The organism is Streptomyces sp. NPDC090025, from assembly GCF_044748125.1.
In the GTDB taxonomy this organism is placed as follows: domain Bacteria; phylum Actinomycetota; class Actinomycetes; order Streptomycetales; family Streptomycetaceae; genus Streptomyces.
This window is the reverse complement of sequence record NZ_JBIVFL010000002.1, coordinates 216,252-331,594: the sequence shown is the minus strand read 5'-3', so window position 1 is coordinate 331,594 and position 115,343 is coordinate 216,252. Positions and strand designations below refer to the sequence as shown.

89 protein-coding genes, 2 pseudogenes and 1 CRISPR repeat array (1 of these 92 only partly in view) are annotated in these 115,343 nt (G+C 72.8%); of the genes and pseudogenes, 30 read left to right on the top strand and 61 right to left on the bottom strand.

Translation table 11 applies throughout. The features are described from left to right. Positions 1–541: the 3' portion of a DUF4349 domain-containing protein gene (locus ACIPXM_RS07405; protein ID WP_401652960.1), read on the top strand. The gene continues 533 nt to the left of window position 1, outside the view; only the last 541 of its 1,074 coding nucleotides appear in the window; its start codon lies beyond the left edge, outside the window; the stop codon is at positions 539–541. A 9-nt stretch (positions 542–550) separates the two neighbouring features. Continuing rightward, entirely contained in the window at positions 551–1,924 is a 1,374-nt protein-coding gene (locus ACIPXM_RS07400; RefSeq protein ID WP_401652958.1) for an FAD-dependent oxidoreductase, read from the top strand. 61 nt (positions 1,925–1,985) lie between these two features. Here ACIPXM_RS07400 and hemE read toward each other — a convergent pair whose 3' ends face one another. After that, positions 1,986–3,062, bottom strand: a complete 1,077-nt coding sequence (gene hemE / locus ACIPXM_RS07395) for a uroporphyrinogen decarboxylase (protein WP_401652956.1) — start codon at positions 3,060–3,062, stop codon at positions 1,986–1,988. 91 nt (positions 3,063–3,153) lie between these two features. Between hemE and ACIPXM_RS07390 the strand changes: the two genes are divergently transcribed. From ACIPXM_RS07390 to ACIPXM_RS07355, 8 genes are all read left to right on the top strand, one after another. Next, entirely contained in the window at positions 3,154–3,936 is a 783-nt protein-coding gene (locus ACIPXM_RS07390; RefSeq protein WP_401652954.1) for a DUF3000 domain-containing protein, read from the top strand. 293 nt (positions 3,937–4,229) lie between these two features. Beyond that, entirely contained in the window at positions 4,230–4,895 is a 666-nt protein-coding gene (locus ACIPXM_RS07385) for a response regulator transcription factor (RefSeq protein WP_017242457.1), read from the top strand. Positions 4,896–5,064: 169 nt separating this feature from the next. Further along, positions 5,065–6,348 carry an HRDC domain-containing protein gene (locus ACIPXM_RS07380; protein ID WP_401652952.1) on the top strand — a complete coding sequence of 428 codons (1,284 nt, stop codon included), beginning with the start codon at positions 5,065–5,067 and terminating at the stop codon, positions 6,346–6,348. Between the two features lie 147 nt (positions 6,349–6,495). Beyond that, positions 6,496–7,914, top strand: a complete 1,419-nt coding sequence (locus ACIPXM_RS07375) for a signaling protein (RefSeq protein ID WP_401652950.1) — start codon at positions 6,496–6,498, stop codon at positions 7,912–7,914. 136 nt (positions 7,915–8,050) lie between these two features. Beyond that, the gene (locus ACIPXM_RS07370) at positions 8,051–8,863 is read left to right on the top strand and encodes a ferritin-like domain-containing protein (protein WP_401652948.1); all 813 of its coding nucleotides are present in this window, start codon (positions 8,051–8,053) and stop codon (positions 8,861–8,863) included. Positions 8,864–9,047: 184 nt separating this feature from the next. After that, the gene (locus ACIPXM_RS07365) at positions 9,048–10,274 is read left to right on the top strand and encodes a thiolase family protein (protein ID WP_401652947.1); all 1,227 of its coding nucleotides are present in this window, start codon (positions 9,048–9,050) and stop codon (positions 10,272–10,274) included. Next, entirely contained in the window at positions 10,271–12,409 is a 2,139-nt protein-coding gene (locus ACIPXM_RS07360) for a 3-hydroxyacyl-CoA dehydrogenase NAD-binding domain-containing protein (RefSeq protein WP_401652945.1), read from the top strand. Before ACIPXM_RS07365 ends, ACIPXM_RS07360 begins: the two co-directional genes overlap by 4 nt. A gap of 125 nt (positions 12,410–12,534) precedes the next feature. Continuing rightward, positions 12,535–12,906, top strand: coding sequence for an NTP pyrophosphohydrolase (locus ACIPXM_RS07355; RefSeq protein ID WP_401652943.1), 372 nt, complete (start codon positions 12,535–12,537; stop codon positions 12,904–12,906). A gap of 37 nt (positions 12,907–12,943) precedes the next feature. On the opposite strand, the gene ACIPXM_RS07350 is transcribed toward ACIPXM_RS07355, so the two are convergent. The 9 genes from ACIPXM_RS07350 to ngcE all read right to left on the bottom strand — a co-directional run bounded on the left by ACIPXM_RS07350 (position 12,944) and on the right by ngcE (position 25,101). Beyond that, on the bottom strand, positions 12,944–14,413 hold the full coding sequence (locus ACIPXM_RS07350; RefSeq protein WP_401652942.1) for an amino acid permease: 1,470 nt from the start codon (positions 14,411–14,413) through the stop codon (positions 12,944–12,946). 201 nt (positions 14,414–14,614) lie between these two features. Beyond that, positions 14,615–16,537 (bottom strand): 1-deoxy-D-xylulose-5-phosphate synthase, encoded by a 1,923-nt coding sequence (dxs, locus tag ACIPXM_RS07345; protein ID WP_401652940.1) that lies wholly within the window; start codon positions 16,535–16,537, stop codon positions 14,615–14,617. Positions 16,538–16,773: 236 nt separating this feature from the next. Then, entirely contained in the window at positions 16,774–18,084 is a 1,311-nt protein-coding gene (locus ACIPXM_RS07340; RefSeq protein ID WP_401652938.1) for a sugar ABC transporter permease, read from the bottom strand. After that, positions 18,081–18,923 (bottom strand): ATP-binding cassette domain-containing protein, encoded by an 843-nt coding sequence (locus ACIPXM_RS07335; RefSeq protein ID WP_401652936.1) that lies wholly within the window; start codon positions 18,921–18,923, stop codon positions 18,081–18,083. The genes ACIPXM_RS07340 and ACIPXM_RS07335 overlap by 4 nt, the downstream gene beginning before the upstream one ends. 154 nt (positions 18,924–19,077) lie before the next feature. Continuing rightward, complete coding sequence (locus tag ACIPXM_RS07330) at positions 19,078–20,178, bottom strand: sugar ABC transporter substrate-binding protein (protein WP_401652934.1); 1,101 nt, start codon at positions 20,176–20,178, stop codon at positions 19,078–19,080. A 122-nt stretch (positions 20,179–20,300) separates the two neighbouring features. Further along, the gene (locus ACIPXM_RS07325; RefSeq protein ID WP_401652932.1) at positions 20,301–21,521 is read right to left on the bottom strand and encodes an ROK family protein; all 1,221 of its coding nucleotides are present in this window, start codon (positions 21,519–21,521) and stop codon (positions 20,301–20,303) included. Positions 21,522–21,677: 156 nt separating this feature from the next. Continuing rightward, a complete protein-coding gene (locus tag ACIPXM_RS07320) occupies positions 21,678–22,640 on the bottom strand; it encodes a carbohydrate ABC transporter permease (RefSeq protein ID WP_401652930.1) in 963 nt (320 codons plus the stop codon). 15 nt (positions 22,641–22,655) lie between these two features. Further along, entirely contained in the window at positions 22,656–23,585 is a 930-nt protein-coding gene (locus tag ACIPXM_RS07315) for a carbohydrate ABC transporter permease (RefSeq protein WP_401652928.1), read from the bottom strand. Positions 23,586–23,658: 73 nt separating this feature from the next. Next, positions 23,659–25,101, bottom strand: a complete 1,443-nt coding sequence (gene ngcE, locus ACIPXM_RS07310) for an N-acetylglucosamine/diacetylchitobiose ABC transporter substrate-binding protein (protein ID WP_401652926.1) — start codon at positions 25,099–25,101, stop codon at positions 23,659–23,661. 390 nt (positions 25,102–25,491) lie between these two features. Here ngcE and ACIPXM_RS07305 point away from each other — a divergent pair, with 390 nt between their 5' ends. Beyond that, on the top strand, positions 25,492–29,487 hold the full coding sequence (locus tag ACIPXM_RS07305) for a GH92 family glycosyl hydrolase (protein WP_401652924.1): 3,996 nt from the start codon (positions 25,492–25,494) through the stop codon (positions 29,485–29,487). A 167-nt stretch (positions 29,488–29,654) separates the two neighbouring features. Further along, a CRISPR array of direct repeats spans positions 29,655–30,111; the repeat unit is 29 nt; unit sequence GGGACCAACCCCGCGTGCGCGGGGATCAC. A gap of 156 nt (positions 30,112–30,267) precedes the next feature. On the opposite strand, the gene cas2e is transcribed toward ACIPXM_RS07305, so the two are convergent. The 5 genes from cas2e to cas7e are packed head-to-tail and all read right to left on the bottom strand — an operon-like array spanning position 30,268 to position 34,254. Then, positions 30,268–30,630 (bottom strand): type I-E CRISPR-associated endoribonuclease Cas2e, encoded by a 363-nt coding sequence (gene cas2e / locus ACIPXM_RS07300; protein ID WP_401652922.1) that lies wholly within the window; start codon positions 30,628–30,630, stop codon positions 30,268–30,270. Continuing rightward, complete coding sequence (cas1e, locus tag ACIPXM_RS07295; protein WP_401652920.1) at positions 30,627–31,577, bottom strand: type I-E CRISPR-associated endonuclease Cas1e; 951 nt, start codon at positions 31,575–31,577, stop codon at positions 30,627–30,629. Before cas1e ends, cas2e begins: the two co-directional genes overlap by 4 nt. A 3-nt stretch (positions 31,578–31,580) precedes the next feature. Next, positions 31,581–32,297 carry a type I-E CRISPR-associated protein Cas6/Cse3/CasE gene (cas6e, locus tag ACIPXM_RS07290; RefSeq protein ID WP_401652918.1) on the bottom strand — a complete coding sequence of 239 codons (717 nt, stop codon included), beginning with the start codon at positions 32,295–32,297 and terminating at the stop codon, positions 31,581–31,583. After that, positions 32,288–33,031, bottom strand: a complete 744-nt coding sequence (gene cas5e / locus ACIPXM_RS07285) for a type I-E CRISPR-associated protein Cas5/CasD (protein ID WP_401652917.1) — start codon at positions 33,029–33,031, stop codon at positions 32,288–32,290. Before cas5e ends, cas6e begins: the two co-directional genes overlap by 10 nt. Continuing rightward, entirely contained in the window at positions 33,028–34,254 is a 1,227-nt protein-coding gene (gene cas7e / locus ACIPXM_RS07280) for a type I-E CRISPR-associated protein Cas7/Cse4/CasC (protein ID WP_401652915.1), read from the bottom strand. The genes cas5e and cas7e overlap by 4 nt, the downstream gene beginning before the upstream one ends. On the opposite strand from cas7e, the gene ACIPXM_RS07275 reads away from it, so the two are divergent. Continuing rightward, the gene (locus ACIPXM_RS07275) at positions 34,253–34,420 is read left to right on the top strand and encodes a hypothetical protein (protein WP_401652913.1); all 168 of its coding nucleotides are present in this window, start codon (positions 34,253–34,255) and stop codon (positions 34,418–34,420) included. The two genes, cas7e and ACIPXM_RS07275, sit on opposite strands and share 2 nt — an antisense overlap. Here ACIPXM_RS07275 and casB read toward each other — a convergent pair. The 3 genes and pseudogenes from casB to ACIPXM_RS07260 form a co-directional block, all read right to left on the bottom strand. Continuing rightward, positions 34,402–35,163 carry a type I-E CRISPR-associated protein Cse2/CasB gene (casB, locus tag ACIPXM_RS07270; protein ID WP_401652911.1) on the bottom strand — a complete coding sequence of 254 codons (762 nt, stop codon included), beginning with the start codon at positions 35,161–35,163 and terminating at the stop codon, positions 34,402–34,404. The two genes, ACIPXM_RS07275 and casB, sit on opposite strands and share 19 nt — an antisense overlap. A 58-nt stretch (positions 35,164–35,221) precedes the next feature. Then, a complete protein-coding gene (gene casA / locus ACIPXM_RS07265; protein WP_401652909.1) occupies positions 35,222–39,844 on the bottom strand; it encodes a type I-E CRISPR-associated protein Cse1/CasA in 4,623 nt (1,540 codons plus the stop codon). 759 nt (positions 39,845–40,603) lie between these two features. Further along, positions 40,604–40,839: pseudogene (locus ACIPXM_RS07260) on the bottom strand (IS5/IS1182 family transposase); the annotation flags it as partial. Between ACIPXM_RS07260 and ACIPXM_RS07255 the strand changes: the two are divergent. Further along, positions 40,762–40,926, top strand: coding sequence for a hypothetical protein (locus ACIPXM_RS07255; protein WP_401653714.1), 165 nt, complete (start codon positions 40,762–40,764; stop codon positions 40,924–40,926). The pseudogene ACIPXM_RS07260 and the gene ACIPXM_RS07255 sit on opposite strands and share 78 nt — an antisense overlap. Positions 40,927–40,987: 61 nt before the next feature. Here the strand turns inward: ACIPXM_RS07255 and acnA are convergent, their stop codons facing one another. The 7 genes from acnA to ACIPXM_RS07220 all read right to left on the bottom strand — a co-directional run bounded on the left by acnA (position 40,988) and on the right by ACIPXM_RS07220 (position 48,882). Continuing rightward, positions 40,988–43,702, bottom strand: a complete 2,715-nt coding sequence (gene acnA, locus ACIPXM_RS07250) for an aconitate hydratase AcnA (protein ID WP_401652907.1) — start codon at positions 43,700–43,702, stop codon at positions 40,988–40,990. A 1,192-nt stretch (positions 43,703–44,894) separates the two neighbouring features. After that, positions 44,895–45,440 (bottom strand): NUDIX hydrolase, encoded by a 546-nt coding sequence (locus tag ACIPXM_RS07245; protein ID WP_401653661.1) that lies wholly within the window; start codon positions 45,438–45,440, stop codon positions 44,895–44,897. Positions 45,441–45,444: 4 nt separating this feature from the next. Beyond that, on the bottom strand, positions 45,445–45,846 hold the full coding sequence (locus tag ACIPXM_RS07240; protein ID WP_401652905.1) for a hypothetical protein: 402 nt from the start codon (positions 45,844–45,846) through the stop codon (positions 45,445–45,447). 36 nt (positions 45,847–45,882) lie between these two features. Next, positions 45,883–46,983, bottom strand: a complete 1,101-nt coding sequence (locus ACIPXM_RS07235) for a hypothetical protein (RefSeq protein WP_401652904.1) — start codon at positions 46,981–46,983, stop codon at positions 45,883–45,885. Then, positions 46,980–47,621: an RNA polymerase sigma factor gene (locus ACIPXM_RS07230; RefSeq protein WP_401652902.1), complete on the bottom strand. Its 642-nt coding sequence runs from the start codon at positions 47,619–47,621 to the stop codon at positions 46,980–46,982. The genes ACIPXM_RS07235 and ACIPXM_RS07230 overlap by 4 nt, the downstream gene beginning before the upstream one ends. Further along, positions 47,618–47,881 carry a hypothetical protein gene (locus ACIPXM_RS07225; protein WP_401652900.1) on the bottom strand — a complete coding sequence of 88 codons (264 nt, stop codon included), beginning with the start codon at positions 47,879–47,881 and terminating at the stop codon, positions 47,618–47,620. Before ACIPXM_RS07225 ends, ACIPXM_RS07230 begins: the two co-directional genes overlap by 4 nt. 149 nt (positions 47,882–48,030) lie before the next feature. Then, positions 48,031–48,882 (bottom strand): alpha/beta fold hydrolase, encoded by an 852-nt coding sequence (locus tag ACIPXM_RS07220; RefSeq protein ID WP_401652898.1) that lies wholly within the window; start codon positions 48,880–48,882, stop codon positions 48,031–48,033. Between the two features lie 78 nt (positions 48,883–48,960). Between ACIPXM_RS07220 and ACIPXM_RS07215 the strand changes: the two genes are divergently transcribed. From ACIPXM_RS07215 to ACIPXM_RS07205, 3 genes are all read left to right on the top strand, one after another. Continuing rightward, positions 48,961–49,590, top strand: coding sequence for a sigma-70 family RNA polymerase sigma factor (locus tag ACIPXM_RS07215; protein ID WP_401652897.1), 630 nt, complete (start codon positions 48,961–48,963; stop codon positions 49,588–49,590). Positions 49,591–49,741: 151 nt separating this feature from the next. Then, positions 49,742–50,098, top strand: coding sequence for a VOC family protein (locus ACIPXM_RS07210; protein ID WP_401652895.1), 357 nt, complete (start codon positions 49,742–49,744; stop codon positions 50,096–50,098). A gap of 50 nt (positions 50,099–50,148) precedes the next feature. Further along, the gene (locus ACIPXM_RS07205) at positions 50,149–51,678 is read left to right on the top strand and encodes a helix-turn-helix domain-containing protein (RefSeq protein WP_401652894.1); all 1,530 of its coding nucleotides are present in this window, start codon (positions 50,149–50,151) and stop codon (positions 51,676–51,678) included. A 134-nt stretch (positions 51,679–51,812) separates the two neighbouring features. On the opposite strand, the gene ACIPXM_RS07200 is transcribed toward ACIPXM_RS07205, so the two are convergent. From ACIPXM_RS07200 to ACIPXM_RS07180, 5 genes are all read right to left on the bottom strand, one after another. Further along, on the bottom strand, positions 51,813–52,589 hold the full coding sequence (locus ACIPXM_RS07200) for a hypothetical protein (protein ID WP_401652893.1): 777 nt from the start codon (positions 52,587–52,589) through the stop codon (positions 51,813–51,815). Between the two features lie 240 nt (positions 52,590–52,829). Next, entirely contained in the window at positions 52,830–53,129 is a 300-nt protein-coding gene (locus ACIPXM_RS07195; protein ID WP_401652891.1) for a hypothetical protein, read from the bottom strand. Positions 53,130–53,266: 137 nt separating this feature from the next. After that, on the bottom strand, positions 53,267–54,829 hold the full coding sequence (locus tag ACIPXM_RS07190; RefSeq protein WP_401652889.1) for an MFS transporter: 1,563 nt from the start codon (positions 54,827–54,829) through the stop codon (positions 53,267–53,269). Between the two features lie 137 nt (positions 54,830–54,966). After that, positions 54,967–55,365: a RidA family protein gene (locus ACIPXM_RS07185; protein WP_401652887.1), complete on the bottom strand. Its 399-nt coding sequence runs from the start codon at positions 55,363–55,365 to the stop codon at positions 54,967–54,969. Next, positions 55,362–56,678 (bottom strand): acyl-CoA dehydrogenase family protein, encoded by a 1,317-nt coding sequence (locus tag ACIPXM_RS07180; protein WP_401652886.1) that lies wholly within the window; start codon positions 56,676–56,678, stop codon positions 55,362–55,364. Before ACIPXM_RS07180 ends, ACIPXM_RS07185 begins: the two co-directional genes overlap by 4 nt. A gap of 278 nt (positions 56,679–56,956) precedes the next feature. On the opposite strand from ACIPXM_RS07180, the gene ACIPXM_RS07175 reads away from it, so the two are divergent. Next, positions 56,957–58,666: an AMP-binding protein gene (locus ACIPXM_RS07175; RefSeq protein WP_401652884.1), complete on the top strand. Its 1,710-nt coding sequence runs from the start codon at positions 56,957–56,959 to the stop codon at positions 58,664–58,666. Positions 58,667–58,676: 10 nt separating this feature from the next. Then, on the top strand, positions 58,677–59,489 hold the full coding sequence (locus tag ACIPXM_RS07170; RefSeq protein ID WP_401652882.1) for a PaaX family transcriptional regulator C-terminal domain-containing protein: 813 nt from the start codon (positions 58,677–58,679) through the stop codon (positions 59,487–59,489). Between the two features lie 42 nt (positions 59,490–59,531). On the opposite strand, the gene ACIPXM_RS07165 is transcribed toward ACIPXM_RS07170, so the two are convergent. Next, the gene (locus ACIPXM_RS07165; RefSeq protein WP_401652880.1) at positions 59,532–60,545 is read right to left on the bottom strand and encodes a hypothetical protein; all 1,014 of its coding nucleotides are present in this window, start codon (positions 60,543–60,545) and stop codon (positions 59,532–59,534) included. Between the two features lie 226 nt (positions 60,546–60,771). Here ACIPXM_RS07165 and ACIPXM_RS07160 point away from each other — a divergent pair, with 226 nt between their 5' ends. The 3 genes from ACIPXM_RS07160 (at position 60,772) to ACIPXM_RS07150 (ending at position 64,275) form a co-directional block, all read left to right on the top strand. Further along, a complete protein-coding gene (locus ACIPXM_RS07160) occupies positions 60,772–60,936 on the top strand; it encodes a hypothetical protein (protein ID WP_401652878.1) in 165 nt (54 codons plus the stop codon). 65 nt (positions 60,937–61,001) lie between these two features. Further along, a complete protein-coding gene (lanL, locus tag ACIPXM_RS07155) occupies positions 61,002–63,857 on the top strand; it encodes a class IV lanthionine synthetase LanL (RefSeq protein ID WP_401652876.1) in 2,856 nt (951 codons plus the stop codon). Positions 63,858–64,149: 292 nt separating this feature from the next. After that, the gene (locus ACIPXM_RS07150; RefSeq protein WP_401652874.1) at positions 64,150–64,275 is read left to right on the top strand and encodes an ALQxL family class IV lanthipeptide; all 126 of its coding nucleotides are present in this window, start codon (positions 64,150–64,152) and stop codon (positions 64,273–64,275) included. 87 nt (positions 64,276–64,362) lie between these two features. On the opposite strand, the gene ACIPXM_RS07145 is transcribed toward ACIPXM_RS07150, so the two are convergent. From ACIPXM_RS07145 to ACIPXM_RS07130, 4 genes are read right to left on the bottom strand one after another with little or no spacing between them, the layout of a single operon-like run. Further along, positions 64,363–64,752 (bottom strand): VOC family protein, encoded by a 390-nt coding sequence (locus tag ACIPXM_RS07145; RefSeq protein WP_401652872.1) that lies wholly within the window; start codon positions 64,750–64,752, stop codon positions 64,363–64,365. Then, positions 64,749–65,063, bottom strand: a complete 315-nt coding sequence (locus ACIPXM_RS07140; protein ID WP_401652871.1) for an ArsR/SmtB family transcription factor — start codon at positions 65,061–65,063, stop codon at positions 64,749–64,751. The genes ACIPXM_RS07145 and ACIPXM_RS07140 overlap by 4 nt, the downstream gene beginning before the upstream one ends. A gap of 59 nt (positions 65,064–65,122) precedes the next feature. Continuing rightward, positions 65,123–67,504 carry a bifunctional salicylyl-CoA 5-hydroxylase/oxidoreductase gene (locus ACIPXM_RS07135; protein ID WP_401652869.1) on the bottom strand — a complete coding sequence of 794 codons (2,382 nt, stop codon included), beginning with the start codon at positions 67,502–67,504 and terminating at the stop codon, positions 65,123–65,125. Next, positions 67,501–68,328, bottom strand: a complete 828-nt coding sequence (locus ACIPXM_RS07130) for an enoyl-CoA hydratase family protein (protein WP_401652867.1) — start codon at positions 68,326–68,328, stop codon at positions 67,501–67,503. Before ACIPXM_RS07130 ends, ACIPXM_RS07135 begins: the two co-directional genes overlap by 4 nt. 319 nt (positions 68,329–68,647) lie before the next feature. Here ACIPXM_RS07130 and ACIPXM_RS07125 point away from each other — a divergent pair, with 319 nt between their 5' ends. Beyond that, a complete protein-coding gene (locus ACIPXM_RS07125) occupies positions 68,648–69,163 on the top strand; it encodes an ATP-binding protein (protein WP_401653659.1) in 516 nt (171 codons plus the stop codon). On the opposite strand, the gene ACIPXM_RS07120 is transcribed toward ACIPXM_RS07125, so the two are convergent. From ACIPXM_RS07120 to mmuM, 16 genes and pseudogenes are all read right to left on the bottom strand, one after another. After that, the gene (locus ACIPXM_RS07120) at positions 69,114–70,598 is read right to left on the bottom strand and encodes an amino acid permease (RefSeq protein WP_401652865.1); all 1,485 of its coding nucleotides are present in this window, start codon (positions 70,596–70,598) and stop codon (positions 69,114–69,116) included. The genes ACIPXM_RS07125 and ACIPXM_RS07120 overlap by 50 nt on opposite strands. 209 nt (positions 70,599–70,807) lie before the next feature. After that, complete coding sequence (gene argF / locus ACIPXM_RS07115) at positions 70,808–71,815, bottom strand: ornithine carbamoyltransferase (RefSeq protein WP_401652863.1); 1,008 nt, start codon at positions 71,813–71,815, stop codon at positions 70,808–70,810. A 151-nt stretch (positions 71,816–71,966) separates the two neighbouring features. Further along, positions 71,967–73,199 (bottom strand): arginine deiminase, encoded by a 1,233-nt coding sequence (locus tag ACIPXM_RS07110; protein WP_401652861.1) that lies wholly within the window; start codon positions 73,197–73,199, stop codon positions 71,967–71,969. Between the two features lie 77 nt (positions 73,200–73,276). Then, positions 73,277–75,607, bottom strand: a complete 2,331-nt coding sequence (locus ACIPXM_RS07105; protein ID WP_401652860.1) for a hypothetical protein — start codon at positions 75,605–75,607, stop codon at positions 73,277–73,279. Between the two features lie 3 nt (positions 75,608–75,610). After that, entirely contained in the window at positions 75,611–77,746 is a 2,136-nt protein-coding gene (locus ACIPXM_RS07100) for a hypothetical protein (RefSeq protein WP_401652859.1), read from the bottom strand. Beyond that, the gene (locus ACIPXM_RS07095; protein WP_401652857.1) at positions 77,743–80,343 is read right to left on the bottom strand and encodes a hypothetical protein; all 2,601 of its coding nucleotides are present in this window, start codon (positions 80,341–80,343) and stop codon (positions 77,743–77,745) included. Before ACIPXM_RS07095 ends, ACIPXM_RS07100 begins: the two co-directional genes overlap by 4 nt. Positions 80,344–82,505: 2,162 nt before the next feature. Next, positions 82,506–83,627: pseudogene (locus tag ACIPXM_RS07090) on the bottom strand (tubulin-like doman-containing protein); the annotation flags it as partial. 145 nt (positions 83,628–83,772) lie between these two features. Beyond that, a complete protein-coding gene (locus ACIPXM_RS07085; RefSeq protein ID WP_401652855.1) occupies positions 83,773–86,292 on the bottom strand; it encodes a VWA domain-containing protein in 2,520 nt (839 codons plus the stop codon). Between the two features lie 7 nt (positions 86,293–86,299). After that, positions 86,300–86,851, bottom strand: a complete 552-nt coding sequence (locus ACIPXM_RS07080) for a Pycsar system effector family protein (RefSeq protein ID WP_401652853.1) — start codon at positions 86,849–86,851, stop codon at positions 86,300–86,302. Continuing rightward, positions 86,848–88,179 carry a hypothetical protein gene (locus ACIPXM_RS07075; RefSeq protein WP_401652851.1) on the bottom strand — a complete coding sequence of 444 codons (1,332 nt, stop codon included), beginning with the start codon at positions 88,177–88,179 and terminating at the stop codon, positions 86,848–86,850. Before ACIPXM_RS07075 ends, ACIPXM_RS07080 begins: the two co-directional genes overlap by 4 nt. Next, the gene (locus ACIPXM_RS07070; protein WP_401652849.1) at positions 88,176–90,542 is read right to left on the bottom strand and encodes a hypothetical protein; all 2,367 of its coding nucleotides are present in this window, start codon (positions 90,540–90,542) and stop codon (positions 88,176–88,178) included. The genes ACIPXM_RS07075 and ACIPXM_RS07070 overlap by 4 nt, the downstream gene beginning before the upstream one ends. Beyond that, positions 90,539–91,738, bottom strand: coding sequence for a hypothetical protein (locus tag ACIPXM_RS07065; protein ID WP_401652847.1), 1,200 nt, complete (start codon positions 91,736–91,738; stop codon positions 90,539–90,541). The genes ACIPXM_RS07070 and ACIPXM_RS07065 overlap by 4 nt, the downstream gene beginning before the upstream one ends. Positions 91,739–91,823: 85 nt before the next feature. Then, positions 91,824–92,549: a Crp/Fnr family transcriptional regulator gene (locus ACIPXM_RS07060; RefSeq protein ID WP_401652845.1), complete on the bottom strand. Its 726-nt coding sequence runs from the start codon at positions 92,547–92,549 to the stop codon at positions 91,824–91,826. 334 nt (positions 92,550–92,883) lie between these two features. After that, positions 92,884–95,469, bottom strand: a complete 2,586-nt coding sequence (locus ACIPXM_RS07055; RefSeq protein ID WP_401652843.1) for a polynucleotide kinase-phosphatase — start codon at positions 95,467–95,469, stop codon at positions 92,884–92,886. Then, positions 95,466–97,001 carry a 3' terminal RNA ribose 2'-O-methyltransferase Hen1 gene (locus ACIPXM_RS07050; RefSeq protein ID WP_401652842.1) on the bottom strand — a complete coding sequence of 512 codons (1,536 nt, stop codon included), beginning with the start codon at positions 96,999–97,001 and terminating at the stop codon, positions 95,466–95,468. The genes ACIPXM_RS07055 and ACIPXM_RS07050 overlap by 4 nt, the downstream gene beginning before the upstream one ends. Before the next feature lie 43 nt (positions 97,002–97,044). Next, entirely contained in the window at positions 97,045–97,962 is a 918-nt protein-coding gene (gene mmuM / locus ACIPXM_RS07045; RefSeq protein WP_401652840.1) for a homocysteine S-methyltransferase, read from the bottom strand. Between the two features lie 300 nt (positions 97,963–98,262). On the opposite strand from mmuM, the gene ACIPXM_RS07040 reads away from it, so the two are divergent. Further along, on the top strand, positions 98,263–98,457 hold the full coding sequence (locus ACIPXM_RS07040; protein WP_401652838.1) for a hypothetical protein: 195 nt from the start codon (positions 98,263–98,265) through the stop codon (positions 98,455–98,457). Between the two features lie 12 nt (positions 98,458–98,469). Here the strand turns inward: ACIPXM_RS07040 and ACIPXM_RS07035 are convergent, their stop codons facing one another. The 4 genes from ACIPXM_RS07035 to ACIPXM_RS07020 all read right to left on the bottom strand — a co-directional run bounded on the left by ACIPXM_RS07035 (position 98,470) and on the right by ACIPXM_RS07020 (position 101,576). Continuing rightward, positions 98,470–98,979 carry a DUF6099 family protein gene (locus ACIPXM_RS07035; RefSeq protein WP_401652836.1) on the bottom strand — a complete coding sequence of 170 codons (510 nt, stop codon included), beginning with the start codon at positions 98,977–98,979 and terminating at the stop codon, positions 98,470–98,472. Positions 98,980–99,105: 126 nt separating this feature from the next. Further along, positions 99,106–99,501, bottom strand: a complete 396-nt coding sequence (locus ACIPXM_RS07030; protein ID WP_401653657.1) for a nucleotide pyrophosphohydrolase — start codon at positions 99,499–99,501, stop codon at positions 99,106–99,108. An 82-nt stretch (positions 99,502–99,583) separates the two neighbouring features. Continuing rightward, complete coding sequence (locus tag ACIPXM_RS07025; protein WP_401653655.1) at positions 99,584–100,807, bottom strand: ATP-binding protein; 1,224 nt, start codon at positions 100,805–100,807, stop codon at positions 99,584–99,586. A 316-nt stretch (positions 100,808–101,123) separates the two neighbouring features. Then, entirely contained in the window at positions 101,124–101,576 is a 453-nt protein-coding gene (locus ACIPXM_RS07020) for a cell division protein SepF (RefSeq protein ID WP_401652834.1), read from the bottom strand. 133 nt (positions 101,577–101,709) lie between these two features. Here ACIPXM_RS07020 and ACIPXM_RS07015 point away from each other — a divergent pair, with 133 nt between their 5' ends. The 5 genes from ACIPXM_RS07015 to ACIPXM_RS06995 all read left to right on the top strand — a co-directional run bounded on the left by ACIPXM_RS07015 (position 101,710) and on the right by ACIPXM_RS06995 (position 105,417). After that, complete coding sequence (locus ACIPXM_RS07015; protein ID WP_401652832.1) at positions 101,710–102,102, top strand: hypothetical protein; 393 nt, start codon at positions 101,710–101,712, stop codon at positions 102,100–102,102. Positions 102,103–102,212: 110 nt separating this feature from the next. Then, positions 102,213–102,509: a hypothetical protein gene (locus ACIPXM_RS07010; protein ID WP_401652830.1), complete on the top strand. Its 297-nt coding sequence runs from the start codon at positions 102,213–102,215 to the stop codon at positions 102,507–102,509. Between the two features lie 195 nt (positions 102,510–102,704). After that, positions 102,705–104,552 carry a cation acetate symporter gene (locus ACIPXM_RS07005; protein ID WP_401652828.1) on the top strand — a complete coding sequence of 616 codons (1,848 nt, stop codon included), beginning with the start codon at positions 102,705–102,707 and terminating at the stop codon, positions 104,550–104,552. Positions 104,553–104,655: 103 nt separating this feature from the next. Beyond that, positions 104,656–104,781 carry a hypothetical protein gene (locus ACIPXM_RS07000; protein WP_401652826.1) on the top strand — a complete coding sequence of 42 codons (126 nt, stop codon included), beginning with the start codon at positions 104,656–104,658 and terminating at the stop codon, positions 104,779–104,781. A 135-nt stretch (positions 104,782–104,916) separates the two neighbouring features. Further along, on the top strand, positions 104,917–105,417 hold the full coding sequence (locus ACIPXM_RS06995; protein WP_401652824.1) for a DUF6328 family protein: 501 nt from the start codon (positions 104,917–104,919) through the stop codon (positions 105,415–105,417). 146 nt (positions 105,418–105,563) lie between these two features. Here ACIPXM_RS06995 and ACIPXM_RS06990 read toward each other — a convergent pair whose 3' ends face one another. The 6 genes from ACIPXM_RS06990 to ACIPXM_RS06965 all read right to left on the bottom strand — a co-directional run bounded on the left by ACIPXM_RS06990 (position 105,564) and on the right by ACIPXM_RS06965 (position 113,173). Beyond that, on the bottom strand, positions 105,564–106,694 hold the full coding sequence (locus ACIPXM_RS06990; protein WP_401653654.1) for a prephenate dehydrogenase: 1,131 nt from the start codon (positions 106,692–106,694) through the stop codon (positions 105,564–105,566). A 192-nt stretch (positions 106,695–106,886) separates the two neighbouring features. After that, a complete protein-coding gene (locus ACIPXM_RS06985) occupies positions 106,887–107,711 on the bottom strand; it encodes a class II aldolase/adducin family protein (RefSeq protein WP_401652823.1) in 825 nt (274 codons plus the stop codon). Positions 107,712–107,824: 113 nt separating this feature from the next. Further along, complete coding sequence (locus tag ACIPXM_RS06980; protein WP_401652821.1) at positions 107,825–109,360, bottom strand: FAD/NAD(P)-binding protein; 1,536 nt, start codon at positions 109,358–109,360, stop codon at positions 107,825–107,827. A 140-nt stretch (positions 109,361–109,500) separates the two neighbouring features. Further along, positions 109,501–110,037 (bottom strand): flavin reductase family protein, encoded by a 537-nt coding sequence (locus ACIPXM_RS06975; RefSeq protein ID WP_401652819.1) that lies wholly within the window; start codon positions 110,035–110,037, stop codon positions 109,501–109,503. 259 nt (positions 110,038–110,296) lie between these two features. Further along, entirely contained in the window at positions 110,297–111,838 is a 1,542-nt protein-coding gene (locus ACIPXM_RS06970) for an MFS transporter (RefSeq protein ID WP_401652818.1), read from the bottom strand. Between the two features lie 123 nt (positions 111,839–111,961). Then, the gene (locus tag ACIPXM_RS06965; protein WP_401652816.1) at positions 111,962–113,173 is read right to left on the bottom strand and encodes an acyl-CoA dehydrogenase family protein; all 1,212 of its coding nucleotides are present in this window, start codon (positions 113,171–113,173) and stop codon (positions 111,962–111,964) included. A gap of 389 nt (positions 113,174–113,562) precedes the next feature. Between ACIPXM_RS06965 and ACIPXM_RS06960 the strand changes: the two genes are divergently transcribed. Both ACIPXM_RS06960 and ACIPXM_RS06955 read left to right on the top strand, forming a co-directional pair. Then, a complete protein-coding gene (locus ACIPXM_RS06960; RefSeq protein ID WP_401652814.1) occupies positions 113,563–114,171 on the top strand; it encodes a CGNR zinc finger domain-containing protein in 609 nt (202 codons plus the stop codon). Positions 114,172–114,321: 150 nt separating this feature from the next. After that, a complete protein-coding gene (locus ACIPXM_RS06955; protein ID WP_401652812.1) occupies positions 114,322–115,194 on the top strand; it encodes an alpha/beta fold hydrolase in 873 nt (290 codons plus the stop codon). Positions 115,195–115,343: the final 149 nt, after the last annotated feature.

The window sequence follows — 115,343 nt, the reverse complement described above, 5'->3', positions numbered from 1 at the left end:
GGGCGCGGGCAGGCTGCTGTCGCGCACGGCGGACGCGAAGGACGTCACCGGGCAGGTGGTGGACGTCGACAGCCGGATCGCCACCCAGCGGGCGAGCGTGGCGCGGGTGCGGGCGCTGATGGACCGGGCGACCCGGCTGAGCGATGTGGTGACCCTGGAGGGCGAGCTGAGCCGCCGTCAGGCGGACCTGGAGTCGCTGCTCGCGCAGCAGGCGGCGCTGAAGGACCGGACGACGCTGGCCACGATCACCCTCCAACTGTCCGAGCCGGAGCCCGCGGCCGTCGCCGGGGGCACGGACCGGCCGGGCTTCCTGGACGCGCTGCGGGGCGGCTGGGAGGCCCTGCTCGCGGCGGGTGCGTGGGTGCTCGTGGTGCTGGCGGCGCTGTTCCCGTGGCTGGTGGCGGCGGCGGCCGGGTTCGCGCTGTGGCGGTTCGTGGTCCGGCCCCGGCTGCCCCGGCGGTCGCGGGCGAAGGCGCGGGCGGGGGCCGGGACCGGCCCGGTGGACGGCGCGGAGCCGGGCCGAACGGAGCTGCCGTCGTAGCGTGTTCGTATGAGCGAACGACTGGTGGTCATCGGTGGCGACGCGGCGGGGATGTCCGCCGCGTCGCAGGCGCGCAGGCTCAGGGGTCCGGACGAGCTGGAGATCGTGGCGTTCGAGCGCGGGCACTTCAGCTCGTACTCGGCGTGCGGCATCCCGTACTGGGTCGGCGGCGACGTCCCGGCCCGTGACCGGCTGATCGCCCGCTCCCCCGAGGAGCACCGGGCCCGCGCCATCGATCTGCGGATGCGCACCGAGGTGACCGAGCTGGACCTGGCCGGGCAGCGGGTGCGCGGCCGCGATCTGGAGTCGGGCGCCGAGGAGTGGACCGGCTTCGACAAGCTGGTGATCGCGACCGGCGCGCGTCCGCTGCGGCCGCCGCTGCCGGGCATCGACGCGCCGGGGGTGCACGGGGTGCAGACCCTGGACGACGGGCAGGCGCTCCTGGAGTCCCTGGACCGGGCGCGGGGCCGCCGGGCGGTGGTGGTGGGCGCCGGGTACATCGGGGTGGAGATGGCGGAGGCGCTGCTCGGCCGTGGTTTCGAGGTGACGGTGGTGAACCGGGGCGAGCAGCCGATGGCGACGCTCGACCCGGACATGGGCCGTCTGGTGCACGCGGCGATGGACGGGCTCGGCATCACCACGGTGGGGTCGGCGGCGGTGACGAAGGTGCTCACCGGGGACGACGGCCGGGTCCGGGCGGTGGCGACCGAGCGCGGCGAGCATCCGGCGGACGTGGTGGTGCTCGGCATGGGGGTGGTGCCGGAGACCTCGCTGGCGCGGGCGGCGGGGCTGCCGCTCGGCGCGCACGGCGGGCTGCTCACCGATCTGTCGATGCGGGTGCGCGGGCAGGAGAACGTCTGGGCGGGCGGTGACTGCGTGGAGGTCCTCGACCTGGTGTCCGGGCGGGAGCGGTACGTGCCGCTGGGCACCCACGCGAACAAGCACGGGCAGGTGATCGGTTCGAACGTGGGCGGCGGTTACGCGACCTTCCCCGGCGTGGTGGGCACGGCGGTGTCGAAGGTGTGCGACCTGGAGATCGCCCGTACCGGGCTGCGGGAGAAGGACGCCCGGGCGGTGGGGCTGCGGTACGTGACCGTGACGGTGGAGTCGACGAGCCGGGCGGGCTACTACCCGGGGGCGGCCCCGATGACGGTGAAGATGCTGGCCGAGCGGCGCACCGGGCGGCTGCTCGGGGTGCAGATCGTGGGCCGTGAGGGCGCCGCGAAGCGGGTGGACATCGCGGCGGTGGCGCTGACCGCCGGGATGACGGTGGAGGCGATGACGGCGCTCGACCTGGGGTACGCGCCGCCGTTCTCGCCGGTGTGGGACCCGGTCCTGGTGGCGGCGCGGAAGGCGGTCCTCGCCGTCCGGGCGGCGGGGTAGCGAAACCCCGGCCCGCCCGGGCGGCCGTGCCGCCAGGTCCGGCGGCGGGTCGGACGGTGGGTCAGACGGCGGTGCGGGTGTGGACGTGCTCGACCAGGCGGGTCAGCGCGTCCGGGTCCATGGCGGGCATGACGCCGTGGCCGAGGTTGAAGACGTGGCCCTCCAGGCCCTTCGCGGCGGCGAGCACCTCGTCGGCCTTGGCCTCGACGACCTCGCGGGAGGCGAAGAGCACGGCCGGGTCCAGGTTGCCCTGGAGCGCCTTGCCGGGGCCGACGCGGCGGGCGGCCTCGTCGAGCGGGACCCGCCAGTCGACGCCGACGACGTCCGCGCCCGCCTCGCCCATGAGGCCGAGCAGCTCGCCCGTACCGACACCGAAGTGGATGCGCGGGACGCCGTACGAGGCGACCGCGTCGAAGACCTTGGCGGAGGCGGGCATCACCGAGCGGCGGTAGTCGGCCGGGGCGAGCGCGCCGACCCAGGAGTCGAACAGCTGGACGGCGGAGGCGCCGGCCTCGATCTGCACCTTGAGGAAGGCGGAGGTGATCTCGGCGAGGCGGTCGAGCAGGTCGGCCCAGAGCTGCGGGTCGCCGTACATGAGCGCCTTGGTGTGCTCGTGGCTGCGGGACGGGCCGCCCTCGACGAGGTAGCTCGCGAGGGTGAACGGGGCGCCCGCGAAGCCGATCAGCGGGGTGCCGCCGAGCTCGCCGGTGAGCATGCCGATGGCCTCGGTGACGTAGTGCACGTCCTCCGGGGTCAGGTCGCGCAGCCGGGCCAGGTCGGCGCGGGTGCGGATGGGGTCGGCGACGACCGGGCCGACGCCGGGCTTGATGTCGAGGTCGATGCCGATGGCCTTGAGCGGGACGACGATGTCGCTGAAGTAGATGGCCGCGTCGACCTTGTGGCGGCGCACCGGCTGCAGGGTGATCTCGGTGACCAGCTCGGGCCGCATGCACGAGTCGAGCATCGGGATGCCCTCGCGGACCTTCAGGTACTCGGGCAGCGACCGCCCGGCCTGCCGCATGAACCAGACCGGCGTGTGCGGCACGGGCTCGCGGCGGCACGCCTTGAGGAACGCGGAGTCGTACGTCTGCGGCTGGTGCTTCGTCGGGTTGCCCTCGGGGCGGTCGTTGGCGCTCACGACCAGAATCTTCGCATGTGGCGAGAAGCCGCTCGCCCGGCCCGGGTGTCCCTCCCTGCGCGCGGGCCCCGTTCCGCCTACTCTTCCCCGCATGGCTGCGGCTCAGGGACATTTTTCCGATCATTCCGACGGCATTCGAGGGACGAGGAAGACGGCGGGCGACAGGGTGGACCCCACGGAGCAGAACCCGGTGCCGGTGGCCTTCCGGCGGGCGGTCGAGGGGCTGCACGCGGTGCGGCTGCGGCCGGAGATCGAGATCGATCCGACGCGGCCGCCGCAGCGGCTCGCCCCGTACGCGTACGCCCTGGAGGCGGCGGTCGTGGAGGGCGAGCAGGATCTGGCGGACGGGCGGCTGGTGCTGCTGCACGACCCGGCCGGGCACGACGCCTGGCAGGGCGGGTTCCGGCTCGTGACGCTGGTACGGGCGGAGCTGGAGCCGGAGATGGCGGCGGACCCGCTGCTGCCGGAGGTGTGCTGGTCCTGGCTGACCGGGGCCCTGGAGGCGCGCGGGCTTTCGTACGGGGAGGCGAGCGGGACCGTCACGATGGCGGGCTCGCACTACTTCGGCGGGCTCGCGGAGCGGCGTCCGGCGACCCAGATCGAGATCCGGGCGTCGTGGACGCCCCGGGAGGGCGCGGCGGGGGTGCCGGACACCGGGGCGCACCTCGCGGCCTGGTGCGATCTGCTGTGCCAGGTGGCGGGGCTGCCCCCGGCGCCGGTGGAGCCGGGCGGCGGCGCGGGCGAGGGTCCGGGCGGGGCCGGTGGGCCCGGTGGCGGCGCGGGTGGTGCCGGGTCGGGCGGTCCCGGGTCGGGGACGACGACGGGCGCCGGGGTGGTCTCGCTGCCGCAGCGCCGGGGGCCGCAGCAGACCTGAGCGGACCCGGGCGGACCTGAGCGTCCGTCGTTTTTCGGACAGATTCGGGCGCCTCGTTCCTGGGTGACGAGGCGCCCCGATGTGTCCCTCGAAAGGTTTCCGGGCGCGTGAGGCTCGTACGATGATCGATCACGCGTCCGAATTGCCCCAATTGTTACTCACCAAATCGTGATCTTTCTCTAAAGGCGGACCGCACTGCTGCCGAAGGAGTCAATGACCCCTTCACACCACGGGTTCACCCCCCGGCTTCTTCCCCGAGCCGGCTCCGTCCCGCACCTTCCCCAGGAGGCCTGGTGTCCGTTCTCCTCGAGCAGCCCGCAAGCCTGGTCGCCTACCGCCCGAACAAGCCGACGGCCATGGTCGTCGTGGCCGACCCACGCGTCCGCTCCACCGTCACCCGCCACCTGTGGGCGCTCGGCGTGCGTGACGTCATCGAGGCGTCGTCCATCGCGGAGGCCCGTCCCCGCGTCGGCAACCCGCGCGACATCTGCGTTGCCGACGTCCACCTCCCCGACGGCAGTGGTCTGACCCTGCTGTCCGAGACCCGTGCGGCGGGCTGGCCCAACGGCCTCGCCCTGTCCGCCGCCGACGACATCGGCGCCGTGCGCAACGCCCTCGCGGGCGGCGTCAAGGGCTATGTCGTCACCGGGACCCGTACCAACATCGGGCACCCGACCCGCCCCGGCGCGGCCCCCATCGGCTCCGCCGCCGCCCGCCTCGGCCACCGCCGCCCCCCGGGTGCCCCGAGCCACCCGGGCGGCTACCGCGAGCTCTCCGGCCGTGAGGTCGAGGTGCTGCGGCTGGTGGCCGAGGGCCAGTCGAACAAGGCGATCGGCGTGTCCATGGGCCTGTCGGCGCTGACCGTGAAGAGCCACCTGGCCCGGATCGCCCGCAAGCTGGGCACCGGCGACCGGGCCGGCATGGTCGCGGTGGCCCTGCGGACCGGGATCATCCACTGATCCCGGTGCGTGTCTGAGGGCCGTGGAGAACGGTGGGCGCCCACCGACGGAACGTTCCGTCTGATCGCGGACGGAACACCGGCCGGGACCCGACGGAGTGCGTGTCCGATCGGGACGATCCAGTCGGTTCCGTCGCTGGGCGCTTGCCATTCACAGATACCCTTGACAGGTGACCGACGCCCAAGACACCGCGAGCGACACCGCACTGCGAACCACCGGGGGCGCCCCCTCGGACGACGACGTCCCTGCGGATGGGCTGCCGATCCCGCTGCTCGAACCCCGCGAGGGCATTCCGCCCGTCGTGGAGACCGCCGACGCGCTCGCCGAAGTGATCGCCGCCTTCGCGGCCGGCCGCGGCCCCGTCGCCGTCGACGCCGAGCGCGCCTCCGGCTACCGCTACGGACAGCGCGCCTATCTCGTCCAGCTCCGCCGCGAGGGCGCGGGCACCGCGCTGATCGACCCGGTGGGCTGCCCCGATCTGTCCGGCCTCGGCGCGGTGCTCGCCGACACCGAATGGATCCTGCACGCCGCCACCCAGGACCTGCCGTGCCTGCGCGACATAGGCATGGCGCCGTCCCGGCTGTTCGACACCGAGCTGGCCGGGCGGCTCGCCGGCTTCCCGCGGGTCGGCCTCGGCGCGATGGTCGAGTCCGTCCTCGGCTACGCCCTGGAGAAGGGCCACTCCGCCGTCGACTGGTCCACCCGCCCGCTGCCCGAGCCCTGGCTGCGCTACGCCGCCCTCGACGTGGAGCTCCTGGTCGACCTGCGCGACGCGCTGGAGAAGGAGCTGGACCGGCAGGGCAAGCTGGAGTGGGCGCTCCAGGAGTTCGACGCGATCGCCTCGGCCCCGCCCGCCCCGCCGCGCAAGGACCCGTGGCGCCGCACGTCCGGGATGCACAAGGTGCGCCGCCGCCGTCAGATGGCGGTGGTACGGGAGCTGTGGGAGGCCCGCGACCGGATCGCCCAGCGGCGTGACGTCTCCCCCGGCAAGGTGCTGAGCGACTCCGCGATCGTCGAGGCGGCCCTGGCGCTGCCGCCGAACGCGGGCGCGCTCTCGGCGCTGCCCGGCTTCGGCCAGCGGATCGGGCGGCGCCAGCTGGAGCAGTGGCAGGCGGCCGTGGACCGGGCGAAGGCCCTCCCGGACGCCGAGCTGCCGCAGCCGGGCCAGCCGATGGCGGGCCCGCCGCCGCCGCGTGCCTGGGCCGACAAGGACCCGGCGGCCGCGGCGCGCCTGGCGGCTGCCCGTACGGCGGTCTCCGCCCTGGCGGAGCGGCTGAACCTGCCGCAGGAGAACCTGATCACCCCGGACACGGTCCGCCGGGTCTGCTGGGAGCCGCCGTCCCCGGCCACCCCGGACACGGTCGCCGACACCCTCACCGCCCACGGCGCCCGCCCGTGGCAGGTGGAGCTGGTGACCCCGCTGCTCGTGGCGGCCCTGGCGGCGACCGCCTGAGCCCGGTTCTCCCGCCCCCTCCCCCTGGATCCCACCGGCGGTCCGCGGCCGACGGGGTGCCCCCCTCCCTGGAGCGGGCGCACCCCGTCCGACGTGCGAGGATGACCGCTTCATCAAGGTGATGATCAGTGAAGAGGGGGGATGTCCATGCCGCTGACTCGCCGCACCGTACTGGCCGCCATGACCGCGGTTCCGGTGGCCGGGATACCGGTGCTCGCCGCCGGTGGGACCGCGCGGGCGGCCGGTGGACCCGCGCCGCTCGCCGCGCCGGCCGTCGCCGCCGGTGCTCGTGGCGCCGCCACCGGCAGCGTTCTGCACGCGGGGAACCGGTTCGATCTGCGGGCCGTGCCCGCCCGGCTGTTCGGCGGGGAGGTCCGGCTCAAGCAGGGCCGGGTGCACCAGCAGCTCGCCTTCGACCCGGTGACCGGCCTGGGCTATGCGACCCAGCTCATCAGCGACGGCCGCCGGCTCACCGGCGAGGCCGCCGCCGTGCCCGGCGCGGACCGCGACCGCCGGGGCGATCTCTGCGTCAACGAGATCACCGCCGACGGCGCCGTCCGCGCCGTCATGTACCTGCGGGGCTTCGGACACGGCGGCGGGCTCGGCGTCGAGCACGTCGACGGCCGCGCCTGGCTCTGGCTGGAGACCGACGCGGATCCGGTGCCGAGCGGCTTCGCGTACGGCAAGCGCGTCGCCCGGATCGCGTTCACGCCCGACGCCGTCGTCGACGCGGGCAGCCCGCTGATCGAGGTGTTCGACCCCGTCCCCGGGTCCTCCCTCGTCACGCCCTCCCTCGACGTCACGCACGGCCGGATCGGGGTGCGCCACGAGGCCGCCGGTGTCGCCGAGTACCGCGTGTACCCGCTGGACGCCTTCAAGCGCCGTGACTTCACCCCGCTGTACCGCTTCCCGGCCCGCTACCGCACCCAGTCCTGGTGCCTGTACGGGGACCTCGTCGTACAGAACGAGGGCAGCGCCTACGGCGCCACGAACCCGCGCCCGGGCAACTCCTGGTGGAACGTCTACGACATCACCACCGGCCTGATGATCGAGCGGACGTTCAACGCCACCGCGCTCGACCTCTCCCACCGTGAGACCGAAGGCATCACGGTGCGCACCACGCCCGACGGGCCGCAGCTCGTCTTCGGCTTCGCCACTCAAGAACCAGGACCCCGGCAGATGGCCCTCTTCAGCATCAGCGGCACCACCGACGGCACCGGCGACCACGTGCCGTGGACGGTCATCGACTACGACACCGCCGTCTACACCCCCAACTCGGACAACTACGTCCCGCAGTACCGCCAGCTCGGCAACCGGATCGACCTCCACTTCCGGCTGTCCCGCGTCGACGACGCCCCGTGGACCAACGGCGAGACGGTTTTCGTGCTGCCGCCGCACATCCGGCCGAACCGGACCCAGGGCCTGGTCGGCCAGACCACCGGCTCCGGCGTCACCGGTTCCCTGACGGTCCGCTGGGAGGTCCAGACCGACGGCGCGGTGCGGGTCTACGACCAGCGCGCCTTCAAGGGCTGGATCGGGGTCGACGGCGGGTACTTCACCAGCTGAGCACCGTCGGCGAGACCTGTACGACGAAGCCCCCGGCGCGCGGAGCACCGGGGGCTTCGTCGTGTCCATGTCCCGGTTCTGTCACCGCTGCGCCGAAAGCATTTTGAACGCGCTCAAACAGCGCTACTTTCTGAACATGATCAAAAATCTCTGGGCCGAGCGAACCGACCGGGCCGACCGGGCCGACCACACCGACCACGCCGATGACCCCGACTACACCGACTGGCACGAGGACTTCACCGCCGAGCGGGCCCGCCGGGCCGCGCTCGGCGACCCCGACTGGGCGCGCGGCGCCCGCCTGCCCAAGGCGCTGGTGCGCAGCATCCAGCGGTTCCAGGTGGGCGAGGACGGGGACGGCGCCCAGCTGCGGGCGAAGGCGGACGGCGCCGGGGACCCGGTCTACGCGGCGGCCGTCGCGCTCTTCGTGGCCGAGGAGCAGAACCACGCCCGGCTGCTCGCCCGGCTGCTCACGGCGGCCGGGGCGCCGACCCTCTCCGGCCACTGGAGCGACGCCGCCTTCGTCCGGCTGCGGCGGCTGCTCGGGCTGCGCCTCGAACTGCTCGTCCTGATGGTGGCCGAGGCGGTGGCGCTGCAGTACTACCGGGCGCTGCGCGACGGCTGCCCCGACCCGATGGCGGCGGAGGTGGCCGGGCGGATCCTGGCGGACGAGGAGCGGCACGTACCGTTCCACTGCCGTCGGCTGCGCGAGGGCTTCGCGCCGCTGCCGTACCCGGCACGGCGGGCGGCGACGCTGGGCTGGCAGGGGCTGCTCGGTGCGGCGGCCCTGGTGGTGGCGTACGACCACGGTCCCGCGCTCCGTGCGCTCGGGGTGCCCGGGGGCGCCTTCGTACGGGCGGTGCTCGGCGGTTCGGGGGCGATGGCGGCGGCCATGGACGGCCGGGGACCGCTGCCCGGAGCGGCGGTCCGGCGCCCGGGGCGGGCCGCCTGAGCGCGCCTTCGGGACGGCGGCGGGACGGGCCTCGGGAGTGTGACCTTCGCCGCTTGGCACGGGGGGACTGGGCAGCCTGGTTACCCACAAGTAGCATGGGGGGAGCAAGCGCGCGCTTAGGTGCGTGCCGGGCCGTGTGCCCGCGCAGCAGCAGTGCCATCCCGCACCCTGGAGGAGAGCCATCGTGCCTCGTACCGTCAGGGATGTCGTCTTCGTCGACGGCGTCCGTACCCCGTTCGGCAAGGCGGGCCCGAAGGGCATCTACCACGAGACCCGCGCCGACGACCTCGTCGTCAAGGCCATCCGGGAGCTGCTGCGCCGCAACCCCGGCCTCGACCCCGCCGCGATCGACGAGGTCGCCATCGCCGCGACCACCCAGATCGGCGACCAGGGCCTGACCCTCGGCCGCACCGCCGGGATCCTCGCCGGGCTGCCGCAGTCCGTGCCGGGCTACTCCATCGACCGGATGTGCGCGGGCGCCATGACCGCCGTCACCTCGGTGGCCGGTTCGATCGCCTTCGGCGCGTACGACGCCGTCATCGCCGGTGGCGTCGAGCACATGGGCCGTCACCCCATGGGCGAGGGCGTCGACCCGAACCCGCGCTTCGTGTCGGAGAAGCTCGTCGACGAGTCCGCCCTGTTCATGGGCATGACCGCCGAGAACCTGCACGACCGCTACCCGAGCATCACCAAGCAGCGCGTCGACGCGTACGCCGTGCGCTCGCAGGAGAAGGCCGCCAAGGCGTACGCCGACGGCAAGATCCAGCAGGACCTGGTGCCGATCTCGGTGCGCCGCACCTCCCCCGAGGCCGGCGAGACCGGCTTCGGTCTGGTCACCGCCGACGAGCCGATGCGCCCGGGCACCACCCTGGAGAACCTGGCCGGCCTGAAGACCCCGTTCCGGGTGCACGGCAAGGTCACCGCGGGCAACGCGGCCGGTCTCAACGACGGCGCCACCGCCTCGGTCATCGCCTCCGAGGAGTTCGCCCGCGAGAACGGCCTCCCGGTCAAGATGCGCCTGGTCTCGTACGCCTACGTCGGCGTCGAGCCCGAGGTGATGGGCTACGGCCCGATCCCGGCGACCGAGAAGGCGCTGGCCAAGGCCGGTCTCTCGATCTCCGACATCGGTCTCTTCGAGATCAACGAGGCGTTCGCCGTCCAGGTGCTCGCCTTCCTGGAGCACTACGGCATCGCCGACGACGACGCCCGCGTGAACCAGTACGGCGGCGCCATCGCGTTCGGCCACCCGCTCGCCTCCTCCGGCGTCCGTCTGATGACGCAGCTGGCCCGCCAGTTCGAGGAGCAGCCCGAGGTCCGCTACGGCCTCACCACCATGTGCGTCGGCTTCGGCATGGGCGCCACGGTCATCTGGGAGAACCCGCACCACAAGGACGCCGGAGGCAGCAAGTGAGCACCACCACCGAGCTTCTCAAGGGCGCGGCCGAGCTGTTCCCCGACGAGGTCGTCACCGCCGCCCACGTGCGGCACTTCGAACTCCCCGCGGGTGCCGGCCGGTTCGCGCTGATCACGCTGGACAACGGCTTCGACCACACCAAGCCGACCACGTTCGGCCCGCAGTCCCTGGCGAACCTGGACGCCGCGATCGACCAGGTCGAGGCCGAGGCCGCGAACGGTGAGATCGTCGGCGTCGGCATCACCGGCAAGCCGTTCATCTTCGCGGTCGGCGCCGACCTCAAGGGCGTCGAGCTGCTCAAGCGGCACGAGGACGCGCTCGCCATCGGCAAGGGCGGCCACGACGTCTTCAAGCGCCTGTCCGCGCTCGCCGTGCCCACCTTCGCCTACTACAACGGCGCGGCGATGGGCGGCGGTGTCGAGGTCGGTCTGCACTGCACCTACCGCACCGTCTCCAAGGCGCTGCCCGCGTTCTCGCTGCCCGAGGTCTTCCTCGGTCTGGTGCCCGGCTGGGGCGGCTGCACGATCCTGCCGAACCTGATCGGCGCGGAGAAGGCCGTCTCGGTCGTCATCGAGAACTCGCTCAACCAGAACCGGCAGCTCAAGGGCAAGCAGGTCTTCGAGCTCGGCATCGCCGACGCGATCTTCGAGGGCGCCGACTTCCTGGAGCGCTCGCTGGTGTGGACCGCCGAGGTCCTGGGCGGCTCGGTCACGGTGGAGCGTCCGGAGATCGACCGCGGCGAGGGCTGGGACCAGGCCGTCGCCAAGGGCCGCGCCATCGCCGACTCCAAGGTGCACGGCGCCGCCCCGGCCGCCTACCGCGCCCTCGACATCATCGAGGCCGCCAAGGACGGCGACCTGCAGAAGGGCTTCGACGCCGAGGACCAGGCCCTCGCGGACCTGATCATGGGCGGCGAGCTGCGCTCCGGCATCTACGCCTTCAACCTGGTGCAGAAGCGCGCCAAGCGCCCGGCCGGCGCGCCGGACAAGAACCTGGCCCGCCCGGTCACCAAGGTCGGCGTCGTCGGCGCCGGTCTGATGGCCTCCCAGCTGGCCCTGCTCTTCCTGCGCCGCCTCGAGGTGCCGGTCGTCCTGACCGACATCGACCAGGAGCGCGTCGACAAGGGCGTGGGCTACGTCCACGGCGAGATCGACAAGCTGCTCGGCAAGGGCCGCATCAACCAGGACAAGGCCAACCGCCTCAAGGGCCTGGTCTCCGGTGTCCTGGACAAGGCCGAGGGCTTCGCGGACGCGGACTTCATCATCGAGGCCGTGTTCGAGGAGATGTCGGTCAAGCAGCAGGTGTTCGCGGAGGTCGAGGCGGTCGCCCCGGCGCACGCGATCCTCGCCACCAACACCTCCTCGCTGTCGGTCAGCGAGATGGCGTCCAAGCTCCAGCACCCGGAGCGCGTGGTCGGCTTCCACTTCTTCAACCCGGTCGCGATCCTCCCGCTCCTGGAGATCGTGCGCGGCGAGCAGACCGACGACGCCTCGCTCGCCACCGCCTTCGGTGTCGCGAAGAAGCTGAAGAAGACCGCGGTCCTGACGAAGGACGCCCCGGCGTTCGTCGTGAACCGCATCCTCACCCGCTTCATGGGCGAGATCCAGAACGTCATCGACGAGGGCACCTCGGTGGCCACGGCGGAGAAGGCGGTCGAGCCGCTCGGCCTGCCGATGTCCCCGCTGGTCCTCCTGGAGCTGGTCGGCCCGGCGATCGGTCTGCACGTCTCCGAGACCCTGAACCGCGCCTTCCCGGACCGTTTCACGGTCTCCCCGAACCTGAAGGCGGTCGTCGAGGCCGGCAAGCGCGGCTTCTACGTCTACAAGCCGGAGAACGGCTTCAAGCCGGAGCTCGACCCCGAGGTCGCCGCGCTCCTGAAGCAGGGCGACACCGTCCTGACCGAGGAGCAGGTCCGGGACCGGGTCCTGGACGCGGTGGCCCAGGAGATCGGTCTGATGCTGGCGGAGGGTGTCGTCGCCGAGGCGCAGGACATCGACCTCTGCCTGATCACCGGTGCGGGCTGGCCCTTCCACCTGGGCGGCATCACGCCGTACCTGGACCGTGAGGGCGTCTCCGAGCGCGTCAACGGGAAGCGTTTCCTGGCGCAGGGCGTGGCGAGCGTCCCGGCGTAACCCCGCGCGTGTGCCACGGCCGGTGGCCCGTACCCCGAGGGGGTGCGGGCCACCGGCCGTTCGCGGTTCCGCGGGCCGCGCCGGACCGGCGCCCGCGGCGGCCAGGCGGCTGTCATCCTGGGGGGATGACGCTCCCCCTGCTCGTCGTCGACGGCGCCAATGTGGTCGGTTCCACCCCGGACGGCTGGTGGAAGGACCGGCGCGCCGCCGCCGAGCGGCTGCGGGACCGGCTCGCCGAGCACGGCGGCCCGGCCGAGGGGCCGGTGCCCGGCCCGTACGAGATCGTGCTCGTGATGGAGGGGCAGGCCCGTGGGGTGGCCTCGGTGCCGGGGGTACGGGTCGAGGAGGCGCCCGGCAGCGGTGACGACCTGATCGTGGAGCTGGCCCGGGGCGCCGTGGGCCGGCCGTGTCTGGTGGTCACGGCCGACCGGGAACTGCGCCGCCGGGTGGCGGAGTCGGGGGCACTGAGCACCGGGCCGCGGTCGCTGCCGTCGTGACGGCGGGACGGGCGGCCCCGGGGCGGGCGGTGCTGGGCTACCCCTGGCCCTCCCGGGCCAGGCGGCTGTGGCTCCGCCCGTACAGGAAGTAGACGACGAAGCCGAGGACCATCCACACCGCGAAGCGGAACCAGGTCTCGCCCGGCAGATTGAGCATCAGCCAGAGCGAGGCCGCGATGGAGATCACCGGCAGGTAGGGCACCCAGGGGGTGCGGAAGGCGCGGGGCAGGTCGGGGCGGCTGCGGCGCAGGACGATGACACCGGCCGCCACCACCACGAAGGCGAACAGGGTGCCGATGTTCACCAGCGTCGCGAGCTCGTTGATGCTGGTGAATCCGGCGACGATCGCGATGATCACGCCCAGCAGGATGGTCGGCCGGTACGGCGTCCGGAAGCGCGGGTGGGTGATCGAGAAGAAGCGCGGCAGCAGCCCGTCGCGGCTCATCGCGAAGAACACCCGGGTCTGGCCGAGCATCAGGATCAGACAGACCGTGGTGAGGCCGATCGCGGCGCCGAAACTGATCACGCCCGCGTAGAACGGGTGGCCCACCGATTTGAAGGCGTCGGCGAGCGGGGCGCTGACCGACAGCTCGGTGTACTTCTGCATGCCGGTGACCACCAGGGCGACCGCCACGTACAGCACCGTGCAGATCAGCAGCGAGCCGAGGATGCCCCGGGGCATGTCGCGCTGCGGCAGCTTCGTCTCCTCGGCCGCGGTGGCGACCACGTCGAAGCCGATGAAGGCGAAGAAGACCACGGAGGCGGCGGTGAAGATGCCCATCACGCCGAAGTTCGTCGGCTCGTAGCCGAACATCAGCTGGACCAGTGGCTCGGTCCAGTCGGAGCCGCCGCCCGGCGGGGTGACGGCGGGCGGGATGAAGGGCTTGTAGTTGTCGCCGACGATGAAGAACAGACCGGCGACGATCACGATCATCACCACGGTCACCTTGATCGCGACGACCGCCGCCGTGATCCGCGCGGACAGCTTCATGCCCAGCACCAGGACCACCGTGATCACCAGGACCAGGATGAACGCCAGGATGTCGAAGGTGCCGCCCGCGACGTCGGGTCCTTCCAGGGCGGCGGGCAGATGCCAGCCGATGTTGTCCATCAGCGAGCGCACATAGCCGGACCAGCCGACCGCCACCACCGCCGTGCCCAGCGCGAACTCCAGGACGAGGTCCCAGCCGATGATCCAGGCGGGCAGCTCGCCGATGGAGGCGTACGCGAAGGTGTACGCCGAGCCCGCGACCGGCACGGTGGACGCGAACTCCGCGTAGCACAGGGCGGCGAGGGCGCAGACGATGCCGGCGGCGACGAAGGCGAGGGCGGTCGCCGGGCCCGCGTTCTCCTTGGCGACCTTGCCGGTCAGGACGAAGATGCCGGTGCCGATGATGACGCCGACGCCGAAGACGGTCAGATCCCACGCCGAGAGCGACTTCCTGAGCGCGTGCTCGGGCTCCTCGGTGTCGCGGATCGACTGCTCGACCGACTTGGTCCGGAACATTCCGGAATTCGCTCTGGGTTGCTGGTCCGTGCTCACGGTCGTACCTCCCTGCCTGGGGGCTGCCCGCTGGGAGGCCAGGATGCACGCGAAAGGGCCGGTCGGCACCCGAAGGGGTGAGCCGACCGGCCCAAAGGTGACGCATGGTGACCGCCGCGGCGAGCCGGGCGGCCTCCCGAGGTCCCGGGGCCCCGGGACCCGGGATCAGTCGCGCGCGGGCTCCACGGCCGGTGCCGCGGTGCTCTCGAAGCGTCCGTCGAGCCGCGAGACCAGGCCGGTGACCTGGCGCGCGATGTCCGGCGCGGTGAGCCCGATCTCCGCCATCACCTCGGCACGCGTGGCGTGGTCGAGGAACTTCGGCGGGATGCCGAAGTCGCGCAGCGGCACGTCCACGCCCGCGTCGCGCAGCGCCTGCGCGACCGCGGAGCCGACGCCGCCGACCCGGCTGTTGTCCTCGACCGTGACGACCACCCGGTGCCGCTCGGCGAGCGGCGCCATCGCCTCGTCCACCGGCTTGACCCAGCGCGGGTCGATCACCGTGGTCGAGATGCCCTGCTGGTCGAGCAGACCGGCGATCTCCAGGCACATCGGGGCCAGCGCGCCGACCGAGACGAGCAGCACGTCCGGCGTGTCGGTGCCCGGCTCGCGGAGCACGTCCATGCCGCCGATCCGGCGCAGCGCCGGGACCGCCGGGCCGACCGCGCCCTTGGAGAAGCGCACCACGGTCGGCGCGTCGGTGACGTCGACGGCCTCGCGCAGCTGGGCGCGGACCTGGTCGGCGTCGCGCGGCGCGGCGAGCCGCAGCCCGGGCACCACCTGGAGGATCGACATGTCCCACATGCCGTTGTGGGAGGCGCCGTCGGTGCCGGTGACCCCGGCCCGGTCGAGCACGAAGGTGACGCCGCACTTGTGCAGCGCCACGTCCATCAGGACCTGGTCGAAGGCGCGGTTGAGGAAGGTGGCGTACACCGCGAACACCGGGTGCAGTCCGCCGGTGGCGAGCCCGGCCGCGGAGACCGCGCCGTGCTGCTCGGCGATGCCGACGTCGAAGACCCGCTCGGGGAACGCCTTGGCGAACCGGTCGAGGCCGACCGGCTGCAGCATGGCGGCCGTGATCGCGACGACGTCCTCGCGCTCCTTGCCGAGCGCGACCATCTCCTCGCCGAAGACGCTGGTCCAGTCGGCGCCCGAGGAGGCGATCGGCAGACCGGTGTCCGGGTGGATCTTGCCGACCGCGTGGAAGCGGTCGGCCTCGTCCTGGAGGGCCGGCTGGTAGCCGCGGCCCTTCTCGGTGAGGCAGTGCACGATGACCGGGCCGCCGAAGCGCTTGGCGCGGGTGAGCGCCGACTCCAGGGCCTCGATGTCGTGCCCGTCGATGGGGCCGACGTACTTCAGGCCGAGGTCCTCGAACATGCCCTGCGGGGCGATGAAGTCCTTGAGGCCCTTCTTGGCGCCGTGCAGGGTCTCGTACAGCGGCTTCCCGACGACCGGGGTGCGCTCCAGGATGTCCTTGCCGCGGGCGAGGAAGCGCTCGTAGCCGTCGGTGGTGCGCAGGGTCGCCAGGTGGTTGGCGAGGCCGCCGATGGTGGGTGCGTAGGAGCGCTCGTTGTCGTTGACGACGATGACGACCTGGCGGTCCTTCGCGTCGGCGATGTTGTTGAGCGCCTCCCAGGCCATGCCGCCGGTGAGGGCGCCGTCGCCGATGACGGCGACGACGTGGTCGTCCTTCTTGAGGATCTTGTTGGCCTTGGCGAGGCCGTCGGCCCAGCCGAGGACCGTCGAGGCGTGCGAGTTCTCGATCACGTCGTGCTCGGACTCGGCCTGTGCGGGGTAGCCGGAGAGGCCGCCCTTCATCTTGAGCCGGGAGAAGTCCTGGCGGCCGGTGAGCAGCTTGTGCACATAGCTCTGGTGGCCGGTGTCCCACAGGACCCGGTCCTTGGGAGAGTCGAAGACGCGGTGCAGGGCGATGGTCAGCTCGACCACGCCGAGATTGGGGCCGAGGTGCCCGCCGGTCTTGGAGACGGCGTCCACGAGGAAGTTCCTGATCTCTTCGGCCAGCTGGTCCAGCTGTTCCGAGGAGAGCCGGTCCAGATCTCGCGGTCCCCTGATACGGGTCAGCAGAGCCACCCGTGCCTCCTTGCGTTTGAACTGGTCGAGCTTGCCGATTTGTCGAGTCTAATGTTCCGTCTTGGATCGTGGGCAGCGGGCCGGGGGGTGGTGCGCCACTCGAATGGCCGACACACCACTGGTCCGGCCGGCCGGTCCCACTGGTCCGTACGCGTGGCTACGCGTCCGTACCCTTCCGGACGCGACAGGGCCCGGCGCCGGTTTCCCGGTGCCGGGCGGACTGTACGTGACGTTGGTTACGCGCGACCGGCGGTCTTCTGCGTGCGGCGCGACACCGAGTCGATCACGACGGCGGCGAGCAGCACCGCGCCGGTGATCATGTTCTGGATGGCGTTGGACATGCCGATCATGTTCAGGCCCTGCTGGATCGACTGGATCACGATCATCCCCAGGAGTGCCGACCACACCTTGCCGCGGCCGCCGAAGAGGCTCGTGCCGCCGATCACGGCCGCCGCGATGACCAGCATCAGGGTGTTGCCGCCGCCGAGGCTCTTGGTGGCGCCGCCGGAGAGGCTCGCGATGAACAGGCCGCCGAAGGCGGCGAGGGTGCCGGAGATCGCGAAGACGGCGATCCGGACCCGGTCCACGTTGATGCCGGCCCGGCGGGCCGCCTCGGCGTTGCCGCCGACCGCGAAGACCTTGCGGCCGAAGACGGTGCGGCGGGCGACGAAGTCGGCGAGCACCAGGACGGCCAGGAAGAGCACCAGGGCGAGCGGCAGGCCGCGGGCGCCCTCGGGCTCGTTCATGACGTAGGCGACGACCAGGCAGAGCACGGCGACGACGCCGGTGCGCAGCGCGATCTCGGCGATCGGGCGGGCCGGGAGCTGGGCGGCCTTGCGGCGGCCGCTGTCGCGCAGCAGCGAGAGCAGGTACGCGGCGATGGCGACGACCGCGAGGCCGTAGGCGGCGATCTTGTCGGCGAAGAAGTAGTTGGTGAGGTTCTCCACGACGCTGCCGGACGGCGTGTTGATGGAGCCCTCGCCGCCCATCAGCCACTCCTGGAGGCCCATCCAGCCGAGGAAGCCGGCCAGGGTCACCACGAAGGCGGGGACGCCGATCTTGGCGAAGAAGAAGCCGTGCAGCGCGCCGATGGCGGTGCCCGCGAGCACCGCGAGCACGATGGACAGCCATTCGTTCATGCCGTTGCTGACCTGGAGGCCGGCCCAGACGGCGGCGCCGACTCCGGCGACGGAGCCCATCGAGAGGTCGATCTCGCCGAGGACGAGCACGAAGACGATGCCGACGGCCATGATGCCGAGGCCCGAGGCGTACACGGCGACGTTGGCGACCGAGCTCGCGGACAGGAAGTTGCTGTTCTGGAGCTGGAAGACGATCGCGATGACGATCAGGCCGAGGATCACCGGCAGCGAGCCGAGCTCGCCGCCGCGGATCTTGCGGGTGAACTCGGTCCAGTAGCCCTTGAAGCCCTCCTCGCGGACGAGCAGGCGGGGGTCGACGGCCGGGACGGGCGCCGCGGAGGTCCCGGTGGCCTCGGGGGCTCCGGCGGTCTCGGCGGCGGTCGCGGGGGTCTTGGCGAGGTCGCTCACTTCGCGTCCCCCTTCTCGGGCGTCTCGGGCTGTGCGGCGGCGGGGTCGGCGGCCGCGGCGGGGTCGGCCTTGCGGGCCTGGCGGCGGGTCACGGCGTTGTCCGTGGCGCCGGTGATGGCGGCGATGATCGTCTCGTGGCTGGTGCCGGCGACGTCGAAGACACCGTTGTTGCGGCCGAGCCGGAGCACCGCGACCTTGTCGGCGACCGCGCGCACGTCGGCCATGTTGTGGCTGATGAGGATGACGCCGTGGCCGCGCTCGCGCAGCCGCTCGACGAGGTCGAGCACCTGGGCGGTCTGCTCGACGCCGAGGGCGGCGGTGGGCTCGTCCAGGATGACGACCTTGGGGTCGCCGATCAGGGCGCGGGCGATGGCCACGACCTGGCGCTGGCCGCCGGAGAGGGCGGCGACGGGTATGCGGACCGACGGGATGCGGATGGACAGGGTGTCCAGGAGCTCCCGGGCGCGCTTCTCCATGGCGATCTCGTCGAGGACGGAGCCGGAGCTGACCTCGCTGCCGAGGAAGAGGTTGGCGACCACGTCGAGGTTGTCGCAGAGCGCGAGGTCCTGGTAGACGGTCGCGACCCCGAGGTTCTGGGAGTCGTGGGGCTTGGTGATCTGGACCGGGCGGCCGTCCCACTCGATGGTGCCCTCGTCGATCGGGTGAACGCCCGAGATCGTCTTGACGAGGGTGGACTTGCCGGCGCCGTTGTCGCCCACCAGGGCGACGACCTCTCCGGCGTGGATCTCCAGATCGACATCGGTGAGCACCTGGACGGCGCCGAACCGCTTGGAGACCCCGCGCAACGCCAGCACGGGCGTAGCGGACACGTGAATCATCTCCTTCGCCGCCTGACCGGCGGGGATGTGGTGCGAGGCGTACCCCCTGAGGGGGAGGAGCAGGGGGTACGTGGGGAGTCCGGCGCCCCGCCCCCGCTTGCGGGGCGATGGATGGGGCTGGGGCGCCGGACCGGTTCCGGTGGGGCGGGTGGGGTTACTTGATGCCCGCCGCGTCGCAGGCCGCCTTGTACTCGGCGGTGCAGATGTCGGCCGCCTTGTAGACGTTGTCCGCGATGATCGTGGAGGCGATGTTCTCCTTGGTCACGACCTGCGCGTCGTACAGCTTCGCCGGGATGTCCTTGAACTCGCCGGTGAGGCTGGTGACCTTGATCGGGACCAGGTCGTCGATCTTCTCGCCCTTGAGGAGCTTGACCGCGATCTCGGCGGTGGTCTCGGCCTCCGGCTTGATCTGCTTGTAGATCGTGAACGCCTGATCGCCCTTCAGGATCCGCTGCAGGCCCGCGAGTTCGGCGTCCTGGCCGCCGACCGGGATCTTCAGACCCTGCTTGTTGAGGGCGGTGATGATGCCGCCGGCCATGCCGTCGTTGGCGGAGTAGACGCCCTGGAAGCCGGTCTTGCCGAGGGAGTCGATGGCGGCACCCATCTTCTTGTTCGCCTCGTCCGGGGACCAGTCCGGGATGTCCTGCTCGTAGACGACCTTCTTCACGGCGCTGTCGATGACGCTGTGGGCGCCCTTCTTGAACAGCGGGGCGTTCGGGTCGGTCGGCGAGCCGTTGATCATGACGACATTGGACTCCTTGGCCTTGGCGCCGAGCGCCTTGACCAGGGCCTCGCCCTGCAGGCGGCCGATCTTCTCGTTGTCGTACGAGACGTAGGCGGAGATCGGGCCCTCGGCCAGGCGGTCGTACGCGACCACCTTGACGCCCTTCTTCTCGGCCTGCTGCACCCAGGACTTGGTGGCCTTGTAGTCGACCGAGTCCAGGATGATCACCTTGACGCCCTGGGTGACGAGGGCGTCGAACTGCTTCTTCTGGGTCTCGGTGTCCTGCGCGGCGTTGTTGTACTTGACCTCGCAGTCGGAGCAGAGCGCCTTGATCTTCGCCTCCATGATGGGGCGGTCGAAGGTCTCGTAGCGCGTGGTCTTGTTCTCCGGCAGGAGCAGGCCGATGGTCTTGCTGTCGCCGCCGCCCGAGTCGCCCGAGCCGCTGTCGCCGGCCTTGCCGCAGGCGGCGAGGGAGAGGGCCATGGAAACCGCGGCCGTGCCTATGACGACGCGACGCGTCACTGCGTTCATGTGGGGTTGCCTCCCTGACGAGGCCGCGACGTTGCGGCCGAGGTGGCTGGAAGTCAACTCGGCCGCAACCTCAACGTCAAGGAGTAAATCCTTAACGAGATGACAACGGTGCCATCCGTTATCTAAGTGAAGGCAGGCGTGGGGGTGGTGGCGGCCAGCGGCAGCCCACTGTCAGACCCCTGCAAAAGCGTCGAATCCCCCATCTCGCTGAGCACCAGGGCGAGTGCGCCCAGGACCTCGGCCCGGCCGCCGAGGGCGCCGGGGGCCAGCGAGAGCTGTCGGGCGGCGCTGGGGATCGCGTACCGCGAGACGGAGTCCCTGATGGGCGCGAGGACGAGCTCCCCGGCCTCCGCGAGGTCGCCGCCGAGCACCACCCGGCTCGGGTTCAAGAGGTTGCAGAGGTTGGCCACCCCGCTGCCGATGTGCCGCCCCACGTCGGCGATCACCCGGCGGCAGCCCGGATCGCCCTCACGGGCCAGCTGGACCACCCGCTCCATGGTCAGATCGGGCCCGTGGCTGGACTGCAGCAGCGGCAGCACGTACCGGGCGGCGGCGAAGGTCTCCAGGCAGCCCCGGTTGCCGCAGCGGCACACCGGGCCCGACTCGTCGAGGGTGATGTGGCCGATCTCCCCGGCCGTGCCGCCCGGGCCCCGGTAGACCCGGCCGTCGATCACCAGACCGGCGCCCACGCCGCTCGCCACCTTGATGTAGGCGAGGTCCTTCACCCCCCGGCCGCTCCCCCACACCAGCTCGCCGAGCGCGCCCAGATTGGCGTCGTTGTCGACGTGCACGGGCACGCCGAGCCGCGCCGACAGCTGGTCGGCCGGGTTGATCCCGCTCCAGCCCGGCAGGATCGACGTGGAGCCGATCGTGCCCGAGGAGACGTCGATCGGGCCCGGGACGCCGAGGCCCACCCCGATCACCTTGTCGCGGCCGATGCCGGTGGCCGCGATCAGCCGGCTGACCAGCTGTTCCGCCCGGTCGAAGCCCTCCGCGGCGGAGGCGTCCACGTCCAGCGGCTCGGCCTCCTCGGCCAGCACCTGGTGGGCCAGGTTGCCGACCGCGACCCGCAGATGGGTGTGGCCGAAGTCGACGCCGATGACGATGCCCGCGTCCCCGCTGAGCGAGACACTGCGGGCCCGGCGGCCCCCGGCGGAGGTCGGGGTGACCTCGACCGTGCCGCCTTCCTTCAGTTCCCGCACGATGTTGGAGACCGTGGCGGCGGACAGGCCGGTGCTCCTGGCGATCTCCGCCTGGGTGAGCGATCCGGCCATCCGAACAGCACGGACGACCCGCTCCAGATTGGCCCGGTGCAGCGAGGACTGCGACCCCGGAGTCTCCATTGACTCTCTCCACCCTACGACGTGTACAAGTTATGAACTCCAAGCTCCTTCGTGGGGCTTGTCGCCGTCAAGTCCTCGACGGTAGTGGAATCCGGAAGCAAAAGGTCCGGCCCCGGAGATCATGTCTCCGGGGCCGGACCGTCACGTCACATGTCGTTACTTGAGCGTGGCCGAAGTGAGACCCGCCTGGACCTGCCGCTGGAAGGACAGGTACACCACCAGCATCGGGATCATGGCGATGGTGACACCGGCGAAGAGCACCGGCAGATCGGTCTCGTAGCCCTGCTGCTGCTGGAGCTGGATCAGGCCCTGGGTCAGCACGTACCGCTCCGGGTCGTCACCCGTCTGCGGCTGCATCAGCACCGTGGGCAGCACGAACTGGTTCCACTGCCCGAGCGTGTTGAAGATGCCGACGCTCAGCAGACCGGGCTTCGCCATCGGCAGCATCACCTGGAAGAAGGCCCGGGTGTGCGAGGCCCCGTCCAGGATCGCCGCCTCGAAGACCGCCGTCGGCAGGGTCCGGAAGAAGGAGTGCATGAAGAAGACGGTGAACGGCATCGAGTAGGCGACGTACACCAGGATCAGACCCTGGTACGTGTTGAGCATCCCGAGCATCTTCACCATGAAGAACAACGGGACCAGGGCCAGGAAGACCGGGAACATCGAGCCGGCCACGAAGAAGTAGTAGATGAGGCGGTTGCCCCAGAACTCGTAGCGGGCGAGCACGTACGCCGCCATCGCGCCGAACAGCATGGTCAGCGGCACCGAGAACACCAGGACGATCACGGTGTTCACGAAGTAGTCGCCGATGCCCTTGCTCCAGGCCCGGCTGAACACGTCGAAGGTCCAGTTCGTCGGCCAGCCGAAGGCGGACCCGGCGATCTGGGAGTCGGTCTTGAAGGAGCTCAGGACCAGCCACAGCAGCGGCAGCACGATCATCAGCGCCCACAGGGCGAGGAATCCGTGCGAGAAGACATTGAGGACGGTGCCCTCGCGGGGCGCGCCCGCGGCGGGGGCGGCGCCCCGGCCGCCGGAGCGCTGGCGGGGCACGGAGCCGCCGGTGCCGGCGCCGGACGCGCGGCCGGACGGCTGGTCGGACTTCTGGATGGGTGCAGTCATCGTCGGTTCTCCCGCTCAGAACTCAAGGCGCTCGCGGCGGGTGGCGCGCAGCGTGACCACGGACACGATCAGGGTGAGCAGCAGCATCACGACGCCCATGGCGCAGGCGTAGCCGCTCTTTCCGAAGTAGAGGAAGTTGCGCATCATGACCGTCGACATGGTCTCGCTGTGGTGGTCGGGGCCACCGCCGTAGTCGCCCTGGGTCATGGTGGAGACGAGCACGAACATGTCCATCGCCACGATGCCGAGATAGACCCAGGCGGTCTGCACGGAGTCCCACAGCAGCGGCAGCGTGATGCGGAAGAAGGACTGGGCGCGGCCCGCGCCGTCGATCAGCGCGGCCTCGTAGATGTCGCGCGGGATCGACTGCATGGCGGCGGAGAACAGCACCAGATAGAAGCCGACACCGTGCCAGACGACGACCGCCATCAGGGCCCAGAGCACGAAGTTCGGCTCGTTGAGCCATTCCACCGGCTGGTCGGCGTCGATCAGTCCCAGCTTGAGCAGCACGCCGTTCAGCATGCCGCCGGTGTCGCTGCGGTACACGGCGCCGAACAGCACCGCGAGGATCGCCAGCGACAGCACCTGCGGAAAGAAGTAGACGATCTTGTAGAACTTCGAGCCGCCGACACCGGAGACTCCGCCGGCCCGGCTGCGCCCGCCCGCGTTCACCATGAAGGCGAAGAAGAGCGCGAGCAGAATGGTGATCACCGGGATGAACACCAGGAACAGGATGTTGTGCCAGACCGCTCCCAGGAAGACGTCGTCCTTGAAGAGGGCGACGTAATTGTCGAGACCGACGAAGGAGAAGGTCTGCGACTGACCCTTCCAGTCGGTCAGCGAGTAGCCGAACGTCTGGATGTACGGCCAGATGACGAAGACCAGATAGAGAGCCACGGGTACGAAGAGAAATCCCGTGACGAACTTGTACTGCCCTTTGCGCATGGCGTTCCTGTCCCTGATGTCCCCGGTGGTGATCCCGGCGCGCGCCGCCGCGCGCGCCGGGACTGCGCGTGTGTCAGGCGCGGTGGTTGTTCTTGGACGCCGGGTCCTTGGCGGCCTTGTCGACCGCGGCCTGCGCCCGCTTCAGCCATTCCGCGGGCTGGATGCGCTTGGCCATCAGCTCGTTGGAGGCGTTCTGGATCTCCGTGTCCATCTCGCTGTACCACTCGGTGTACAGGAACTGGAAGGTGTTGGTGCCGGCCTTCTTGGACGCCTCGACGGTGGACTGGGTGCCCGGGCGGAGCTTGACGCTCGGGTCCACGCCGTCGGCGAGGATGGTGAGCGAGTTGGCCTCCTTGGCGAACAGCGTCGACCACTCTTTGGAGAGCATCATCCGCATGAACTCCTTCGCCTCGGCCAGGTTCTTGGCCTTGGCGGGGATGATGAAGGGCTCGCCGGAGCCGGCCCGGATGGCCTCGTACGGCATCTTGCTGCCGGGCAGCAGCGGCATCGGCATGAACTTCATGTCGAAGTCGGCCGGGGTCTGCTTGAGCTGCTCGTTCTCCAGCCAGGAGCCGGAGGTGATGAAGGCGGCCTTGTACTGGTTCCACCGGGTCTGCGACTCGGTGTGGGTGAGGCCGTTGGTGCCGGGCATCAGGTAGCCCTTCTCGACCACCTCGTAGATCGCCTCGACGGCGGCCTTGGCGGCGTCGGAGCCGACGAACGCCTTGGGGTCGAGGTTGTCGATCGCCTTCATCGCGTCGAGACCGCCGGTCTTGGCGATCATGTCCATGATGGCGACGTTGATGTAGTACGGGAACTTGCCCTGGTGGGCCAGGCCGCCGATGCCCTGCGCGGTGGCCTCCTTGCAGATGGCCAGGAACTCGTCCCAGGTCTTCGGCTCGGTCCAGCCCTTCTCCTTGAAGAGCTTGCCGGAGTACCACAGACCCCACACCGTGTAGATGTAGTTGAGGGCGACGGTCTTGCCCTCCAGGACACCGGCGTCGATGGTGCCGGGGATCAGGGTGTCCCGGACCTTCTTCGCCGGGTCGTCGACGGACGGCGCGTCGAGGACCTCGGCCAGGTCGAGCAGCTGACCGTTCTTGTGCAGCACGTCGATCTTGATCTTCTGGGCGCCGGAGTCGTCGACGATGTCCGGCGGGTTGCCCGCGTTGAAGCGCGGCTGCAGCTTGCCGGTGATCTCCTGGGTGCCGGTGTGGGTCGCGGCGACGCCCCACTTCTTGTTGAAGCTGGCCTCCCACGCCTTGGCGTAGTCGTCGCCGTAACCGCCCTTGAAGACGACGACGTCGATCTTGCCGCCCTTGGCGACGCCGAACGGATTGTCCTTCGTCTTCTCGCCCTTGGGCTTGTCGGCGCCCTTGTCGTCGTCGCCGCCGCTGGAGGCGCACGCCGACAGGAAACTCATGGTCGGTACCGAGATCAGACCGAGTGCGGCAGAACGCTTGATCAGATCGCGACGGCCGAGGCCCTCATTGTTCGGGGCGGAGGTGGATCCCATGCTCAAGTCCTCGCCTTCATTCAGGACTCAGGCGGTGTACCGGTCGCCCGTACAGAGTTCGCCTAGGCGAAGGGCCCCGCCACCGCGGTCAATTGCAGCTGGGTCGTGCAGGCGTCGGGCCGCCGTGGTTCGACTGTTCTGTCGACGACTGGCTGGACGCCGACAGGTATAGTCCACTTCCCGTTCCGGGAGCAAGATCGAAACCAGCATTCTCCGGCAGTCTTCTCCGAGTTGAGACCTGCGCGATATCGCCGGTGTTTCTGCCCCGGTTCCTCCCGCCAATTCGCGTCAACACCCTTGACACCATCCGCCACTTGCCCTTCTCCTGGGTTCTCGCGTGACCTCTTTGACAACGTTGTCTAGGATCAACGGCAGGAGCGACGACACGGCATGCAGCCCCAACGCAGAGCGGTCTGTCTGGCGGCCACGGCGGCACTGGTACTGAGCCTCACCCCCACGGTGGCTCAGGCGCTTCCGGACCGAACGGACCAACCCGCTGGATCCGCCCAGGAGTTCACCACCTTCGCCAGCTCCTTCGAAGCGGCCGAAACCCAGCCGACCTGGCGCAACACCGTCGAAGTCGGTCCCGACGGCGCCAAGCGCGTCTCGGGCGTCGACGGCGGCTTCGTCACCGGCATCCCCGGCAACGTCACCGACCAGGTCACCACCGTCCGCGCCAGCGGCGAACACACCGGCGCGGGCGAGGTCAAGGAGAACCTGGTCGACCTCCAGCCCGGCACCAAATGGCTGGTCTTCGAGCCGACCGCCTGGCTGGAGTTCGACACCGCCGAGCCGGTCAAACTGGCCACGTACGCGCTGACTTCGGCCAACGACGCGGCCGAACGCGACCCGGCCGACTGGACCCTCAAGGGCTCCGCCGACGGCAAGGAGTGGACCGTCCTCGACACCCGCTCCGGCGAGAGCTTCGCCCAGCGGTTCCAGACCAAGTCGTACGAGGTCCCCGGCGGCGGCGCCACCGCCTACCCGCACTACCGCCTGGAGATCACCAAGAACGTCGGAGCGGGCCTCACCCAGCTCGCCGACGTTCAGTTCTCGAACGGTGACACCTCCCAGCCGGTCCCGCCCGAGATGCGCAGCGCCGTCGACCGCGGGCCCACCGGCTCCCCCACCGCCAAGTCCGGGGTGGGCTTCACCGGGATGCGGGCGCTGCGCTACGCGGGCACCCACAAGGGCGAGGGCCGGGCCTTCTCGTACAACAAGGTGTTCGACGTCGACACCCGGATCGAGCGCGACACCGAACTCTCGTACAAGATCTTCCCGTCGATGTCGGCGGCCGAGACGGATCTCAACTACCCCGCCACGAACGTCTCGATCGACCTCGCCTTCACCGACGGCAGCTACCTCAGCGAGCTCGGCGCCACCGACACCCACGGCGGCGCGCTCAGCCCGCAGGGCCAGGGCGCCGCCAAGCGGCTCTACGTCAACCAGTGGAACCAGGTCACCGCGCGGATCGGCGACGTCGCCCGCGGCCGTACCGTCGACCGGATCCTGGTGGCATACGACTCCCCCAAGGGCCCGGGCAAGTTCCAGGGCTGGATCGACGACGTGTCGATCGCGCCGAAGCAGCGGCCCCGCCCGTACGCGCGCGTCTCGGACTACGCGTCGACCGTCCGCGGCACCAACTCCTCCGGCTCGTTCTCGCGCGGCAACACCTTCCCGGCCGCCGCGGTCCCGCACGGCTTCAACTTCTGGACGCCGGTGACCAACGCGGCCTCGCAGAGCTGGATCTACGAGTACGCGCGCGGCAACGACACCGTGAACGCGCCCAACCTGCCCACCCTGCAGGCACTTTCGGCCAGCCACCAGCCGAGCCCCTGGATGGGCGACCGGCAGACCTTCCAGGTGATGCCGTCGGCCGCGGCCGGCACCCCGCCGACCGGGAAGACCGCCCGCGCGCTGTCCTTCCGGCACGCCAACGAGACGGCGAAGCCGCACTACTACGGCGTCACCTTCGAGAACGGCCTCAAGGCGGAGATCGCCCCGGCCGACCACGCCGCCGTGATGCGCTTCCGCTACCCCGGCGACGACGCGAGCGTCGTCCTCGACAACGTCACCGACGAGGGCGGCCTGACCCTCGACCCGGCGACCCGCTCGTTCACCGGCTTCTCGGACGTGAAGAGCGGCCTGTCGGCGGGCGCGGGGCGGATGTTCGTGTACGGCGTCTTCGACGCGCCGGTCACCGCCTCCGGCAAGGACACCGAGGCGGGCGTCACCGGCCACTTCCGCTTCGACGCGGGCGACGACCGCACGGTCACCCTGCGGATCGCCACCTCGCTGATCTCCGTCGAGCAGGCGAAGGCCAACCTCGCCGACGAGATCCCCGACGGCACCTCCTTCGACACGGTGCGCGAGCGCGCGCAGCGCGGCTGGGACAAGGTGCTCGGCCGGGTCACCGTCGAGGGCGCGAGCCACGACCAGCTGACCATCCTCTACTCCAGCCTCTACCGGCTCTACCTGTACCCCAACTCCGGTTTCGAGAAGGTCGGTTCGACGTACAAGTACGCGAGCCCGTTCGTCGCCCCGGCCGGGCCCGACACCCCGACCCGGACCGGCGCGAAGATCGTCGAGGGCAAGCCGTACGTCAACAACGGCTTCTGGGACACCTATCGGACCACCTGGCCCGCCTACTCCTTCCTCACCCCGCGCAAGGCCGGCGAACTCGTCGACGGCTTCGTGCAGCAGTACAAGGACGGCGGCTGGATCTCCCGCTGGTCCTCGCCCGGTTACGCCGACCTGATGACCGGCACCTCCTCCGACGTGGCGTTCGCGGACGCGTACGTCAAGGGCGTCGACTTCGACGCGGAGGCGGCGTACCAGGCGGCCCTGAAGAACGCCACCGTCGTCGCGCCGAGCCGGGGCGTCGGCCGCAAGGGCACCGAGACCTCGCCCTTCACCGGCTACGCGTCGACCGACACCCACGAGGGTCTGAGCTGGTCCCTGGAGGGCTACCTCAACGACTACGGCATCGCGCGGATGGGCCAGGCGCTCTACGAGAAGACCGGCAAGAAGCGCTACCGCGAGGAGTCCGCGTACTTCCTGAACCGGGCCCGCAACTACGTCACCCTCTTCGACGCCAAGGCGGGCTTCTTCCAGGGCCGCGACGCCAAGGGCGACTGGCGGGTGCCGTCGGCCTCGTACGACCCCAGGATCTGGGGCTACGACTACACCGAGACCAACGGCTGGGGCTACGCCTTCACCGCCCCGCAAGACTCCCGGGGCCTGGCCAACCTGTACGGCGGGCGCGCGGGCCTGGCGAAGAAGCTCGACGCGTACTTCTCGACGCCGGAGACCGCGAGCCCCGAGTTCGCCGGGTCGTACGGCAGCGTCATCCACGAGATGACCGAGGCGCGGGACGTGCGGATGGGCATGTACGGCCACTCCAACCAGGTCGCGCACCACGTGCCGTACATGTACGACGCCGCCGGTCAGCCGTGGAAGACGGCCGCGAAGGTCCGCGAGGTCCTGGACCGGCTGTACACCGGCAGCGAGATCGGCCAGGGCTACCACGGTGACGAGGACAACGGCGAGCAGTCGGCCTGGTTCCTGTTCTCCTCGCTCGGCTTCTACCCGCTGGTGATGGGCAGCGGGGAGTACGCGATCGGCTCGCCGCTCTTCACGAAGGCGACCGTCCGGATGGACAACGGCCGCACCCTGGTCGTCGAGGCGCCGCGCAACAGCGCCCGCAACATCTACGTCCAGGGCGTGAAGGTCAACGGCAAGCGCTGGACGTCGACGGCGCTGCCGCACGACCTGCTCGCCAAGGGCGGCGTGCTGTCCTTCGACATGGGCCCGAAGCCCTCGGCCTGGGGCACCGGCCGGAGCGCCGCGCCGGTGTCGGTCACCCAGGACGACGAGGTGCCGACCCCGCGCAAGGACGCCCTGGTGGGCACCGGACCACTGTTCGACGACACCTCGGCGACGGCGGGCCCGCTGGCCGCGGCCGTCGAACTGCCGGTGCCCGCGGCGAAGCCGGTCCGGGTGGTCCAGTACACCCTGACCTCGTCGGCGGACCGGACGAAGGCCCCGACGGGCTGGGTGCTGCAGGGTTCGACGGACGGCACGCGATGGAGGGACCTGGACCGGCGGTCCGGGGAGTCGTTCGCGTGGGACCGGCAGACCCGGGTGTTCTCGGTGGCGAAGGCGGGGACGTACGCGAAGTACCGGCTGGTGCCGGTGCCGGTGGGGCCGGTGGCTGCGGGTTCGGGTGCGGGTGCGGGTGCCGCCGGGACGGCTGGAGCGGGCAGGACGGCTGGGCCGGGCGGGACGGCTGGAGCGGGCGGGACGGCTGGGCCGGGCGGGACTGACGCGACGGCTGGGCCCGCGGTCACGTACGGCGAGCTGGCGGAGGTCGAGCTGCTGGGCTGAGGTTTCCGCCGCTGATTCCTTCCGCCGCTGATTCGCGGCGGGATGTGGGAGGGCCCGTCTCCGTGGGAGACGGGCCCTCTTCGCTGTTCCGTGCTGTTCCGTGATCCTTAGCCGCGGATCAGGTTGCGCAGCACGTACTGGCATGCTTCCGCTGCGCGGTAGTTCTAAGGGATTTCGAGGGGGGCGCGGGGATCACCGCCACCCTCTACCTGCCCGGTGAGGTGCGGAAGGGGCCAACCCCGCATGCGCGGGGATCACACGGTGCGCGTCGCCCGGGAGCTCGCGGAGCTGGGACCAACCCCGCGTGCGCGGGGATCACGTAAAGAACCCGGTCCGTCGGCCAGGGCCCACGGGACCAACCCCGCGTGCGCGGGGATCACGTGTCCGGGGCGTCGGGGTCGAGCTGGTCCGCGGGACCAACCCCGCGTGCGCGGGGATCACGCCACGTCATGACGTCCGCTGCCGAGGAATGGGGGACCAACCCCGCGTGCGCGGGGATCACGTTGGGGGTCCGTCCTTGCGGGTCGGCACCCCGGGACCAACCCCGCGTGCGCGGGGATCACCCTGCACGGTGGCGGTGCCGGAGCGCATGAGAAGGACCAACCCCGCGTGCGCGGGGATCACAGGAGCTGACCAGCGACTTTATCCGGGCAGGTGCCTGTTTTTGCTTACTTCCCAAGATTGCGACATTGACCACTTATCTCGCATAGCGCATCTCGACGATCCTCTGTCCTGCATGCTCATGCCCGCCCCTCCGGACCTCACCAAGGGCGCGATCTCCTACCCGCCTCCGAATCTCCGGCGCTTGGACGCCTTGCTCCACCCCTGCCCGGGAACCTCAGGCGTTCGCTGTGCCGGGCGGTCCGAAGCAGGGTTCGGGCGACGGATCAGCGTCAGCCCCTCGTGATCGGTGGGGTGCCACGCGTGATCGTGGGTTTCGAAGGTGTAGCCCTGCTCATTGTTCGTCTGATAAGCGAGCAGAGCACGGCCTTGGTTGGCGTATTGACGGACCTCGTTCCAGAGCGCCTCGCGGATGCGGGCCGAGGGAGAGCCGAGGAAGACTCCCGGAGAGATCTCCAGAAGCCAGCGGGTGAGAAACCCTCTCAGGCCGACCGGGCAATTGGTGAGAACGATGACGGTCACCAGATGATCTCATTGCCATAGTTGCGGCCACTTTCGACATGTACGTCCCCGTCGGACTGGAGGGTGACACGGTCCTCGGCCGCATCGCCCGTGTCGCGGGTGCCGTCGAATCCGAGGAGGTCCTTGATGTCCCGGACACAACGATCCAGCAGGCGCGTCTCGTTGATGCGGTCGCGGAGCAGCCGTCGCGTGCGGGCCGCGACGTCCTCCTCGCCTTCGACGGCCGCGTCGAAGGCGGCCGGGATGGCGATCTCGGTCCGGTAGAAGTCGGCCACGTCCAGCACGAACGAGCGCTCGTGTCCGGAATGGACGAAGCCGAGGCCGGGTGAGCAGCCGAGCGCCGCGACGACGGCGTGGGCGATGCCGTACATGCACTGGGCCGCCGCCGTGATGGCCTGGTTGGGGGCGTCGCCTGCGGAGAAGTCGCCGCGGTGGAACTCGCGGCGGACCCAGGGCACGCCGGTGCGGGCCGATTCCTCGCGGTAGCAGGTCTTGACGCGCCCTCCCTCCATGCTGAGGAGTTCCTGGCGGGTGCGGCCGGCCGGGTCCTGGTCGGGGAACCGGAGGCGGTACATGGCCCGCGCCACATCCAGCCGTGTCCGCCGGTTGGCCCAGGCCGTGGCCTGTGCTTCGACCAGGCCGGAGGAGCGGGTGAGGGCCCGGCCGCCCGCGTAGTAGCGCACCCCGTGCTCGCCGACCCAGGCCACACCGGCGCCGGAATCGCCGAGGACGGACATGGCCTGGTGGGTGATTCGCGTTCCCGGTCCGAGGAGCAGGGTGCCGATGGTGGCGGACGGGATCTGCGTCACCCCGTCGGCGTCCTCCGCCGTGATGGCGTTGGATTCCCGGTGCACGGTGCAGCGTTCCAGATAGACGAACGAGATGCGATCACCGATCCTGGCGAGTTCGCGTGGCGAGGAGGCTCCCCGTCGGCCGATGGTGCCCATCGTTCACCGCACCGGGGCGAGCGTCATGAGACCGCAGCCGTACGCCTTGGCCTTGCCCAGACCGTGGGTGAGTGTTCGGCGGAAGACGTCCGGGTCCGTGACGCGCAGCCGACCGTCGAAGGTGGCCCTGGTGATGCGTACGTCGTCACGGCCGGACCTGGCGGGAGACCTGCGGAACTGGAGGGCGCGCTGATCGCGGACGATCAGTTCGTGTTCGTCACCCCGTTCCGCGAGTTGCCGTTCCACCGGCTTCCGTACCACCTCGAACCCCGCCCGCTCCTGGCGTTCGATGAGCCAGCGCATCTGATGCCGTGGAGTCCGGTGCGCGGCACGCTTCGTCTCCTCGCCCTCGGCGCTGTGCTGGTGATGGATGTTGTGCACGGGGTTCGCCGTGAGCCTGAAGCCCCAGGTGTCCCCCGTGGCGAGTGCGTCGAGGAACGGCCCGTACTCAAACGTCGCCCAGCCGGCTTCATCGGCGGCGGGCCAGCCCGCCTGTTCGACCAGATGGGTCAGGTCGGGGCGGGTGGGGCTGGCGATGAACAGCCGGGTCTCGGTGGGGGTGTCGTGGTCCACTCGCCAGAGCACCCGGGGGCCCGATCCGTCCCGCGGTGGAGGCACCGGGAAGGACATGTTCACCGCACCGTGCAGGAGATGCGGTGAGCCGAGGAGCCGCCGGGCGTCGGATCGGGCGGTGTTGATGCGGAAGCGGGTCAGATACATCGGGTGGTCCTCGGTGCGGCGGGCGGAAGCCCATCGGTCGGGTCGTGGGCCGGTGGCTGTACGGGTACCGGCTCGCCCCAGCGCACACCGCGCGGTCCGTAGCGCCGATGGCGGGGATCAAAACTCAGCGGAAGATCACGGAACGTGACATCTGGAGTCTCTCCGGCCGGACAGTCGAGCAGAACCTCCAGCGTCTCCGGTCCGGTGCCCGGAGCCCGGTCCGGGCGCCTGCTGCCGGAGAGCTGATTCCGGTACCACGTCGACGCCTGCCATTCCGCTCTCTCCAACGCGTCCTTGAGGCTCGTCCCCAGCGGCTCCGACATCGGAATCGGCCGTGACGGAGGACAGGAGCGCCGCCCGAGGTAGGGCAGGAAGACCGGGTCCAGCAGCGCCTCGTACAGTGCCCGGACGAGTCCGGGCTCGCCTGCGACACCCGCGACGAAGACCGCGTCCGCGAGGTAGAAGCGTTCGGAGAGCGGCATGCGCTTGCCCGAGTCGGCGTGGCGCGCGGTCTGGAAGTCACGCATCCGGCTGCCGGGCTGATCGATCCGTACACCGAACTCCAGCGCGGCGAGATCGGAGAGGTCCGCCTCCCGGGAACGCCCCTGGGCACCGGCCAGGAGGCCGAGGACGCCGCTCTTGGTGGGCGCGTTCTCGGTGGTGCGGCGGGTGAAGCGGGCCGCCGAACCCCAGGCCTGGAGGGGCCCCGCGAGCCGCAGCAGCAGCACGCTCACGCTCCGTCCTCCAGCTGAGGGCTCTCCCCGGCCTTCAGCCGGGCGGCCACCGCCGCTCCCACGGCCGTCACCAGTTCGGGAAGAGCCAGTTCTTCGCCCAGGGAGGAGAGAGCTTCGGTGTCCTGACCGACCCGCAGCACCCAGGTCCCTCCCTTGTCCGTGAGCCCGAACGCCTTCTCCAGTTCGGGTACGTACGTGGCGAGCCGTTCGCAGCTCGGGCGCAGGAAGCCGCCCTCCTCAGCCGTCTCCACGGGCTCTTCGAAGGCCCCGACGAAACTGATCGGGCGCCGGGTACGGAGCTTGACGATCACCGCCGCGGGCAACGTGTGGTTGCCGAAGGTGTTGATCTTCCCCGTGGGGAGCGAGGTGATGAATCCTTCGAGGAAGGCCTCCACCGCCCGCCTGGTGGGGTCCGCGGACGGTGTCCGGTCCTCGCTCAGACCACCCAGGTTCTCCTGGAGCCGGTTGGCGTCGACCGCCGCGTAGCGGTAGAGGGTCGACGAGTTGAAGTCGACGGTGCCGATCATGCCGGCGCCCATCTCGGCGTCCGTGTTCGTATCGTCGACGGCCGTGAAGTAGTCCGACTCGACCTCGACCGCGTGCACACTCAGGGCATGTGCCACCTGGGCCGCCGCGTCGACGTTGAGATCGGTCGAGTCCGCCACCATACGGCCGAAGAGGGCGATGTCCACCGAGTGCCCGGTGTCCACCGACCGGCGGGCGCGTGCCTTGTTCTCCCTGGTCTTGAAGAACTCCTTGAGCGTCTTGAGATCGCCGTCCGATGCGCCTTCGACCGTGAGAGCGGCCAGCGCGTCGAACTGGCGGCTGCTCAGAAACATCAGATAGGTCGATTCCGGGGCGGATTCGGCCTCGTCGCCGCCCCCGCCCTTCCTGCGCTTGGGGACCGTGAGCTTCACTCCCGTCACGGTCGCCAGGGTCTCCGCGGCCAGTTCCTCGGCCGCTGCCGGGGAGAGCAAGGTGTCCAGGACGGAAATCCGCTCCGCCAGTACCTCGACGACCCGCTTCGTCCGGACCCCCAGCTCGGAGGGGTCGAGCAGTTCGGAGAAGGCCGTGCGGGTGGCGCGCTTCCACGCCTGGCTGGAGACCCGGGCCCGGCGCTTGCCGCCGTAGACGGCCGACTTCGGCGTACCGGTGTCGTCCCGGTTGAGGTTGCTGGGAGGGACGGTCTGGAGAACGTGGATGTCGATGATGGTCCGGTTCATGAACGCTCGGTTCCTCTGTGTGCTCGACGAAGGGAAGGACAAGCGGGAGGGGGAGAGGGAGAGGGAGAGGGAAGGGAAGGGAAGGGAAGGGAAGGGAAGGGAAGGGAAGGGAAGGGAAGGGAAGGGGATGGCGGGGACACGGGGTGATCAGTCCCCCGGGCCGTAGTCCTCGTCCGTGCTGCCGAAGCTCAGGGACGGGTCGATCGCGTCGCTCCCGTCGTCCCCGTTCCGCGCCGTGCTTCCGCGGCGGGGGGCGGCGAGGTGGAACTCCCGGCCCCACTCGCGCCGCACCGCCGCGCGTCCCGACGGCGTCTGCCAGCGGCAGAGCTGATCGGCCAGACGCCCGTAGTCGAGCGGCACCTGCCCTCCGCGCAGCAACAGCACGATCTCCCGCAGCCGGACGGCGACCGACACGATGGAGTCGGCGGTACCGACCCGGACGAGCCGCTTGCGCAGCGGTTCGTTCTCCGAGTCGTCGGAGCCGGGCTTCTCGTCCGTCTTCTTCTGGATGAGCGTCCGGACCGCGCCCCCCAAGGTCGTCCCGGGGCTGTGCATGTCGCCGTCGCGGACGGACTGCTGGTGCAGGGCCCAGAGCGTCACCGCCAGGTACACCGCTTCCTCGGCGTGTTCCCGGCGTACGCGTGTGCTGCTTTCCGCGAGGGCGTCGCCCAGCTCCTCCAGCCCTCCCAGGCCCCAGTGGTCCTGCACCGTGTGCGCGGTCTGCCCGGCACCGCGCCGCAGCCGGGCGAGGTCCGCCACCGCGGCCGGGTTGTCCCGGCGGTAGCCGCGCTGAAGCCGGGAGACACAGCGGGCGGCGGCTACGCCCGCCGGACCGGGCCCGTGCTGCCGCCGGACCGGGGACGGACCGGCGGGCTGCCGGGGTGCGGGCTCTTGTTCCATCGTGGTCATACGGAGTGCTCCGTGGCGTCGCTGTGAGGGTGGTGTTCGCAGGGGAGTGAACGGCTCGTCAGGTGGGCGGTCGCGGAGGAGCACCGGCTTCCGGCAGCGGATCGCCCACCGGAAGGATCTTGTTGATCCTGGTCCGGAACCACAGGTCCGCGCGGGCGTCGTCCACCCAGCGCTTGCCCGTACGCGGGAGATCGATGATTCGCCCTTCCGCAGCGGCCGGACCCGCGGTGTCGAGCAGCTGCCGGCCGAGGCGATGGACGATCCGCCGCACGGTCGCCTGCCATGAGGCACGGTCGGCGACCGGGTCGTCGCTCCCGCCGAGGTTCCGCAGCCACTGCCGGTAGGGACCGTCCAGCGCCCCGAAGCCCAGGTCGCGGGCGATCTCCGTCAGCGGGACCGGGTCCGATCCCGCGGCGCGCGCGAGATTGCCCGCGAGGTGTCCCAGCGCGGTCACCGCCTGCTCCGCGTCCGAGACCGCGTCCACCGCCGCGGCGCCGTGGAACGGCCGCTCCTCGTGGAGCAGGACGACGGGCAGCGTGACCCCGTCGTCGACGACCTCGTCCACCACGGACTGCTGGGTCCCGTACACCGCCCCCACCAGTCGTACCCGGATGAGGGAGCCCTTCGGCAGCACTCCCTCGGTGGTGAGCAGGGCGAGCCACTTCACCACTCCCGCAGGCAGCGTCCGCGGGGTGCCGCGTCCTGTTCCGTCCGACGGGGAGCGCTGCGCGTACAGCAGGCTGCCGAGGCCCCGCCACGCGGCGCGGGTGGGGTCGTGCTGCCGCGGCATGTAGACCAGCGGACGGCCCAGCTTCTTCTCCTGCGGGGCGCTGCGGCGCCAGCCGGACATGGGCTCCGACTTCCACCGGTCGTGCGGGGTGAGCGGGTCGCCGTAGCCGAGGACGACCCCGGTGACGGTGAGGCCGGCGCCGTCGGCGTCGTCGGCGTCGTCATCGGTGTGCAGGAGGACACGCCGTGACTGCCAGGTGTAGAGATCACGGGGGCCGGAGGGTCGGCGGACCTCGGGGTCCTCGGCGATCCGGCCGGGGCCCGGCGCCTCCTCCCGGCGCCAGACCGGCATGTCCCCGCGCCGGTCGACGGTGAGCAGGTCCTCGTCCGTGGGGATCAGATTCAGCAGCAGGGTCTCGTGCAGGGACTCTCCCTCGGCGAAGACACCACCGAGGTTGCCCGCCCAGCCCGTGCCCTCGGGATAGACCCTGCCACCCGTGGTCCGGTCGTCACCGGCCATACCGGACTTGATCCCCGACGGGTCGAAGGCGTGTGTGTGCACCAGCCACCGGGCGGCCTCGGCGAGAGAGAGCCGGTCCGCACCAGGCCGGCGCATGGCGAAGAAGGGGTCCCCGTTCGGAACGTCGGCGACGATCCGGTTCAGTGAGGCGACCTCGTTCTTCTCCGTGTGCAGGCCCGCCGTCTGGAAGAAGGGGCGCTCCGCGTGGAGCAGATCGAACCGGCCCTGATGCCGGGCGAGATACCCGGGCACGGTGGAGAAGGGGTCCGCCGCATGCCACAGCTCCTCCCAGTCCTCCATCTCCGCGGGTCCTTCCACCGCGTCGTGGAGGATCGCCAGCAGCAGCCGGAGCAGCGCGAACTCCTGTGTGGGCAGATCACCCACGAGACGCCGTAGATCACGGGCGTGTGCGAAGACCTCCAGCAGCGAGAGTTCCGTCATCGTGCCGTCGAGGCGCTGGACCGGCAGCCACGGCCGGGAGACCAGGTCGAATGAGTTCGGCACGGGATCAGGCACCTTTGCTTCCAGTGCGCCGACGGGTGTCACCCGAAGTCCGTCGGCACGGCTGTATCGGAGGTCGAAGCCTGTCAGACGGGTCTGACAATCCTCGTTCAGGACGAGAACCAACTCCCCTGCCAGCCAAGGGCATTCCTTGACCTGCCAGGCCGGAACGGCGAATCGCTCCAGCTCGGCGATGGTCCGGTCGATCGCCCACGGCTTGGAGAACTGCCAGGGCAGTGTCAGGGCGCTCGCGGCGACGGCCTCGGCGGCCCAGCGCGTCGGAGGCGCGTGCTCGGGCAGGTCCAGTCCGCCCCTTCCGCCGTCGAGCCAGTCGACGGTGGTCAGCCGGCCGTCCCGGCGGCGCTGGATGACCAGCACCTCCAGGCTCTCCTCACTGTCGCGTACCTGAGCGCGCCCCTCGCGGGTGTCGTCCGCGTCGCCCGCGTTCGCGTCGAGCCAGCCGATCACCGGGCGTCCGGCCCGGCGGACGGGTCCCAGACGGAAGACATCGGCGTTCTCCCGTTTCGTGGCGAGGCCGTTGAGGTACGCGCGACGGTTCTCGGCCAGCGTGGAAGCCCAGTGGCCGGGGCCGACCGGACCGTCCCCGTAGGCGGACTGGACCAGCGGGCTGATGTGGTCGGGCAGGACGAGCGGAGCCCCGTCCAGATGCGGGCCGAGGACCGCGAGCGCCCGCAGCAGCGTGTGCGGCCCCCGGTAGACGCCGAGCGAGCCGCGCACGGGCTCGGGAGGGTCGGCCCGCCAGTCGGCGCCGGTGACCAGACACCGGGCCCGGACCAGCCGGGGCGGACGGGAGCGTGGATGGCGGTGCAGCCGCCCCATGCGCTGGAGCATCAGGTCCACCGGCGCCAGATCGGTGACGAGCAGATCGAAGTCGATGTCGAGCGACTGCTCGACCACTTGACTGGCCACGACGATGTGCGGCCCGGTGGGACGCTCCCCGTACGGACCGAAACGCTCACGCAACTCGGCGTCCTTGCCCGCCCGGTCGGCCGCGAGGAACCGGGAGTGCGCCACGGTCACGGCGTCGGTGCCGAAGTGCAGCCTCAGCCGTTCCGCGGCTTCCAGCACCCGGTCGACGGTGTTCCGTACGACCAGTGCGCAGCCGCCGTCCCGCAGTTCGTCCGCCAGCCGCCGGACAAGGATCGACAGATCGTCGTCCACTCTCTCCAGCAGCACCTCGGTGCGGCGGCCCGTGGCCGGGTCCGGGCACGCGGTCGTCACCGCCGCCCCGGGAGCCACGGCGGTGAGCAGCGGGTACGCGTCCTCCGGTACGTCCGTGACGCCCCCCGGGTGCCCCGCTTCCTCTCCCGCGTAGGCTGCCGCGAGCTCCCTTCTCCGGCCCGCGGGAAGCGTCGCCGACAGCAGCACCACCGGTACTCCGTACGCCGCCAGCCATTCCAGCACCCGGTCCAGGTAGGCGTTCATATAGGCGTCGTAGGCGTGGACCTCGTCGATGATGACGACCTTGCCCGCGACCGCCAGATGCCGCAGCGCCAGATGCCGGCTCTTGAGCCCGGCGAAGAGCACCTGGTCGATCGTCCCCACCGCGAATGACGAGAGCAGAGCCTTCTTCCGCCCCCGTAGCCACTGGTGCGCGTGGAGTCCCGAAGGGCCGGAGCGGGCGGCCGCCCCTGGATGGGGCACGGCATCCGTACGGTCCGGCTCGACGGCGGCGATCGTACGGTCCCCGGCACGCATCAGCCCTGACCAGACCTCATTGAGCGCCGACTTCGCGTGTGCCAGTACGACGGAGCGCGGGCCGTCCTGGGGAAGGTGGTCAAGCCAGCTCAGCAGACGCGGGAACATCGCGTCTCCCGTGGCCCGGGTCGGCAGCGCCACCAGACAGCCACCGGCCCCGGTCCTGGCGGCAAGGATCTCCGCCGCCGCGAAGGCCGCCTCCGTCTTGCCCTCGCCCATCGGCGCCTCGATGATCAGCAGCCCGGCCGCGGGCATCGCCCGGGCCATCCGTACCGCCTCCTCCTGCACCGGCCGGATCACCGCACCGTCCGGCAGTGCGAAGCGTTCCCGGAACAACTCGGCCGCTGTACCCTCCGGTTCCGCCGCCGTCCAAGGCCCGGGCAGGTCGAGCCCGGCCCACGCCGCCGACAGGCGCCGGGCCTCTCCCTCCGGGCCCCGTGGCGACCAGGACGAGGGGTCGTACGGAAACAACTCCGTTGAACTCGCGATCCAGTCGGAGACGATGACCAGGCCGGTCAGCACCACCTGCACCGTCTGCGGCAGCCGCACCGACGACCAGTGCGCGAACCGGTCTGTGAGCCCGGCGACTTGTGCGCAGGCGTCCATCAACTCGTATTGCACAGAACGCCATGTGTCCTCGCTCGCACCCGGGGTCCGGAGCAGCCGGGGGCGGAGCCGGAGATCGTGGATCTGCTGGTGGTCCGGCGGCGTGCCGTGATGACCACCGGCCACCACGGCGAACTGCCCGGAGAAGCGGTCGGCCAGTCCGAACCGCTCGGAAAGCCACTCCTGGAGCAGGAGTTGACTCGCCAGCCCGTGCGGAGCCATGCGCCGGTCGGTGCCGAACTGCTTCTGATACGGCATTTCCAGCCCGGCCGACCGCATACGATCCGCCAGACCCTCCACCTGGCAGGCGAAGGCCGGTGTCGCCTTGCCGATGTCGTGGGTGGCGGCGAGGAAGACCAGCAGGCGACGTGCGTCGTCGGCGCCCCCGGGCAGCGCTTCGGCGACGAGTGTCTTCACACGGTTGGGTACCCATTCACCCCACAACACCCCTGCCACAGAGGCGCTGTCCGCCATATGGCGCCATAGGGGGAGCCACTCTTCGGTCCGTCTGTCGTGCTTTCCCCAGGCCCGTCTGGCGGCGGGGGAAAGGAGATCGAAGGGTGACCCGGAGTCGGGATCGTTCGAACTCGGTACTGAATGCGGCATGGCTGCATACCCCCGCCGGGCTGTGGTGTTCCGAAAGGGTCGGTGGAGAGACCAGGTCGCCGGCCGTCGAGTGCCGACATGGGGACAGCGTGTTCCACGAGGGGGTTCGGACCGGGGCTGGTGTGAACCACCTGGTGGCCGCTGGGCGCCGGTCTCCCTGTCGCTCGCGCAGGCCACCGGTACGTGGGCGTCACGCTCCCGGGAGGGCCGGGCGGAGGCAATGTCCACGCAAATTGCCGCCGCGGCCTGGCAGTTCGCCGCGGCTGTTCGCCACGCTGTTCTCCTGAGAGGTGTGCACCGACGAGGACGGCAGGAGGGCAGAGTTCACCCGCGCGAGGGGCCGAGTGATCTCCCCTGAGCCGGGGACTGCCGCGTCACCACAAGTAACGTAGCGCATCCGCAGGGTTGCTGACGCCAGATCAACCGGCTTTCATTCCCTCAAGGGGCCATGCTCCTCAGGTAATTGACCTTACGCAGCCGAGAAGTTCATGGTTGAGGACTGGGAGCGATCGCCGACCGGCCGCGCAGACTGAAGATCAATCCAGCCCCCGCGGGCGCAGTGAGCAACACACACCCGAGCGCGCACCCCAGAAGTCCGTGAGGGTCAGCCCCGCAGTGGCGGGGACGGTCTCCTCTGTGCGCCCGTCCACGGCTACGCGGAGGGTGCACGCCCCACAGGTGTGATCGTTTCAGAACGACATTCGAAGGCGCCGGAGGCAGATGATGTGCTGCAGGCGGGGCCAGGTAGTCCCTGGTGGAGATCGGGGCGTGGCTCGTACGGGTGCGGCGGTTGCCTCCGGTGAGCGTCACGACGCGCGGGGTGCCACAACGGTCCACGATCACATGGCACTTGGAGCCAGGGCGGGCGCGGTCGACAGGCGAGGGGCAGGCATGGCTCCCCCTTTGAGAGCCCGGACATGCGAGCCATCCACGGCGCAGTCGTCCAGGTCCAGCAGGTCCGCGCGTCGCAGTTCGGTCAGCAGTGCGGTGTGCAGGCGGACCAGAAGCCGGCCCACGCGAAGCACCGGCTGGTGCCCTCGGGCACGGGCGGCGAGCTGGCGGAGGTCGAGCTGCTGGGCTGACCTTCCCGGCGCATGCGTGAGGGCCCGTCCCCCTGGGGGGACGGGCCCTCACGTCGGCTTGCTAGCCGCGGATCAGGTTGCGCAGCACGTACTGCATGATGCCGCCGTTGCGGTAGTAGTCCGCCTCACCGGGGGTGTCGATGCGGACGACCGCGTCGAACTCGACACCGGTGTCGGTGGTGACCTTGACCGTGCTCGGGGTGGTGCCCTCGTTCAGCTCGGTGATGCCGGCGATGGAGAAGGTCTCCTCGCCGGTCAGGCCGAGCGAGTCGGCCGACTGGCCGGCCGGGAACTGGAGCGGGAGGACGCCCATGCCGATGAGGTTCGAGCGGTGGATGCGCTCGTACGACTCGGTGATGACGGCCTTGACGCCGAGGAGCGCGGTGCCCTTGGCCGCCCAGTCGCGGGACGAGCCGGAGCCGTACTCCTTGCCGCCCAGGATGACCAGCGGGGTGCCGGCGGCCTGGTAGTTCTGCGAGGCGTCGTAGATGAACGACACCGGCGCGTCGGCCTGGGTGAAGTCGCGGGTGAAGCCGCCCTCGGTGCCCGGCGCGATCTGGTTGCGCAGGCGGATGTTGGCGAAGGTGCCGCGGATCATGACCTCGTGGTTGCCTCGGCGCGAGCCGTAGGAGTTGAAGTCACGACGCTCCACACCGTGCTCGGTGAGGTACTTGCCGGCCGGGGTGTCGGCCTTGATCGCACCGGCCGGGGAGATGTGGTCGGTGGTGACCGAGTCGCCGAGCTTGGCGAGCACCCGGGCGCCGGCGATGTCGGTGACCGGGGTGGTCTCCATCGTCATGCCCTCGAAGTACGGGGGCTTGCGCACGTAGGTGGACTCGGCGTCCCACTCGAAGGTGTTGCCGGTCGGGATCGAGAGCGCCTGCCACTGGGCGTCGCCCGCGAACACGTCCTGGTAGGACTTGTTGAACATGTCCTCGCCGATGGCGTTGGCGACGACGTCGTTGACCTCGGCCTCGGACGGCCAGATGTCCGTCAGGTAGACCGGGTTGCCCTCGGTGTCGGTGCCGAGCGCGTCCTTGGTGATGTCCACCTTCATGGAGCCCGCGATGGCGTACGCGACGACCAGCGGCGGGGAGGCCAGGTAGTTCATCTTGACGTCGGGGTTGATCCGGCCCTCGAAGTTCCGGTTGCCGGAGAGGACCGAGGTGACCGCGAGGTCGTGCTCGTTGACGGCCTTGGAGACCTCCTCCGGCAGCGGGCCGGAGTTGCCGATGCAGGTGGTGCAGCCGTAGCCGACGAGGTTGAAGCCGACCTTGTCGAGGTACGGGGTCAGGCCCGCCTTGTCGAAGTAGTCGGTGACGACCTTCGAGCCCGGGGCGAGGGTGGTCTTGACCCACGGCTTGCGGGTCAGGCCCTTCTCCACGGCCTTCTTCGCGACGAGCGCGGCGGCGACCATGACGTACGGGTTCGAGGTGTTGGTGCAGGAGGTGATAGCGGCGACGGTGACGGCGCCGTGGTCGATCGTGTAGGTCGTGCCGTCGGGGGCGGTGACCTGGACCGGGTTGGACGGGACGCCGTTGGTGGCGGCCGGGGCGTCGGACGCCGGGAAGGACTCCTGGCCGGCCTCGTCGGCGGTGGCGACGTAGTTGAGGACGTCGCTCTTGAACTGCTCGGCGGCGTTCGCGAGGACGATGCGGTCCTGCGGGCGCTTCGGGCCGGCGATCGACGGGACGACGGTGGAGAGGTCGAGCTCGAGCTTCTCGGAGAAGTCGGGCTCGGCCGCCGGGTCCAGCCAGAGGCCCTGCTCCTTGGCGTACGCCTCGACGAGCGCGACCTGCTGCTCGGAGCGGCCGGTGAGCTTGAGGTAGTTCAGGGTCTCGCCGTCGATCGGGAAGACCGCGGCGGTGGAGCCGAACTCGGGCGACATGTTGCCGATGGTGGCGCGGTTCGCGAGGGAGGTGGCGGCGACGCCCTCACCGTAGAACTCGACGAACTTGCCGACGACGCCGTGCTTGCGCAGCATCTCGGTGATGGTGAGCACCAGGTCGGTGGCGGTGGTGCCGGCCGGCAGCTCGCCGGTCAGCTTGAAGCCGACGACGCGCGGGATCAGCATGGAGACCGGCTGGCCGAGCATCGCGGCCTCGGCCTCGATGCCGCCGACGCCCCAGCCCAGCACGCCGAGGCCGTTGACCATGGTGGTGTGCGAGTCGGTGCCGACGAGGGTGTCGGGGTACGCCTGGCCGTTGCGGACCATGACCGTACGGGCCAGGTGCTCGATGTTCACCTGGTGGACGATGCCGGTGCCCGGCGGGACGACCTTGAAGTCGTCGAAGGCGGTCTGGCCCCAGCGCAGGAACTGGTAGCGCTCCTTGTTGCGGCCGTACTCGAGCTCGACGTTCTGCGCGAAGGCGTCGTTGGTGCCGAACTTGTCGGCGATGACGGAGTGGTCGATGACCATCTCGGCCGGGGAGAGCGGGTTGATCTTCGCCGGGTCACCGCCGAGGGCGGCGACGGCCTCACGCATGGTGGCGAGGTCGACGACGCAGGGCACGCCGGTGAAGTCCTGCATGATCACGCGCGCCGGCGTGAACTGGATCTCCTGGCTCGGCTGGGCCTGGGAGTCCCAGTCGCCGAGCGCCCGGATGTGGTCGGCGGTGATGTTCGCGCCGTCCTCGGTGCGGAGCAGGTTCTCCAGGAGAACCTTCAGGCTGTAAGGCAGCCGGGCGGAGCCCTCGACCTTGTCCAGCTTGAAGATCTCGTACGACTCGTCACCCACGCGCAGCGTGGCGCGGGCGTCGAAGCTGTTCGCCGACACGACAGTCTCCTTCATATATGTGCGCGTTCCACCACATCCTGCCGCCACGTACTCGTCGTCGATCCGCTAAGGTAAGGCTAAGTTAGGTAACCCTTACCGGGGGTGGCGGCAGCGGTGCGCCTCGGCAGATATCTCGATGTCGAGATAACTCTAGTACATCACCGGCGGTCGGTCATGCCCGGCAGGCGTTGTCCCGTGTCACTGAAGGTTGAGCGCGTGCCATCGAACCTTGAGCGCCTGAGGCGATCAGCCCCACTGCCTCCACAGGCGCCTCAGACGGCGGAGGCTCGTGCCGTCTCGGCGGATCCGTGACACGGGCGGCCGGGGATTCCTCTCGCCGGCCGGGGGCCAGTGGCCATCAGGGGACAGAACGGACGACTGGCGCTCCGCCTGTGCCCTGATTTCCCAGTGGGCCTCGTGAGCGGTTACGCGATACGCCTCTTCCCACGAAGCCAGTGCCGCGGCGACCCCCGCACCGGCTGTGCCCCGGCGACGAACGTGGCGCGCAAGCCACACGAGGGAAGCAAGGACTGCACCCAAGCCACCGAAGATCGCCAACAGCGGGAGGACGTCATCCATGCGCTGAGGCTATGCCCACCTCCGCTGCCGTGTCACACGTCGAGCGTCGCTCAAGGTTCGATGACACGCGCTCAACCTTCAGTGACACAGGACAGGCGTCGGGCGTGCTCGGATCGGAGTGTTCCGCGAGGGGTGGGGTGGTTCCGCCTGTGCGGCGAGCGGGCCGGGGGCGGCGCTGAGGGGTGGTGCGCGGCGCGGTGAGCGCGGCGGTCAGGCCCGGTGCGCCGACCGCGAGGCGGTCGCGTCGACGCCTGAGGCCCGCAGCGCGCGGGCCAGGAGCTCCAGCTCGGGCAGCGTCCCGTGTAGCGCCCGGCCAGGATCTGTTCCCGTACGGGCCCGCAGAGGGGCTGAACCCCGGGATCCCCGTCGGAGGTCTGCTCGGCGTCGGCTTCGGCGTCCCCCCGGACAGCGGCCGGGACCCCGCCCCCGCCACCCGCACCCCCGACGCCGGTCCGGACCTCGCCTGCCCCGACCTCGGCCCGCTCGCGGGGACCCGGGCCGCCGGATTCTCGCCGACGGGCCGCACCCTGGCCGTCGCGACCAGCAGCGACCCCTCCCCTGGGCCCGGCCGGAGCTCCCCGTCGAGGAGTGAGCGGCACCGTCATCGTCGTCGTCACCTCCGCGTGGCGGCCAGGTACCGGCCCAGGGTCTCCTCGCTGTCCGGGGTGAAGCGGTCCTCGCGGACCGCCCGGAGCAGGTCGGGCACCGGCAGCCAGCGGTACGACATCACCTCGTCCGGGTCGGGACGCGGAGTGTCGTCCGCCAGGACGGCCTCGTGGACGGCCAGCCAGTGCGGGCTGAGCCCGCCGTGGCTGAGGAACTTCACGACGAGGCGCACCGGGGCCCGCACCCCCAGCTCCTCCGCCAGCTCGCGCGAGGCGGCCTCCTCGTACGACTCCCCCGGGGCCACGGCGCCGCCGGAGCCCACTTCCTCGTACCCGGGGAACCGGGCGACGCCCAGGGCGCGGCGCTGCACCAGGATCCGGCCGTCCCGGTCCCGGCACACCACGACGGCGACCCGGTGCGGCCAGCCGCGCCGCACGGCCTCGGCCCGGCCGACGACGCCGATGACGCGGTCCGACTCGTCCACACGCTCGACGAGTTCGGCAAGGCCGTCATGTGTGTCATCGGCCTGGGGAGGCGCGTGCCCGTCGCCCATGGCGCTACCGGACCCGCTCGCGCTCATGGAGCTCCCGCATGACCCGGTCGCGGAGCAGCTCGTACTCCGCCACGAGCCTGCGCCACTCGGTCACCGGCGGGCGGGGGACGACGCTGCCGCCGACGACGGTCTCCTCCGGGCCGAACTGCTCCCGGGTGAGGTCGATCTCTATGCCCATGCCGAGGCGATTCCACCAGTGGTAGTCGACCCGCTCCCCGCCGACGTGCACCTCTCCTCGGATCAGCTCGCCGCCCAGCAGGTCGTTGACCACCATGGCGGTCACCCCGCACTGGTCCCGGGCCGGGTTGTCCGGGGTCCAGCGCGAGCGGAACTCGGGAGTGCAGGTCTCGGCACTCCAACTGCCGCGAACGGCTCGTTCGATGTCGGAGAGAAGCAGCGGTGTCATGTCTCCGATGCTGCCAGTGAGCACTGACAATGCGGCCTAGCCGATCCCTGGGCTGTCCCTGACCTTCCTGAAACCGTCGACGACGACCCAGACTCCGCTGCCGTACGGGGACTCCTCGGACTGCGCACGGATCGCGTCCACGTCGACGGACACCGGCCAGCGCGTGCCGTGCACCGACCAGTGCACGCCGGTGAGGTCGATCCCCCGGAGGTCGACAGCGCGAAGGTCGGCCTCGGTGAAGTCGGTGAGGAGGCGGTGCGCTTCCTCGGGATCGAGGGTGGCCGGGTTCCGCCCGAGGGCCCGTGCGGCAGCGCGCCCGAGCGCCGAGACCTGGACCGCGAGCAGATGCCGACCGACCTGTCCCGCGTGCGCGGAACCCGTCGCCGAGCGATTCGTCGTGAATGCAGTGATGACGACGCCGAGGTCGATCAGGAACGCGCTTGTCCGGTCGCAGAACTCGGCGATCTCCTGGGACTTCGCGACGGACCCGAGTTCCTCCACCGCCCTCGTCATGGTGCCGAGCAAGCCGAAAACGCGTTCACCAGGGGTGCGGGCAGCCAGGTGCTTCATCCTTGCCACCCGACGGATCACCCTCTCCAGCACGGTCATGGCGCTGCGGTCGCCTGCGGCGCCCACGGCCTCCTGCTGCAGCCAGATATCCAGGTGGAGCGCGTTCAGGTCCAACCGCAGCTCCTCCAGAGTCACGACAACCGTAGCGACAGCCTCACGACGGAGGGCCTCATAGGCGTCCTCGACCGAGTCGTACTCGTACAGATCACGCAGGACCCGGCTCACGTGATCCGCCCGCCCGCACGCTGCCGCGACTCGCTGGTCGGCACGCAGCGCAAAGCGTGCACCCGGATCGAGTGGCACCGCCGGATCCTCGTCCAGGCGACTCGTGGTCCCGGTTCCGCGCACGGGAACGACGTGGTCGGGCACGATCGCCGCCAATCCGCCCTCCACGTCCAGGACCTGACCAAGCCGGTCCACCGATGCCGCGTGCTCGCTCTCGGCCGCGATCTCCCGCAGCCCCGCCTCCACGTCGAGGACCGCGTCCAGCGCCGCGTCCAGCGCCGCGTCCAGCGCGTCGCCGCGGAAGGGACCGAACAGGCTCAAGAAGTCGGGCTCGTCCGTCACTGGTCCCGCTCCTCTGCTGTCAGAAAGGCCGCCGCCGCGAGGCGTGCCTTGCGCAGGTTTCCCCGTACCGTCTCCGCCGACAGTTCGAGCTGTTCGGCGATCTCCACGGGCCTGAACCCGGCGAGCGTCCAGGCGAGCACCTGACGCTGGCGCGGCGGCAGGGCCGCGAGCACGCGCAGGGCGAGGTCCTGGGCCTCCCACGCCGATGCCAGGTCGGGGTGGGCCAGGAGCGCGGTCGGCGCGGGGAGTTCCGCGACCGGCTCCTCCTTGGTGCCGTACAACACGCGGCCGAGTTCGCGTGAGGCGACGGTGTGCACCCATGCCTTCGGCGCGCGCAGGTCGGCCCATCTGCGGTGGGCGCTGAGCATGGTCTCCTGGGCGATGTCCGCGGCCAGCGGGAGGCTCGCGCCCTGGCGGACGAGGAATCCGACCAGGGGTTTGATCATGGCGCGGTAGAAGGCGGCGAACTCGGCGTCGGCATCGAGATCGGTGGCGGCAACGGTGACGGCCTCCGCCGGACGCTCGGGGTCCTGGGTCGGCAGGTCAGCGGAACCCGCGAGGCCGGGGGAGCTCCTGGCGGTGGACGGCAGGACCGCCGGCCGCCGCTCGGCGTCGTCCACCCCACTGGCCTCGTTCACGCGACCGACTCCTCGCCCGGGCCTTGCCCTTCGCCCAGGGTGCCGCCCGACCCTCGGCTGATCCTCAGCCTCAGTCGGCCGTCCCCTCGCTGGTCGTCGAGCTCCAGCTCGGCGCCCTCCGGCGCGGCGGCCGCGAGGCCGAGCACGTACTGCCGTTGCGCCTTCTCCTGCTGGACGCGGCCTCGGTGCCGGAGCCACAAGGCCAGCACCCCGGCCGCCTTCGCGACGACCACGCCCACCACGGTGGTGATCAAGGTCATCTGGTCCACCCCCGCTCCCCCCTCTCCTCGGTACCTCCGCCGATCGGAGGCGCTCACCTATGAGAGGCGGGCCGCACGGCGAACGTGAACCCGCACGAGACTTTTTCTTCCGCACCCTTCTTCCGCGCCACCGCTCCGGGGACGACCGCTCACCGCTCGTCCAGGAACTCCCGCACCGTCGCGACGAACCCCGCCGGGTCGTCCAGCCAGGGGTAGTGGCCCGCACCCGGCCGCACCCGGAGCGTGGCGTTCGGGAGGAGCGGGGCCAGGGCGGCGACGGCGCTGGGCGGGCTGTTGAGGTCGAACTCGCCCGCGAGCAGCAGGGTGGGGGCGGTGAGCCGGGTGAGGGCTGCGCGGGTGGCCTCGACGGCGGCCGGGGCGAAGGTGTCGTCGGCGCCGAACCCGGCGACGGCCTCGGGGTTCTCCGGTGCGCTCGCGGTGTGGTGGCGGCGGGCGGCCTCGTCCCAGCGGCCGTGGAAGAAGGGGGCGACGGCGTCCCAGTCGGCGCCCGAGCCGTCGTTGACGGCGGTCAGGGCGGCGAAGGCGGCCGGGAACCAGGGTTCGTGGGCGCGGCGGCGGGCGAGGGCGAGCCGGGTCTCGACGGCGATGTCGATCCCGGCCGCGCGCAGTCCGGGGGTGATCAGGATCAGCCGGTCGACCCGCCGCGGGTGGCGGGCCGCGTACTGGAGGGCCAGGTTCGCCCCGGCGGAGTGGCCGAGCAGGGCGATCCGGTCGAGGCCGAGGTGGGCGCGGAGGGCCTCGATGTCGTCGACCTGGCGGTCGCAGCGGTAGCGGGCCGGGTCGGCGGGCGCGGGGGTGCGGCCGGTGCCGCGCAGGTCGGGGAGGAGGAGGGTGCGGTGGGCGGCTAGTCCGCCGAGGTCGCCGAGGTAGCGGGAGTCGGCGGGGCCGCCGGGGAGGCAGAACATTGTGGCGCCGTCGCCGGATCCGGCATGGGGAGGGAGGAAGCGGTGGGCGAGGAGCGCGTCCGGGGCAGAGGTCATAACCTAGTTATATAACGGGGTTATGGGGCTGTCGAGGAGTGCTCCATGTCCTCCATAACGGGGTTGTATAACTGAGGCATGACGAGCGAGGAGCCCCCCACCGCGACCGCCGACCTACCCACCGGCATGACCGACGCCCAGGTCGAGCGGATGTTCGCCGGGATGAACGAGGTCATCCGGGCGGGCGAGGAGATGCGCGGGCTCCGCGCCGAGATGGTGCACTTCTTCGCCGCTGCGGGCTGGACCCAGGAGCGGCTCGCCCGGGTCGCCGGGATGAGCCAGCCGGCCGTGTCCAAGCAGCTGGCCAGGCAGTTGGCCGGGCAGACGGCGCCGGCGCCGGACGCGGCCACGCTCGACGGACAGGACCCGCCCTGGCTGGAGGGGCGCCTCCTCGGCCTCGCCGAGGAACTCGCCGACCAGCTGGCCGAGCGGGGCGAACACGCCGAGTGCGCCCGGCCGGCGCTCGCGCTCGCGCGCGGCCGCAAGCGGTTCACCGAGCAGAACGTGGACGCGCTGCGGCGCCTGGTCGAGCGGGATCTGCGGGAGCACGGCGCCCGGCTGCCGGGCGGTTTCCGGACGGCGTACGACACGATCGCCCGCGCCCTCGACACGCGGACCGGTCCGCACGCCGCCGATCCGTCGCGCGCGCCGGAGTCCCGGCGGAAGCTGGCCTGCCAGATCCAGCGGGTGCGCCTCCGGGAGGAGTGAGGACCGGGGAGCGAGGACCGAGGGCTGAGGGCTGAGAACCGAGGACCGGGGAGTGAGGACCGAGGGACTCCTCCCCCCGGGCGCCCCCCGGACACCCCCCACCCGGCCGTCACGGATTGCCGCATTCGGGACTTGACCGGACTATTGAGACATGTTCAGCGGCGCACATGTGATCCTCTACACCCACGACGCGGAGGCCGACCGCGCGTTCCTCAAGGACGTGCTCGGCTTCGCCCACGTGGACGCGGGGCGCGGCTGGCTCATCTTCAAGCTGCCGCCCGCCGAGATCGCGGTGCATCCCACCGACGACACGCCGAAGCACGAGATCTATCTCATGTGCGACGACATCGCGGTGACGCTGACCGCCCTGGAGGACCGCGGGGCCGAGGTCTCACGACCCGTCACGGACCAGGGCTGGGGCCTGGTCGGGGCCGTACGCCTGCCGAGCGGCACCGAACTGCCGCTCTACCAGCCGCGTCACCCCGTCGCCCACGATCTGTCACCCTGATGGCGCACCCCAGCGCGAGCGGCATCTCATATCTGAGATAACGTGACGCCATGGCAGACGACTACCTCGTACGCATCGGCAAGCTCATCCGTGACGCCCGGCAGCACCGTGGCTGGACCCAGACGCAGCTGGCCGACGCACTCGGCACCAGCCAGAGCGCCGTGAACCGCATCGAGCGCGGCAACCAGAACATCAGCCTTGAGATGATCGCCCGTATCGGCGAAGCCCTCGACAGCGAGATCGTCTCTCTCGGTTACGCCGGTCCGATGCACCTGCGGGTCGTCGGCCGCCGCCGTCTCTCCGGCGCCATCGACGTCAAGACGAGCAAGAACGCCTGCGTCGCGCTGCTGTGCGCGTCGCTGCTCAACAAGGGCCGTACGGTGCTGCGCCGGGTCGCGCGCATCGAGGAGGTCTTCCGGCTCCTGGAGGTCCTCAACTCCATCGGTGTCCGCACCCGTTGGATCAACGAGGGCGTGGACCTGGAGATCGTGCCGCCCGCCGAGCTGGAGATGGAGGCGATCGACGCGGAGGCGGCGATCCGCACCCGCTCGATCATCATGTTCCTCGGCCCGCTGCTGCACCGCCTGGACCGCTTCAAGCTGCCGTACGCGGGCGGCTGCGACCTCGGCACCCGGACGATCGAGCCGCACATGATCGCGCTGCGCCGGTTCGGTCTGGACATCACCGCGACCGAGGGGCTCTACCACGCCCAGGTCGAGCGGTCCGTCTCGCCCGACCGCCCGATCGTGCTGACCGAGCGCGGCGACACGGTGACCGAGAACGCGCTGCTGGCCGCCGCCCGTCACGACGGCGTGACCGTCATCCGCAACGCCTCCTCGAACTACATGGTCCAGGACCTGTGCTTCTTCCTGGAGGCGCTGGGCGTACGGGTCGAGGGCATCGGCACCACCACGCTGACCGTGCACGGGGTGCCCGAGATCGACGTCGACGTCGACTACTCCCCCTCCGAGGACCCGGTCGAGGCGATGAGCCTGCTCGCCGCGGCCGTCGTCACCGAGTCGGAGCTGACGATCCGCCGGGTGCCGATCGAGTTCATGGAGATCGAGCTCGCGGTCCTGGAGGAGATGGGCCTGGACCACGACCGCTCGGCGGAGTACCCGGCCGACAACGGCCGCACCCGCCTGGTCGACCTGACGGTCCGCCCCTCCAAGCTGGAGGCGCCGATCGACAAGATCCACCCGATGCCGTTCCCCGGCCTCAACATCGACAACGTCCCCTTCTTCGCGGCCATCGCGGCCACGGCGCAGGGCCAGACCCTGATCCACGACTGGGTCTACGACAACCGCGCCATCTACCTCACCGACCTCAACCGCCTCGGCGGCCGCCTCCAGCTCCTGGACCCCCACCGCGTCCTGGTCGAGGGCCCCACCCGCTGGCGCGCCGCCGAGATGATGTGCCCGCCGGCCCTGCGCCCGGCGGTGGTCGTCCTCCTCGCGATGATGGCGGCCGAGGGCACCTCGGTGCTGCGCAACGTGTACGTGATCAACCGCGGCTACGAGGAACTGGCGGAGCGGCTGAACTCGGTGGGCGCGCAGATCGAGATCTTCCGCGACATCTGAGCAACACCGCTCCGGCCGTCACGACCGCCACGGCCTCCACGGCCGCCACAGCCTCTGTACGCAGGGTCCGCTCCCGAACCACCGGCCATCTCAGGGTGGTTTCAGGATGGTTCGGGAGCGAACCCGGCCCGCGGCTAGTCGTCGCGGGTGCACAGATGTCCCGCCGGGCAGGCGGCGCAGCCCTTGTGATCGACCCAGCCGGTGGCCTCGGCCGCCGCGAAGAGTTCGCGCGCGTGCTCGGGGCCCCGCACGTCCACGTGCCGGCCGTACTCCCGTGGGTCGGGCACCTCGCCGTTCGCGGCGCAGGAGCGGAGGAAGGCCACGGCGTTCAGGATGTCGGGCGGGAGCTCCTCGGCGGCCTGCTGGGGCAGACACACGGAGGGAATCTCCGCCGCTTCCGGGGCGCCCGCGAACACCCAGGGCTCACCGGGTCGCTCGGGCTTCCTGGCCACGAAGCGGACGCACGCCGACGCCCACGCGTCGTCACCGTCCCCGGAGCCGACGACGAGCAACATGCCCGCGGCGTGCAGCTCGTGCAGCGCGTCACGGACCATGTCCGAGGCGGCTCCGGTGGGCACCCACGGGTTGGGGGCGTCGAGCGGGACCCGCTGCGGCGGTCCGCCGTCCCGGCTGAGCACGAGACGGTCCGCGTCGATCATCTGGTCCAGGACCACGGCGGCCAGGGGGACATTGCCGCCGTAGCGCCGGCCGAGCGGACCGAACCGGTCGAGCAGGAGACGTGCATCGGGGCCGAGCCGAGGGTCGGCGGATGGCTTCCACTCCCTGCCGGTCTGGGCGATCCTGAACCACTCGTCGTACAGCTCCCCCGGCGGCCGGAGCTCCTGAAGGCTGTACTCCGTGCCACGCGGGGCACGCGGTCGGCGCGGCTTGTTGAGCTTCGTCCTGCCCATGACTGCTCCCTGACTCTCGACGCTCTCCGGCACTCGGCTCTCGACTCTCTTGGCGCTCTCAGCGCTCTCGAGGCGAGGACCGGCGGGGCTCCGGTGGGGAGACCCGACAGTCGGATGAACGAGCGTCCGGGGTCGGGGAACACGCTTCGCCCTTCACTCCGACGGGTGAAACTCCGGCGGTCCCCTCCCATGAAGGGGCGGCCGGGGCACACGTGTTCGTGGGCGTGGCGTCAGAGCAGGTCAGTCGATGATCGGGCCCACGGCCGACCAGCGCTGGCCGAGGGGCCGCTGATGCCCGGAATCCAGCCGCGTGCCGTTCGCATCGACGACCGCGTAGTCGAGAACGAGCTTGGACGGGTCCCCGTCCTCATACAGCCACACGGTGACGCAGCCCTTCGAGACAGAGGTGTCGAACCAGACGTCGACCCCTTCCGCCTCAGAACGGACCGTGAGCGCCTCCCCTGGTTTCATCCAGTAGTCGTCGCAGTACGGCTCGATGAAGAGACAGAGCTCGGTGTCGCCACGGTTCTCTATCGGCATGCTGCTGCGACCCACTGATCCCCCACGATCGATACCCCTCGGCCCCTCGGCCCCTCAGCCCCTCGACACACTAGCCGCCGGTCTGTCGCGCTCCTCGCGACCGGCGAAGCCGGGACACCGGAGCCGTACCGGCAGGGTCAGGCGCCGCCGCCCGGGAGCATCGCGCCGCCCTTGAGGCGTTCCATGTCCGAGGGGCGGACCTTGATGGCCAGGATGGCGATCAGCGCCGAGACGATCGCGAACGCCGCCGCGACCACGAAGCCGGAGGTGACTCCGCTGGTCAGGACCTGGTCGGACCAGGGTTTGGGGAGCTGGCCGGTCTTGGCGAACTCGGCCTTCTGGAGGGGGCCCGCCTGGCTGAGGAAGGCCGGGACCTGGTCCTTCGCCTCGTTGCGGCTGGCCGTGCCGAAGACGGTGACCAGGATGGAGAGGCCGAGCGAACCGCCCACCTGCTGCATCGCGTTGAGCAGGCCGGACGCGGCGCCCGCCTCGCGGGACTCGACGCCGGAGAGGGCCATCAGGGTCAGCGACACGAACATCATGCCCATGCCCGCGCTGAGCACCAGCATCGGTCCGAGGATGCTGCCCACATAGGTGGAGTCCACATCCGTCAGGGTCAGCCAGGACAGTCCGGCCGCCAGACACAGCGAGCCGATCACCATGAAGGGTTTCGGCCCGTAGCGTGGCAGGAGCTGTGAGGTGACCCCGGCGAGCACCGCGATCACCGCGCTGACCGGCAGGAACGCCAGACCGGCCTGGAGCGGGCTGAAGCCCAGGACGTCCTGGACGAACAGGGTCAGGAAGAAGAACATCCCGAAGATGGCCGCTGCCAGGCAGAGCATCACCCCGTACGTGCCCGCCCTGTTGCGGTCGGCGAACATGTGCAACGGCGTGATCGGCTGCCGGGAACCGCGCTCCACGAACACGAACGCCACGAGCAGCACCACCGCCGCCACGAACGAGCCCACGGTGAGCTTGTCGCTCCAGCCCTCCTGGGCGGCGCGGATGAACCCGTACACCAGGGCCACCATGCCGAGGGTGGAGGTGAGCGCGCCGAGCAGGTCGAAGTGGCCGGGATGGCGCTCGGACTCCTTCACATGGCGTGGCGTGAGGAAGGCGATCAGCAGGGCGATCGGGACGTTCACGAAGAACACCCAGCGCCAGTTGAGCCATTCGACCAGCAGACCGCCGGCCAGCAGGCCGATCGCGCCGCCGCCCGCCGAGACGCCCGCGAACACGCCGAAGGCGCGGTTGCGTTCGGGGCCCTCGTCGAAGGTCGTGGTGATCAGGGACAGCGAGGTCGGCGAGGAGATCGCGCCGCCGACGCCCTGGAGCGCGCGGGCGGCGAGCAACTGCCAGGACTCCTGGGCGAATCCGCCGAGCAGCGAGGCGAGGCCGAAGAGCAGCACGCCGAAGATGAAGACCCGGCGGCGGCCGAGGATGTCACCGGCGCGGCCGCCGAGCAGCAGCAGACCCCCGAAGGTCAGCGTGTAGGCGTTGACCACCCAGGACAGGCTGGTGGTGGAGAAGCCGAGGGCGCTCTGGATGTGCGGGAGCGCGATGTTCACGATGGTGATGTCGAGGACCACCATCAGCTGACAGGAGGCGATCACGAACAGGGCGATGCCCTTGCCGTCGCCGCCGCCCGGCTTCTTCGGGGCCGCGGTCGTCTGCGAGGTGGTCGGCTTGGGGGTAGTCATGGCGCATCGCGCCCTCACCTGAGGGAGCCGTGGGCCGGTCAGTCCACCTTTCGACCCTAAGCCCGGCCTCCGGGAGTGACCAGTTGATCAAGACGGGGCCGTACGACGGGCCTTGGCGGGGCCGCCGGGCGCGGGGTTCAGTCGACCACCGCGAAGCCGTCGAGCTCGACCAGCGCCTGCTCGTCCCAGAGCCGTACGACTCCGATCACGGCCATCGCCGGATAGTCGCGACCCGCCAACCGCCGCCAGATCCGGCCGAGTTCGGGTGCGTGACGGCGGTAGTCGGCGACGTCGGTGGCGTACACGGTGACCCGGGCGAGGTCGGCGGGCGAGCCCCCGGCGTGCCGGAGCGCGGACAGCAGGTTGCCGAGCGCGGTCTCGAACTGCTCGGGCAGGGTCTCCCCCGTCACCTTCCCGTCGCGGTCGAGGCTGGTCTGCCCGGCGAGGAAGACCAGGTGCGAGCCGGTCGCCGTGACGGCGTGGCTGAAACCGGTCGGCGGCGCCAGCTCGGCGGGGTTGTGCCGGTGCAGGCTCATGCGGGGCCTCCGGACGGGACGGTGACAGGGAAGGTGGCGTGGGCGGCGGACTGGGCGGCGGCCTCGGCGAGACCCGCCGGGGTACCGGCGGCGGGGGCCGTTCCGTCCGCCGCCGCCCGTGCCCGCACCCGCTCCGCCCGGTACAGCTCCTTCGCGATGATCGTGCGCTGCACCTCCGTCGCCCCCTCGTAGATCCGGGGCGCCCGGACCTCCCGGTAGAGGTGTTCCAGCAGATGGCCGCGTTGCAGGGCGCGCGCGCCGTGCAGCTGGACGGCGGCGTCGACGACGTACTGCGCGGTCTCGGTGGCGAGCAGCTTCGCCATCGCGGCCCGGCGCGGCACGTCCGCGTCGCCCCGGTCGTACGCCTCGGCCGCCGCGTACACGAGCAGCCGCGCTGCCTCCGTGCGGGTCGCCATCTCGGCGACCTGGTGCGCCACGGACTGGAGGTCGGCGAGGACGCCGCCGAACGCGGTCCGTCCGGCGGTGTGCGCGAGGGTGGCGTCGAGCGCGGCCTGGGCCATGCCGACGGCGAAGGCGCCGACGCTCGGCCGGAAGCGGTTGAGCGTGGTCATGGCGACCCGGAAGCCCTCGCCCACCTCGCCGAGGACGTCCTCGGGTCCGACCGGCACCCCGTCGAAGACCAGGCTGCCGAGCGCGTGCGGGGCGAGCATGTCGAGCGCCTCGCCGGACAGCCCTGGCCGGTCCCCCGGCACCAGGAAGGCCGTCACCCCGCGCGGCCCACCGCCCGCCGCCCGATCCCCCGCCGACCCGTCCGCCGCCGACCCACGCGGCCCACCGGATCCGGCCGGCTCCCCCGTCCGGGCGAAGACCGTCACCAGATCGGCCTCCGGCGCGTTCGAGATCCACCGCTTCTCGCCGTACAGCCGCCAGCCCCCGGTCTCCGGGTCGGGCACGGCCGCCAGGGCGAGCGCCGCCGCGTCGGACCCCGCGCCCGGTTCGGACAGCGCGAACGCGGCGACGGCCCGGCCCGCGACCACCTCGGGGAGCCAGCGGGCGCGCTGCTCCGGGGTGCCGAACGCGGCGACCGGGTGCGCGCCGAGGCCCTGCAGGGCGAGCGCGGTCTCCGCCTCGGTGCAGGTCTGGGCGAGCGACTCGCGCATCAGGCACAGGTCGAGCGCGCCCGCCTCGAAGAGCCGTCCGATCAGGCCGTACGTGCCGAGGGCGGCGACCAGCGGGCGGTTGACGCGGCCCGGCTCGCCCTTCTCGGCGACCGGCCGCAGCCGCTCGGCGGCGAGCGCGCGCAGCTCCGCGCACCAGGTGGTCCGTTCCGGATCGAGCGAGAATGCGGCCATCGGGGCCCTCTCCGGCGCGTCCGCCGACCGCCGGGGCGGCGCCGGAGCTACCTCTGCAGCTGATATCGCGAACCGTTGACTGTCGTCACCATCACGATACGCTCGTTGGGCGACGGTCGACCCCTTCATGACACGTCCGCGATCTCGGCCGAGGCCCCGAGGCCCCGAGGCCCCCGGCCACGACGTCGCGGACGCGCCCCGCGCCGTGCACGCCGACCCGCCGCGCACGGCCACCGCCCCGCACCGCCCGACCGACCACCCGACAGGGGGACGGACGTATGGAGCTGACGCCCTCGGCCCATCTCGACACCTTCGCCCGCGACCACCTGCCCCCTTCGGACCAGTGGCCGCGCCTCCTCTTCGAGCTGCCCTCGCTCGCCTACCCCGACCGGCTCAACTGCGGCGCCGAACTCCTCGACCGCACGGTGGAACGTTTCGGCCCGGACCGTGAGGTGTTCCGGGACGGCGAGGGCGGCGTCTGGACGTACGGGCAGCTGAGCGAGCGGGTGGACCGGATCGCCCATGTGCTCAGCGACGACCTCGGCGTCCGGCCGGGCAACCGGGTGCTGCTGCGCGGCCCGACCACCCCGTGGCTGGCGGCCTGCTGGCTCGCGGTGATGAAGGCGGGGGCGATCGCCGTCACCGTGCTCGCCCAGCAGCGGGCCCCCGAGCTGGCCGTGATGTGCGAGATGGCCCGGTGCAGCCACGCGCTGTGTGACGTCCGCGCGGTCGAGGAGCTGGCCCTGGCCGGGATCCCGGGGCTGCGGATCACCCCGTTCGGCGGCGAGGGCCCGGACGACCTGCTGACCCGGGCGATCGGCAAGCCGTCGCGGTACGAGGCGGTGCCGACGGCCGCCGACGACGTGGCGCTGATCGCCTTCACCTCGGGCACCACCGGACGCCCCAAGGGCTGTATGCACTTCCACCGGGACGTGCTCGCCGCCGCCGACACCTTCTCGGCGCATGTGCTGCGCCCCCGCCCCGACGACGTCTTCGCGGGCTCGCCGCCGCTCGGCTTCACCTTCGGCCTCGGCGGCCTGGTGGTCTTCCCGCTGCGGGCCGGAGCGTGCAGCGTGCTGCTCGAACAGGCCGGTCCGCAAGCGCTGCTCGCCGCGATCGAGCGGCACCGGGTGTCCGTCCTGTTCACCGCGCCGACCGCGTACCGGGTGATGCTGGAGGAGCTGGCCAAGCCGGGCCACGGTCCTGGCGAGGGCCCGGACCTCGGCTCGCTGCGGCGGTGCGTCTCGGCGGGCGAGAACCTGCCCGCGGCCACCTGGGAGGCGTGGCACGGCCGGACCGGCCTGAAGCTGATCAACGGCATCGGGGCGACCGAGCTGATGCACATCTTCATCTCGGCGGCCGACGGCGAGATCCGCCCCGGCACCACCGGCCGCCCGGTGCCGGGCTGGCAGGCCAGGATCCTCGCCGGGGACGGGCGGGAGCTGCCGGACGGCGAGGAGGGGCTGCTCGCGGTGCGCGGCCCGGTCGGCTGCCGGTATCTCGCCGACCCGCGCCAGACGGAGTACGTGCGCGGTGGCTGGAACGTCACGGGCGACACGTACGTCCGCGAACCCGACGGCTACTTCCGCTATGTCTCGCGCGCCGACGACATGATCATCTCGGCCGGGTACAACATCGCGGGCCCCCAGGTGGAGGAAGCGCTCCTGGCTCATCCGGACGTGGTGGAGGCGGCGGTGGTCGGCCGCCCGGACGAGCTGCGCGGCCATGTGGTGGTGGCGTACGCGGTGGTACGGCACGGGGTGCCGCGCGACGGGGGCACGGCGGCGGCGCTGCGCGCCTTCGTGCGGGCCAGGCTCGCCCCGTACAAGGCGCCCCGCGAGATCGTCTTCCTGGACGCGCTGCCCCGTACCCCCACCGGCAAGCTCCAGCGGTTCCGGCTCCGGGAGACCGCGGTCCCGGCGACGGCGCCCGGCGGGACCGGGGTCGCGAGGCAGGGCGGGACGACGGCACCGGACCCGGCGTCCTAAAGTGATCACCGTGGCCGAGCAGCACACCCCCCGATCCCTGATCGTCTCCCTGTACGGCGCGTACGGGAGGCTGCCGGACGACGCGCCGTTCCCGGTGGCGGAGCTGATCCGGCTGCTCGGCGTGCTCGCCGTGGACGCGCCGTCGGTCCGCTCCTCCGTCTCCCGGCTGAAGCGGCGCGGACTGCTGCTGCCCCGGCGGACGGCGGACGGCGCCGCCGGGTACGCACTGTCGGACGACGCCCGGATGCTGCTCGACGACGGCGACCGGCGGATCTACGCCCGTGCCGAGCCCGCGCTCGCGGAGGGCTGGGTCCTCGCGGTGTTCTCGGTGCCCGAGGCCGAGCGGCACAAGCGGCACCTGCTGCGGTCCCGGCTCGCCCGGCTCGGCTTCGGGACGGCGGCGCCGGGCGTGTGGATCGCGCCCGCGCGGCTGTACGAGGAGACCCGGCACACCCTGGAACGCCTCGACCTCGCCGGGTACGTGGATCTGTTCCGCGGCGACCACCTGGGCTTCGCGGCGACGGCGGAGGCGGTGTCCCGCTGGTGGGACCTGCCGTCCATCGCCAAGCTGCACGAGGAGTTCCTGGACGCCCAGGAGCCGGTGCTCCGGGCCTGGTCGGCGCCGGGCGCGGAGCCGACGCCCGAGCACGCCTACCGCGCGTACCTGCTCGCGCTCGACTCCTGGCGCCGACTGCCCTACGCGGACCCGGTGCTTCCGCTCGCCCTGCTGCCGGAGAACTGGCCGGGCAGCCGGTCCGCCGAGGCCTTCCTCGCCCTGCACGAACTGCTGCACGCGCGCGGTGGGGAGTTCGTGCGGGTGTAGAAACCCGCGTGAACTCGCCGGGTCAGGCCGGACCCCGCCGGATCAGGCCGGGTCGTCCGCCGGGAGCGGTTCGGTCAGGCCCGCGCGCTCGGCCAGCGCGCCGCCCTGGAAACGGCTCTCGGCGCCCAGCTCCTCCAGGAGCTCGGCGATGTGGCGGCGGCAGGTGCGCAGCGACATGCCCATGCGACGGGCGATCACCTCGTCCTTGGCGCCGTCGGCGAGCAGCCCCACCAGGGCACGGCGCAGGCTCGGGCCGACCTCCTTGTACGCGGCCTCGCTGGTGCCGTGGAACGGGGCGGCCCCCGACCAGTGCTGCTCGAAGACCCGGCACAGGTACGCCACCACGTCCGGGTCGCGGACGAGCACCGCGCCCTCGCCGCCGGCGCCGTCGGCACGGCGCGGCAGGAAGGCCACAGCGCGGTCGAACACGACGGCCCGGTCCGGGAGTTCGGCGGCGGTGCGGTACTCGGCACCGGCTTCGGTGAGCCGTTCCACGTACCCCTGGGTGGCGAGGCTGGCGCGCGCCGAGTGCTGGTAGAGGGTGCGCATCCGGACGCCCCTGGCGAGCATCGCGAGGTCCCGGTCGAGGGCGTCGCCGAGCCGGCCGGGGGCGCGTCCGCCGCCGGGCTGGATGCTGAACACCTCCTCGCGGCAGCGGGCCGACTCCTCGGTGAGCATGGCGGACGCGGACCGCATGTCGGGCAGCAGGTCGACGCCCTGCCGACGACCCTGTGCGCGCCGCGCGGCCCGGTAGCGCGGCATCAGGGCCTGCAGTTCGTCCCGTACGGCCTGGGCGTGCGCGGCCGCCCTGGCGAGTTCGGCCTCCAGCGGGCCGACGACCTCCGCCGCCGCCGCGTCCGGGCTCACCGGGATCAGCTCCTCGGGGCGGCCGGGGGCCGGGCGGAGGAGCCGCAGGCTCAGCAGGGTGCGGGCGGCGGCCTCGACCTCCTGCGGGCTGAGGCCGAGCGCGGGCACGGCGGCGGGCCCGCGGGTGAGGCTGCCGTGCGTGAGCACGTACTCGAAGACCGTGACGGCTTGCGCGTCCAGTCGCGGCATTTCCGTGAGATGTGTCCCCATGGGCACGGATTCCCCCCGTTTCGCGGCCCTGCTACTTCCGTGCCATGCAGGGTATTGCCAGGTCGCGCCCCTGGATCAAGCGGGCTCGCTGGGATCAACTGAGGTCCCCGACGCGGTCAAACCCCGCCAAGGGCACCATCCGGCGTGAACCAGCCAAAAAGCATTGTTCTCGCCACCTCACGTGTCTCGAACCAGGAGCCCCCGCATGTCCGCAGTCGTCCGCTGTCTCCTCGTCCTCACCGTCCTGCTCGGCGCCGCCGCCGTGACCGCGGGGCAGCACGGGGGCGGGCCGGTCACGGGGCGGACGGTCGCCGCCGCCGAGCTCCTGGACACCAGCTGGGGCGACGACTACGTCCGGCCGCAGCAGTAGGGACGGGGACCGACGTGTCGCTCTCCGAAGCCCCCGCGGCCTCTGCCGCCCCCACCGGAACGGGCGTGACCGCCGGGCCCGGCCCGCGCCGGGCCCGCGCCGAGTCCGCCGCCGAGCTGGCGCTGCTGCCGGACCTGGTGCGCGCCGCCATCGCCCGCGCCGCCGGTGCACCCCATGCGTCAGCCGCCTCCGGCTGGTCCGTGACGCCGGGCGACTTCTGGTGCCATGTGGTGCCCGAGGGGTCGGTCCGCCGGGCGCAGGGCTGGAAGCTGCACGTGTCCGCGACCCCGCTGTCGGCGCCGCTGGTGCTCGCCCGGGCCGCCGAGGTGCTCGTCGCGCACGGCGCCGCCTTCAAGTTCGCCGGGAGCCCGGCGCGGGTCGCGGCCCTGGTGTCGGGGCGCTCGGCGCGCGGCGGCGGCGGCAAGTTCCTCACCGTCTACCCGGCCGACGACGAGCGGTTCCGGCTGCTCGCCGACGCGCTGCACCGGGCCACCGTCGGACTGCCGGGCCCCGCCGTCCTCTCCGACCGACGGTATCTGCCGGACAGTCAGGTCTTCTACCGGTACGGCGTGTTCACGGGGGTGCGGGAGCTGACGGCCGACGGCGGCTTCGCGGCCCGGCTCACCGACCCCGAGGGGCGGCCGGTCGCCGACGAGCGCAACGCCTGGTTCAGTCCGCCCGCTTGGGCGGGCGACCCGTTCCCGGACCGCCCGGCGGCCCCCGCCCGGGCGGCCGGTGCCGCCGCCAAACCCGTGCTGCTCGCGGACCGTTATGTCGTCAGGGGCGCGATCCAGCACTCCAACAAGGGCGGCGTGTACCGTGCGGAGGACACCCGCACCGGCGCCCAGGTCGTCGTCAAGCAGGCCCGTCCGCACGTCGGCGCCGGGCTCGAAGGGCTCGACGTACGGGACCTGCTGCGCCGCGAGGCGACGCTGCTCGCCCGGTTCGCCGCCGTCGCCCCCGACCGGGTGCCGCGGCCGGTGGAGACGTTCGAGCAGCAGGGCAGCGTGTTCCTGGTGGCCGAGTCGGTGCCCGGGGCGACCCTGCGCCGTACGGTCGCGGAACGGCTCGCCGCCACCGGCACCGCGTGCCCCGACGAGGCCACCGGGGACGACCTGGCCGGGCAGCTCGTCGAGCTGGTCGCCACCGCGCACGGCCTCGGCGTCACCCTCCACGACTTCGGCCCCAACAACGTGATGGCCGCCCCGGACGGGCGGCTGCTCCTGATCGACCTGGAGATGGCCGCCACGCCCGGCGAACGCTGGGTGCTCGGCGCCACCCCCGGCTACGCCGCGCCCGAGCTGCGCGCCGCCGACCAGGTGGCCCCGGCGTTCCCCCCGTCGGCCGACCTGTACGCCCTCGGGGCGACCGTGCTGCACGCGGTGAGCGGCGCGGACCCGCTGTTCGCGCCGGACCGGCCGGCGGCCGACGCCCGCCCCGACGAGGAACGCCTCGCCGGACTGCTCGCCCTGCTCTCCCGCGACCACCCGCCGCTGCGCCGCCTCGCGCCGCTGATCCGGGGCCTGATGCGGGACGTCGCCGAGGAGCGCTGGAGCCTGGCGCGGGCCCGGGACCTCGTCGCGGGGCTGCGGGCGGAGACGGCGGTACGGGAGACGTCGGTACGGGAGACGGCCGCCCGGACTCCCCGCGCGCCCGCCGCACCCGCACCCGCACCCGACCACGACGAGCGCGACCGGAACCGCGACCGGGACCGCAACCGCGACCGGCTGCTGCGGGACGGCGTGGCGCATCTCCTCGCCACCCTGCGCCCGGACGCCCCGGAACGCCTCTGGCCCTCCGACTCCTTCGGCGAGACCTGCGACCCGGTCGCCGTCCAGCACGGCTCGGCCGGCGGGGTCGCCGTGCTGGCCAGGGCGCTGCGGCAGGCGGACGCCCTGCGCGACGCCGGGATCCCGGTGGACCGGGCGGCGCTGCGCGCGGGGCTCGGCACGGCCGCCCGGTGGACGGCGGACCTGGTCGACGCGGTGCCTGGCAGCCTGCCGGGCCTGCACTTCGGCCGCTCCGGCACCGCCTGGGCGCTGCTCGACGCGGCGCGGGCGCTCGGCGACCCGGCCCTTGAGGAGCGGGCGACCGCGCTGGCGCTGGCGCTGCCCGTACGGTGGCCGAATCCCGATGTGTGCCACGGCGCGGCCGGGTCCGGGCTCACCCAGCTGCACTTCTGGCGGACGACCGGGGACCGCCGCTTCCTCGACCGGGCGGCGGAGGCCGCCGAGGGACTGCTCGCGGTGGCCCGGCCCACCCCCGAGGGGGTGTTCTGGCCGGTCCCCGAGGACTTCGGTTCCGCGCTCGCGGGCGCCTGGCACTACGGTTTCGCGCACGGCGTCGCCGGGGTGGGCACGTTCCTGCTGCGGGCCGCCGAGGCGACAGGCGAGGAAACGTTCCATCAGGCGGCCGCCGGGGCGGGCGTGACGCTGACCGTCGCGGCGCGCGGCGGCGCGGGCGGGACGCTGTGGCCGGTCGACCGGGCCCGCCATCTGTCGGACTCGCCTGAGCTGGCCCGGCACTGGTGCAGCGGCTCGTCCGGCGTCGGCAGCTTCCTGGTCCGGCTGTGGCGGTCCGGCGGCGGGGTGGACGAGGAGCTGCTCGCCCTGGTGGACGGGGCCGCCCGGGCCGTCGTCGCGGGCCGCGTCACCGACTCCCCCGCCACCTGCCACGGCCTCGCGGGCAACGCCGAGTTCCTGCTCGACGCCGCCGAGCTGACCGGCGACCCTCGGCACCGCGCGGCGGCGGAACTGCTCGTCGAACATCTCGCGGCGCAGGCCGTGCTGCGCGACGGACGGCTCCTCGTCCCCGACGAGAACCGCACGACGGTGCTCGCCGAGTACGCCACGGGCCTCGCCGGAAGCCTCTCCCTGCTGCTGCGGCTGCGCTGCGGCGGGCCGCGGGCCTGGCTGCCCTAGGTCGTGTCCGGAAAGTAGCGCCGTCCGCCCGCCAGGGCGGGGCTCGCGGCGTCTGGCGCGTGCGATCGCAAGGCGGAGGGTCGCCCTCGTACTGGGCGTACGAGGGCGATCCCGACAACGCGGCGAGCGCTCGTGCCAGGCGTCGCGAGCCAGGCGGGACTTTCCGGACACGACCTAGGACTGACGCCCGGACGGCCGGACGGCCGTACCCCCTGATCCTCCGTCGGCCGCGTGCCGACGGACGCCGGTCCCGCCCGGGGCCGGTACCACCTCCGCACCGAAGGAGAACGCCATGATGGAGCACGACATCGACGCCCTGCAGCTGCTGCCCGAGGAGGTCCGCACCGAGGACGCCCGCGGCGAGGAGCACGCCGCCGCGCTGATCACCGCCTGCCGCTGGCTGACCAGCGGTTGCTGATCAGCAGCCGCTGATCCGCGCGGGCACGCACGAGCGGGACCCCTCGGGGTCCCGCTCGGTGTTCTCCCGCCCTCGCGGGAGCGCGGCTCAGCCCTTGTACTCGGCGATCTGGATCAGGTTGCCGCAGGTGTCGTCCAGGATCGCGGTGGTGACCGGGCCCATGTCGGTGGGCTCCTGGACGAAGCGCACGCCGAGGCCGGCCAGCCGGGCGAACTCGGCGTGGACGTCGTCGACGGCGAAGGAGTTCACCGGGATGCCGTCGGCGGCCAGCGCCTCCTGGTACGCCTTGGCGGCCGGGTGCTGGTTGGGTTCGAGGACCAGTTCGGTGCCCTCGGGGGCGTCGGGCGAGACCACGGTCAGCCAGCTGTGGCCGCCGAGCGGGACGTCGGCCTTCTTCAGGAAGCCGAGGACGTCGGTGTAGAAGCGCAGCGCCTTGGCCTGGTCGTCGACGAAGACGCTGGCGAGGTTGATCCTCATGGGGATTTCTCCGTTGTCGGTGTCTCGTGCGGGGTACTGCCGGCCGGGAGCCAGCGCCCGAGGGCCCTGGTCAGCGGCTCGGTGTCGAGGTCGTGGAACTTGTAGCGGCCCTCGCGCCGGGTCCGTACCAGACCCGCGGCCTCCAGGACGGCGAGGTGCTGGCTGACCCCCTGCCGTGAGATCGCCACGTCGTGCCGGGTCGCCAGACGCACGCAGATCTCGAAGAGGGACTGCCCGTTCCGCTCCGCCAGCCCATCGAGGATGAGCCTGCGGGTCGGGTCGGCCAGGGCCTTGAACACATCGTCCGCCATGACCCCACGATAGGCAAGCACCGACTTGCCTATCAAATCGATCAGATCCCCGAGCCCGGCTACGGGTCCTTGCGGCCGGTCGGCGGGCGGCGGCTGCCCGCCCGGTACGGCGCGGGCCAGGGCGCGCCGGGGCCCGCGTAGCCCTGCTCGGCGGCGGCGTGCAGGGTCCAGTGCGGGTCGTACAGGTGCGGCCTGGCGAGTGCGCACAGGTCGGCGCGGCCCGCGAGGAGCAGCGAGTTCACGTCGTCCCAGGAGGAGATCGCGCCGACCGCGATGACCGGGACGCCGAGCGCGGAGCGGATCAGGTCGGCGTACGGGGTCTGGTACGAGCGGCCGAACTCGGGCATCTCCTCGGGGACCACCTGGCCGGTGGAGACGTCGAGCGCGGCGGCGCCGTGGTCGGCGAAGGCGCGGGCGATCCCGATGGCGTCCTCGGCGGTGGTGCCGCCGTCGGCCCAGTCGGTGGCCGAGATCCGGACGGTCATCGGCCGGTCGGCCGGCCACACCTCCCGTACCGCGTCGAACACCTCCAGCGGGAACCGCAGCCGGGCGTCGAGGTCGCCGCCGTAGCCGTCGGTGCGCCGGTTGGTCAGCGGGGAGAGGAAGCCGGAGAGCAGATAGCCGTGCGCGCAGTGGAGTTCGAGGAGGTCGAACCCGGCCCGGGCGGCGCGCCGGGCGGCGGCGGTGAACTGTTCGCGGACGGCGGCGAGTCCGGCCCGGTCGAGGGCGCGCGGGACCTGGTTGAGGCCCGCGCGGTACGGCTCGGGGGAGGCGGCGACGAGCGGCCAGTTGCCGTCCGGCAGCGGCTGGTCGATGCCCTCCCACATCCGGCGGGTGGAGCCCTTGCGGCCGGAGTGGCCGAGCTGGACGCCGAGCGCGGTGCCGGGTGCCTGGGCGTGCACGAAGGAGGTGATCCGGGCCCAGGCGTCGGCCTGTTCGTCGGTCCACAGTCCGGTGCAGCCGGGGGTGATCCGGCCCTCGGGGCTGACGCACACCATCTCGGTCATGACCAGGCCCGCGCCGCCGAGCGCCCGGGCGCCGAGGTGGACGAGGTGGAAGTCGCCGGGCAGGCCGTCCTCGGCGACGTACAGGTCCATCGGGGAGACGACGACCCGGTTCCGCAGGGTCAGGCCGCCGAGCCGGTACGGGGTGAACATCGGCGGGGTGCCCGGCGGGCAGCCGAACTCGGCCTCGACGGAGGCGGTGAAGGCGGGATCGCGCAGCCGCAGGTTGTCGTGGGTGACCCGGCGGCTGCGGGTGAGCAGGTCGAAGGCGAACTGGCGGGGCGGCCGGTCGAGCCGGCCGGCGATCTCCTCGAACCAGCGCAGGCTGGCGGCGGCGGCCCGCTGGGTGGAGGCGACGACCGGGCGCCGCTCGGTCTCGTAGGCGGCGAGCGCCTCGGCGATCCCGGCCGGGGTGCCGGGCCGGGCGTCGACGTGCGCGGCGAGCGCGACGGCGTCCTCGACGGCGAGCTTGGTGCCGGAGCCGATGGAGAAGTGCGCGGTGTGGGCGGCGTCGCCGATGAGCACGATCCCGCCGTGCGACCAGCGGGCGTTGACGACGGTACGGAACGCGGTCCAGGCCGACCGGTTGGAGCGCAGGGCGCGGCCGTGCAGGGCGTCGGCGAAGAGCTTGGCGCAGCGGGCGGCCGACTCGGTCTCGTCGAGCTCGTCGAAGCCGGCGGCCCGCCAGACCTCCTCGCGCATCTCGACGATGACGGTGGAGGAGCCGCCGTCGGCGGTGCTGAAGGGGTAGGCGTGGAGCTGCATCACGCCGTACTCGGTCTCGGCGATCTCGAAGCGGAAGGCGTCGAGCGCGAAGTCGGCGGCGAGCCAGAGGTAGCGGCAGCGGTGGGTGGTGAGGGTGGGCCGGAAGACGTCGGCGTGGGCGGTGCGGGTGCGGCTGCCCGCCCCGTCGGCGGCGATCACCAGGTCGTGGTCGGCGGCGAGTTCGGCGGCGGGCGGCGCGTCGGTGCGGAACCGGAGCCGTACGCCGAGTCCGGCGCAGCGGGCGTGCAGGAGTTCGAGCAGCCGGCGGCGGCCGAGGGCGGCGAAGCCGTGGCCGGTGGAGCGGAGCAGATGGCCCCGGTGGACGATGTCGATGTCGTCCCAGCGGACCAGTTCGGCGCGCAGCGCCGCGTGCACGGCGGGGTCGGCGTCCTCGATGCCGCCGAGGGTCTCGTCGGAGAGCACCACGCCGAAGCCGAACGTGTCGTCGGGCGCGTTGCGCTCCCAGACGGTGACCTCGCGGGCCGGGTCGCCCCGCTTGAGCAGCGCGGCGGCGTAGAGCCCGCCGGGCCCGCCGCCGATGACGGCGACGCGGAGCGGCGCGGTCGCGGGGGGCGCCGACGTGGGCGGTACGGGCGCGGGCTCGGGCGGCGGGGGCGTCTTGGGCGGTACGGGGTCGGGCGCGCCGCCCGGCGCCGGGGCGCCGGTGCTCATCGGCCGCGCCACTTCGCCGGGCGCTTCTGGGTGAAGGCCGCGTGGAACTCGGCGTAGTCCTCCCCGTGCATCAGCAGGGCCTGGGTGGCGGCGTCCAGCTCCACCGAGGCGGCCAGCGGCATGTCGAGTTCGGCGGTGAGCAGCGCCTTGGTCTGGGCGTGGGCGAGGGCGGGGCCCTCGGCGAGGCGGCGGGCGAGGACGGCGGCCCGCGCGTCGGCGGCGCCCTCCTCGGTCAGCTCGCTGATCAGACCGATCCGCTCGGCCTCGACGGCGCCGACCGCGTCGCCGAGCATGAGCAGCCGGGTGGCGTGGCCGAGGCCGACGACCCGGGGCAGCAGATAGGCGGCGCCCATGTCGCCGCCGGAGAGCCCGACCCTGGTGAAGAGGAACGCGAAGCGGGCGGTGGGGTCGGCGACCCGGAAGTCGGCGGCGAGCGCGAGCACCGCGCCCGCCCCGGCGGCGACCCCGTGCACGGCGGCGATCACCGGGAACGGGCACTCGCGCAGCGCGCGCACGGTCTGGCCGGTCATCCGGTTGAAGTCGAGGAGCTGCGCGGTGTCCATGGCGAGGGTGGCGCCGATGATCTCGTCGACGTCGCCGCCGGAGCAGAAGCCCCGGCCCTCGCCGCCGAGCACCAGGGCCCGGACGGCCCGCTCCCGGGACAGCTCGGCGAGCAGATCACGCAGGTCGGCGTAGGCGCCGAAGGTGAGGGCGTTGAGCTTCCCCGGACGGGCCAGGGTGATCGTGCCGACCCCGTCGTCGATGGTCAGGCGCAGATGGCGCCAGCGTTCGGTCCGGGTCGCGGAGCCGGTGAAGGGGCTCATCCGGGAGGACCTCCCTGTTGTGTGCACGTACCGGTACGGCAGCACCACCCTGAGGGTATCACTCATGTGTGACTGTCGTCACGAGTACGCGATACGTCTCAGCCGCCCCGTCCCCACCGACACCACCGACACCACCGACGCCCCCGCACCGTCCCTGACATCCGAAGGTCCCCGCCCGGCACGGACACAGGTCCCGGGGCGAACCGGGCGACCGCCTCTGGAGCCGGATTTATGGCTCCGTAAGGTGGAAACCAGGACGTCCCCGTAGCCGCGCCCCCCGCCCCCACGAATCGCCCGAACGGAACCTGCCGTGTCCGACCTGCCTGGCCCCGCAGCCCCCGACCCCGACCCCGACCCTGCCCCGGTTCCCGCCCCCGGCCCGCTCCCCGCCGCCTGGCGGGTCGAGCTGCCGCACACCACCGCCGCCGTCCCGATCGCCCGGGCCCTGGTCCGTACCGCCCTGATGGCCATCGAGGGCCCCGAGCGCGCCGCGGCCGACCGCGACACCGCCGAGCTGCTCACCGCCGAGCTGGTCGCCAACGCCGTCGAGCACACCCCCGGCGACGGCCCGATCGAGCTGGTCGTCGAACTGCTTCCGGCGCCCGGCGGCTGCCAGATAGAGGTCCACGACCACGGCCCGGCCGCCGGGCCCGACCAGCTGGTCGGCCCCGATCCGGCCGCCCCCGTCGACCCCTGGCAGGAGCACGGCCGCGGTCTGCTGCTGATCCGCGCGCTGAGCAGCGACTGCGGACACCGCCCCACCGCGCACGGCAAGGCGGTGTGGTTCACGCTCCCGGCGGTGCCTGCGCAGCGGCGTCGGACTCCGGGTTCCTGACCAGGCCGCGGCCGAGCCGCGAGTTGCGGCGCCCGTACCCCGCGTACACCAGCGCGCCGACGACCAGGAAGACGGCGAACTGCACCCAGGTCGTCCAGCCGGTCCCCCAGATCAGGTAGACGCAGAAGCCGACGCCGAGCAGCGGGCTCAGCGGGTAGAGCGGCACCCGGAAGGAGCGCGGCAGCTCCGGGTCACGGCGGCGGAGCACGACCACCGCGATGTTCACCACGGCCATGATGGTCAGGGTGCCGATGGTGGTGAGGTTGACGACCACGTCGAGCGAGGCGAACGCGGCCGGTACGGCGAAGACGAGGGCCACGATCCAGGTGTTGGCGACCGGGGTGGCGCTCTTCGGCGAGACCCGCTCGAACACCCGGGGCACCAGGCCGTCGCGGGACATCGACATCAGGATGCGGGTCTGCCCGTACATCACCGCGAGGACGACGGACGCGATGGCGACGACCGCGCCGAAGGCGATCACGCCGCCGCCGATGGTCGAGCCGGTCACCTGGTTGACGATGAGCGAGAGCGCGGCGGGCTTGTCGGCGACGGCGTCGGCGCCGAGCGCCCCGATCGCGGAGAGCGCGACGGCGCAGTAGAGCAGGGTCACCACGCCGATGCAGATGAGGATGGCGAGCGGGATGTTGCGCCGCGGATTGCGCACCTCCTCGCCGGCGGTGGTGATGGCGTCGAAGCCGATGTACGAGAAGAAGGCGACGGACGCGCCCGCGGTGATGCCCGCGGTGCCGTGCTCGGCGAACGGCGAGAGGTTGCCGTCCTTGAAGGCGCTGAAGCCGATCGCGCAGAACAGGACCAGGATCGCCAGCTTGAGCACGGCCATGGCGGCGGTGGCGCGGGCGCTCTCGCGCACGCCCCGGACGAGCAGCACGGCGGCGAGCAGGATCACCACGACGGCCGGGAGGTTGACGGCGCCGCCGTCGGCGGGCCCGGCGGAGAGCGCGGCTGGCAGCTGCCAGCCGATCAGGCTGTCGAGGAGTTCGTTGAGGTACTGGCTCCAGCCGACCGCCACGGCCGACACGGAGACGCCGTACTCCAGGAGCAGGCACCAGCCGACCAGGAAGGCGACGCGCTCGCCGAGGCCGGCATAGGCGAAGGAGTACGAGGAGCCGGAGACCGGGATCGCACCGCCCAGCTCGGCGAACGAGAACGCGGTGAAGACGCAGGTGATCGCGGCGAGCACGAAGGAGACGAGGACGGCGGGGCCCGCCTCGGCGACGCTGTCGGAGAGGCCGACGAAGATGCCGGTGCCGACGATCGCGCCGATGCCGAAGCACACCAGCTGGAAGAGCCCCATGGTGCGGCGCAGGCCGTGGCCTTCGAGGTCGGCGCCGGACTCGGCGATCAGCTGGCTCGGGGACTTGATCCGCGCGGGGTTGGGCCGGGCGGGGCTGGGCCGCGAGGCGGACGGGGGCATGCGGGGCGCTCTTCTCTGGTCGTGCACGCAAGAAGGGGGGTCCGGGCATGCGTGCCCGGACCCCCCTGAACCCTGTGATCGTAGACCACATTCCGCATATTCACCCAATCAGGCGTATTTATATGCCTAACCGGACCTAGCGCCCGACGGGGTGGCCCACGAACGGGCCTCCGTCGGCCGCCGTCGGCCGCCGTCGGCCGCCGTCGGCCTCAGGCGGGGTCGCCCATCGTCGCGACCATGACCGCCTTGATGGTGTGCATCCGGTTCTCCGCCTCGTCGAAGACGACCGAGTGGGCCGACTCGAAGACCTCGTCGGACACCTCGAGCTCGGTGAGGCCGTGCCGGGCGTGGATCTCGCGGCCGACGGCGGTGCCGAGGTCGTGGAAGGCCGGCAGGCAGTGCAGGAACTTCACGTCCGGATTGCCGGTGGCCCGCAGCACGTCCATGGTCACGGAGTACGGGGCGAGGGCGGCGATCCGCTCGTCCCAGACCTCCTTGGGCTCGCCCATCGACACCCACACGTCGGTGGCGACGAAGTCGGCGCCGCGCACGCCCTCGGCGACGTCCTCGGTCAGCGTGATGGTGGCGCCACTGGCCTCGGCGAGGCGCTGCGCCTCGGCGACGAAGTGGTCGGCGGGCCAGTACGCCTTGGGGGCGACGACGCGGACGTCCATGCCGAGCAGGGCGCCGGTGATCAGGTAGGAGTTGCCCATGTTGAAGCGGGCGTCGCCGAGGTAGGCGAAGGCCATGGCGTCCAGCGGCTTGGTGCTGTGCTCGGTCATGGTGAGCACGTCGGCGAGCATCTGGGTGGGGTGCCAGTCGTCGGTGAGCCCGTTGAAGACGGGCACCCCGGCGTGCGCGGCGAGCTCCTCGACGGCCTCCTGGCTGTCGCCCCGGTACTCGATGCCGTCGAACATCCGGCCGAGGACCCGGGCGGTGTCCTTGACCGACTCCTTGTGGCCGATCTGGGAGCTCGCCGGGTCGAGGTAGGTGGTGGACGCGCCCTGGTCGGCGGCGGCGACCTCGAAGGCGCAGCGGGTCCGGGTGGAGGTCTTCTCGAAGATCAGTGCGATGTTCCGGCCGGTGAGCCGCCGCACCTCGGTGCCCGCCTTCTTGGCCGCCTTCAGCTCGGCGGCGAGCGCGACGAGACCACGGAACTCCTCGGCGGTGAAGTCCAGCTCCTTGAGGAAGTGGCGGCCGATGAGGTCGGCGGTCATGGGCGCTCCTGGGTTACGGTCGAGGACGCGGCGGCGGCGTCGGGGATACGAGAATGCTGGAAGTATATACGGTAACCAGCATTCTTATACAGCCCCTACGGTCCCTACGGCCCGCGTCCGCTCATACGGCGTCCCGTCCTACGGCGTCCTGTCATACGGCGTCCCGCTCGACCGGGCAGCTCATGCAGCGCGGGCCGCCCCGGCCGCGGCCCAGCTCGCTGCCCGGGATCTCGATCACCTCGATGCCCTGGCGGCGCAGATGCGTGTTGGTGGTGACGTTCCGCTCGTACGCGACGACCACCCCCGGCTCCACCGCCAGCACGTTGCACCCGTCGTCCCACTGCTCGCGCTCCGCCGCGTGCACGTCCTGGGTGGCGGTGAGCACCCGGATGTCCTGGAGGCCGAGGGCCGCCGCGATCGCGCTGTGCATCTGCTCCGGCGGATGGTCGGAGACCCGCAGCGACTGGCCCTGGTCGCCGGGCTCGATGGTGTACGAGCGGAGCATGCCGAGGCCCGCGTACTGGGTGAAGGTGTCCGCGTCCACCATCGTCATGACGGTGTCCAGGTGCATGAACGCCCGCCGCTTCGGCATGTCGAGGGCGACGATCGTGCGCGCCGAACCGGCCGCGAACAGACCGCGCGCCAGCATCTCCACGGCCTGCGGGGTGGTCCGCTCGCTCATCCCGATGAGCACGGCGCCGTTGCCGATGACCAGGACGTCGCCGCCCTCGATGGTCGACGGGTAGTCGGACTGCCCCTCCGACCAGTGGTGGAACGGGCCCGCGTCCGCGCCCGTGAACAGCGGATGGTGCTTGTAGATCGCCTCGAAGTGCACGGTCTCGCGCTGCCGGGCGGGCCAGCGCATCGCGTTGATCGACACCCCGTCGTAGATCCAGGCCGAGGTGTCCCGGGTGAAGAGGTGGTTCGGCAGCGGGCCGAGCACGAAGTCGTCCAGGTCGAGGGCGTGGAAGCGGACCGAGGTCGGCTCCCGGTGCGCCGCCAGGAACTCCCGCTTGGTCATGCCGCCGACCAGCGCCGCCACCAGGTCGGCGGAGTCCAGCGAGTCGAACGCGGCCCGCAGATGGTCGGCGGCGAGCGGCCCGTACTCCTTCTCGTCGAAGACCCGGTCGAGGACCAGCGCCCGGGCCGCCGGCAGCTCCAGGGCCTCGCCCAGGAGGTCGCCGAAGAGATGCACCTCCACCCCCCGGTCCCTGAGCACGTCCGCGAAGCCGTCGTGCTCCTGGCGGGCCCTGCGCACCCAGAGCACGTCGTCGAAGAGGAGGGCGTCCTTGTTGGTCGGGGTGAGCCGCTTCAGCTCCAGATCCGGGCGGTGCAGGATGACGCGGCGCAGCCGCCCGGTCTCGGAATCGACATGGAATCCCATGGGCCCATCCTGGCGGAGCCGGGCGGCTCGCGCGTGGCGGTCGGCGTGTCGGAATCCGTGCTGCCGGATCCCCGGGGTCAGTGCCGGAGCACGACGATGAAGATGAGGACGACGAGCAGCACGAACACCGCGCCGAGCAGCGCGATCGTCGTCACGCCGTCCTTGTCGTGCCCGGCGTCCGGCCCGTTGCCGTGGCCGTCGTCCCAGCGGTCGCCTTCGCGCCGGGCCCGGCCCTCGGCCGGGACGGTGGTGCGGGTGCCCCGTTCGGACACCGGGCGGGGCGGGGCCTCGGCCGGTTGCGGGGGGATTGAGGGCGGTGCGTAGGGCTGGGGGTGCGGGTGCGGGCTCTGGGCCGCCTGCGGCTGCGGGTACGACTGTGCGTGCGGGTGCGGCTGGTGGTGCGGCTGTGGTTGGGGCTGGGGTTGCGGGGACGGCTGCGGGTCGGGCGGGAGCACGCCGAGGACTACTTCCTGCCACACGCCCTCGGGCAGCCCGGGACGGCCCCCGCCGACGAGCCCCCGGAAGACGGCCCGGTCGACCGGGTCCTGACTGGTGCCGAACCGGCGCAGCACGGCGGCGAGATGGCGGAACGGTGCGGCCTCGCCATGGCGGGCGCCGAGGACCGGGCGTACCGCCCACGCGTGCAGCGCGGCGACGTCGGCCGCCCACCGGACCGGTGACGTGGGGGGCTCCCCGGGGTGCTCCCGGCGGACGAAGTAGCCCGCGGCGATGACGACCTCGCACAGCTCGACGCGGAGCGAACGGCCCCAGTCCGAGTAACGTCCGGCCACCGCCTGGACGACCAGGGTGACCACCGCCCGGGGCTGGGTACCGGCGCGCAGCACCGCGAGCAGCTCCCGGTCGTCGGCCGCCGCCAGCCATCTGCGCCGGTCCTCCGCGGTCGGGGCCTCGCGCAGCAGGTACTCCAGGCTGAAGTCCTGGTGCCGCCCCCGGCGCCTGCGGCCGGGCCGGACGCGCCGCCGCCCGGGCGGCGGTCCGGCCCACGGCGAGTCCGCGAGCGTGTCCGCGATCGTGTCCGCGAACTGGACACCGGCACCGATACCGCCACCGGCCGTCTCGGCGGGCCCGCCCATACCGATCACCGGCTGCCGCTCCCGGTCCCGGTCCGGCTGCCAGTCCCGGTCCGGGGAGCCCTCGCGCGCCGGGGACGTGACCGGGGGTGTGGCGGGCGACGTGGCGGGCGACGTGGTCGCGGGGTACGGCGGGACCGGCGGTGTGCCGTGGGAGGCGGCCGGTGTCCACGGGGCCGGGGAGGCGGCGGGGGCCTGGGCCGTCGGCTTCGCGGCCGGATCGCCCGCCGTGACCGGCGCAGTGCCGGTCGGCGGGCGCGCCGTCGTGTCGGCGGTCGTGTCGGTCGCCGTATCGGCCGTCGTGTCCGTCGCCGTGTCGTGGCTCCGCTGCCGGCGCTGCCGCTCCGTCCGGTCCAGCTCGTCGGCTGCGGCACGGGCCACGTCGAGCATGTGGGGCTTCGCGTACGAGGCCTGGCGCAGCGCCCGGTGCAGCGCTCCGGCGACGGCGTACCGCGTGGTGTCGCCCGCTGCCACGCCCCGCAGATGATGGTCGACAAGGCGTGCCGCGACCTGTTCGGCCTCGTCGCCGACGCGGTGCAGCGGGTCCGCGCGGTGCCGGTGGCCGTCCGTGCTGGCCTGCCCCGACCACCGGCCGACGAAGATGAAGCGGAGGAACTCGCTCTCCTCCGTGTCGTGGGTGGCGAAGGTCCAGTGGAAGTCGGTGCTCTCACCGAAGAGTCCGTGCAGTCCCCACAGCACCGGCAGCGCGCTGCCGCCCTGTTCGTCGCGGAGGGTGAAGCGGTATCCCGGTCGGCGCAGGAACTCCGCCACGGCGCCGACGAGTTCGGTCCTGGCCGTGCCGAGCCCGGCGTCGAGTGCGGCGTGCCCGGTGGGCGTCGCGTCGAGCAGGACCCGCTCCGGCACCGACGGCAGGTCGCCGCGTACCCGGTCGAGCGGCAGATCGGCGCCCTGCCAGTTCCAGGCGTGCAGGCCCAGGCAGTTGTCCGGGCTGAGCAGCTCAGGGGAGCCGGTGAGGAGGTGGCAGATGGCGGAGGGGCTGCCGCCCGGGTCGCTCCAGGGGATCCGGCGGATCAGGATGGCCCGGTCCCCGGCCCTGTGCTGGAGCCGGACGAGCGCGGGGCGGGTCGCCGCGCCGTTCGTCCGCAGCAACGGCCCGACGAACCTGGCGAGGGGCTCGACCTCGGCCCGGTCCACGGACCAGGCCACGGGACCGAAGCCGGTGGTGCCGGAGAGCTCCGCGTCCCAGCGGAACACGATCTGGTCGACCTGGTCGTCCATGCCCGTCCGTTCGCTCCGGTCCGGTCGCGCGTCCCGGTCCGGTCGTATGTCCCGGTCCGCGCCGTCCTGGGGTGCCATCGGTCAGTCCCTTCCTCTGAGCAGCCCGCACGCGGCGAGGACGGACAGCAGGGGGGTGAGGATCCGGCGGGGCCGCGCCCCGTGCGGGAAGCGGTCGCCGCGGGCCTCGCCGCCCGTCGCGGCGACGAAGTGCAGGGTGCAGTGGGCGCAGTCGTCGAACGGGCGCAGCCAGGCGGGGCTCCCGTGGTGGCGGAGGAAGGCGTAGGCGTCGCGGCTCTCGGCGGTGAGGACCGCCGGGTCGTGGCGGGACGGCAGGGCCCGGCCGAGCCAGTGGTCGACGGTCGGGTCGAAACGCATCAGGTCGCTCTTGTTGACGGCGAGCGCCGAGGGCGCGGTGACATAGCCGTCCCCGTCGCGCGGCAGCCGGTTGAGGACGGTGGCGAAGGCCTCGTCGCCCAGGCCGCGGTAGGAGACCCGGTACCGGTCGCGGGCCGGATCGAGCGAGGGCAGCCGCACGGCGCGCAGCGGGTCGACGACGAACACGAAGGCGTCCACGCCCTGGAGGAAGCTGGTCACCGGGCCGTCCGTGACGAGGTCCTCGCCCGCGAGGTCGAAGAAGATCACCGGGCGTGGGGTCCGGCCGGGCGCGCTGACCAGCAGGCCGTCGGAGAAGCGGGCGAAGGTCTGCTGGCCGGTGCGGGGCAGCATGACGCCCTGCTCGAGGTGCTGCACACGGTCGCGCAGATAGGTGCGGTGGGCGTCGGGGTTGAGCGGCAGGCATTTGAGGCCGTAGGGCTCCAGGCCGCCGAGTTCGACGGCGCCGAGCATCGAGGCCATCAGATGGGTCTTGCCGACGCCGGAGCTGCCGACGAACGCGATGGACAGCGGTTCGCCATTGGTGAGGTAGGGGACGGGCAGTGCGTGGGTGTCGGGGCCTTCGAGGCTGTGCGGGCAGAGCTGGTAGGCGGTGCGCAGCAGGTCCTGGCGGTGGCCGGGGCGGTGCTCGGCGGACAGGTCGAGCGGGCTGCGGTTGCCCATCTCGTCGAGGGTGACGAGGAGTTCCTCGTCGAAGGTGACCGGAAGCAGGCAGTGGGGGCACATCCGGCCGGCGGGCCGGGGCGGCTCATCGGGCGGTGGCGGTACGGGGGCGGGGCGGGCCGCCGGTTCGCCGAACAGCCGGTCGCGCCAGCCGCGGCGGGCCTGCGGGGGCGCGGTGAAGGGGCGCGTCGCCGCGTCCAGGCGTTCCTGGCGCCGGGCGGCCCGGCGGGCGACCTCGGCGTCGTAGCGGGCCCGGCCCTCGTCGAGCGGGTCGGCGGCGCCGACGGCGTGGGCGAGCGGGTCGGGCAGCCGGAGCAGCCGCAACAGCTCGGCCGGTGCGGGCCGTTCGGCCGCGGTGGCGGCGAACAGGCCGCTCTGCGCGAGCGCGGCGAGCCGCCGGTAGTCGGCCAGGTCCTCGGGCGGGCCGTCGGCCCGGTCGGGGCGCCCGGGCGGGCCGGGGTTCCCGGAGAGCAGCAGATAGCCGATCCTGGCGAGCGACCACAGGTCGTCGCGCGGGTCGGCGTCGCCCTTGCCCCGGCGCTGTTCGGGTGCGGCCCAGGGCGCGCTGCCGAACGGCTCGCGGGGTTCTCCGGCGCGCAGCACCGCGTACGGCTCGCTGAGCCGGACATGGCTGCCGTCCCACCGTACGGTGTCGGGGGCGAGCGCCCGGTGCACAAGGCCGGCCGCTTCCAGGAGGCGTACGGCGAGGGCGAGTTGGTTGATGATGCGCTGCTGCTCCTCGGGGCCGAGGCGGTCCCGGCAGTCGGTGAGCGGCGCCCCGGTCGAGGCGCGGTAGAGCACGAAGGGCTCGGCGCAGTCGAGGTCGTAGCCGAGGATCCGGGTGAAGACCTCGGCGAACTTCTCGTTCCCGTAGTGCCGTTCGAGGGTGACGGCGGCGGCCACCTCGCGTTCGAGGAGGGTGTACGCGCGGGGGTCGGCGTGCTGGGCGGACGGCAGCCGGTACTGGACGACGGGCCAGCCTGCGGCCAGGGTGAGCAGCCGGGCCCGCAACTGTGGGCGGCCCGCGGCGCGGCCGTCCGGCCCGTACCGCGCGGCGAACCGGACCGGCACCTGCTGCGGGGTGAGGAACTCCAGTTCCTCGCCGGGTTCTTCGGGGTCGGGTCCGGCCGGGGGCGCGGCGGTGGGCGGCTCGTCGGTCATGGTGCTCCGTCCTCGTCGGCCAGGACCGTCCGGACGACGTCCGTCCGCAGCGGTACGAGGCGGAGCACGCCCGCGTGGCGGCCCGCGTCGGTCCAGGTCACGTCCTCGGCGCCGCCCCGCCAGATGTCGTCGCCTGTGGTGCCGTGCCGCATGGTCTCGGGCACGAAGCGGATCCGGCGGGCGGCGCCGGGTTCCTGGGAGAGCAGTCGCTGGTGCTCGGGTCCGCACAGCGGGACGGTGAGGCCGGGTTCGTCGTCGGCGCTGAGGAGCCGGGCGATGCCGTCGGGGGCGACGCCGGTGAGCCGGGCGGCGTCGGGCCGCCCTTCGCGGTCGCGGCCGGGCGGCGGTGAGGCGGCGGCGTCGCGTTCGAGCCGGGTGCGGGTCTCGTCGAGGAGGGCGGTCATGGGGGTGTCGAGCGGGAGCCGTCCGGCGTTGCCCGGGTCGCGTTCGATCCCGGCCCAGCAGCCGTCGAGCAGGCCGGAGACCCCGTCGACCAGGTCGGTGACGAGGGTGTCGACGAGGGCGGGGCCGCCGTCCCCGTAGCGCCGGTCGAGCCAGCGCGGGGTGACGGCGGGCGGCTCGGCGGCGAGCGGGTCCCCGGCCGGTGCGGCTTTCGGCGGGTACGGCGGTCCTGGCGGGTACGGCGGTCCTGCCAGGTCGGCCATGGTCGGCGGCGGCCCCGAGGCCGGGGTCGGGGTCGGGGTCGGGTCCTTGGGCGGGGGCGCGGAGGCGGTCGGCTCGTCCCAGACGGAGCTGTCGGACCACTCGTCCCAGTCCCAGCCGCCGCCCGTCGTCTCCGGCCCGGCGGGACCGGTCACGGTGGCCGGGCCGCCAAGACCGTAGGGGTCGGGGCCGGTGAACGGATCGGTGCTGCCGTACGGGTCGGGTGCGCCGGGGGTGCCGTAGGCGTCGGCCGTCGCGGCGAGCCCGCGCAGCAGCCGGGCGACCGCCCCGGCGCCGTCGGAGCAGTGGTGGCGCACGTCCGCGAACAGCCAGTCGTGCACGGCGGCGGTGACCAGGAGGGTGTGGATCTCGTCGAGGGCCCGGCCGCCGTCGTCCGGGTCGGCCCGGTCCCACCACGCGTCGACGGCGACGGTCCAGTCGCGCAGGGCGCGCAGGCCCACCCCGGCCACGGCCAGGGTGAGGGCGAACGCGCCGACCCAGACCGGCGGGGAGAGGGTCTGCCCGACGGCCGCTCCGGCGATGCCGCCGAGCACTCCGCCGAACAGCCGGGGCGTGACACCGGTGGTGCCGCCGCCGTCGAGCCGCCCGTCGGGCGAACGGTTGGGGCGGCGGCGGCCCATCAGGACCGCCAGCCCGGCGGCGAGCAGCCCGACCGCGGGCCCGGTGGCCCAGCCGATGCCCGGCCACACACCGCCGAGCAGCGCGAGCAGTCCGGTGAGGAGCATCGCCCCGACGGCCGACCCGCCCGCCACGAAGGGGTGCTGGGCGAGCAGCCGGTCGACCCGGTCCCGGCCGCAGACGGTGTCGAGGGCGGCGAGCCGGGCGGCACTGCCCGCCGGTGCGGTCCGCGCCGCGAGGGCGGCGAGCCGGGCCGCGACGGACCGCAGCGGCAGCCGACGGGCGATCAGTTCATGGGTGTGGTCGCGCAGCGCCGGGACGATCCCGGTGCGGGTGATCTCGCGGGGCATCTCGGGGAGCCGGACGCCCCGGTCGGCGAGCAGGCCGCGGTCCTCGACCGTGGGCCGGACCGCGCCCGCGAGGCCGAACGCGTCGGCGACCAGGGCGCGGAAGCCGCGCAGCGCGCCCGCGAGGCGTTCGATGTCGCCGGGCAGGTCGACGCTCCGCCCGACGCCGGTGAGCAGCCCGGCGGGGCCGCGCACCCGCGCGTACCCGTCGACGGCGTCCTCCAGGGACTCCGCGCCCTCCTGCCGGAGCCGTCCGGCGCGGCCGTGGGCGGGCAGCCACTCGTGTCCGGACAGCGAGGCGGGCACCGACTCGTCGAGGAGCAGGGCGAGTTCGGGCGGGACCCCGCCGACGGAGCCGGTGACCGGCACGTCGGGTCCGGTCAGCGCCTCGACGGCCTGCCGCCAGGCGCGGGCGCGGGCCTCGTCGGTGAGGTCGTGCTCCAGGATGCGGACCGAGGGCACGGCGACGCCGTCGGTGACCCGGCCGAGCGCGCGCAGCACGGCGTCGAACACCTCGGGCGTGGCGAGCACCTCGACCAGCGGGCGGAGCGCGGCGGCGGCGTCCCCCTGGAAGCCGTCGAGCAGCCACAGCACTCCGGCCGCGGGCGGCCGCAGGGTGAGGGTGCGGCGCAGGCTGCGCTCCCCCGGCGCGCTGACGGCGAGGCAGACGACCTGCGCCGGGCCGTACGAGGACAGCCGCTCGTGCAGCAGCTGGTGGCCGACGAGTGCGTCGGCGTCGTCGACGACGAGGAAGCGGCGGCGGCCCGCGGGCTGCGGCACGGCGAGGGCACGCCGTACCGCTTCCTCGGGCCCGTACCCCTCGGAGCCGTACGGGTCGGAGCCGGACGCCTCGGGCCCGTACGCCTCCGATCCGTACGCCTCGGCGCGCAGGTCGAGGCAGACGGCGTGGCCGGGCACGGGGTGCTCCGGCAGGACACGCGGGTTCATGCGTCCTCCCCGTCCAGGTCCCAGGGGTAGCCGCCGTTGCCGGGCTCGGGCGCGGGCCCGTGGTGGCCGGCCGGGGGCGGCGGCGCCGCGGGCGCGGGGCCCGGGTCGGGCGCGGGGCCCGCCGGGGCGGCCGCCGGGGCCGCGGGCTGCGGCGCGGGCGGGGGTACGGGCTGGGCGCTGGGCGCGTGGCGCTCGTAGAGGGCGCGGAGGGTGGGCCGGGTGGGGCGGCCCGCGCCGGGGAACCGCATGTCGAGCGCCGCCGGGTAGGTCACCTCCCAGAAGTCCCGCAGCGGCGCCAGCCATTCGGCGCTCTCCGCCCCGTACTCCAGGGAGACCTCGTCGAGCAGCGCGAGCTGGCGCGGCGCGATCTCCTCGACGAACCGCACGAACAGCGGCGACGGGCCGACCGGAGTGTGGCCGAGGCCCTTCGGCAGCGCCTGCATCAGACGGCCGCAGAACTCCTCGATGATCGTGCCCTCGTCGAGCAGCGCCCAGCGCTCGTAGGCCCGCAGCAGGCCCGCCCAGCTGGACAGGGCACCGTCGAAGTCCTCCAGGCGCAGCGACATCGTCGCGGACTCGCCCTCCTGGAGCCGGATGCGGACCAGGTGCGGCGAGGCCTCGGGGCCCTCGGTGTGGATGTGCCCGTTCCACATCGCGCAGAGCAGCCGGTGCATGATCCGGCGCCGGTCCTCCTCGGTGGACACCAGCCAGTCGTCGTGGTGGCCGAGCCGCTGCCGCCAGTGCAGGAAGTCCTCCTGGCCGCCGGAGTCGCGGGCCTCGGACCAGAGGGTGAGGACGCCCCGCACCTCGGAGATGTCCGTCAGGTTCATGCCGCTGCGGAACAGCACGACGGTGATCGACTCGGTGTCGACCGCCCGGTACTCCTGGGTGGCGCGCGGCGGCAGGTTGAGCTCCTGGCGCAGGTACTCGGCGGCGCGGCTGTCGGTCTCGCCCGCCGGGTGCACGATGAGGATCTTCAGCGGGCCGCTGCCGTCCGGGCTGAAGCCGACCGGGAGGAGTCCGGCGAGCGCGGCCCTGAACTGCACCAGCCAGCGCGGGTCGACCTTCGCCTCGGCGCTCTTGTCGCCCGCGACGGCGCGGAGCAGCAGCGCCATGGACGGCAGCAGCGGGCGGGTGAAGCGGTCGTCGTTGGCCTCGCCGAACAGCTTCTTCACCCGCCGCTCGACGACCTGCTTGATCTCCTTGACGGCGGCGCCGGGCGAGCGGCGCACCGCGTCGAGCGCGCCCCGCCACTCCTCGGGGCGGATCAGCCGCTCCAGGAGTCCGGCGGCGTCGGTGGACTCGGGCAGGCCCTCGCTCTGGATGAGGCGGTCGAGGACGTCGTCGTAGAACGCGCGCAGGCTGTTCTGCGGCGGCAGCAGGTAGGAGACGCCGGTGCGGTCGTCGCGGTAGAGCTTGCGGCGGCCCTCGACGAACTGCTTGCCCTCGTCGAGCTCATGGGTGCGCAGGCCCTTGGCGAGTTCGCCGAGCTCGTGGAGCATCTTGGCGAGCGGCGGCCGCCACTGCGACTCGCCGGCCTGCCAGGCCCGGTGCCACAGGACCCGGGCCCGCCACTGGTACCAGGCGTCCTGCGCGGCGAGCGCCGCCTGCACGTCGGGGTCGCTCCAGCGGGCGGCGACGAGGCCGCCCGCGCCGCGCCTGATGTGCGGGATGGCGGGCGGGGCGGACTGGACGTCCGGCGGCCTTTCGGGGTCGTTGCGCCGGTTGTCGAGCATCCCGACGAACCCGGCCTCGGCGACCCGCTGCGGGTGGCCCGGCTGCCCGTTGAGCACCGCCTCGACCCGGAACGGGCTGACGAGGCCGAGGAGTTCGCGGACGGCGGTGGCGGGCTTGAAGCCCTCCGTCATCCTCGGCATCTCGCGGGCGAGTTCGGACTCCAGGCGCTCCAGCTCGGTGCGCATGTCGCTGAGCCGGTTGCGCAGTTCCTGGATGATCGCCTTGCTGCCCTTGGGCAGTTGCTCGGGCAGCGCCACGTCGGGCGCCTCCCTGCCCCACAGCCGCCCCACGCCCGCCCGGTTGAACATGTCCTGGACCAGCTGCTTGTCCTCGGGGGTGACCCGGCGGGCCCGCTCGCCGAGTTCGCGGACGGCCTGGGCGAGCAGCCGGGCGGCGACGATCTCGGCGAGGTCGTCGACGGGCACGGTGAGGGAGGCGGCGAGGCTGGTGGACATGCCGCGGTAGCCGATGCCGGTGCGGGCCGGGGTGGAGCGTTCGACGCTCTTGTTGATGAAGCTGGCGGCGAACGACTGGTAGTCGTCGTCGGAGCGGGCCGCGGCGCCGGTTTCCTCGCTGAGTTCGGTGCCGATCAGCGACATCACCATGGCGGTGATGGAGCGCCGCAGGTCCTCGCTGCCGATGACGGCGGGCTTGGAGAACAGGAACGCGGTCTGCACCGTCGAGGGGCGCAGCGCGACGACGCCCTCGACGGGGTAGCGGACGCTGATCCGGCCGCGCTGCTCGACGTCGCCGACGTCGTCGAGGGCGTCCGGCACGTTCTGGTCGTCGACCAGCCGGGACAGGTCCACCAGGGCGCGGGCCGCGTTGAGTTCGGCCTCCCGGCCGCCGCCCGACTCGGGCGGGAACGCGGACGGCATCACGACCAGCGGGTAGATCTTGACGCCCGGCACCTTGCCCTTGCGGAACTCGTGGCCGATGAGGTGCAGGAAGTCGTAGAAGATGCCCGCTCCGGTGCCGCCCGCGACGGAGAACGCGACGAACACGTCGCAGCCCCGGATCCGGCCGCCGCCGACCCGCTGGAGGTCGCCCGCGGAGTTGCCGATCGCGCCGATGGCGTCGCGCAGTTGCCTGAGCACCGGTTCGAGACCGGAGCGCATGGTGGCGAACAGCGCGGCGCGGCCGACGGTCGGCAGCTGTCCGGCGCCGTTGTGGAGCGGGGCGACCCGGGGCTGGCGGGCCTGCGGCGGCAGCCAGAGCCGGGTCTCCTCGTGCAGCGCGACCCGCAGCATCCGGGTCACCTCGGGCGAGGAGTCGTAGTCGGTGGGCAGCAGGTCGTGGACCATCCGGGAGGTACGGGCGTAGGCGGCGTTCTCGGTGCCCTTGGCCCGGAACTGCGGCTGGTGGAGCAGCTCCCCCTCGCTGAAGTCGGCGTACACGAACTGCAGGCAGTCGGGCAGCTGGAACGGCAGCCGCTGGCCGCCGTCGACGAGCTCGGTGCCGTCGGGGCCGCACAGCTCGCGGCGCAGGCTGAGTTCCAGCTCGCTGCCGATGCGGCCACCGGTGCCGCCGAGGCCCACGAAGAGCATGGGCTGATAGATCTTCATGTCGTCTCCCCTGAGGACCCGAAGGGCCTTCGTTCCGTACGTGCGTGGGGCGTGGGGCGTGGGGCGTGGGGCGTGGTGGTGCGGGGTGCGGGGGGTGGTGGTGCGGGGCGGGGGCGGGACGCGGGGGTCAGAAGTCCGCGTCCCAGCCGCCACCGGACGAGGACGGGGGCGGCGGGTCGGCGGGCCGCCCGGAGCCGCCCGCCCGGTCCGCGCCGCCGGGCCGGTCGGACCCGCCCGGGCGCCGGAACCCGCCGAAGCTCGGCAGCGTGAACGGGCGGCCGCCGCCGGTGCTCCGGCGGCTCCCCCGGCCGTCCCGGACCACCAGCTCGCAGTCGTCGACCTCGACGGCGCCGCCCGGGTGGACGGCCGTCTCGCGGCCGCCGTACGGGCGGAACATCAGCCGTCCGTCGCCGGTCCTGCGCAGCCGGTGCGAGGCGGTCGCCCCGGCCTGGCGGCGCTTCAGGACGGGCGCGGCGCCGCGCGGCTCCTCGATGCCGAACATGTACTCGCCGCCCGGGCTCTGACCGGCCTGGACGGTGAGACCGCCCAGCTCACGGCCCTCGCGGCGGAGTTCGATCCGTACCCCGGTCAGATCGCGGCGGCGGTTGCGCACGCTGATCCGGACGGCGGCGAACCCGGCGAGCAGCAGCGCGACCACCACCCCCGCGAGCACCGCCCACCACCAGCGGTCCCACCAGGTGGGCGGCGCCTCCACCTGGATGTCGAGGAAGACGGCGTCGAGCTTGCGGTCGCCCTGGCCGGTGTCCACGACGACGAGCCGGCCGCCGAGCGCGCCGACCGGGGTGCCCTTGGGCACGGTGAGGGTGAACTCGGCCCGCCCGTCGGGTCCCGGCGCGGCGACGACGGTGCCGGGGGTGATCCGCGGGCCACCGGGACCGGCACCGGCACCGGCACCGGACGACGCTCCTGAGGGACTGCCGGTGCCGGTCGTGCCGGTCGTGCCGGTCGTGGCGTCCGCGCCGTCGTCCTCCAGGGCCAGCCGCAGGGTGTGCGGGGCGCTGTCCTTGTTGTCGATGTCGACCCAGCCGCGCACGGTGTCACCGGGGTGCACGGTGGCCCGCTCGACGGAGACCTGCGCCGTGAGCAGCTGGGTGCCTTCGGTGATGTACGTGTGGAAGGGCACCCGGTCGGAGGTCACGCCCGGCGCGGACATGTCGGCGGTGATCTCCAGGGCGCCGGTGGCACCGGCGGGTACGACGAGGCCGCCGGTGAACCGGACGTCCCCGGCCGTCTTGTCGGGGCCCTTCCCGTCGTCGGTGAGCCGGGCGCTCACCGGGGCGAAGCCGCCCGCGCCGGTGAGCCGCGCGGTGACGGTCACGCCCTCCAGCTGGTGCGGGTCGGTGATGACGACCCCGCGCCGGGTCTGCAGCCGCACCTCGACCACCGCGTCCTGGCCGGGGCGTGGGGCGACCGGGTCGAGGACGACGGCGGCACGCAGCCGGCCCTGCCAGATGGCCCGCACGGCGACCTCACGGTCCCGGTGGCCTTCGGGGGCATCGATCCGCACCCGCCAGCGGCCGGGCAGCGGGTTGCGCACCCGCAGCGCCTCGACCGGTCCGTCCTGGCCGCTGACCTCGAAGGCGGAGCCGTCGAACTCCCCATGGGTGGGCACCTCGTGGCCCTTCGGGTCGAAGTAGGTGACCCGGACCTTGGGGTCGTGCTTGCTGACGGTGAGGGAGCCGTCGGTGGCGATCGGCGGGATCGACACGAACAGGTCGGCGGGCGGCTTGCCGGTGTCGCCCTCGGCGATCCGGGCGCACCGGGCGGCGGCGAAGGTCTCCTGCAGCGCCTTGTCTATCCCGGCGGATCCGCCGACCACCCGGGCCCGCGGGATCGAGTCGGGCACGTCGTTGCAGGCGCCCCGGAAGCCGCCTTCGGCCATCGCCTTCAGGGCGGCCTGGTCGATCTTGTCCCCGAAGCCGAGCGGCCAGATCTGCACGCCCGCCGAGCGGGCCTTGGCGAGTTCGTCGGTGAGCGCCTTCTCGCCGTTGGACGGGCGGCTGGCCGGGTCGGTGCCGTACTCGGGGCTGTCGCCGACGTCGAGCCGCCCGTCGGTGAGCAGGAAGACCACCTTGGGGGTCTTCGGCGCCTTGGCGTCGAGGGTGGTGTCAGGGGCCTTGGTGAGGGCGGCGACGGCCTGCCGGATCGCCGCCGGGAAGTCGGTGCCGGGGCCCATCCGGGCCTCGTCGCGGTGGTTGAGCGCCGGGACGCAGTCGCTGAGTTTCTGGCGTCCCGCCGAGTCGACGACGGTGAGCGGGCACACCTCGTTCACGGGTGACTGGCCGGACCGCTCCGAGCTGCCGAACCCGATCACGACGGCCCGGGAGCGCTCGGAGATCTCGCCCTGGCTGATCAGGGCGGCGGCCTCGGTCTCCCGGGCCAGGTCCTGGTCCGCCAGGCTCTTCGACTGGTCGACGACGACGGCGAAGTCGATCGGGTCGGCGCTCTCCGCCGGGTCGGCCGCCGGGGCGGCCGGGGGCGCGCCGGGCACCGCGCCCGCGGTGCCGAACGGCACCGACAGGGCGAGCAGCAGCCCGGCGAGCAGCGCGCCGGCACGGCGCGGCCGGAGCCCGCGGAGCCCGACGCGGGGGCCCCGGCGCGCGGGCGGAAGGACGGTCACGTTCATGGGTGTGTCACCACAGTTCGCTGAGGAGGGCCAGCAGGGCGCCGGCCGCGAGAGCGGCGACGCCGAGTCTGAGCCATCGGTACTTGGCGGCGAGGACGAGTCCGTGGACGGCTGCCTGTTCCAGGAGCCAGCCGGTCGGGTCACCGCCCGCGGTTTCGAGGCGGGCGCGGAGCACGGCCACCGGGGTGCCGGAGACCAGTTCGCGCAGCAGGGTCCGGTCGGCGCCGGGCCGGGTGCGCGGCAGCACGACGGAGACCAGCATCAGGACCCCGGCGGTCCACAGCACCCCGGCCGTGACGAGGAGCCCGAGTCCGGCGCCGCCGGGCACCGGGCCGTTGTCGCGGGAGAACACGACGGCGAGGAAGGCGAGCGCGCCGGACAGCAGGATCGCCGCCTTGGTGTCGGCCCGCCCGATGTCCTCCCGGACACCGGCCAGCAACTGCTCGGCCAGCTCGCGCAGTTCACCCGCCGGGGGCGCGGTGGCCGAGGTCGCGGGTGTGGTCGAGGCCCCGGGCGTGGCGGGGGTCGCGGGTGTGGTGGGGGTCGCGGGTGTGGTCATTCGTCGTCCCAGTCGTCGAACCCCGCGCTCGGCCGGTTCCTCGGCGGCTCGTCGTGCCGGTCGCGGCGCCCGGCGGATCCGTAGCGGTCCCCGCTCCCCGTGGTGACGTCGGTCGGCTCGTAGATCCGCTCGTCCCTCGGCTGCTCCGGGGGCGACGGCTGCTCCGGCCGCTCCGGCGCGGGCCGGTCGTCCTGCGGCCGCCGGTCGCGGCCCGACTCGTCCCAGTGCGGTTCGACAGGCTCGGGCGCGGCGGCCTCCAGGGGGCGCCGGGCGGTCCGGGCGGTGTCGAGGACCTGGGTGGCCACGCCGCCGACCACGGTCCCCGCGCTGTCCTTCAGGTGCTGGAGGAGCTGGTACGCCTGCTCGTCGATCTCGTGCCGTTCGAGCACCCCGGCGTCGAGGAGGCGACCGAACAGGGCCATAAAGTCCTCCTGGCCCTCGCGCCGTTCGCGCTGGAGCTGGCTGCGGATCTCCCACTCCTGGTCCGGGGACTTCGCCATGTAGTGGGCGATCTGGGCCAGTTCGCCGCGCTGGAACAGCACTTCGAGCTCGGCGGCCCGGGCGTGCACCAGCTTGCGCTGCCACTGCTCCTTGCGGATCTCGGCCTGGGCGGCCTGGTCGTCGCTGCGCGCCGCGACCCCGATCAGGTCGCCGCGGCCGATCTCCTTCTTCGTCTCGTCGGCGAGGTCGAAGAAGACGTACACCTGCGTCCGCAGCCCGATGTCCCGGCCGAGCAGCAGCCGCCCGGACGCGAGCTCGGCCCGTACCGCCTCGTCGGCCCGCTGGGCGTCGGTGAGCGGGAAGCGGCGGGAGACCGAGCGCAGCCCGTCGAGCAGATCGCCGTGGAGCAGTTCGGCGACGTCCCAGACCAGCTCCCGCACCACCTGGTAGGGGTCCTCGACGGTCCACACCACCTGCACCCGGGCGTCGAACCAGGAGCCGTCGCCCGCCGCCGGGAGCTGGAGGTTGAACTCGGTGACGTTGCGGCCGAGTTGCACCTCGAAGACGGTGACGGGGCGGCGGAGCAGGGGGACGTCACGGTCCTCCTTGCGGTCCGGCCAGATCACCCGGTGGCCACCGTTGCGGTAGAGCAGCACCGCGGCGACCTGGGCGCTGCTCCACTTGTACGGCGGAGCGCACTCGCGCAGCAGCGGACCCCTGACCGCCCCTTGGCCGCCCCGCCCCTGGTTCTGGCCCTGGCCCTGCCTCTGGTCCTGGTTCTGCCTCTGGTCCTGGTTCTGGCCTCGCGCCATCTGACGGCCCTGGTTCAGGTTCAGGTTCTGATTCGGGTACTGGTTCGGGTTCTGGTTCTGGTTCGGGCCGTTCATCGGTTCGCTCCTTCCGCGACGGCGTCCCACATGCGGCGCGCCGCGCTCTTGTCCATCGGGCGGTCCCGGTCCCGTACCAGGTCGTTCAGCAGGCCGCGGATCCGGTCGCGGTCGCGGCGCTCGACCGAGAGCCTCGGCAGCAGCTCGCAGACCAGGCCGAGGGCGGTGGCGTCCTTGGCGGCCCGGCGCAGCAGGGTGCCGAGCCCGTCGAGCGCGGCTTCCCCGGCCCGCGCGGTGTTGAGGGTGCGCCGCAGCAGCGCGGCGAGCCGGGGCGCGAGGTCGGGCCGGGTGGCGAGGAGGGCGACGAGCAGCGAACGGGAGGCGTGCTCGTCGAGCGCCGGGACGTCGTCCAGGCCCCACAGATAGGTGGTGCGGGTGGTGAGGCTGTTGATGACGGCCAGGTGGGTCAGATTGGCCAGGCTGGTGCGGCCGTCCGTCAGCCAGTGCTCCATGCGGCGCACCACCGGCTCGGGTTCGCCGCAGGCCAGCAGCCGGGTGACGCTGAACGAGGCGGCGCCGAGCACGTCGATGTCGTTGCCGGTCTCGCGGTCGCGCACCACCCGGGCGAGGGCGTCGAGCGAGCGAGCGGGACCGCCCGCGGCGAACGCGTAGCCGTGGGTGAGCAGCGCGGTGTCGCGGAGGTTGTCGTCGCCGGAGTCCGCCCAGTCCTTCACCACGTCGGCGATCGCGGGCCGCACCTCGGGGTCGCGGGCCGCCTCGGCGAGCGCGGTGGCCGCCGCCATCCGGGCCACGCCCTCGTCAGTCCCGGCGAGCGGGGCGATCAGCTCGTGGAAGCCGTGGATCCAGTCCCAGGAGCACAGCACCCCGGCGGCGATGGCGGCGCGCACCCACACCTCGGGGCGCGGGTCGTCGCACAGGGCGCGCAGCCAGCGGGCCATCGGGCCGCGCACGTTGTGGTAGCCGTGCCAGACCTCGGCGAGCACCGCTTCGGCGAGCGCGTCGCCCTGGAACTGGATGGCGCGCATCGGCACCTTGGCAGGGCCGAGGTCGAGTTCGGCGTCGTGCAGGGCGGCCCGGGCGAGCACCGGCCGGTGTTCGGCGTGGGTGCCGAACAGGCGGCGGCCTGCCGGGTGTTCGGGGTCGAGAGTGACGGCGAGCTCCCAGGTGAGGAGTTCCGCCGCCTCGGTGGCGATGCTGTACGCGGAGCCGTTGAACACGGCGACGGAGATCCGGAAGGCGGCCGCCGCGAGGCTGGGCAGCGCCTCGGGCACCGATCCCGGCCGGTCGGCGTCCGCGAACCACTCGCGGGCCTGGACCCGGACGAAGGCGGCGCACTCCTCAAGGAGCCGTTCCTCGGTGAGCGAGCCGTTCCGGTGCCCGGCCAGGTGGTCGGCGAGCCGGGCGGCCTCGCGCGGGCGGAGCTCCGCCAGGCCGAGCGCGGCCACCACGTCGGGCCGGACGGCGAGCGCCCGGGTCTCGGCGGCGGCCTCTTCGGACACCCCGCGCAGCAGCAGCCGCAGATGGCGGTGGAGCACGTCGGCGGCGGGCGGCGGCGCGCAGTACATCCCGTACCGGCCGCGCAGCAGCCGGTCGGCGAGGTCGCCGCTGTCGACGACGATCACCGCGTAGCCGTCGGCCGCGGCGAGGAGGTCGGCGAACCGGTCGAGGTGCAGCTCGGAGAGGCGGCTCTGCGGGTGCCGGGCCGGTTCACCGCGCTCGCCGCGGCCCCGGCGCGTCTCGCGCTCGCGCGGGGCGTCGTCCTGGACGTGTTCGAGCAGGTGCCCGGCCTTCTCGTGGAGCGCCTCGGGGGTGATCTCGTCAACCCCGTGCCGGGGGTCGAGCCGGAACACCCGGCGCTCGGCTACCTCGGCGAGCAGGGCGAGCGCGGTGGCCTTGCGCCCGTTGCCGGGCTCGCCGCACAGCACGACGACCCGGTGGCTGCGCAGCCGGTCCTTCATCCGCTGGTAGTCGGTGGCCTCGCGGTAGACGGCGTCGAGGTGGTCGAGGGTCTCGGCGGGCACGGTGCCCTGGACGAACTGCGGCCGGTCGCCGACCAGCAGGTCGAAGCGGTCGCCGTAGTGGATGTAGGCGTCGCGTCCGGCGGCGGTGCGGTGGTCGCCGGGCCGGGTGCTGCCCTGGCCGAGGGAGCGGCGGGCGGCGCGCGCGATGCCCGCGCCGCCGGTGCTGCCCCGGCCGCCGCGGGCCGCGTTGTCGAAGGGGCTGGGCTCCTTGGCCTGCTCGGCGCCGGAGCCGTCGGTCGTGGCGCCCGCCCCGGCGCCTTCGCCCTTGCCGCCGCCCGCGCCCGGCTGCCCGGCCGCGCCCCCGCCGTCCCTGCCTTCCCTGGCGTTGTTGGCGTCCGGCTCGCGGCCGGAACCGCCCTGGCCGAGGTCGTCGTCGCTCATGCCCGCCCCTCCCGTGCCGGATGCTCCGAGCCGCCGCCCGCGGCGCCGTCGAAGCCGTCGTTCTCGAAGCCGTCGTTCTCGAAGCCGTCGTTCTCGAAGCCGTCGTTCTCGAAGCTGTCCGCGAAGTCGTCGAAGTCCTCGTCAGCGAAGCCGTCGTGGCCGTCCGGTCCGACCCGGTCGGGGTCGGGGTCGGGGTCGTCGTCCCAGTCGGGCTCCCGCTCCTCGCGGATGTCGCCGGGGTGACCGGCTCCGGCTCCCCGGCCGTCCTCGCGCGCCGCGTCGCGGGCGCCGTTCCGGATGCCGGTGAAGCCGCCGTGGATCGTGTTGCCCTCGTTGATCTGGATGTCCCGACCGGCCCGGTACCAGCGGTTGCCGCCGGACTTCGGCCGGTCCGGCTCGGTGACGCCGCAGCCGTCGGTCAGCGCGGGCCGGTCGGATGGTGGTGGGGCGTCCCCCCGCGACGTCCCACCACCGGTTCGTGGGTCACCCTTCCCCGACCGCGCCGCCCGCCCGAGGTCCGGCCGGACGCCGTGGCCGGTGCCCGTGGCGCGGCTCCTGCCGGACCCGCCCCGGGACATCGGTGGCTCGGGCAGCCCGGGCACGTAGAACCAGGCGTCCTCCCGGGTCTCCTTGGACGCCACCAGCTCGCGCCGGTAGCGGTCCGGTTCGACATAGCGGCCGCCTTCGGCGACCACGTTCCGGTAGAGCCAGTCCGAGACCACGATCAGCAGGTCGACGTCCGGCGCGTCCGTCATCACATGGCGGGCGGGCGCGCTGTCGCACAGGCGGCAGGCCAGGTCGACGGCGCGGCCGACGAGCCCGCGGCCGTCGTCGAGGACGAGGCCCGCGTTCATCCCGACGCGCAGCCGCAGGCGTCTGCGGCTGGTCGCGTTGTGCGCGCGCAGGCTCTCGCGGAGCGTGTCGATCCAGCGGCCGACCATGCACACCGGGGGCACGTCCGGGCGGAGCGCGGCGAGGATGCCGTCGCCCCGGTCCTCCTGGTGGACGGTGCCGGGCTCGATGCCGACGGAGGCGTACGCCTCGCCGAACGCCTCGTACATGGCGGCACGGGTGAGCCGTTTCTCGTCCATGCCGAGGCGGCCGGAGCCGACGACGTCCCCGAAGACGACGAGCCGGTGGAGCGCGCCGGCGTTCGCGCCGACTTCCGCCCCGGTGCTCGGTCCCGTACTGCTCACTCGGACTCCTCTGATGTGGTTCAGGTGGTTCCGTGGTGGTGACGCGTCCAGCCTCGCGGCTCCCGGCCGAGGGCGATGTAGCGGTTTACACAGCCGGGGGTCGTTTGTCCGACGAATGTGCGCCGGGGTGTGCGCGCCCCTCGGCGAGCAGCACGAGCAGCGGCATGTCGACCACGACGACGGTGCGTTGGGCGGTCTTGACGACGCCCTGTTCGCGCAGCAGCCGCAGCGCCTTGGCGACGGCTTCCCGGGTGGCTCCGATGGCGGCGGCCAGGTCGTGCTGGGGCAGCGGGAGTTCGACGACGGTGCCGGAGCCGTCCCGGCGTCCGGCGCGTTCGGCGAGTTCGACGAGGCGGGCGGCGAGTCGGCGCAGCACGGTCTCGGAGGCCAGCGAGCGGCGTTCGACGTCGGCGCTGCGCAGCCGGTTGGCGAGCTGCCGCATGATCAGTGAGGTGGCGTGCGGGCGGGCGGCCAGGAAGCGGCGGAACCGGTCGCCGGAGATGACGACCGCCTCGACCCGGCCGAGCGCGGTGACGGTGGCGCTGCGCGGGCGCTGGTCGACGGCGGCGAGGTCGCCGACCACCTCGCCCGCGCCGCGCAGGGCCAGGATCAGCCGGGCGCCGCGCTCGGTGCCGACCGAGACGACGGACCAGCCGGAGAGCAGGGCGATGACGTACGCGGTGGTGTCCCGCTCCCTGATCATGATGTCGCCGGGTGCGTAGGTGCGCGGGGCGCCCTCGGCGAGCAGGGCCCGGCGGTCGGTGTCGGAGAGTGCGTGGAGGAAGCTTCGATCCTGGCCGAAAAGACTCACCGGTCGCTCACACCCCCGCACGACACCGCGCATTCGCGTGCTTGTTCCCACATCAACGGGCAACGGGCGTCACATTGTTGACACTCTGTCACTCCGTGGGGTGAAGAACGCTAGGGCCACCGACAGAATCGCGTCAACGCGGTCCGCGCGATCACGAGGGGCGCAAGGGAGCGCTCTTTTCCGCCCCCTTGCGCCCCCTGTGTCCACTCCGTGACCTGCCGCGCACCGGCCCGTAACCGGAGCACTCCCCGACCGGTGTCGGCGCAGGCCGAAGGCCGGTCCCGGAGCGGATCCGGGACCGGCCTCGGGGTCGCGCCCGCCCCTGGCGGGGCGGCTACAGACGCGGGTCCACCGGCTCCGACTCCAGCGCCAGGACCGCGAACACCGCCTCGTGCACCCGCCACAGCGGCTCGCCCGCCGCGAGGCGGTCCAGGGCTTCGAGGCCCAGCGCGTACTCACGCAGCGCCAGCGAACGCTTGTGGCCCAGGAACCGGCCGCGCAGCCGCTCCAGGTTGTCCGGACGGGTGTACTCGGGGCCATAGATGATCCGCAGGTACTCCCGGCCGCGCACCTTCACACCCGGCTGCACCGGGCGCCCGTCACGTCCCTTCACCACCGCCGCGAGCGGCTTGACGACCATGCCCTCGCCGCCCGCCTCGGTCAGCCCGAGCCACCAGTCGACACCGGCCCGCACCGCGTCCGCGTCGGACGGGTCGACCACGAGGCGCCTGGTGCTCTGGAGCAGCCCGGTCGGGTCGTGCTCGACCAGCCGGTCGAGCCAGGCCAGCTGCCGGTCGTGCGGCACGGCCCCGAGCGACCTGCCGCGCGCCGCGAGCACCTGGAAGGGCGCGAACCGCACCCCGTCAAGGCCGTCCGTCGGCCAGCAGTACCGCCGGTACGCGTCGGTGAACGCGCCCGCGTCCACGGCCCGTTCGCGCTGCCGCTCCAGCAACTCGGCGACACCGGGCACCCCGCGCCCGGCCGCCCGCTCCAACGCCCCGACGACATCCGGGAACACGGCGCGCGCGGCCGCGCCGACCGCCGCGTACTGCGAACGGAGCAGCCCCTGCGACTTCAGCGACCACGGCATCAGTTCGCCGTCGAGCAGCAGCCAGTCGGTGTCCAGCTCCACCCACAGGCCGGCCGCGTCGATCGCCGCCCGCAGCCGCCCGAGCACCAGCTCGGTGGTGGCAGGGTCGTCGAAGAACGGCCGTCCGGTACGGGTGTGCACGGCGCCGGTCACCCCGTCGGCCACGGCCGTGCCGAACCGTTCCGCCGCGACCCCGGCGTCCTTGCAGACAAGCGCGACGGCCCGGGAACCCATGTGCTTCTCCTCGCACACCACCCGCTCGACACAGTCCGCCGCGTACTGCGCGAACGCCTCCGCCGGGTGCTCCAGATAGCCCTCCGCCCGCGACACGGCCGTCGGCGCCATCGTCGGCGGCAGGTAGCCGAGCAGCCGCGGATCGACCGCGAACCGGCTCATCACCTCAAGAGCCGCCGCCGCGTTCTCCTCGCGCACCGACACCTTGCCGAGCAGCGCGGTCTCCACGATCCGCCGCCCGTGCACGTCCTCGAGGTCCAGCGGCCGCCCCTCGTGCCCGCCCGGCGCCGCCGCGTCCGCGAGCAGCGGCCGTACCGGCTCGTACCAGACCCGCTCGGCCGGTACGTCGACCAGCTCGCGCTCCGGCCAGCGCAGCGCCGTCATCCGCCCGCCGAACACCGCACCGGTGTCCAGGCAGAGCGTGTTGTTGACCCACGAGGTGGTCGGCACCGGCGTGTGCCCGTAGACCACGGCCGCCCGGCCCCGGTACTCCTCGGCCCACGGGTAGCGCACCGGCAGCCCGAACTCGTCGGTCTCGCCCGTGGTGTCGCCGTACAGCGCGTGCGACCGCACCCGGCCCGAGGTGCGCCCGTGGTACTTCTCCGGCAGCCCGGCGTGGCACACCACGAGCCTGCCCTCGTCGAGGACGTAGTGGCTGACCAGACCGTCGATGAAGGCCGACACCTCGGCGCGGAACGCCTCGGGCTCGCGGCCCAGCTGCTCGATGGTCTCGGCGAGCCCGTGGGTCTCCTGGACCTTGCGGCCGCGCAGCCAACGGCCCAGCTTGTTCTCGTGGTTGCCGGGCACGCACAGCGCGTCCCCGGCCGCGACCATGCCCATGACGCGGCGCAGCACACCGGGGCTGTCCGGGCCGCGGTCGACCAGGTCGCCGACGAACACGGCGGTCCTGCCGTCCGGGTGGCGCCCGTCGACGTACCCCAGCCTCGCGAGCAGCGTGTCCAGCTCCGAGCGGCAGCCGTGCACGTCGCCGATGATGTCGAACGGTCCGGTCAGGTGCCGCAGGTCGTTGAACCGCTTCTCCCTGACCACCTCGGCCGCCGCCACCTCCGCCTCACCGCGCAGCACGTGCACCTTGCGGAAGCCCTCGCGCTCAAGTCCCTTCATCGAGCGGCGCAGTTCGGCACGGTGCCGCTGGATCACCCGGCGGGGCAGGTGCGCCCGGTCGGCGCGCCGCGCGTTGCGGTCGGCGCACACCTGCTCGGGCAGGTCGAGCACGACGGCGATCGGCAACACGTCGTACCGGCGCGCCAGTTCGACCAGCTGGCGGCGTGCCTCGCGCTGCACGTTGGTCGCGTCGACGACGGCGAGCCGCCCGGCCGCGAGCCGCTTGCCCACGATGTAGTGGAGGACGTCGAAGGCGTCCTTGCTGGCGCCCTGGTCGTTCTCGTCGTCGGCGACGAGCCCGCGGCAGAAGTCGGACGAGACGACCTCGGTCGGCTTGAAGTGCCGTTGCGCGAACGTCGACTTGCCGGAGCCGGTGGCGCCGATCAGCACCACGAGGGAAAGGTCGGTGACGGCCAGCGCACGCGGGGCGGCGGGGGCGGTGGCGTCGTTGTCGGTTTCGGTGTCGGTCATGCCGCGTCCTCCTTCGGGGCCCGGTCGGTCGTGGTGTGATCGATGGCGTCGTGCTCGATGGCGTCGTGCTCGGTGGTGGCGTGCTCGGTGCCGTCGGTCCGGGTGAACACTGCCATCTGGGTGGGCGGGCCGACCTCGGGGTCGTCCGGGCCGACCGGGGTGAACGCGACGCCGTAGCCGTACCGTGCGGCGACCTTCGCCGCCCAGTCACGGAACTCCGCCCGGGTCCACTCGAAGCGGTGGTCGCGGTGCCGCACCTGCCCGGCGGGCAGCGACTCCCAGCGCACGTTGTACTCGACGTTCGGCGTCGTCACGATCACCGTGCGGGGCCGGGCCGAGCCGAACACCGCGTACTCCAGGGCGGGCAGCCGGGGCAGATCGAGGTGTTCGATCACCTCGCTGAGCACGGCGGCGTCGTAGCCGGTGAGCCGCTTGTCGGTGTACGTGAGCGAGCCCTGGAGCAGCTTGACGCGGCCGGCCTGCCGCTCGCCCATCCGTTCGACCCGCAGCCTGCGGGAGGCGACCGCGAGGGCCCGCGCGGACACGTCGACGCCGACGACCTCGGTGTGGCGCACGTCCTTCAGCAGCGCCTGCACCAACTGGCCCTGGCCGCAGCCCAGATCGAGCACCCGGGCGGCGTCGTCGGCGCGCAGCGCGCCGAGGATCGCCTCGCGGCGTCGCTCGGCGAGCGGGACGGGACGGTCCTCGGTGTCGGTGGTCTCGTCGACGGCGTTGTCGACGTCCTCGACGTCCAGACCGTCCGCCTCGGCGAGCCGGACCAGCTCCAGACGCTCGTTCGCCGCGCGGGTCAGCCCCCAACGACGGGACAGATAACGGCTGGTGATCAGCTGCCGGTCCGGGTGGTCGGCGAGCCAGCCGTCCCCGGCGCGCAGCAGCTTGTCGACCTCGTCGGGCGCCACCCAGTAGTGCTTGGCGTCGTCGAGCACCGGCAGCAGCACGTACAGCTGGTTGAGCGCGTCGGCGAGCCGCAGCTCACCGGTCAGCACGAGCCGCACGTACCGCGAGTCGCCCCAGGCGGGGAACTCCGGGTCGAGCGCGACCGGTTCGGCGGACACCTCGGACCAGCCGAGCGGCCCGAACAGCCGGGCCACCAGGGCGGCGCCGCCGCGCGCGGGCAGCGCCGGGACCTCGATCCGCAGCGGCAGCGGGGCGGCGGCGCGCTCGGGCAGGGCGGTGCAGCTGCCGTGCAGGGCGGTCTTGAACACCTTGGCGAGGGCGACCGCGAGCAGCGAGGACGCGGCGTACGGCCGGTCGTTCACATACTGCGCGAGCGCCGCGTCCGGTGCGCCGCCGCGCCCCTTGCCCTTGCCACGGCGCACCAGCGCCATGGGGTCCACGTCGAGCAGCAGGGCGGCGGTGCACCGCGCCGCGCTCGCCTCGGGGTAGAGGACGTGCGCGGTACCGTGCGCGGTGGCGAAGGACTGCGCCTTCTCCGGATGCTTGTGCAGGAGAAAGCCCAGGTCGGTGGCAGGTCTCTCCGCGGTGCCGGTGGTGCTGATCGTCAGGAACATGCGTTCAAGGATGACCTCGGGGACCGCCCCGCCACAACGCATTTCAGCGGGGCGCGGCCCCGCCGGCGAGCGCCCGCGCGAGGGTGGCGACGGTGTCCGGGCCGACCCGGCAGCAGCCGCCGATCAGCCGGGCCCCCGCGGACCGCCAGCCGTCGGTGACCGCCGGGGCGAAGGTCGCGCCGCCGTGCCAGCGGCGGGTGCCCGCGTCCCAGCGCTCGCCGCTGTTGGGGTAGACCACGACCGGTTTGCCGGTCACGGCGGTGGCGATCTCGACGGCGTCGGCGGCGTCGGCCGGATCGCAGCAGTTCACCCCGACCGCCACCACCTGATCGACCCCTTCGGCGATCCCGAACGCGTCCTCAAGCCGCTGCCCGGCACGGGTACGGGCACCCTCCACCGTGTACGACAGCCACACCGGCACCTCGAACCGGCTCACCGCCCGCAACAGCGCCTCGCCCTCCTGCGCGTCCGGCACGGTCTCCAGAGCGAGCACGTCGGGCCCCGCCGCCACGAGCGCTTCGAGACGCGGCCGGTGGAAACGCTCCAGCTCGACCATCGAGAGCCCGTACCGGCCGCGGTACTCGCTGCCGTCGGCGAGCATCGCCCCGTACGGCCCGACGGACGCCGCCACCCAGATGTCCCTCGGGTGCCCGTCGGCCACCGTCCTGGCCAGCTCCACACTCCGGGCGAGCAGCCGGGCGACGTCCGTATGGTCGAGCCCGCGCCGCCCGAAGCCCTCGAAGGTGGCCTGATAGCTGGCGGTGATCAGAACCTGCGCGCCCGCCCTGGCGTAGGCCGCGTGGGCGGCCTCGATCTGCTCGGGCGCGTCGGCGAGCAGCCGCGCCGACCAGAGCGCGTCGGACAGGTCGCAGCCCTGCGCCTCCAGCTGATTGGACAACCCACCGTCGAGCACGAGCGCGCCCTCGGCGAGCGCGGCGGCGAGCATACGCGTCGGCCTCATCCCCCTGTCCTACCCACCAAGCACCCAGTCCTCTCCCGCCCGCGCAGCGCCCCGCATCCGCACCGCCCGCACCACCGCGTCAACCCCGACGTCAGCCGATGATCTCCGCAGGCTCGGTCGGGTGAATATCCACCCCCCTGACGGGCGGCATCTCGCCAGGCCAGTGACCGGCGGCGCCCGGGGGTCGTTGGCTCGGGCGGAGCCGGACCGCCCGGCCCGCGTGCCGGCGGAGGTTGTCGGTGCGTCGTTCTCTCGTGTGGGCCTTCGCTGGCCGAAGTGCCCCGGGCCGAGGAGGCCGCCATGTCCCAGGAAGCCGTGCCGGAACAGCCCGTACAGGCGCCGGCAGCGTCGGGCGGTGCCCCCAAGGGGCTGCTGCAGCAGATGGAGGAACTGATGGCGGCGCTGACCGCCGACCTGTCCCAACTCGACGCCGACCTGCAGTCCTCGGGCACCCCGCGCGACGCGGCGCATTCCGTCGACGAGCGCTCCGTCTGACGCCGGGGGCGGTCAGCGCGGGCCCGCGGTCGGGCCGGCGCGGCCCCGGGCGGGGTCGGGCGGGCGGTCGCGGGCCCGCTCGCGGTCGCGGACGGCGAGCCGCCGGAGCATGGCGCGGACGCGGTCGCCCGCCTCGTCGGCGGCGTCGATGGCTTCGATGCACTGCCAGTAGAGCCCTTCCTCGTCCGTCGCGCAGGCCACGCCGACCAGCGCGATGCCCACCTCGCCGAGCAGCGCGCCGAGCGCGGTGAGGGCCGCGCGGGCGTCCGTGACGGCGGTGAGCCGCGCGGCCCGTGGGCCGCCGCCGCGCAGCGCGGGGTGCTCGACCGTCGCCCGCCCGCCGCTCGTCTCACTGAGTCCCCGTGCCTCGCTCCGCAGCTCCAGCGGGCCGCAGAGCGCCAGCTGGCTTCCTATCGCCTGGGCGAGCGCCTGCGCCTGCCAGGCTTCCACCACGATGTCCAGTACGACCCGGGCCTCGGCCAGCTCGTGCCGCCCGGTCGCGATCAATCGCTCCGCTTCCATCAACGCCGCCCCCGTTCCCCTGACTTACCGCTCACTCATTCCATTACCCAGCGTGAGGCGGGCTGAGCCCAAACACCAGGGGAATTCGGAAATCTGTGGACAGGAAGCTTCTTGGGGAAAACTCGATCACTCCGAAGAGTGACGATGACTGTCGATGTCAGGTGACTCGGGGTGCTCGGCGGGCGTCGCCCCGGCCTCCTGACCGGCCGCGTCCGCATCACGGGCCGGTACCGGGAAGCGCGTCTCGTTGCGGTCGATCTTCGCGGCGAGCGCGGCGAGCGGGTCGACGCCCAACACCGCGCAGAACTGCAGCAGATAGGCGAGGACGTCCGCGACCTCGTCGGCGACCCGGTGCGCGCGGTCCGGGTCGGCCATCACCCCGGCCGCCTCCTCGGGCGTCAACCACTGGAAGATCTCCAGGAGTTCGGACGCCTCGACGCTGAGCGCGGCGGCCAGGTTCTTGGGCGTGTGGTACGGCTGCCAGGCGCGGGCCGCGGCGAAGTCGACGAGGCGCCGCTGCAGCCCGTCGAGGTCAAGGCCGGCCGAGGCCGGGCCCGACGCCGACGGCCTGAACGCCGACGGGCTGGACGCGGACGGGGTCTGATCAGGTTCGGTCACCCGCCAGGTCTACCACTGTCAACCCACCGGCCTCCGAGCCCCCCGGGAGGTCCCGTACCTGCTCCCCCACCGTCCCGACCAGACGCAGATGCCCCTCGGCGCAGATCTCGGCGGCGAGCGCCAGCAACGCGCGGGTCTGGCGCGGGTCCTGGCCCCGGTCGAGGCCGTCGGCGAGGACGGTCAGGGTCTGCATCGCCTGCGGGACCTCCGCGACCGGGTCGACGGCGAGCACGCCGGGGCCGGTGAGCAGGACGAGGCCGAGGGCGAGGGTGCGGAGTTCGCCGTCGCCGAGGCGGCTGAGCGGGGTGGCCGCCGCGGAGCCGCGGGCGGCGCGTTCCAGGACGGCCTGGACGAGCGAACCGTCCGCCGTCTCCCGTAAACCCAGCGAGGTGACGGGCCCCGGGCAGGTCGCGGCGGCGAACGCGGCGAGCCGGGCGTGCCGTCGGGGGCATTCGGCGGCGGTGCGGTGCAACACCTCGGCGAGGTTGCGGCAGTCGCGGCGCAGCCGTCCGGCGCCGATCGGGACCGGGGCGCGCATCCCGCGCGGCTGGGGGTCGCAGGCGAAGACGGCGCGGAGCCCGACGACGACCTGTTCGGCCGCGGCGAGGACTTCGCGCTGGCCCGGGGTCTTGCCCGCGACGCGCAGCGGCAGCAGGGCGGTGCCGAGGAGGTCGTCGGGGAACGGGGCGCGGGTGACGGGGGTGGTGCCCGCGGTGTGCCATTCAGCTTGGACGGTGCCGCGTCCGGGGTCGCGCAGCGCGGTGGTGAGGAGGGTGCGGCCGCCGGGTCCGGTGAGGCGTTCGCCGACGATCCGCAGGCTGGGTTCGACCTGGACGGCGAGGTCGAGGTCGACGGGTCCCGCGGGGCCGTCGACGGTGCAGCCGATCCGCAGGCCGCGCCTGCCCTGGGCGTCGGGGCGGGCGCGTTCGGGGATGCGGTCGGCGGCGTCGGGCAGCGCCTCGGCGAGTCCGGCGCCCGCGCCGAGCCCGGCGAGGATCTCGTACGCGCGCAGGGCGGTGGACTTGCCACTGCCGCTGGGGCCGCGCAGCAGGGTGACCGGGCCGAGCGGCAGGACGGTGCCGCGGTGCACGCCGAAGGAGGAGAGCCGGAGTTCGGTGACGGCGGGCCTGGCGACGGCGGCCGGGCGCGCGCCCGGCGGGTAGGCGCCCGGCGGGTGGGCGCCGCGTGGGCGCCGCCGGACGGCGCCCACCCCAACGCCCCCACCCGCACCCGCACCCGCACCCGCACCCGCACCCGCGCCCCCGCCCCCACCGGCGGTCGTCGTTCCGGACCCGGACCCGAACCCGGACCCGAACCCGGACGGGGCGCGGGGCGCTGCCCGCGGCCGCCCCTGCGCGGGGACGAGTCCCGGCGTCGGTACGGGCCCCGGCGCGGGACCGGCCGGCGGTTCGGCGGTGGGGTGGTACGTGCGGTCGGGGGCGTCGGGGGCGGTGCCGCCGGTGGTGGTCATGCCCGGACCGTACGCAGCCGCCCGCGCGCCGAACCGTTACGGCTGACGGACCTTCCTACGAACGAGGGACCGCGCCGGTGTCCACGCCGTCGTACCGCTCGGTGGCGGCGGAGCCCTCGGCGTCGTCCGAGCCCTCGGCGCCGTCGACCTCGGTGCCGGCCGGGGCGAGCAGGAAGACGTTCCGGTCGACGCGGTGCATCCCGCTGCCGAGGCCGAAGACGACGCCGCTGCTGAAGTCGAGGATGCGCTTGGCGACCTCGGTGTCCGCGCTGGTCAGGTCGAGCAGCACGGGGATCTGGGCGATGAGGTACTCGGCGACCTCGCGGGCGTCGGCGAAGACCTGGACGCGCAGCACGACCATCCGGCGCTGTTCGGCGGACTCGTACTGCTCGGGGATCGTGCGGTGGTCGACCCTGGACGGCCATTCGTCCCGGCCGCGCAGCGGGACGACCTGGGCCAGGCCCTCCCACTGTTCGTCGGTGACGTCGTACCTCTCGTACCTACTCATGCGCCCATCCTCCCGTTCCTCACCCGTTCGGCCCAACACCGACACGAACGGACTCGGTGCCCGGCCGTTCGACGGCACGGCCTATGATCTCCCGCCGCCGCACTCGGCACGGACTCCGACATGGGGGAACACTGTGGAACGACCTGATGACAGCCGGGCTTCGGTGCTGCGTTTCGCGACGGAGCTGGTGGCGTGGGTGGCGACGCCGTGGGCGCTCGCGGCGTACTCCTGGGTGCTGGCGGTGCTGTCGGTGGTGGTCCTGATCGGGCTGCCGACGGTGTTCTCGACGCCGGGCGACAAGGCGCAGGTGATCGTGGCGGTGCCGGGTGCGGTGACGATTCTGCTCGTGCTGACGCAGCTGGCGGCGGCGGTGGCCGCGGCCTGGGTGGTGTGGCCGGTCTGGGCGGCGGTGGCGGTGTCGGTCCTCGCGACGGCGACGCTGGTGACGGAACGGCCGCGGTGGCGTTGGCTGTCGGCGGCGCCGGAGGCCCCCGCTGACGCCCGTCGGCGCCCGCTGAGGTCGTAGGGGACCGCCCGGCGCACGGAGCGGGCCGTCCGCCGCCCCGTTGCCGCCGCTCACGGACTGGGGCGCCGGATCCGGCGCGTCCGGCCGCCCGGCCCGTCTACCGTGGCTCCATGTCCCTGTCCGACGTCGACGAACTGGTCGAGCGGTTGCGCGCACTGCCGCCGCACGTGCCCGGCGACGCGCGTGAACTGACCGCCGTGCTCGCCGAGCTGAAGGCCGCGGCGGGCCGCTGGGCGGACGTCCTGTACGAGCTGCGGGCGACGGCACGCGCGCATGCCGGGCCGCGCGCGGCGGCCGCGCTGGAGATCGCGTTCCGCAAGGCCGAGGAGTCGTACGTGGAGCTGGAGATCGCCCACGGCGACCTCCGGGACCTCACCCGCGGCGACCAGGACCCGGGCCTCGGCTGACCGGCGCGGCTGACCGGTACCGCCGACCGGTACCGCCGACCGGACACACGCCCGAAGCTCAGATGTTGCGCAAATTTGGGCCGCTGCGTGACAGGGCCCTGTCCGCCGGGTTTCCCGGTGCGTACACTCCACCGCGAAGCGTGATCATCGCCGGTCGGAGGACACGACATGAGTGCGGCTTCGAGGTGAACCAGAGTGAACCAGACGTACGGCATCGTGGCCGTCACCGCCGCGGTCCTGGCCACACTGGTGATCGGAGCGGCGGGGCTGCGGATCTCCCGCACCACCTCCGACTTCTACGTGGCCTCCCGCACCGTGCCGCCGCACCTCAACGCGATGGCGATCAGCGGCGAGTACCTGTCCGCGGCCTCGTTCCTCGGCATCGCCGGGCTCGTCGTCGCCCAGGGCCTCGACATGCTGTGGTTCCCGGTCGGGTACGCCGCCGGATATCTGGTCCTGCTGGTGTTCGTCGCCGCGCCGCTGCGCCGCTCCGGCGCGTACACGCTGTCCGACTTCGCCGAGTCACGGCTTGAGTCGAAGGCCGCCCGGCGGGTCGCGAGCGTGCTCGTCGTCGGGGTCGGCTGGCTCTATCTGCTGCCGCAGTTCCAGGGCGCGGGCCTCACCCTCGGCCTGGTCACCGGCGCGCCCGGCTGGCTCGGCGGGGTGCTCGTCGCCGTCGTCGTGACGCTCGCGGTGGCGGCGGGCGGGATGCGCAGCATCACGTTCGTGCAGGCGTTCCAGTACTGCCTGAAGGTGATCGCGCTGCTCGTGCCCGCGCTGTTCCTGGTGCTGGCCTGGCTCGGCGACCCGCGGCCGGTCGCCGCGCTCGACGAGCCACCGGCGTTCCGCGAGCAGACCCGGGTGACGGTCGAGCACACGGTACGGGTGCGGATCCAGGAGCCGTTGACGGTCGGGGTCACCGGGACGGTGGACGGCGCGCGGCACGACGGGGACCCGGTGGCGCTCGGCACCGGGGTGCACGAGATCACCGGCGGGACGACGCTGCGCTTCCCGCCGAAGGCGCGGGTGCCGCAGCGCGAGTCGGACGCCGGGCCGCGCGAGGGCGCGTCGAGCTGGGCCGCGCCGCTGTCCGGTGGCCGGGACGCCCACCCGCTGTACACCACGTACGGCGTGATCGTGGCGACCTTCCTCGGCACCATGGGGCTGCCGCACGTCCTGGTCCGCTTCTACACCAACCCCGACGGGCGGGCCGCCCGCCGCACCACCGTCATCGTGCTCGCGCTGGTCGGCGGCTTCTACCTGCTGCCGCCGCTGTACGGCTTCCTCGGCCGGATCTACGCCCCCGACCTCGTCCTCACCGGCAACACGGACGCCGCCGTGCTCGTGCTGCCCGAGCGGGTCATCGGCGGCGTCGGCGGCGACCTGCTGGGCGCCCTGGTCGCGGCCGGGGCGTGCGCCGCGTTCCTGTCCACGGCGTCCGGGCTCACGCTGTCGGTGGCGGGGGTGCTCAGCCAGGACGTGCTGCCGTCGCTCGGGGTGCGGCACTTCCGGCTCGCGACGCTGATCGCGGTCGCCGTGCCCGTCACGGTGAGCATGGCGGCGGGCGGGCTGCCGGTGGCCAACGCGGTCGGGCTCGCGTTCGCGGTGGCCGCGTCCTCGTTCTGTCCGCTGCTCGTCCTCGGCATCTGGTGGCGCGGGCTGACCGCGCCCGGGGCCGTCGCCGGGCTGCTCACCGGCGGCGGCAGCGCGCTGACCGCCGTCGCGCTGACCATCGCGGGGCCGTTCAGCGACGGCTGGGCGCACACGCTGCTCGCCTGGCCCGCGGTGTGGACGGTGCCGCTGGCGTTCGGAACGATGATCCTGGTCTCGCTCGCCACCCGGAACCGGATCCCGGCGGGCACGGACCTGGTGATGGCGCGGCTGCATCTGCCGGAGGAGCGACGGGCGGAGGAGCCGTCGGTGCGGTTCCGGCCGGTGTCGAACACGCGGGAGGCCCGGGAGGCCCAGGAGACGCGGCAGGCAGTGCCGGGACCGCGCCGCGCGGAACACGACGCCGCGCACGGCCCGGACCCGGGCACGTGACCCGCGCTCCGGGCCTCGATCAGGGGCCCGGCACGGGCGGCGCCCGGACCCGCCCCCGTCCTCGTACCTGGCGGCATCCCCGTACCCGGAGGAGCGACAGCGCATGACCGGCGCGGCCCGCAAGGCGGTCCGGCGGCACGGCGACTGCACCACCCTCGCCGAGGAGTCGCGCTCCGTCGAGCAGTCCTCGGAGCTGGTCCGCGCCCGGTTCGGGAACGGCTGGAAGTGACCTTCCAGGTCGCGCCCGAGGTGCTGTCGGTCGCGGTGCCGTGCCTCTGACTCACCTGCGGAGGTGAACCCTTGGTGCGCGCGCGCCGTTGACATGAACAGTCCGCAAGCACCTTCCTGCGAAAGGACACCCCCGATGCCCGGCATGCCCCTCCAGACCCCCATCCACACCCCCGAGGCACAGGCGACGTTCGACAAGGCGTACGCCGAACTCCTCCAGGAGGTACGGGTGGCACAGACCGGGGTCCAGTTCCTGCTCGGCTTCCTGATGACCCTGGCCTTCTCGCCGCGGTTCCTGGACATCACCACCGTGCAGGCGTACCAGTACGTGGTCACGCTGATGCTGGCGTTCGCCGCGGCGACGCTGCTCACCGCTCCCGCCCCGTTCCACCGGGTGGTGTTCCGGCACGGCCTGAAGCACCGGCTGCTGAGTCTGTGCCACGGGTTCGCACTCACCGGGCTCGCCCTGTTGATGCTGTCGATGACCAGCGCCTTGGTGCTCGTCGTGGACGTGGTGCTCGGCCCGTCGGAATCCGCGATCGCGGCGGTCGTGCTGTTCAGCGCGATGTCCTGGGTGTGGTTCGGGCTGCCGCTGTGGCAGCGGATGCGCCACGGCCGCCCGTTCCAGCAGCGCTGACCGTCCACGGACCCAGCGCGACGACGGCTCCTGTCGCACCCCGCCCGCCGCCCTCGACCTCCGCGCCGACGCCCGCCACCACCTGGCCTTCGGCTTCGGCGTCCACTGGTGCCAGGGGGCGACGCAGGCCCGGATGGAGCTGGAGATCAGGGGCGTGCCCCGGCCGTGCCGCCCGTGGGCGTGGGGGTCGTGGCCGGGTGGTGGACCGTCCAGCCGTCCTCGGTGAGGTGACGGGTCATCCGCGGGGCGGCCGAGGCGGCGACGAGCAGTTCGACCAGGCCGCTGCGTTCCGCCGGCGAATGGTCGATGGACACCTCCTCGACGTTGACGTCCAGATCGGCCACGCCGGACAGGAGACGGGCCAGTTCGCCCGCCTGGTCGCCGATGAGGACGTGGACGGGGGCGAGCCGGGACGGCTTCTCGCCGTGCTTGCCGGGGAGCCGGCCGTGGCCCGTCCGGCCGCGCCTCAGCAGGTCGGCGACCCGGGCCGCGCCCCGTACCCGGGTGTCGGTGTCGTCGGCGGTGAGGGCGCGCAGGGCGGCGACCGTCGTGGCGAGGTCCGCCGCCAGCGCCTCCAGGACCTCGGCGACCGGCGCCGCGTTGGCGTCCAGGATGTCGGTCCACAGCCGTGGGTCGCTCCCGGCGATCCGGGTGACGTCCCGCAGGCCCTGCCCGGCGAGCCGGGCCGCGTCGTCCGGCAGGTGGGCGAGGCGCGCCGCCATCAGGGCGGCGACCAGGTGCGGGGTGTGGGAGACCAGCGCGACCGCGCGGTCGTGGGCGTCGCTCTCCATGACCACCGGGACGGCGGCGCACAGCGCGACCACCTCAAGGGCGCGGTTCAGGGTGTCCTTGGAGGTTTCCGGGGTCGGGGTGAGGACCCAGGAGCGGCCCTCGAAGAGGGTGGCCGAGGCGGCGAGCGGCCCGGACTGCTCGCGCCCGGCCATGGGATGGCCGCCGATGTACCGGGCGGGGTCGGCGAGTTTGCGCACGTCCCGCTCGGGTCCGGTCTTGACGCTGGCCACGTCGGTGTAGCTGCGGGCCAGGCCGTTCGCCTGCTGGGCGGCGAGGACCTCGCCGACGTGGGCGGGCGGCACGGCCACCACGGCGATGTCCACGCGCTCGTCGGGCGCGCCGACGAGCCCGGCGCCGAGCGCGGCGGCCGTGCGGGCCGCCGACTCGTCGGCGTCGAGCAGGTGGACCCGTACACCCCGGTCCGCGAGCGCGAGCGCCACCGAGGTGCCGATGAGGCCGGTCCCCACCACCGCTGCCGTGCGGATCATCGGGTCTCCTCCAGGGGTGCGGCGGCGGGCAGCGGACGGTTCCTGTGCACGATGGACTCCTCGATGCGATGCGGGGCGGGACAGGTCGGGACGGGCCGGGTGCGGCGGGGGCGGGCGTCGCCGCCACCGCCGCGATGTGCCGATGTGCCGATGTGCCGGTGTGCCGGTGTGCCTGGGGTGGGTACGGGCTCACTCCGCCAGCAGGTCGGGCTCCTCGCGGACGATCTCGTCCCACAGCAACTGGAAGCTGAACCAGCCGAGTTGGGCGTCGCCGAAGCCCTCCCCGGCCGCCACGGCCTGCTCGTGCGTGAACGGCTTCGGCGTACCGGCGGCGTGCGCGAGCAACTGGACCTGGGCGCAGCTGTCGTACGTGAAGAACCAGTGCACGGCCTCGTCGAGGGAGCCGCCGACGGTGATCAGGCCGTGGTGGCGGAGCAGGATGGCCCGGTTGTCGCCGAGCTTCTCGGCGATGTCGCGGCCCTGTTCCAGGGAGACGGACGGGCCCTCGTAGTCCTCGTACAGCGTCTGCCGTCCGTAGAAGGCGGCCGATTCCTGGTCGATGGGTTCGAGCAGCCGGCCGAGGGAGCCGAGGGCGCGGGAGTGGGCGGTGTGACCGTGGGCGGCGGCGGTGGCCCCGGGCTGGAGCTCGTGGATCTGGGAGTGGATGACGAAGGCGCTGGGGTTGACCCGGTGCCTGCCCTCCACCACGCGGCCCTCGGCGTCGACGCGGATGAGGTCGCCGACGGTGACGTGCTTGAAGGAGACGCCGAACGGATTGACCCAGAACTGGTCGTGGTGCTCGGGGTCGCGCACCGAGATGTGGCCGGAGATGCCCTCGCCGAACCCGTACTTGCCGAACAGCCGCAAGGCCGCGGCCAGTCGCTGCTTGCGGTGCCGCCGGGTGTCGTCGGGGTCGGTGAACACCGGCTCGCCGGGGATCGGCAGTCCGGTCGCGGTGTCGGCGAGGAACTCCGCGCGGGGCGGCTCGGGGGTGGGGGCGGTCGTCGTGGTCATGCTGGCTTCCTCTCTCTGATCTCTGGGATCTGGGATCTGGGATCTGATCTCTGGGATCCGGGATCCGGGATCCGGGATCCGGGATCCGGGATCCGGGATCCGGGAAGGTGCGCTTAGGCGGGGAGCAGGACGTCCTCGGAGCGGGCCGCGTGGGTGTCCCGCGCGTGCTGGAGGATGGCGGCGACGATGTCCTCGGCGCGGTCCACCAGGGACGGGACGCCGAAGGTGAAGAAGAGCGAACCGGCGCCGATGGTGCCGAGCCCGTAGAGCCGCGGGTCGTGGCCGCCCGCGGTGACGAGACGGCTGGTGGCGCGGGCGAGGTGCAGTCCGCCGAGCGGGTGGCGGTCGGCGACGCCCGCCCGTGTCATCGTGGTCACCAGCGGCAGCGCGCCGGGGGTGATCCGGCCCTTGGCGGCGTTGACCGCGTTGACCACCCGGTCCGCGCCGAGCGGCGGCCCGTCCTCGGTGATCAGCTCGAAGCCGCCGGTGGCGCGTTCCGCGACCTTGCGCAGCCCGGCGTGGATGCTCAGGCGGCCCGCGTCGAGGAGTTCCAGGAGCACGGCGGCGCTGGCCGGCGGCATGGGGCAGCACAGGCTCATGATGGTGCGGTAGTGGGAGCGCAGCAGCTCGACCCGGTCGGTGTCGCGCAGCAGCGGCCACACGTCGGGGCCGATGTCGGGTACGGCGTGCTGGAGCACCCGCAGTCCCGGGTCGGGCGAGTCCACGGCGGCGAGCTGGCGCCGCAGCCGGTCCGCCGGGGCCTCCTTGTCGAGATGGGTGATCTCGGCGAGGACGGCGTCCAGGTCCGCGCCCGCCTCGCGGAGTTCGGTCCACACCATCCGCGCGAACTCGCCGAGGGTCAGCTCGTGGCCGCCCGCGGCCAGCGCCCGCATCCGTTCCTTGGTGAGGTGGCGGGGCCGGACCTCGATGGGCCGCTGCCGGACGCCGGGCAGCACGCCCCGCCGCGACAGCAGCCGGATGTGTCCCTGGTGCCCCTGGTCGGCGAGGGCCAGGATGATGTCGACGGCGGTCAGGCCGCTGCCGATGACCGCGACCTCCTCCCGGGGGCCGATCCCGCGCAGGCCGCGGGAGATCGGGTACGGGTCCGTGAGGTAGCCGGGGGCGCCGTCGAGGCCGTAGGCGTCCATGGGGCTGTCGCCGCCGACGCACAGCACGACGTAGTCGAACGCGCCCGCCGGGCCGCCGCCGGTGCGCAGGTGGACCTGGTCGGCGGAGCGCCGGGCCTCGGTGACCGCCGCGCCGACGAGGTCGACGCGCCAGCCGTTCCTGCGCAGTTCGCCGAGGGCCGCGTAGGCGGACTGCTCCAGGTACTCGCCGTAGACGGTGCGGGGCGGAAAGCGCGTACCGGAGTACGGGTCGGCGCTGGCGAAGCCTTCGACGACCCGCTCCCTCGTCTCCAGCCAGCGCCGGAAGTGTCCGGGGTCGCCGACGCGGACGGACATGTCCTCCGGCGGCGCATTCACCTTGATGGTGTCGATGTCGACCTGATAGGCCCGCCCGCGCCACAGATTCGGCGACGGCTCGAAGACCGTGATGCTGCCCGACGGGTTCTGCGCCTGGGCGAGTGCGTCGACGAGGCAGACGGCGGACGCTCCGCCGCCGACCACGGCGATCGATATTCCCGACATTTCTCAGCCACCTCTCGAATACTGGGGCCGCGGAGCTCCGCGGCCGGTCGCTCTTCCGGGCTCTCCCCGGGCTCTCCCCGGGCTCTTCCCGGGCTCCTCCGGGGCTCTCCCCGGGCCCTCCCGGGGCTCTTCCGGTCCGCTCACATCGCGTGCTGGTCGACGCGCCGGAACTTCCCGTGCAGGAACGTGAGCGCCGACCGGGAGTCGCGCACCCCGGCGCCGACGACCTCGCCGACGAACAGCAGGTGGTCCCCGGTGACGAGCTGGTCGTGGAGGCGGCACTCCAGCCAGGCGGCGGAGTCGAGGAGCAGCGCGCCGGTGTGCTCGCCGGGTTCGGCGGGCAGACTGCGCAGCGCCTTCTCGCGTTCCTCGGCGGGGCGGGCGAAGATCCTCGCGAGGTCCTCGCCGCCGCCGTCGAGAATGGAAAGGGCCCATACCCGGGACGCGAGCAGATCGGCCACGAACGTGGAATCGCGGCGGATACTCAGGGCCACGAGCGGCGGGTCGAGCGAGAGGGACGTCAGTGAATTGACGGTCAGCGCGTTGTGCCGACGCGTGGATTCCGTGTCGGAGTAAGTGCTGACCACGCAGACGCCGGTGGCGAAGGTACGCATGACGGAACGCAGATCGTCTTTCACGGCGATCGCGGGACGATCGGCCGATGACAGGTCACCCATGAAAGGTCCTCTCCGGCTGCGGAAATGGAGAAACTCGTTCTCCGTCGAAGACGTTACCGACCGGGTGAGTTCTTTCTTTGCAGAGGTGCGCACCGGAAATGTCCGGTCCACGCTTGTCCGGGGAATTCCGGTCCCGGAATTCGGGCAGCGAAAAGGCCGGTGCCCCGCCCGTTCCCGTACGAGGGAACGAGGGGGCGCCGGCCCGGTGTGGTGCTGGGCCTTCGGAGACCGGGTGGCCGTGGTTACCGGGTGGCCGTGGTTACCGGGTGGCCGAGGCGGCGGCCTCCGTGCGGCCGCGTGCCGAGGCGCGGAGCGCCGCGACGAGCGTGAGCACCATGGTGAGGACGGAGATGCCGGTGACCACGTAGAGGCCGTGGTGGTAGCCGGTCAGGGTGGCGGCGGTGTCGTTCTTGTCGGCGTCGCCCGCCATGGTGGCGGTGACGACCGCGAGGACGATGGCGGCCCCGACCTGGTAGCCGGTCTGCAGCACACCGGCCGCCAGGCCCTGCTCGGAGTCGTCCACGCCGTTGGTCGCCTGGACGTTGGCGGCGGGGAAGGAGAAGGGGAAGGCGATGCCGATGAGCACGATGCTCGGCAGGATGACCCAGAGGTACGAGGACGTCTCGTCGATCCGCAGGAAGAGCAGGTACGAGGCGGTGTAGGCGACGAAGCCCGCGAAGATCATCCACTGGATGCCGAAGCGCGCGATGAGCTTCCCGGCGCGCGGGGCGATCGTCATGATCAGCAGGCCGATGGGCAGGAAGGCGAGCGCCATCTCCATCGGCGACCAGTCGCGCAGCGACTGGAGGTAGAGGCCGCCGATGAACTGGAAGCTCATGTACGTGCCGAGGATGGCGGCGGCGACCAGGCTCGCGCCCACCAGGGCCCGGTTGCGCAGCAGTCCGAGGCGCAACAGCGGCTGGGCGGCCCGGCGTTCGACGACGACGAAGAGGGCGAGCAGGACGAGCGCGGCGGCCAGCGTGCCCAGGGTGCGCGCGGAGGTCCAGCCGGCGTTCGGGGCCTCGACGATCCCGTACACGAAGAGCAGCATCGCGGCGGTGACGCTGATGGCGCCGGTCACGTCGAACCTGCCGCCGCGCGCCGCGGAGCGCGGGTCGCGGGGCACCAGGGACAGCGCGCCGGCGAAGGCGATGACCGCGACGACGACCGGCAGCAGGAAGGTCCAGCGCCAGCTGATCGAGGTGAGGGCGCCGCCGACGATGACGCCGGTGGAGTAACCGACGGCGCCGCAGGCGGTGTAGATGCCGACGGCGCGGTTGCGCTGCGGGCCCTCGGCGAAGCTGGTGATGATGATGGAGAGGCTGGCGGGTGCGGTGAACGCGGCGCCGATGCCCATCACGAACCGGGCCACGATCACCACGATGCCTTCGTGGGTGAGGCCGCCGACCAGGGATCCGACGGCGAAGACGGCCACGCCGAGGAGGAACATGCGGCGGCGGCCGAGCAGGTCGGCCATCCGGCCGCCGAGCAGCAGGAAGCCGCCGAAGCCGAGGACGTACGAACTGACCACCCACTGCACGGACTCGGTGCTCATGCCGAGGTCCGCCTGGATGGGCGGGACCGCGATGCCGACCATGATGTTGTCGAGCGCGTCGAGGAAGAACGCGGCGCAGACACTGACGAGCAGACCCCACTCGCGAAGGCCCCACTTGCCGCCGTTCGCCGCGCCTCCGTTCGCCGCGCCGGAGCCCGCGTCGCCACCGTCCGCCTTGCCGGTGCCCGTACCGCCCGCTCCGGCGGGCGTCGCACCGACCTCTGCCTCACTGGGAGTTGCTGTCATCTCGCTGTCCTCATCATCTCGTCGGTTGCCGGTCACTTCAGGTCCGTCGCCCGGCCGGGCGGTCGGCGGGCGGGCCAACACGGCCAACACCCCGCCCGCCGACCGCCGTTCACCGTGCCGGTGTCAGCCCTTGAGCCCGAGGGGGAACGGCGCCAGCGGCGTCCCCCCGAGCAGATGCGCTCCCGCGGACTGCACGATCTGCTCCTGCGCGAGGATGTGCTGGCACATCGTGTGCAGGTCGCGGTACCAGCGGTCGAGCGGGGAGGTCCGGTAGATCGAGGCGGTGCCGACCAGGTCGGCGAGCCGGGTGACGATCGACCGGGCGGTCTTGAAGGCGTTCACGCGGGCCAGCGCGGACGACACCTGCTGGTCGGGTGTGGCCGGGACGCCGGACGACAGCCGGTCCCACAGGTCGTCGAGCGTGCCGTAGACGGCGTAGCGGGCCGCGGCCAGCTCCATCTCGGCCTGGCCGATGGCCGTCTGCACCCGGTAGCTCTCGGCCCACGGGACTCCGGTGCCCTTCTCGACCCGCCCGACCGCCAGCTCGCGGACGTGGTCGAGCGCCGCCCGCGCCACACCCAGCGGCACCCCGGGCACATTGCCGAGGAACGCGTCGGGGGCGGACAGCGGGCCGGAGCCGCGCGGGGTGGTGAAGTCGAAGGTGTTGCGCTCCGGCACGAACAGGTCGACGGCCTGGTAGTCCATGCTGCCGCTGCCGGCGAGGCCGGTGGTGTGCCAGGTGTCGACGGGCTCGATGTCCCGGCGCGGGACCATCATCAGGCGCCAGTTCACCGGGGCGCCGCCGGGGCCCGGCTCCGGCTCGCCGTCGGTGTGCACCACGCAGCCGCCGACGACCCAGTCGGCGTGGGTGACGCCGCTGCCGAACGGCCAGCGGCCGTTGACCCGGTAGCCGCCGGGCACCCGGTCGGCGCGGCCGACGGGGAAGATCAGGCCGGCGGTGATGGCGTCCGGGTTGGCGAGCATCTCCCGGGACACGGACTCGTCGAGATAGCCCGCGTAGATCCAGGTGTCCATGCCGATCATGCCGCACCAGCCGGCCGCCGAGTCGCCGTACGACAGCGCCTCGACGACCTCGCACTGCTGGGCGAAGGTCAGCTCGGGCCCGCCCCACTCCTTCCGCATCCCGATGCGGAAGACGCCGGTGCCGCGCACCAGCTCGACGACGTCGGCGGGCAGCCGCCGGTTGCGGGCGATCTCCTCCGAGCGCTCGCGCAGCAGCGGGGCCACGGCCCGCGCCCGCGCCAGGATCTCGGCCGGGGTGTTGGGGACGCGCTGGTCGCCCGTCGTGGGATCGAGAGTCTGCGTGACAGTCATGGAACCCCTCCAGTACGTGCGTGCTCATGTCTGTTCGGGCGCGCCGTCCGGGCGGTGGAGCGGCAGAGGAGCCTGCCGGGCGGCGCCGTCCTCACGCTAGGGACGGCGACCTCTCGCCTTTGACGTGTACGCGCACGCGTTCTGATCCGTCCGCACACACCGCAGGGTCTAACCAACGGAATCGACTTTAGAGGTTAGAGATACACCGCTGCAACCGGTCACGTACGCTTGAGTGGTTAGAAGCGGAGCGCCGGGCCGCGCCTTGGCGCGATGCGGACCATGGCGGGCGGGCCATGGCGGCCGGGCCGGGAGCGGGCCGACCGGGGCGAGCCTGCGCCGGGCCGCGCGCGTGCCGCGTCCGCACCGGGCCGGAAGGAGGCGGGTGTGCGATGAGCGATGCCGATCCGCGCCTGCCGGGCGCCCACCTCGGCCGGCCCCTGGGGATCCCGCTCGGGCTGCCGCCCGGGCTCCCGCGCGACCTCGGCCGGCCCCTCGCCCTCGACCTCCTGAACACCCGGCGGCAGGAGGACGGGCGGCACGAGGACCTGCTCACCACTCCGGCCGGACTGCACACCTGGCTGGCCGGTCACGGCCTGGCGGACCGCTTCCCCGCCGACGCCGCGTCCCTGGATGCGGTACGCGCCACCCGGCGCGCGCTGGCGGCCGTCCTCGCGGCACCGGACTCCGCGGCGGCCGCCGGGCAGCTCGACGCGATCCTGCGGCGGGGCCGGATCCGGCCCACGCTGACCGCCGAAGGGCCGGGCGAGCGGGCCGAGTTCGCGGATCCGTCCTGGGGCGCCGCGTGGACGGCCGCGCACGACTTCCTGCGCCTGCTCGCCACGGCCCCGGACCGGATCCGCCGCTGCGGCCGCCCGGACTGCGCCCGGTACTTCCTCGACACCTCGCGCAACGGCACCCGCCGCTGGTGCTCGATGGCGCGGTGCGGCAACCGCGCGAAGGTGGCGCGCCACTACGCCAGACAGCGGGGCACGCGATGAGGGCGGGTGCGCCGGTGAAAGCGGGTGCGCCGGTGAAAGCGGGTGCGCCGGTGCGGGCGGGGCGCGCGGCGAGGGCGGGCACGGGGCCGGGACGGCCCGTACACCTCCCGGCACTTGGAACGCCAGAAGTCCACCAGCGAAGGGACATCCATGGATCCACGCATCCGCCACCGCACGGTCGCCGTGCAGGGGCTCGACGTGTTCTACCGGGAGGCCGGCGCGCCCGACGCGCCGGTCCTGCTGCTGCTCCACGGCTTCCCGGCCAGCTCCCGGTCGTTCCGCGACCTCATGGGCCGCCTCGCGGGCCGCTTCCGGGTCATCGCGCCGGACCACATCGGCTTCGGGCACTCCGCGCGGCCGTCCCCGGACGCGTTCGACTACACCTTCGCCCGACTGGCGGAGATCACCGACGCGTTCACCCGGCGGCTCGGGCTGACCCGCTTCGCGCTGTACGTCCACGACTACGGCGCGCCGATCGGCTGGCGGCTCGCGAGCGCCCACCCCGAGCGGGTCACGGCGATCGTGAGCCAGAACGGGAACGCGTATCTGGACGGCCTGGTACCGGAGTTCTGGAAGCCGGTCCGCGCCTACCTGGACGACCCGAGCCCGGCGAACGAACCGGCCGTGCGCCAGGCGCTGACCCCGGAGGGGGTGCGCTGGCAGTACGCCCACGGGGTCCCGGACGAGAGCCTGCTCGACCCGGACGCCTGGCACCTCGACGCGGCGGCGCTGCGCCACCCGGGCAGCGTCGACGTACAACTCCGGCTCATCCGGGACTACGCCAGCAACCTGGACAACTACCCGTTGTTCCAACGGTACTTCCGGGTGAGCCAGGTGCCGTTGCTGGCCGTCTGGGGAGCCCACGACGAGATCTTCGGCCCGGAGGGCGCGCGGGCGTTCCGGCGCGATCTTCCGGAGGCCGAGGTGCGGCTGCTGCCGACCGGGCACTTCGCCCTGGAGACGCACTGCGCCGAGATCGCGGAGCTCGTCGAGGACTTCCTCGGCCGACGGCTGCCCGCCTGAGCGGCGGCCACGGCCGGGGGGGGGGGGGGCCCCCCCCCCCCCCCCCCCCCCCCCCCCCCCCCCCCCGGGGGGGGGGGGCCCCCCCCCCCGGCGCCGCCCCCCCCCCCCCGCCCCCCCCCCCCCCGCCCCCCCCCCCCCCCCCCCCCCCA

Coding starts and splice junctions, on each gene's coding strand:
- ACIPXM_RS07400 (WP_401652958.1), top strand. CDS start 551: ATGAGCGAACGACTGGTGGTCATCGGTGGCGACGCGGCGGGGATGTCC.
- ACIPXM_RS07390 (WP_401652954.1), top strand. CDS start 3,154: ATGGCTGCGGCTCAGGGACATTTTTCCGATCATTCCGACGGCATTCGA.
- ACIPXM_RS07375 (WP_401652950.1), top strand. CDS start 6,496: ATGCCGCTGACTCGCCGCACCGTACTGGCCGCCATGACCGCGGTTCCG.
- ACIPXM_RS07370 (WP_401652948.1), top strand. CDS start 8,051: ATGATCAAAAATCTCTGGGCCGAGCGAACCGACCGGGCCGACCGGGCC.
- ACIPXM_RS07355 (WP_401652943.1), top strand. CDS start 12,535: ATGACGCTCCCCCTGCTCGTCGTCGACGGCGCCAATGTGGTCGGTTCC.
- ACIPXM_RS07350 (WP_401652942.1), bottom strand. CDS start 14,413: ATGTTCCGGACCAAGTCGGTCGAGCAGTCGATCCGCGACACCGAGGAG.
- ACIPXM_RS07335 (WP_401652936.1), bottom strand. CDS start 18,923: ATGATTCACGTGTCCGCTACGCCCGTGCTGGCGTTGCGCGGGGTCTCC.
- ACIPXM_RS07330 (WP_401652934.1), bottom strand. CDS start 20,178: ATGAACGCAGTGACGCGTCGCGTCGTCATAGGCACGGCCGCGGTTTCC.
- ACIPXM_RS07325 (WP_401652932.1), bottom strand. CDS start 21,521: ATGGAGACTCCGGGGTCGCAGTCCTCGCTGCACCGGGCCAATCTGGAG.
- ACIPXM_RS07320 (WP_401652930.1), bottom strand. CDS start 22,640: ATGACTGCACCCATCCAGAAGTCCGACCAGCCGTCCGGCCGCGCGTCC.
- ACIPXM_RS07315 (WP_401652928.1), bottom strand. CDS start 23,585: ATGCGCAAAGGGCAGTACAAGTTCGTCACGGGATTTCTCTTCGTACCC.
- ngcE (WP_401652926.1), bottom strand. CDS start 25,101: ATGGGATCCACCTCCGCCCCGAACAATGAGGGCCTCGGCCGTCGCGAT.
- ACIPXM_RS07305 (WP_401652924.1), top strand. CDS start 25,492: ATGCAGCCCCAACGCAGAGCGGTCTGTCTGGCGGCCACGGCGGCACTG.
- cas1e (WP_401652920.1), bottom strand. CDS start 31,577: ATGGGCACCATCGGCCGACGGGGAGCCTCCTCGCCACGCGAACTCGCC.
- cas6e (WP_401652918.1), bottom strand. CDS start 32,297: ATGTATCTGACCCGCTTCCGCATCAACACCGCCCGATCCGACGCCCGG.
- ACIPXM_RS07275 (WP_401652913.1), top strand. CDS start 34,253: ATGAACGCTCGGTTCCTCTGTGTGCTCGACGAAGGGAAGGACAAGCGG.
- cas7e (WP_401652915.1), bottom strand. CDS start 34,254: ATGAACCGGACCATCATCGACATCCACGTTCTCCAGACCGTCCCTCCC.
- casB (WP_401652911.1), bottom strand. CDS start 35,163: ATGACCACGATGGAACAAGAGCCCGCACCCCGGCAGCCCGCCGGTCCG.
- casA (WP_401652909.1), bottom strand. CDS start 39,844: ATGCCGCATTCAGTACCGAGTTCGAACGATCCCGACTCCGGGTCACCC.
- ACIPXM_RS07255 (WP_401653714.1), top strand. CDS start 40,762: ATGCGAGCCATCCACGGCGCAGTCGTCCAGGTCCAGCAGGTCCGCGCG.
- ACIPXM_RS07245 (WP_401653661.1), bottom strand. CDS start 45,440: ATGGGCGACGGGCACGCGCCTCCCCAGGCCGATGACACACATGACGGC.
- ACIPXM_RS07240 (WP_401652905.1), bottom strand. CDS start 45,846: ATGACACCGCTGCTTCTCTCCGACATCGAACGAGCCGTTCGCGGCAGT.
- ACIPXM_RS07225 (WP_401652900.1), bottom strand. CDS start 47,881: ATGACCTTGATCACCACCGTGGTGGGCGTGGTCGTCGCGAAGGCGGCC.
- ACIPXM_RS07220 (WP_401652898.1), bottom strand. CDS start 48,882: ATGACCTCTGCCCCGGACGCGCTCCTCGCCCACCGCTTCCTCCCTCCC.
- ACIPXM_RS07215 (WP_401652897.1), top strand. CDS start 48,961: ATGACGAGCGAGGAGCCCCCCACCGCGACCGCCGACCTACCCACCGGC.
- ACIPXM_RS07210 (WP_401652895.1), top strand. CDS start 49,742: ATGTTCAGCGGCGCACATGTGATCCTCTACACCCACGACGCGGAGGCC.
- ACIPXM_RS07205 (WP_401652894.1), top strand. CDS start 50,149: ATGGCAGACGACTACCTCGTACGCATCGGCAAGCTCATCCGTGACGCC.
- ACIPXM_RS07200 (WP_401652893.1), bottom strand. CDS start 52,589: ATGGGCAGGACGAAGCTCAACAAGCCGCGCCGACCGCGTGCCCCGCGT.
- ACIPXM_RS07195 (WP_401652891.1), bottom strand. CDS start 53,129: ATGCCGATAGAGAACCGTGGCGACACCGAGCTCTGTCTCTTCATCGAG.
- ACIPXM_RS07190 (WP_401652889.1), bottom strand. CDS start 54,829: ATGACTACCCCCAAGCCGACCACCTCGCAGACGACCGCGGCCCCGAAG.
- ACIPXM_RS07185 (WP_401652887.1), bottom strand. CDS start 55,365: ATGAGCCTGCACCGGCACAACCCCGCCGAGCTGGCGCCGCCGACCGGT.
- ACIPXM_RS07180 (WP_401652886.1), bottom strand. CDS start 56,678: ATGGCCGCATTCTCGCTCGATCCGGAACGGACCACCTGGTGCGCGGAG.
- ACIPXM_RS07175 (WP_401652884.1), top strand. CDS start 56,957: ATGGAGCTGACGCCCTCGGCCCATCTCGACACCTTCGCCCGCGACCAC.
- ACIPXM_RS07165 (WP_401652880.1), bottom strand. CDS start 60,545: ATGCCGCGACTGGACGCGCAAGCCGTCACGGTCTTCGAGTACGTGCTC.
- ACIPXM_RS07160 (WP_401652878.1), top strand. CDS start 60,772: ATGTCCGCAGTCGTCCGCTGTCTCCTCGTCCTCACCGTCCTGCTCGGC.
- ACIPXM_RS07150 (WP_401652874.1), top strand. CDS start 64,150: ATGATGGAGCACGACATCGACGCCCTGCAGCTGCTGCCCGAGGAGGTC.
- ACIPXM_RS07145 (WP_401652872.1), bottom strand. CDS start 64,752: ATGAGGATCAACCTCGCCAGCGTCTTCGTCGACGACCAGGCCAAGGCG.
- ACIPXM_RS07140 (WP_401652871.1), bottom strand. CDS start 65,063: ATGGCGGACGATGTGTTCAAGGCCCTGGCCGACCCGACCCGCAGGCTC.
- ACIPXM_RS07135 (WP_401652869.1), bottom strand. CDS start 67,504: ATGAGCACCGGCGCCCCGGCGCCGGGCGGCGCGCCCGACCCCGTACCG.
- ACIPXM_RS07130 (WP_401652867.1), bottom strand. CDS start 68,328: ATGAGCCCCTTCACCGGCTCCGCGACCCGGACCGAACGCTGGCGCCAT.
- ACIPXM_RS07120 (WP_401652865.1), bottom strand. CDS start 70,598: ATGCCCCCGTCCGCCTCGCGGCCCAGCCCCGCCCGGCCCAACCCCGCG.
- argF (WP_401652863.1), bottom strand. CDS start 71,815: ATGACCGCCGACCTCATCGGCCGCCACTTCCTCAAGGAGCTGGACTTC.
- ACIPXM_RS07110 (WP_401652861.1), bottom strand. CDS start 73,199: ATGGGATTCCATGTCGATTCCGAGACCGGGCGGCTGCGCCGCGTCATC.
- ACIPXM_RS07105 (WP_401652860.1), bottom strand. CDS start 75,607: ATGGCACCCCAGGACGGCGCGGACCGGGACATACGACCGGACCGGGAC.
- ACIPXM_RS07100 (WP_401652859.1), bottom strand. CDS start 77,746: ATGACCGACGAGCCGCCCACCGCCGCGCCCCCGGCCGGACCCGACCCC.
- ACIPXM_RS07095 (WP_401652857.1), bottom strand. CDS start 80,343: ATGAACCCGCGTGTCCTGCCGGAGCACCCCGTGCCCGGCCACGCCGTC.
- ACIPXM_RS07085 (WP_401652855.1), bottom strand. CDS start 86,292: ATGAACGTGACCGTCCTTCCGCCCGCGCGCCGGGGCCCCCGCGTCGGG.
- ACIPXM_RS07080 (WP_401652853.1), bottom strand. CDS start 86,851: ATGACCACACCCGCGACCCCCACCACACCCGCGACCCCCGCCACGCCC.
- ACIPXM_RS07075 (WP_401652851.1), bottom strand. CDS start 88,179: ATGAACGGCCCGAACCAGAACCAGAACCCGAACCAGTACCCGAATCAG.
- ACIPXM_RS07070 (WP_401652849.1), bottom strand. CDS start 90,542: ATGAGCGACGACGACCTCGGCCAGGGCGGTTCCGGCCGCGAGCCGGAC.
- ACIPXM_RS07055 (WP_401652843.1), bottom strand. CDS start 95,469: ATGACCGACACCGAAACCGACAACGACGCCACCGCCCCCGCCGCCCCG.
- ACIPXM_RS07050 (WP_401652842.1), bottom strand. CDS start 97,001: ATGTTCCTGACGATCAGCACCACCGGCACCGCGGAGAGACCTGCCACC.
- mmuM (WP_401652840.1), bottom strand. CDS start 97,962: ATGAGGCCGACGCGTATGCTCGCCGCCGCGCTCGCCGAGGGCGCGCTC.
- ACIPXM_RS07040 (WP_401652838.1), top strand. CDS start 98,263: ATGTCCCAGGAAGCCGTGCCGGAACAGCCCGTACAGGCGCCGGCAGCG.
- ACIPXM_RS07035 (WP_401652836.1), bottom strand. CDS start 98,979: ATGGAAGCGGAGCGATTGATCGCGACCGGGCGGCACGAGCTGGCCGAG.
- ACIPXM_RS07020 (WP_401652834.1), bottom strand. CDS start 101,576: ATGAGTAGGTACGAGAGGTACGACGTCACCGACGAACAGTGGGAGGGC.
- ACIPXM_RS07010 (WP_401652830.1), top strand. CDS start 102,213: ATGTCCCTGTCCGACGTCGACGAACTGGTCGAGCGGTTGCGCGCACTG.
- ACIPXM_RS07000 (WP_401652826.1), top strand. CDS start 104,656: ATGACCGGCGCGGCCCGCAAGGCGGTCCGGCGGCACGGCGACTGCACC.
- ACIPXM_RS06995 (WP_401652824.1), top strand. CDS start 104,917: ATGCCCGGCATGCCCCTCCAGACCCCCATCCACACCCCCGAGGCACAG.
- ACIPXM_RS06985 (WP_401652823.1), bottom strand. CDS start 107,711: ATGACCACGACGACCGCCCCCACCCCCGAGCCGCCCCGCGCGGAGTTC.
- ACIPXM_RS06980 (WP_401652821.1), bottom strand. CDS start 109,360: ATGTCGGGAATATCGATCGCCGTGGTCGGCGGCGGAGCGTCCGCCGTC.
- ACIPXM_RS06975 (WP_401652819.1), bottom strand. CDS start 110,037: ATGGGTGACCTGTCATCGGCCGATCGTCCCGCGATCGCCGTGAAAGAC.
- ACIPXM_RS06970 (WP_401652818.1), bottom strand. CDS start 111,838: ATGACAGCAACTCCCAGTGAGGCAGAGGTCGGTGCGACGCCCGCCGGA.
- ACIPXM_RS06965 (WP_401652816.1), bottom strand. CDS start 113,173: ATGACTGTCACGCAGACTCTCGATCCCACGACGGGCGACCAGCGCGTC.
- ACIPXM_RS06960 (WP_401652814.1), top strand. CDS start 113,563: ATGAGCGATGCCGATCCGCGCCTGCCGGGCGCCCACCTCGGCCGGCCC.
- ACIPXM_RS06955 (WP_401652812.1), top strand. CDS start 114,322: ATGGATCCACGCATCCGCCACCGCACGGTCGCCGTGCAGGGGCTCGAC.